Raw genomic sequence first — 85265 nt, forward strand, 5'->3', positions numbered from 1 at the left:
TTTTTTCCAAAACGATTGTTTCATGGCAGGGCCTCCAAGCGACGTTTTCAACGTCGTGCGGAAGAAAAATAGGTTCGCCAAACTAAGGGTGAAAAATGTCCATTTTATTGACAGAAGTTCAAAATTTGCTTCATTTAATTTTTTATTTGCTTATTTTAAAAATTTATTTGCTTATTTTTAAATTTTATTTGCCTTTTTCGGGAAAATATTTGCCTTTCTCTTTATTCAATAAAAAAAAGAGAGCCTTAAGCTCTCTTTACAACTTCGGTGCCACTCGCATCGACGACGCTTGCTCGTATGCATAAGCAATTTCAATTAAAGTCGGCTCTGAAAAAGCTGTTCCAGTAAATGTGATGCCCACTGGTTCACCTTTTTCAGTCAATCCGGCTGGAACTGTGATAGATGGGTAGCCTGCCTTAGCAGGGATCCCTGCACCAATATTATTTGGGAATACAATCGCATCAATGTTATGTTGATTCAATGTGTAATCTATACCCTCTTCTTTAGACAAGCGTTGATCGTCTAACAACTCTTTTAAATAGTCGTTGTCCGTTAATAAACCTGATGTCTTCTCAGCTTCTAAAAACCATTTCTGTCCGTATTTCAATGTGTCTTCTTCATGGTCATTATGAAAATTGATAACGTCTTTAATCGAACGCACAGGTACATCATTAGAAACTGTTTTCAAGTAAGCATTTAAGCTATTTTTGAATTCATGAATCATGACACCCAATCCCCATTCATGCTTAGTTGTAGGAATCGTCACATCCATGATTTCTGCACCTTGCGCTTCTAAAACCTTGATGGCCTCATTCAATAACTCACGTTTTTCTTCATCAACCGATTCAAAATAAGCTTCACGAGCAATACCGATGCGCTTACCTTTTAGCCCATCCTTAATCAAATGACGAGATAAATCTTGTCTAAAAAAATGTCGCGCTTTTCCAGTCGCAGCATCATCTTCATCTTTGCCGATAATGGCTTGGAAAACATGAACAGCATCCACTACTGTTTTAGCCAATGGCCCTGCCGTATCTTGAGTATGTGAAATCGGAATAATACCAGAGCGACTCACGGTTCCAACGGTTGGTTTAATTCCCACCAATGAATGTTGACTCGCAGGACTTAAAATCGACCCTGATGTTTCTGTTCCAATCGATACGCTAGCAAGATTAGCTGCAACAGCTGACCCAGGGCCAGAGCTTGATCCACCTGTATCTAATTTGCCAGGTCCATAAGGGTTTAGCACTTGTCCACCACGTGAACTATAGCCATTCGGCATGCCTTCAGTCATGAAGTTGGCCCACTCAGTCAGATTAGCTTTTCCTAGAATGACTGCACCCGCTTCACGTAATTGTTTAGCTACAAAAGAATCTTTATCCGCTACATGATCCCTTAAAGCTAATGAACCAGCAGTCGTATGCATTTTATCTCCAGTATCAATATTATCCTTAAGAACAATTGGAATCCCATGCAGTGGTCCTCGAGCACCTTTTTCCTTACGTTCTTGATCTAATGCTTCTGCGATGAACAATGCATCTGGATTAACCTCAGCAATCGAATTTAATAGAGGTCCATCATGATCCAATTGAGCAATTCTATCCAAATATGCTAAGACTAAATCGCGAGAGGTTAATTCCCCGCGAGCCATTTTTTCTTGTAATTGATCTATAGGCACTTCAATAAACAACTCTTGTTTAATCAATTTTCTTCCCCATTTCTTTCAAAAAATCTTGAATTTCTTGTTTACTTTTTAGCATAATAACTGTTTTATGAGGTCCAATTTGTTGAAAGTCACGTAACCTTTCAGCCATCTTTTTCTTTCGAGGGTGATAAGTTGTCCAAATAAACTTTAAAAACTCGTAATCAATTTTCTCTTTACACCCTTCGCCCATATCTGGACGAGACTTTCCAACATTCATAAAAAATCGTTTGAAAACCCGATATAAACAGATTCTTAAAGGAAGTTCGAGATAAATAATCGTGTCAGCCTTTTCAGCTCGAATGTCGTATGTGGGCGCATAGTTACCTTCAATAATCCACTGATCGTGAGCGACAATTTTTCGTTGGCTGTCAGAAAATTCTTCTATGGAAGCTTGGACCCAATTAGGCTTCCAAAAATAATAATCTAAATGGTACACGTCAATATTCAAAATCTTCCCTTGCTGCCTGGCAAAGGTTGATTTTCCTACACCTGCTGAGACGCCAAGAACCATAATTCGATTCATGAACTTTCACAATCCCTTCAATCTATATAAAATCCATACTTCCCCAGTTTTCATTATCTTCTATGATTGCTTTTAGAAGATCTAAACCTTTAACAAAATCATTCAAATCAGCCATTTCAACTGGTGAATGTGAATATCTCCGTGGGAAGGTTATAGCTCCAGCTAAAACCCCTTCACGCTCAAGATGAACGGCTGAAACGTCTGACGATGCGCCAGGTAAAACAGCTAGTTGGTAAGGTATGTTCGTTTGTTCTGCATAAGTTGTTATTAATTTTTTCATTTGTGGAGCCATAATATTACCGCGTATTGAACTACCAGCTAATGCTGGGATCACAGGTCCTTTTCCAATACCAACAGGCAGTGTTCCAAGACTGTCAGGTGTATCCGCACAAGGAATCGTATCAATCACAAACGCATAATCAGGATTGACTTTGTATGTAGCTACTTTGGCTCCGCGAAGTCCAACTTCTTCTTGTACGGTCACTACACCGACTAACGTACCGCTAAAATCACGATGTTCCAAAGCTTAAACAACTCAACTAAAAGTACACAGCAACTTCGGTTATCAATCGCCTTACCACAGATTAAATCTTCATTTGTAAATTGTTCAATTTCACTAATGTATGTAATTGAATCACCAATTTGAATGCCCATCTCTAACACTTCTTCATAGGACTTTGCACCAACATCTACATATAATTCACTTGTAGCAGGTTGACGTTTTCTTTCCTCAGGCGTTTGCAGATGACCAGCTTTTACACCTACGACACCAAAGTGTCCTTTCACATTAACTTTACGTCCAACTAATAGTGATTCAAGGACCCCACCCGTTTTTTCAATACGTATGAATCCATTATCATCAATTCTTTGAACGATACACCCGATTTCGTCCGAATGTGCAGAGACCATCATTTTAGGTCCAGGTTTATCGCCATCTAAATAAGCGTAAAGATTTCCCATTTGGTCTACTTCAACGCAGTCTGACACAGACTCAAAATTCATTACGAGTTCCTGAACAACTTTCATCTCCTGTCCAGGTGTTCCCGGGATATTTGCTAGCATTCTTAGTTGATCTAAAAATTCTTTTTTCTGCATAGGCTCCCCCTCCAAAATATTTTGAATATTGTTATTTATTTTGCCATAAGTTTCACAGCCCGACAATTGAAAGGTTTTCGTTGATTAATCGAGTAAAGAATATTATGCTGATAAAAATTACTCAATTGAGGGGGAGCAGCAATGATTCATAAACTAGACCTAAAGACAGAAAATCTTCATAGATCGTTTAGTAAAGACTATGAACCTATTTTAACAATACAATCAGGCGATACATTACAATTGACCACACCTGACATTAAATGGGGATATTCCAAATCTAAAGGCGAAGAGCGTGTCATGTTTGATTCAAGAGAAAATGAAGAAGTATTTGGGCATCCTATCATAGGTCCAATTAAAATTGAAGGGGCCAAAAAAGGGATGGTACTAGAAGTAAGAACCAATGACCTTGTGCCTGGATGGTATGGAAACAATTGGGCAGGAGGTTTTAATAGTTGGCAAAATGAAGCACTTGGACTGACAGATGAGGAAAATATTCAGCTCGATTGGGAACTTAATGCGAAGACCATGACAGGCACCACCCAAATTGGCGGTCGTGAGCTTCATGTTGGACTTCAACCTTTTATGGGATTAATGGGCGTTGCGCCTGAAGAACCTGGTGTACATATTACAGCTCCTCCCCGTTACTGCGGAGGCAATATTGATTGTAAAGAGTTAGTCAGAGGCAGTAGTCTGTATTTACCGATCGCTGTCGATGGAGCTTTATTTTCAATCGGTGACGGACATGCCGTACAAGGTGACGGTGAAGTGTCAGGTACCGCGATTGAAGCGCCAATGGATTTAGTCGATGTCACGTTAACAGTTCACGAAGATATGACACTAACGATGCCACACGCATGGACGCCTTCTGGATGGGTGACGTTTGGATTTCATGAGGATTTAAATCAAGCAACAGCTACCGCATTGGATGAAATGGTGCAACTGATTCAAAACCTATATGGTATAAAGAAAACTGAAGCGACAGCTCTAGCCAGCACGGTTGTCGACCTGCGTATTACCCAAGTTGTTAACGGCTCTAAAGGAGCTCATGCGATTTTACCTCATGGAGCGATCAGATAAATATAATATTTAACCTAAAAGGCTTAAGTCTTTTAGGTTTTTTATTGTACAATAGGTAATAATACATAATTTTTCCTACGCAATATAAAAATTAGACGGGGGTCTATAATGAATAAAAAGCATTGGACACTGGCTGCTTTAGTAATTGTCTGTTTATTACTAGTTATAACTTTCAGTACTAATTCAGAGGAAGAAGAATCATTTGAATATATTAAAGGCTTTAATGATACCTATGAAGAGACGAAACAAAAGATTGAAATAGAAAACGAGTCTTTAGACATGAGCTTAGATGAGAAAATTGGTCAATTAATTATGGGTGGTGTTTCAGGAACAACACTCAATGACAACGACCGGTCTCTAATTAAAGATTACCATCTTGGCGGGGTCATTTTTTTCTCAGATAATTTAAACAACCCTAGTCAAATCGCATCATTAGTGAATGACATTAAGAAGACCAATTCAGAAAACCCACTCCCCTTATTACTTGGCGTAGATCAAGAAGGAGGACGAGTTACCCGATTACCAGGGATCAAATCGTTGCCAACTAACGAAAAAATTGGAGAAGTTAATGATCTTGAATTTACTTTTGATTTTGGCGAGCTCTTAGGTAAACAGTTAAATGCATTTGGTTTCAATATCAATTTCGCACCTGTTTTAGATATTAACAGTAATCCAAATAACACAGTCATTGGTGATCGAGCGTTTGGCAATACAACCGAGAAGGTTTCGAACCATGGAATTCAATTAATGAAGGGCATCGAATCGCAACAAATTATTCCTGTCATAAAACACTTCCCAGGTCATGGAGACACCAAAGCTGATTCACATATTGAACTGCCCGTTAGCAGAAAAAGTATTGAACAATTAAAAGAACTTGAGCTTAAGCCATTTCAAAACGCCATTCGTGACGGAGCAGATGTGGTCATGATTGCACATATATTATATTCAAAAATCGATGACAGTCACCCTTCATCCTACTCAAAACCGATCATTACAGACTTATTGAGAGAGCAATTAAACTATGATGGGGTGGTTATCACCGATGACATGACGATGCAAGCGATCACTAAATACGTGGACATTGGCCAAGCTGCCGTAAAATCCATTCAAGCAGGTAGCGATATCATTATGGTCGCTCATGATTATAACGAAATAACCAATGCCTATAATTCAATTAAGAAAGCTGTTGAGAACGGAGAAATTACTGAAGAGCGAATTGACCAAAGCGTTAAGAGAATCATGCAATTAAAAGAAAAATATAAAGTCAGTCGCAAATCGGTAACTGAAGCTAATATCAACCAATTGAATGAGGATATTAATCAGTTATTAAATCAAGGTAACTAGAAAAAGCATTGAGCTGACTTACAGTTCAATGCTTTATTTATATTAATATTGATGACTTGTTTCTTCTTGTTCGGCTTCTTCTTTCACACGTTCCATGAATTCATCGACCACTTTTGTACTGGCTTTCTTTCCAGCTAACTTTAGCATGGCGCGGCCGACAAAATTAACTCCTTTATTTGATCCTTCATAAATGAATAATGTTTCACGTTCATCAATCTTTTTAAACGTATAAGCTGTTTCTATTTCAAAAGCTTTTCCTAATACAAACCCTACTTTTAAATACTTATATTCAGGTTCATTTGTATGACCTAAGGTTTCTACGATATAAGTTTCTACTCTTTTTCCTTCTTGATAAGATTGTTCATACTTCGTTCCCACTTCGCCTTCAACATGCTCAACTAATTCATGCTTGACCACCTTTGGCATGATTCGTTGCATCTGATCCGGTTGAAACAGACTCCATACTGTCTCAATGTTTGCATTAATGACTTGCTCTTCTTTCCATTCCATTAACCTTCATCCTTTCCATCTTTTAAAAATTCATCTAATTCATCACGCTTGTCAGTTAGCTGTTTGATCTCTTTATTAATCTCTTCTCTTTTTTCTAATAAAAGAGTTTCCAAATTCTCAAAAGACTGATCATCCATAATCTGTTTCATCTCTTGAATGGTACATCCAAACGTTCTTAACTTAACTAATAAAGTAGCTAAAAAATAAGAACCATCATCATAGAAACGATAATGACTATTTGGATCTACATAAGCCGGCTCTAGCAATCCAATGTCATCATAATATCTTAACGTTTCTTTACTTAAACCTGTAACCTCTGCGAATTCGCTAATTTTGTAATGCATTGCTATCTCCAATCTAATCATAAACCTTAGAGTGCACTATAGAGTCAATAGTTTCTTTAATAAAATTTCTTTATAAGTCCAAAAAATCCTTTTTTATAAAGGAATATAACAAAATTTGTCGAATTATATTAACTAGTTTCTCACATATTTTTAATGGTGAAAGACTTAGTATTTACAGAAAGAAGTGTTGGAAATGAATTTAACCTTACAAACTGAACGTTTGATCCTCAAACCTTTTACATTAAACGACGCACCACGAGTCGTTGAACTTGCGAACGACCCTGATTTAGCACGCACAACTTTAAATATCCCCTATCCATATACGATAGATTCTGCGAAAGATTGGATTTCTAAACACCCTTCACAAATTGAAGAAGAATCAGTTTACCCTTTTGCTATTTACAATCAACAAGATAATAGATTAATTGGGACCATGTCGATCAGACCAAACCATCGCCACAAAAGAGGAGAAATAGCTTATTGGATAGGAAAAGACTATTGGGGACAAGGCTTTGCAACAGAAGCAGCTAAAAGAGTAATTAAATTTGGATCAGATGAACTTCTATTAAATAAAATTTGGGCCATGTCTCTGACTGACAATCCAGGTTCCATTAAAGTTATGAGGAAAGTTGGAATGAAAAAGGAAGGCACATTAATTGAACATTTTTATAAAGATAGGAAATTTTTAGATGTAAATGTATATGGGATGTCATTAAGGTAGACTATTATGGAGCATGCCGGACTCGAACCGGCGACCTCTTCACTGCCAGTGAAGCATTCTCCCACTGAACTAATGCCCCATTGTTGTATACCACAATTATAACATGAATAAAACTACTAGTTTAATCTTCCACAAATCGAGCGACACCTTTATCGCAATTGATGCATTTACCTTTTAAAATGATACCCATGTTATCGTCCTTAATATTATAGTCGACTATGGTTGTGACTCCACCACATCTTCCACAAAAAACATTACTCGTAATGTTTTTCTGTATATCTTTGGGGACTTGAGACCATTTTTTCGCTGCATTAAAATCAGTTACTGACATGCATTCACCTCCGCATTTATATTAGCCTAACTTTAACATACCTAGTTGTAACTTTTTCAAACGATTGATAAAAACTACATTTTTAAAGATTTGTGTATGTTACGATTGGGTGAGCACCAAATATGCAACATTTAGGAGAATATTATTATGCACTTCTCTGCCAGAGAAATGAACCAAGAAAGAGCAAACGAAATAACCAGTTGGAAGTACGATGAGCCATATGATTTCTACAATATGAGTAAATCTAAAGAAACTATAAACGAGTTAATGAATGAAGCTTATACAGCTGTAATAAATGAAAAAGAAGAGTTAGTCGGTTTTTTCTGTACCGGCAAATCAGCTCAAGTACCGGTAGGGGCGTTGAATGGAGTGTATGAAGAAGAATTACTAGATGTTGGCTTAGGTTTAAAACCCGAACTTACTGGCCAAGGTCTAGGAAGAGATTTTATGGTATTTATTATTGATTATTTAGATCACCAACCGTTGAGACTTACAGTTGCGAATTTTAATCAACGGGCCATTCGTCTCTATGCTAAAGTAGGTTTTTCAAATGATAGGGAATTTTATAGAAGTTCGGTTAAATTTATTACCATGGTTAAACGTTAGTCAAACAAGCAATTATTTGTTTATAAGTAAATAACTTTATTAAGACTGAAGGATATATAATTCATGGTGTGATTATTTATCCTTTTTTTATATATCTAGTCCATAGTGAGAGGGAAAACAATGCCAATGATTAAATACGAGATTCTTGTCCAAGCTCCTATTGAACTGTGTTTTGATTTATCAAGAGATGTCGATATACATATGAAAACTACTTCCGATACACAAGAAGCTGCCATAGATGGTGTTACCCACGGATTAATGGATGAAGGTGATTGGGTGACATGGGAAGCAAAGCACTTAGGTGTTAGGCAGCGTTTGACTGCAAAAATCGTAGAGATGAACCGTCCATATTATTTTAAAGATATAATGGTTAAAGGTGCTTTTAAATCTTTTACCCATACACATGAATTTATAGAGGTCGAACAAGGAACGATTATACGAGATGTTTTTGACTATCAATCTCCTTTTGGCATTATCGGTAAAATAGCAGATAAACTTTTTCTAGAAAAATATATGCAAAGATTTATTGAGAGACGCACATTAGAAATTAAACATATTGCTGAGAATAAGGTGAACGAATCGTAATTTTTGGTCAAAAATTAAAAGATTTAAATTATGAACCTAAACCCCGTGCTTACGCAGTTATACTCAATCATTCAAAACAAAAAGTTTTAACCGTACAAACTTCAAGTGGGCATTACTTTTTACCAGGCGGAGGGATTGAAGATTGTGAATCAGTTCTAACTTGCCTGGAAAGAGAACTACTAGAAGAGATTGGTTTCGAGATTAAAGAGCAAAGGTTTATTGGAGAAGCTCACAGATATTTCATTACTAGAAATGGGAAGCCCATAATAAATGAGGGGCGTTTCTATTTAGTTAAATTAGGAAACAAACTCCAAGAACCAATTGAGATTGATCATTTTACAAAATGGATTGATGTGGGAATGGCGGAAGATTTATTAGTTCACGACCACCAGGCATGGGCCGTCCATCAATGTCTTTAGTGAGAGGTTGATAATTTATGCATCTACCTAACTTTAAACTTAATCCGTTAAAAGGTAGTTACTCTAGCAGGATGATTGACAAAGGTATATTGGATTTTCACCAGGCGGCTAGTTGGGTTAAGGAACTACCGTATGAACGAAATACTGATCGAGCAAATTTTTCTTTAGTAATTACTGAAGGAAAAGGCACATGCAGTACTAAACACGCTCTATTGCGTAAACTCTGTGTTGAGAACAATATGGAAGTCATCAAGTTATATACAGGTATTTTTAAAATGAATAACCAAAACACACCAGGTGTAGGTAAAGTTTTGCAAGAATATAATTTAGAGTACATCCCAGAGGCACACTGTTACCTCAAATATCAAGGGTATATTTATGATTACACTAGTTTAGAGACCAACAATCAGCTAGAATTTATTACTGAAAAACAAATTTCTTCAGATCAAATCGGTGATATAAAACTTAAATTCCACAAAGATTTTTTGAAACAATGGGTAAAAGACAATCAAATGAATATAAGTTTTTCTAAACTATGGGAGATTAGAGAAGAATGTATACAGCATCTATCTAACTCATAAGGGAGGAATATATATGAAGACAGTTAATAATTTCGGATTAGAGTTTTTAGATTTTATTGAATTGAGTGAGATAGAGTTGGATTCGTTCCAAGATTTAGCTGGCTCTTTTAATGTCATCAAATGTGATGGGAAGTACCTTTTGTGCTATAGCGTTTTTCGTCAACAATGGGAATTCCCTGCAGGCAAGCAGGAAAAAGGTGAAACTGCTAGAGACTGTGCTAAACGTGAACTCTATGAAGAGAGTGGCCAGATTGTTGATAACCTTGAGTTCAGAGGCGTTATGAAAGTATTTAGTCGCTCAAAAAACTCGATTAAATATAATCCAGTTTATTATGCTGAAATTAATCAGCTACAACCTTTTGTAGAGAACGATGAAACTTCAGAAATTATGTTGTGGGACCAAACTGAAAGACTAGAGTCGGTAGATGAAGTTGATATTAAATTGCTAGAATATATTTAATCGAAGCCTGTGAATATAGGCTCTTTTTTGTGAGCTCATTTATTCTCGCGAGCGATCATTTATTCTCGTGAGCGATCATTTATTCTTGCGAGTGCAACAATTTTTCTTGCGAATGCAACAATTATTCTTGCGTGTGCAACAATTAATCTTGTGAGTGCAACAATTAATCTTGCGTGTGCAACAATTATTCTTGTGAGTGCAACAATTACTCCAGCGGGCCGATCACCCCACTAATAAAAACACACAGCCTCATTCAACTGTGTGCTCTCATATTTTTATTTATCTTTTTCAAACAACACAATCATTCCTGGCAATAAGATGCCTCGAATGATAAATGTATCAATTAAAATACCGACTGCAACGATAAATCCGAATACGAACAGTAGTTGAATCGGTTGCGTCATGAGAACTGCGAATGTCGCTGCAAGGATTAAGCCTGCTGAGGAAATCACACCACCTGTATTGGCTACTGCGAGCTCCACGGCTTTCTTCACTGAATGTTTTTCGCGCTCTTCCTGGAACCTTGAGACTAGGATGATGTTATAGTCGATTCCTAATGCCACCAGGAATACAAAAGCGTACAATGGCACTCGGTTACTGATTGTTCCTATATCAAACAAGAGTTCTGTCAGGAACATCCCAGCTCCTAATGCCGCTAAGAATGAAACTAAAATCGTGCCCATCATATAGAGTGGCATTTTAAATGATCTTGTTAAGAATACGAGCATAACGAAAATTAGTATCGTTTCAAGCGTCACAATGACTAGGATATCTCGATTGTTCGTTTGTCGGTCGTCCACGATTCGAGCGGTTTCACCGGCAAAATACAATTCACCTTCTAACCCCGTGTTTGAAACTATTTCTTCAGAATGATCAATGGTTGTTTCTAATGCATCAATTGATGGTGTCTCATAAGGGTTTTTGGAATAAGTTAAGGTGTAACTCACTACCGCTCCATCTTTTGCAGTAGAATCCATTCGAACTTCATTAACGAGGGCCTCATTAGCTAATTCCTGCCTTAAACTATCAATTTGCTCCTCATCTAATGCTTTATTCCCTTCATACAATACCGTTGTAGGTGCTAGTTCACCTGCATCAAAGTTATTTTCTAATATCTCATATCCTTCTCTGGAAGGCATATCTTCTGGGAATGAATTTAAAGTATTAAATTCATATTCCAGATTGAACATATTCAGTGCTGAGATGATTAAAAACACTCCAACTAATACGACGGATACTATAGGTCGTTTGACGACTCCTCGACCGACCTTACTCCAGAATGAATTACTCTTAAGTTTTTCGTCTCCAGCCTTAGGAATTTTCGGCCAGAACGCTTTTCTACCAAATAAGGTGAATAGTGCTGGAACTAGAGTAATTGATGCTAGCATAATAACGGCTAGCGCTGTTGCAAATGTTGGTGCGAAGTTTTGATAATCGCCTGATTCAGCAAAAAACAAGACTAACATCGCAGCTAAAACTGTCCCACCCGAGAAGAAAACTGGCATTCCAGTCTGCCTCATGGCTAATTTCATTGATTCAAATTTATTTTCATGCTCCTTCAGCTCTTCTCGATACCTTGAGAACACGAATAATGAGTAGTCAATAACTGCAGCAAAGAGCAGTATCGACATAATCGATATCGTCTGTTGACTTAAATCCAGTCCACCTGCTCCTAATATCCCTAATGATTGATTAATCACTTGGTAAACAATTCCCGCAGCTAATAGTGGAATTAACGCCAACAATGGCGAACGATAAATGACCACTAATAATACAAGAATGATACCAATTGTAGAAAAGATTAAAACTAAATCTGCTTGAGCAAACAAATCCAACGAATCTACAGCAATCCCTGCTGGACCTGTGATATAAAGCTTAACGCCTTCATACCCTTCTAACAGGCTGTAAACTTGCTGATTTGCAGCTTTAATCTCATCAGTTTCCAAGTCTGATTCATATGTCATTGGTAGAAAGGCTGTTGTTTGATCTTCTGAGAAAAATTCCCCTGTAGCTTGTGGCGGCAGATTCCCAATTGGAACGATGCCCTTGAAACCTTCTATATCTTCGTTACGAATATCCTCTACAATTCCTGATAATTGGCTCTGGTCGATCTTCTCTTCAGATTCAAATACAAGTAAAGCTAATAAACCATCATCTTCCGAAAAATATTTATCGACTTTATTTTCAGCAATAACAGATTGTTTATCCTCTGGTAATGCAGCAATGCTCGGCACTTCATAGTTCTTTGGATTTGGTGCGAACATGGATAATAATACGGTTGCGACTAACCAAATCGCTAAGGTTATCCACATACCTTTTTTAGTTGCTACACGATCAGTTAAACTCTTTAATATATTTTTCATTTAACCTGCTCCCTCCCTCAAAATGACACACCCGTCACTTTACACAAAAATAAAATGACACCTTTGTCACTTTCATTATTCATGATTAATTTAAAGGTGTCAATTTATATCTTCAAACATTCCGTTCTTGATTATATCTTTGATTGACGCTACCCATTCTTCATGTGGTATCCCAAAGTGATTAGGGATAGCGATTGATTGAAAAATGTAACCAAGGACAAGTGAATCAGGAATATGTTGCCTAATCTTCTTTTTCCTTTTTCCTAGCTGAATAAACTCATCTAGCTCTCGATACATTTCAATATGCAACTGCTCTAATTTTTCATGATTCTTCTTGGCACGATCACTTTGATGTATAGGGATATGTTGCCCCATCTCAATTAGGTGTTGGATATCTGCGTTTTTAAAAATTAAATCCAGCAAATAATCTAATTGCTCACTAAACGTTTCGTAATTATGAATATGTTCTAAGTCCTTTAAAAACATATTCATTTCATACAACATATATTCCGTTGCCAGATCTTCTTTATTTTCAAAGTATTTATAAATTGTGCCTCGAGACACATTTAATTCCTCAGCTAGCTGACTGAACGTAAATGCTTCATAACCATGTTCTAAAAGAAGAGACTTTGTGGTCAGAAACAATTCATGTTCAGTGAATTTCCTTTGACGCGCCATATACTCACCTCTAAATTAGGGTTCTTCTAACAATTAGTTTATAACTAACATTAAAATTTCACAAATGAATACTGGTCGCTACCTATAACACGGCATCCGTTTGACTATTAAAAAGGAAGGGAAATGAACTTTAGAGGTGATCCTTATGTTACAGACTATTTCAATCATAGCCTTAATAATTGGTGTATTTAGCTCCATCATCATTGCAATCGATGTATACAGACACCCTCAACATATGAAAGTTATGAATTATGTTTGGCCGATTAACGGTTGGTTTATGGGGCCATTCGGAATTTGGGCATATTATAAATGGGGACGGTGAAAGGCAAAGAATATAGAGCGTGACGACAACCGACACGAAGCTTCTAAAGTTTTTGTATCAACTAGTCACTGCTCATCAGGTTGTACGCTAGGTGATGCTGTAGGGGTTCCGCTCGTGGCGTTAACCAGCTTGACCATCGCCGGTTCTACCTTATTCGCCCATTACTTAGTTGAATTCATTTTAGCTTATGTATTTGGTATCTTATTTCAGTTTGCAGCCATTTATCCTATGCAAAAAAAGAAAGGCGCAAAACGAAGCTTTTTCGATTCTATTAAAGCAGATACCATATCATTGATCGCTTTTGAAGTTGGAATGTTCGGTTGGATGGCAATCGTTCATTATTTCTTATTTGCAACACCACCCAAACCATCCACAGCCACTTACTGGTTTATGATGCAAATTGCAATGATTCTAGGTTTCCTAACGAGTTACCCAGCTAACTGGATTCTTGTTAAAAAGAAATTAAGGAAGCGATGTAAAATTGTACAATTACTAAATCTCTTGCACAAAAGTTGTGAGAGATTTTTTTATGAGCCTCAAACCTGACAAGTACTCAAGCTCATCATTCGAAATAAATAATAAAATGCAAGTTACTAACCTAATGCAGATATAGACTAGTATCATCCTTAAACCTTGCTCCTCTTTCAATATTATCTGCATCGACAACAACTTTTTGACAGCTTCACAAATGTATAGTAAATTATCAATGTACGAACAATTTCTATTAATAAACAAAAAATATTCGTATTTAAAGGGAGATAGTTATGGAAAACGTATTTGATTACGAAGATATTCAGTTAATTCCCGCAAAATGCATAGTAAATAGTCGTTCGGAATGTGACACAACAGTTGAGTTGGGAGGACACACATTTAAACTACCGGTTGTACCTGCCAACATGCAGACGATTATCGATGAAAAAATCGCAACTTACTTAGCCGAAAATGGTTACTTTTATATCATGCACCGCTTCGAACCTGAAACTCGAAAACAATTTATTAAAGATATGCAAGAACGTTTGCTCATTGCTTCAATTAGTGTTGGAGTCAAAGAAGAAGAATATGATTTTATAGATAATCTAGCTAAAGAAAACTTAATCCCTGAATTCATTACTATTGATATCGCACACGGACATTCGGATTCTGTCATTCAAATGATTAAACACATCAAAACACAATTACCTGGCAGCTTCATTATTGCAGGTAATGTGGGCACACCAGAAGCTGTGAGAGAATTAGAAAATGCCGGGGCTGATGCAACAAAAGTAGGAATTGGTCCAGGAAAAGTGTGTATTACAAAAATAAAAACTGGCTTCGGAACTGGCGGTTGGCAATTAGCTGCAATTCGCTTATGTGCCAAAGCAGCTTCGAAACCAATAATCGCTGATGGCGGAATCAGAACTCACGGGGATATCGCTAAATCCATTCGTTTTGGAGCGTCGATGGTTATGATCGGTTCTCTATTTGCAGGACATGAAGAATCACCAGGTGTCACAGTTGAAAAAGACGGTAAACTTTTCAAGGAATATTTCGGTTCAGCCTCCGAATTCCAAAAAGGTGAAAAGAAAAATGTTGAGGGTAAAAAAATGTGGGTGGAGCATAAGGGTCATTTACCAGATACATTAACCGAAATGGAGCAAGATTTACAATCAGCGATTTCATACGCTGGTGGAACACAATTAAATGCCATTCGTCATGTAGATTATGTAGTCGTAAAAAATTCTATTTTCAATGGTGATAAAGTATATTAGAAAACTAATGGAACCGGACTCCCGGTTCCATGTTTATTCTTCATCCTGATTTTCAATTTCATTTAATCCCAAGTTCTTTCCTTCTTGAAATATTCTCTTAATGAAGCTGATGGTCATGAGTAACATAATGACTGAGAATGGTAGTGCGGCTATAATCATCGTATTTTGTAGAGCTTGCAATCCACCTGTATAGAGTAAAGCCAGAGCAGTAGCTGACAAAAGCGCTCCCCAGGTTAATTTAATTTTCTGTCCAGGCTCGTGCGAACCACCTGTTGTCATCATCCCTAACACAAATGTGCCAGAATCGGCAGATGTGATAAAGAACGTCCCAATCAAAATCATCGCTACAATAGAAGCAACCATACCTAATGGAAAATTAGAAAACACCCCAAACAATGCTTCTTCAGTAGCTAATTCAGAAATAACATCCACTCCATGATGCTCTAATGAAATTGCTGTTCCACCAAATGTTGCAAACCACAAGAATCCGATGATTGACGGCAGAATTAATACCGTAAAAACAAATTCTCTAATACTTCTGCCTTTTGATACACGAGCAATAAAGATTCCAACAAAAGGTGACCAGGCAATCCACCATGCCCAATAGAATACAGTCCAAGAATTAATCCAATTTCTTGACTCTTGGTCTAAAGGAGCGATTCTAAAACTCATCTGCGGTAAGTGCTGTACATAACTTCCAAGTGAACTAGTAAACATATTTAAGATAAACAGAGTCGGACCAACTGAAAACATTAAAATAAACAGTAAGACCGTTAATACCATATTAGCATTACTAAGTATTTTGATCCCTTTTCCTAAACCTGTCCAAGCGGAAATCATAAAAAGTAAGGTCACAATTGCAATAATAATTAACTGCATATAAAAAGTATTCGGTAAATCGAATAAATAAGCTAAACCACCATTTATTTGAACAGCACCGAAACCTAGTGTGGTAGCAACACCTATTACAGTCGCAATAACTGCTAAAATATCAATCACCTTACCAAACATTCCATCCATACTTTTACCAAACACCGGATGTAATGTAGCACTGATTAACCCTTTTTTATCATGTCTAAAGTTAAAATAAGCTAGTACCAAAGCTACAATACCGTAAATCGCCCAGGCATGAATTCCCCAGTGGAAAAAAGTAAAGCGCATCGCATCTTTAATGGCTTGATCTGTTCCCGTTTCAAGGGTTGGTGAGCTAACAGCATAATGACTTATCGGTTCAGCTGCTCCCCAGAAAACCAACCCGATTCCCATACCTGCACTAAATAGCATTGCAATCCAGGTTGGCCTTGAGAACTCAGGCTTCTCACCTGGCTTCCCCAATCTGATTTTTCCTAAAGGTGTGATCAAAAAAACTAAACAGACTAACACAAAGAAAGTAACTACAATTAAATAATACCAACCAAATGCATTAGCTATAAATGCTTGGACATTAGTTGTCGTTTTTTCTAAGGCGTCTGGCCAGACAACACCAATAATTACTAGGATAAGCATAACCCCTGCGGATATTTTAAACACTGGCGTGAGTTTTTTCAGCATCTTGCAGAGCCCCTCTCATCTTCTTATAAAGTTCTATGTGATTATTATCTTTTAGATAGACCCTTTTATTCATTGACTAAAAAAGCAGAGATATGACATCTCTGCTTAGTCGATTATTTATCTTCTTGATCTGGAATTTTCCCTATACCCAGCTCTTTCCCTTCTTTAAATATGGCTTTTATAAAACTGATTGTCATCAGTAACATAATTATGGAGAAAGGCAGTGCGGCGATAATCATCGTGTTTTGTAGAGCTTGTAAACCACCTGTATACAGAAGAGCCAATGCTGTTGCAGATAATAATACACCCCACGTTAATTTTATCGCTTGACCCGGAGTGTGAGATCCTCCTGTCGTCATCATCCCCAATACGTAGGTCCCTGAATCTGCAGATGTAATAAAAAATGTACTAATTAAAGTAATTGCAGCAATCGAAGCGACCATCCCTAATGGATAATTCGAAAATACACCAAAAAGCATTTCTTCTGTTTTTAATGATGACAAATCGACACCATTATAAAACTCAAGTGAAATTGCCGTGCCACCAAACGTTGAAAACCATAGAAAACCTATTAATGATGGAATGATTAATACTGTAAAAACAAATTCCCTAATACTTCTGCCTTTTGAAACTCGTGCAATGAATATTCCAACGAATGGCGACCAGGCAATCCACCATGCCCAGTAGAATATCGTCCATGCATTAATCCATTCTCTTTCGGCTTGATCAAGAGGTGCGATACGAAAACTCATCGTAGGTAAGGTTTGGAAGTAAGAACCTAACGATTGGGTAAACATATTTAAAATAAACATCGTTGGACCAATGAAAAACATAATGATGAATAGTGCAATTGCCAAAACCATATTCACATTACTCAAAATCTTAATTCCCTTACCTAACCCGGTCCAGGCTGAAATCATGAACAATATGGTTACGACTGCGACAATAACGACTTGCACCCAAAAGCTGCTTGAAATATCAAAAAGGTATGTTAATCCGCCATTAATCTGTACCGCGCCAAAACCCAGTGTTGTTGCTACACCAATAACTGTAGCAAGCACAGCTAAAACATCAATCACGCTTCCCCATTTTCCATCCATACTTTTACCGAAAATCGGGTAGAGAGTTGCGCTGATTAACCCTGGTTTTTTATGCCTGAAATTAAAGTAGGCTAATACCAATGCCACTATTCCATATATAGCCCAAGCATGAAGTCCCCAGTGAAAATACGTAACATTCATCGCATCGCGTATAGCTTCTTTTGTACCTATTTCCTCTGCAAAAGGTGAGGTGATAGCAAAATGATTGATCGGTTCTGCCGCACCCCAGAACACTAGACCAATCCCCATCCCGGCACTAAATAACATGGCAATCCATGTCGGTCTTGAAAATTCAGGTTTTTCTCCCGGTGGACCCAATCGAATTTTTCCTAAAGGTGTAATTAAAAACACCAGACAAACCACAACGAATAAGGTAACAATAATTAAGTAATACCACCCAAATTTATTTGAAATAAACGTTTGAACATTTAGTGTGATTTCTTCTAGACCATCTGGCCAAACAATACCTATGAAAACTAAAACAAGCATTATTCCTGCAGATATACTAAAAGCTGGTTTAGCTTTTTTTAACATGACATAAGACTCCTTTATGATCGTGTGCTTTATGTCATTATTATCTATAGGAATAATGCTTTTATTCAGTGTTTATATTAAATTAATTTTTCTCAGTCCATGCACAATGCCATCAGCATCAACTGATTTTGTTTCATATTTTGCAGCTTTTTTTGCCAAGCTATGTCCATTCCCCATCGCAAAACTATGCTCTATCTGTTTTAACATTTCAATATCATTTAATCCATCCCCAAAAGCCACAAGGCGATCGTTAGAGATGTCAAGATGCTCAACAAGTTTCTGGATGCCCTTTGCTTTAGAGCCTCCAGCAGGGATGATATCGACTGAAAAAGGATGCCAGCGAATAAAATCAAATTGATTAAAGCTTTGTTCGTAGATTGTCTCTTCCCCCTTTTCACAAAATAAAAGCGATTGATATAGTTCACGTTTAATGTAATGTGGATCGTGCGTAGGAAATTGATCAATTTTCAATGTGGCAATGCTTTCATTAATATAATCATGCTCTGGTACGTTCGCTTTCATATCTTCATCATCCATATATACCACTGGATGATCATTTCGAACAGCCATTTCAGTTAAGTCTTCTAAAGCATCTTTGTTCAATGGATTTCGATAAATCACTTCACCGCTTAAAACCACAAACTGACCATTATAACTAACATATGTATCGATCCCGAGTTCTTCACGCAACTCAGCAAACATAAATGGTGCTCGGCCAGTTGCAATGGCAACCTCATGTCCATTTTCTTTTAATGTAAAAATCGCCTCTTTCGTAGATGCTGGCAATTGTTTGTCATGATCTAAAAGTGTCCCGTCAATATCAAAAAATACAATGTGTTTATTCATAAGTGTGCTCCTATTCTAAGTTAAAAGTTCGGACAATGATCTTGTGAAATGTTATGATGTAGAATAAGTATTTTTTAGGCAATAATAAGTTTTATTTAAAATTTCCGCAAATAATTCGGGCGATAAACCAAGTTTTTCTCAAAAGGAATGAGCGATATTGTTAAATCGACAGACCATCAAAAATCTGTTTTCTAATACAATTTACCAAAGAGGTCAACGTTATTACAACCAAGGGAAGGTGATCAACCTTTCGTATGAGGAAGAATTAGATCAATGGCACGCGAGCGTGTTAGGGACTAAAACTTATCGTGTGACCGTTGAACTAATCGGCGATAATATTCAATATTACTGCAATTGTCCTGCTCATGACCAGTACGGACAATGTAAGCATAGTGCCGCAGTATTGTTAGCCGTTTTAAATGAACGAAAAAAAACGAATATGTTTCAACCAGATCAAGATGATGAGTATTTGCGTTTCCGTGAAAAATTAAATCGTTACTTTAATCGAGAAAAAGATGAGCCAAAAGATTATTCAACTGAATTAATTGATTTATTTTCGGGTCAAACATCAGTTAACCCGAGCGAAGACCCATCCTGGGGAAAAGAGCAGCTTCAGGTGGAGTATACTCTTAAAACTGAGGATAAATTATTTTTCGGTAAGCTGTTTTCCATCGAAATGAAAGTTGGCGTTGAGCGTACATATGTCGTCAAAAGTATGAAGAAATTCTTAGAAAGTATTAGCGATAAGCGAGAGCATGTATTTACATCTAAGTTCTCATATCATCCGGATGATCACTACTTCGCTGAAGATGACCGGAAGATCGTTGATTACCTTATTCAAATCTACGAGAATGAAGATTTCTATGAAAGTCAGTGGCAAAAATCTGCAACGCAAAAAGGTATGATTATTCCACCTGCTTTTACAGATCAGCTTCTGCCCCTTTTAGCTGAACGAGGGGTTTCTTTTGAAAATGGGTCAAATCAATACAGTACGTTTAAATGGATTAATGAGGAATTGCCTTTCGATTTTTCATTAACGACATCTAAAAATGGGTACGCATTAGATACGGCCACGATTAATCAATATGAACATTTCAAAAACTATGGGATTGTTATTGATGAAAATAATTTATATAGATTGACCAAAGCTCAACAAGATATAGTCAAACAAGTTTTCAAATTATTAAATCAAGAATCAAACATTTCAATTAGTACACAGCAAATGGATGAATTCGTATCACAAGTTATTCCACACCTTAAAAAGATTGGTCGTGTCAAATCAACAAAGAAGGTTGCCGAATCCATTGTTAATCCTGAATTGAAGGCAACCCTGCACCTCGACCAGGTAGAACACCGTTTAACTGCTAAGCTAAGGTATTGGTATGATGATATCGAAATCGATCCAATGAAACCTAATGACATTCATAAACCTGACCCGAGCCAAATATTAATCAGAGATTCTGAAAAAGAAGCCAAAGTCATGAAAGTAATTGAGCATGCTGATTTTAAATTTAACGGGACTGAGCTTTACCTAGAATATGAGGACGAAATTTTTAACTTTTTATATGAACACTTACCTCAGCTTGATGACGTAGCTGAGATTTATCTAACGAACGCAGTTAAATCATGGTTAGTAGAGGCAGCTGAAGCTCCAAGTGTTCAAGTCGATTTTGATTCCGGCGAGAATTTTTTAGAAGTCAATTTTGAATTAGGCGATATTAATTATGATGAAATTACGCACATCATCAAATCAGTAGTTGAGAAAAAACGTTTTTACCGTTTACCAGATGGTTCGTTTCTTCCACTGGAAGATGAATCATTGACCCAAATGTCTCACTTACTTGATGAACTGAACATTAATGCTGAGGATATAAAAGATGGGTCGGTTCAACTACCGGCATATAGAGGGTTACAGTTAGAAGATGCTGTTACTACCGGATTAAAGAAAAAGTACAGTAAAGCTTTTCAACAACTCATCGATGATATTAAAGCACCAAGTCAGGCAGAAGTGCCTTTACCCCAGGCCTTAAGAGCTGATTTAAGAGAATACCAAAAGGTTGGTTTTCAGTGGTTAAAATCTCTCAGTCGATATCGTTTTGGTGGAATTTTAGCTGACGATATGGGGTTAGGAAAAACATTACAGAGTATTGCTTTTCTTTTATCGGAATTAGAAGAGAACAAAGCATCTTCTAAGCCAGCTTTAATTGTATCGCCCGCTTCACTCGTTTATAACTGGCAGGCCGAGTTTGAGAAGTTTGCACCTACCATGAATGTATTAGTAATGAGCGGAAGCATTTCCGAGCGTCAAAAACTCTTAGAAGATATAAATGAATTTGATGTCGTGATTACGTCTTATCCATTAGTACGACAAGATGTTGAAGACTATCGTCACCTGGAATTTTCAACATTAATCATGGATGAAGCACAAGCTATCAAGAATCACTTGACGAAGCAAGCTAAAGCGATTCGAGCAATTAAAGCTACCCAACGCTTTGCATTAAGTGGTACACCGATTGAAAATTCTTTAGATGAATTATGGTCGATTTTTGATGTGATATTACCTGGATTTTTCCCAAGCAAAAAAGAGTTCAGAAACATGGACCAACATCAAGTGTCTAAAATGAGTCGACCGTTTATTTTACGTAGGATTAAACAAGATGTTCTAACTGAACTGCCGGATAAAATCGAATCGGTACAACACTCCGAACTAACTATGGATCAGAAGCAATTGTACTTAGGTTATCTTGATAAAATCAAATCCGAAACAGCAAGCGCTATATCAAATGAAGGTTTTCAAAAAAATCGTATGAAGATCTTAGCCGGGCTAACTCGTTTACGCCAGCTTTGCTGTCACCCATCCTTATTTATTGAGGACTATGAAGGTGAGTCGGGTAAAATGAATCAGCTTTTAGATATGATTGATACAGCTCGTGAGAATGGGCATCGCATCCTTATTTTCTCCCAGTTTGCGAGTATGTTGAAAATCATTCGCGAAACACTGACTGATTTTGGACGTGAGGTGTTCTATCTAGATGGTCAGACACCATCTAAAAACCGTGTTGAGATGGTCAATCGATTCAACCAGGGTGAAAAAGAAATCTTCTTAATATCTTTAAAAGCCGGGGGAACTGGATTAAACCTTACCGGGGCAGATACCGTAATTTTATACGATCTATGGTGGAACCCGGCCGTTGAAGAGCAAGCAGCTGGACGTGCTCATCGAATAGGTCAAAAGAAAGTTGTTCAAGTTCATAGGCTGATTACTAAAGGAACAATCGAAGAAAAAATTTACGCCTTACAACAACGCAAACGTGAGTTGATTGAAAACGTCATTCAACCAGGAAAAACCATGTTCAGCAGCTTAAGTGAAGATGAAATAAGAGAATTATTAAATGTTTAAGTTTTGGTCTGCCTTTAAAGGTGGGCCATTTTTCTATATCAAAGAGTTCAATATTTTGGATAAATGTTGTATATTAGAATTTGTGAGTAAATCAACATTGGAGATGAATTATGTCAGACCAAACATCATTAACACCACTCAAAACCTTATTATTCGCGTTTCATGCAACAAATACAATCATTATTAGTTTCTTGCCCTTATATTTAAAGGAACAAGGATTAAGTGGATCAGAAATAGGTTGGGTCCTAGCAGTCGGACCTTTAGCAGCGATCATTTCACAACCCTTTTGGGGGTATATGAGTGATAAATATAAAACGATTAAAAAAATCCTTTTAATATGTATCTTTGGATTGATTCTATTCAGTTCCATTTTCTTAAACATGACGCTATTCGTACCATTATTGATTATCGGCTTTTTCTTCTACTTTTTTGCTACACCTATTGGTGGACTAGGCGATAGTTTAGCCCAAAGACGAGCAGATGATTTAGAGGTATCATTTGGAACGATTAGAACTTGGGGATCTATTGGATTTGCCACATCTTCACTTGTCATTGGACAAGTATTAGACATGTTTGGCGTTGAATATATGATTTGGCCTTATTTAGGATTTGCCTTAATAGCCTTAATCGTCACATTCAGATTGACAGATGTTGAGGCGACTAAAGATCCCGTTAAACTAAGTGATGTTAGAACACTTTTTCAGAATAAGCCGTTTATGCTTTTTCTATTTTTCATGATGTTTCTAACTATTGCGCATAGAGCCAATGATAGTTTTATTGGTCTATACATCGAACAATTGGGCGGTAGTGCAAGCTTAGTCGGAATTGCTTGGTTCATAGGTGTCATGAGTGAAGCTTTAGTTTTCGCATTGGCTGGACGCTGGTTTAGAAAGTACCACACAATCATCTTTATTATAATCTCTGGTATCCTATATAGCTTTAGATGGTTTTTATATGCTTATGTCGATGAATATTGGATCGTCATCGCGTTACAAGTATTACACGGTGTGACATTCGGAGTTCTATATTTAGCATCACTAGATTACGTAACCCGCTTAATTCCAAAGCTATTACAGTCTTCAGGTCACTTAATGTTTTACGCGACCTTCTTTGGAATCTCAGGCATTATCGGGTCCTTAATCGGTGGAGCACTAATCGATGTATACGGTGGAAGCACTCTATACTTTGTTATGGGGTGTATTGCAGTAACGGGTACCGTTCTCTTAACCATTTATCATATCTTGCCTTATGGGAAGAAAGCTTAGAGTAGATGATAGAAGAGGCAAATATTTTTTTGAAATAAGCAAATAAAATTTAAAAATGAGCAAATAAATTTCAAGAATAAGCAAATAAAATTTTAAGAAAAGCAAATAAGTGAAACGTAAAAAAGGAGAGCGAACCCCGCTCTCCTTTTTCTTTATGAACTTGATGAAGAAGCTGCTGCGGCTGCACCGACACTTGCGATAATAGCTGTATTCATCGCATCAATCGCTACAGAAACTGCCTTACCATGAGGATTATTCTTCATAATATGTTTAATCTTCTTTTTAACATCCTTATATTCTTCTTTTGTAAACAACGTTTTTGCGAGTTCACAGGCATGTAAAAGTCCGATTAATACTACCGTTCTTTCACCTTCAATTTTTTCATCAGACCGAATAGCCTCTTTAACTTTTGCTCGTATCGCATTTTCTTTACCTGTGTTTTCAGAAGGGTATACCTCTTTAGAGAAAACGAATAACACTTTTTGTTCCTCTTGTTTTAAGATTCCTCGTTCGATCAGGCGATCAATATACCCTTGATGTTTCTTTTTCCATTGAATATGGCCTCCAAGCTTGGTCACCCAATGTTTCATACTGCGTGGCTTACCTTTATCCTTCTCCTTCATATATTGTAGCGACTCATTTAATAATTCATCTCCAGAATCATCTTGATCTAAGAAAATCACTTTTTTATTTTTATAATCGATACAACCATTTAAAGCTAATTCCATTAAAATGGCACCAGCTAAACCAAAATGGATCGATGAAGAAGTGGACATGCTCATCTTCCCTGTTTCATCATCTAAAGCAATAAGTAAAAGTTCTTCGGTTAGAGTTAACATATAGGGCCTCCTTTACGTTATAAAAACGAATATGTTTCTTTAAATGTTATCCATTTCTAATCTGGTCTAGAACCTTTTGGTTTTCATGACCATCTAATCCAGTTGGTAGATCTTCATGAAGTTGATCATTTGCTATATATTCATAAATTTCTTTTAGGTAAGGATCAAAAGCAGCGAAATACCCTGAAGCGATTTTAGTTAGCTGTTCAGGTACTTCAACTTGTGTGAATTGGACTTCTTCAAGTTCTTCATTTGCAAGCCCTACTCTTAACCTTTTATCATCCTCTAAAACTATTGTCCCTTCAGTCCCGTAGACTTTTAAATTCGATCCTAAACTATGATTCACACCGGTAAGAACTTGAATTGAAAAGGTCGACCCATTTTCTAAAACACCTTGAAGTAAAAATCCGTCGTCTGCATCACGCTTTTCACCATCACCTTCGGGCACATGAGTGGCTAACAATCCATTCACTTGCTTCACTTCACTTCCGGTCAACCATCTCATGCAATCGATTAAATGAGAACCAATGGCACCAAGCATACCTCCAGACTGATCTTTTTTACCTAACCAGCCAGGCTTAGATGTTTTAAAACGCTGATATAAAGCCATCGACATATGATATTCAAAATGAAGGATGTCTCCTACTTTATTTTGGCTAAGCAATTCATTCACTTTCTGTCTGCCAGGTAAGAATCGCCATTCGAAATCTAATAATAGTTTTCGATCATTTTCTTCTGCAATACGAACAAGCTCTTGTGATTCTTCACTATTCACTGTAAAAGGTTTTTCACAAACTACATCAACGCCGTTCTCTAACGCAAACTTAGCCATCTCATGGTGAAGTGTTGGCATTGAACTGACGAATACAAGGTCCAACTCTTCATTAAGAATCATTTCTTTCCACTCTTTATAGTGATTAGGCATACTATTTTCATTATGTATGGTTTCAGGTAACTCATGACGTTTCATGGTAGCTACTGCAATCACTTCCATATTGGGCTGTAAATTTATTATAGGTAATTGAACTTTGAGGCCAAACCCTCCGCCAATCACGCCTACTTTTAATTGTTTCATAGATGTTCCTCCTTTAATTGTTTGAATTATCTATAAATCTATATTGACACAATCCTTATCATGGAGCAATTATGCAACATTAAAAAGCCCCCAACCATTGAGGGCCTTGACTAATAATCCACATAATAAACGCAGCACACTTTTTTGACTTTCTTTTTCTTAGGTTTCCAATCGTTACAACCACAATCACAGTCGTGGTGATGATAATCTTTTTTACACTTTCTCTTTGGCTTCCAATCATTGCAACCACAGTCACAATCATGAAAGCAATCCCACTCCCATTTTTTCTTATGTTCCCAATCTTTGTGGTGGATATCTTTCTTCTTATGACACGGATGATCATGATGGATGTCTTTTTCCTTACATTTTTTCCTACAATGACATTCGCCACAACAGCATTTGTGATAACCAAGAAGCTGATTTAAAAAATAATTATACTCTTCTCCCTTGCCACAAAAGCCACACATAAGGCATTTCCTTTCTTTAATAGATTATATAATCAATATATTAGAGTTAATAGTTTTGGACACGGCCATGTGGAAGAGAAATTTTCATTTATAAGCTTAATACGAACTTCTATTTAATACGAAGCTCCCTCTCATTTTTGTTACTATGATGCTCTTCTGCTGCCATTGCATCAGCTTTTGTTTGATGAACAGTTCCAAAAGGATGTTCAGGGGGACCATATATCGAGTAAAGTTTTAAAGGTTGATGTCCCGTATTAATCAAGTTATGCCACTTACCTGCAGGGATCATAATAGCATCATCATCAAATACAGGTTTACGGAAATCTAAATGATTTTCACTATCCCCCATCATCACAAGACCTTGACCTTCCTCGATTCTAATAAATTGGTCGGTATCTGGATGTTGTTCCAACCCAATATCTTCACCTACACCTATACTCATCAATGTAACTTGTAAGTAATCTCCAGTCCATATTGCTCTTCGAAATTCGTCATTTTGTACAGTTGCTTTATTAATATCAATGACAAATGGCTGCCCTCCAAAGTCCTGAATACCTTTTACGGCATTGGCATTATTGTTCGGCATATTCATATACGGCTGAACCCATTGATGATTGTTCCAGTTATTATAACCCCATTGCTGTTGCATTGGGCTTCCCCATTGGTTTTGACGCCAAGGATGATAATACATAAGATCTTCTCCCTTCATTTCCATTAATTCACTTTATCTTATGCATTGGCCTAACTATGTGTAAGTCGTAACAATAATATTGGGCGGAAAACTATAGATTCTTTTCTCATTAAACAAAAAAATAGTTCAACCGGAGGCAAAAGCTCTCCAATTGAACTATTTTATATTAATTATTAATTTGGACTATGAATTCGCAACCTCACGCGCTTTATCAAATTCTTCTTGAATTTCAGCTGAAGGCTCACGACCAAGTAAACTTACAATAATCGCTACGATCGCTGCTAAAGCAAAACCTGGAACGATTTCATATAAGTCACTAGGTACATACATATCCCAAATCACTACAGTAACTGCACCAGTGATAATACCAAATAGTGCTCCATTACGAGTTAAACGCTTCCAGAATAATGACAGGAGAATGATTGGACCGAATGATGCACCAAAACCTGCCCAAGCATAGGCTACTAACTCAAGTACTAAGCTCTCGTTTAATTTAGCTATTAATAAAGCTAATAGAGCAATCACGACTACTGAAATACGTGCTACCCATACCAATTCTTTATTTGAAGCACTCTTTCTAAAGAAACCTTTATAGAAGTCTTCTGCTACTGCTGAAGATGATACTAGTAACTGAGAGTCTATTGTACTCATAATCGCTGCTAGAATTGCTGCTAGTAAAATACCTGCAACAACAGGATGAGTTAATAACTGTGTTAATGCTAAGAATACTGTTTCTTGGTCAGCTAAAACTCCACCTGACATCTCAATTCCACGTTCAGCTAATTCAGCTGATACATCAGCAGTTGCAAGATAGGCATAACCTGCGATACCTACAAATACAGCACCAAATAATGATAGGACCATCCAAGTCATACCAATAAAACGAGCTTTTGGTACATCTTTAGGTGTACGTAAAGCCATAAATCTTACTAGTATATGTGGTTGACCAAAGTAACCTAAGCCCCATGCAAGTGATGAAATAATTCCAATTGTACTAACACCCTGGATCATTTCAAGGTTCTTTCCGTCTGTTAAATTACCAACGACATTTACCGCTTCACTCCAACCACCAGCATTTTGAACAGCGATGATCGGTAAAACAATAAGTGCTAAAAACATTAAAATACCTTGAATAAAATCAGTCCATGATACGGCGATAAAACCACCAAGGAATGTATAACCAATAATTACAATACTACCAATAATAAGTGCACTGTTTGGAGATAATCCGAAACTACTACTAAATAATTTCGCTCCACCTACAAGACCAGACGCAGTATAGAATGTAAAGAATAATAGAATAACAGCTGCAGACGCTACACGTAATGAACGTGAGTTGTCTCTAAAACGCTGCTCGAAAAAGTCTGGAATAGTAATCGCATTGTTTGAAACCTCTGTGTAAACACGTAAACGCTTAGCAACAAATTGCCAGTTTAAATAAGCACCAATTGTTAAACCTACGGCAATCCAAGCTTCAGCTAGACCTGAGATATAAATCGCACCTGGTAGTCCTAAAAGTAGCCAACTACTCATGTCAGACGCACCAGCACTTAATGCCGCTACACCAGGACCTAATTTTCGTCCGCCAAGAAAGTAATCTGATAGATTGGTAGTTAACTTATAACCTATAAGACCTAGGGCAATCATACCAACTATGTAAACTATAAACGTAACTAAAGTAGCTGTATCCATTACTTATCTCCACGCCCCTTCAACATTGAAATTAATGACAGAATAACTACTAATGACATTGGCACAAAAAGCCAAAACCATGTCCAAAAAGATAGACTGTACTCTTCCATTTCAATTCCTCCTTTTTTTTAAAAGCTATTTTCTTATTTTACACTAAAATTCCGACAATTCAAATTTTGCTTGTCTTGTAAAGAGTTTATTCGGTGAAAAAAGAATTATGATAATTGTCCTATTTTCGCTTTTAATCGTTAGGACGACATCGTTTTTTAAGCTTTTTCATAAAAATAAAAGACCCAGTTAATGAACTGAGTCTTTCCAAGAAAAAATGTGATCTATAATAGTTTCATGTTCCAGTTTCCATCTCGTCGGTCGTAATGGAATTCACTTAAATAATCTGACTCAAAAACCTTGAACATATGTTCAAAATCACTTGCTAATGAATAGTCTTTCAATTGCTCCTTATGAATCCAAAAGACATTACCCTCATCTGAAGACGTCAATTCACCTTCATATTGCTCCGATTTATAGAAAAAGACGATATATCGTTCATCATTTTTAGTCTGAAATTGTTTGACGCCGCAAAGTTGAGGCTGTTTTATTACTAAACCAGTCTCTTCATAAACCTCTCTAATCACTGATTCAGAGAATGATTCTTCTTTTTCAATATGCCCGCCAGGAAACGTAATCCCTGGCCAATTGGAACTCACTCGATCTTGAACTAAAATATGATCTCCATCATAAACCATGCACATATTCGTTAAAATAGCTTTCTCACTTTTCCCCATATAAAAATATCTCACTTTCTATTTATGTATTTATTCAAATTTTAACAAATAATTGGTAGGCATATCCAATCTATCTTTTAAGTTTTAATAATTCATAATGCATTTCAGCAAATTGCTTATAAAACGAAGATTTACTAATAACCTTTACGCATGGTAGCTATCCGACGAATTAACACCAAAACTCCGCCCAAAAATAATCCTAAAACTGCCATGACCAAAGTTGGTAAACTTTCGTTGATTATGTGATTTATTTTTTTACTAAAAGGTTCAGGAATATGTTCCTCCCTTGGTTCAACATACTTAAGGTGGTTAACTGAATCCCCCCAAACTGCAGATTTCCAGCCGTTTTCACGTTTTTCTAACCAAATTTCTATTCGATCTCCGACCATTATATCCATTCTTTTACCACCTTCCATTTGAACCCAGGATGGTATGTAAGAATATGTAATACTTATTGAATCACCTTTAGTCTTCTCAAAATGATTTGGTTTTTTAATAACTTGCTCGATTTCTAATTGCATTTTTCTTAATTGACTTGGATAACTCCTATCACGCTCTTGAACTAATACGTCAGTTTTAACATCACCTATGATTTGTAGAGGTGCTTCATTTTTCCTTTCCTCTATTTCTTTGGGATCCATTGCTGCATCTAAATGAACTTGCTCTGAAAACACAAATATGAAAGTTAACATGTAGACTAGAGTGAAAATTTTTTTCATGATTAACCAACCTAACTTTTATTTGCCTTAACTTATCAGACGATAGATTCTGCGAAAAGTTTCATGCCAAAGTTTTTGTTAAAAATTTTATTTTTGCAGAAGGATTTTCGCTAAAAGCGTCGAAATATTTTTCTTGAAATTTATTTAACAGGAGATGATGTTTATGAAACGGGAAAACATTTTAGAATTCACTCAACCCGGTGATAAATCGTTCAAATACCGGCACAATTATTCAATGTCGATGGAACTACGAGATGAATTATTGGCAAATGTTTATTTAAAGTTTGTGCATTTCGCCTTTGAACACCTTTATGATGAGTCAGCTATAGAAGCCTTTAACCAATTCATGCAAGAACATGACTTAACTAAGGAAAATGAAAGTCTCATACACCATATATTATTTTGGTGGCGCACCTTAAATTTAATGAAGATTGATCCAGACCTAAACATTATTCAAGATTTCATTAATCATCACAGAGATTATTTTGAAAAATGGCCCCTTCTTAAATCCTGGCTTTACGAATGGCATAACATAGTTCCAGGCTTTTATTTCAATGGATCACAGTTCGGTGCAAACGGTTATGTGATGATTGATACGAATACCCACCAGCCTCTAGATGTTTTCAACCCTTTACCAACCTTCGATACACCTCCGAATAAGACTATATCAGCTGGATTTCTACTTCCATTTTGTGATTCCCTATACTTCCCACTTTGTGAATTTTACACTTTTGAAGCCAGTACCAACCAGGAAGTTGCCGCACACATTACTCACTACTCAGACTTATATGAAGCTTCAACTGACAAGTTCGACTGGTTTATTAGAATGTTTTCGTTACTGCTTAGAGTAGAGAAAGTCACATTGAGTAATTTAAGGAACAATTAAATCTGTAAGTGTTTATTCTTGAGGTGTCTTTGATTATTTAAAAATCGCACTATTCTTGACTCATCATTAGCTTCAAGTAAATGAATACCCGTATCGCCAGTAGGAAATATAGTTTGATCATCATTAGGCTGTTTTATAAATGCCTTTATAAAGTTAGAGATTAGACCACCATGTGACACAACTGCAACACGCTCTAGATTTTTGTGATTAGTGATTATGTTATGAAAGACCCTTTCCGCTCTAAAACGTAAATATAATTCAGATTCACCTTTTTCAATGGGGACATGATATGGTCTTCCACCCTCTGGTAAAGGGTACTTTACTGCCGCTTCTCCTTTAGATATCCCTGCGAGAACGCCATTGTTCCACTCCATTAAGTCACTTTCTTCGATTAACTCACAACCTATTTGTTCTTGAAGTATTTCAGCAGTTTTTTTAGCTCTCTTTAATGGACTTGTTAAGATTAATTCTGGTGGAAGTTGTTCAGCGAGGTAATGGGCCATACTTCTTGCTTGCTCTGTCCCCAGTGAAGTTAACGGGAAGTCAGCCCTTCCTTCATGCACTCCTGTAATATCCGCTTCAGATTGACCATGTCTAATAACTATTATTTGCAATGTTTTCTCCCCCAAAAAAATTCACTTTTAGTATATTTTACCATATATTAATCCCAATATTTTCAACAAAATGAAAAAGCACTTTCAGTAATATTAGCTGAAAGTGCTTTTTAAACGTTTTATTGTTAAAAAGATTCAATTATCCCATTCATCTTTTAGAATGGCATAAATACAATCATCTTCCCAATAACCTTTTAGATTTATACTCTGAACAAAATGAGCTTCTTTTCTCATCCCTAACTTGTTCAGTAGCTTTATTGAATTAATATTATTAGGGTCAACCGATGCAGTAATGCGATGTTTTTTTAAATTCTTGAACAAATAAGAAATCATAGCTCGAAGCGATTCTGTAGCATAACCCTTTTGTTGTTCAGTTGGCGCAATTGTATAACCAATTTCAATTTGATCATCATCTACAAAGTGTATGCCAATATCCCCAATAAGAATACCACTATCTTTTAAACAAACAGCAACTTGATACCATGTATTAGTCCTATTAAATTCAACACAGTTACTCAAAATGAACTTCCTTACATCATTGATTGATGTTGGGTGAAAAGATTGAAATTGATAAATTTCTGGCTGTGAACGATATTGAAAATAATCTTCCGCATCTGAAGGAGAAAGTTTTCTTAATAACAACCTATCTGTAGATATTAATGTGTCAATTTTCATACCGTCCCCCCTTATCATTTAAGAAAAGTCATTTCAACACAAGCTTTGCGACGCTTTCCACGTGCACCGTTTGCGGAAACATATCCACTGGTTGAATCTCTTTAACCTTATATCCGTTCTTCACTAAATACTTCATATCACGCGCCTGTGTCTCTGGGTTACAGGACACATACACCACGCGTTTCGGCTTTAGTTTAACAATACTTGATAAAAAGGCTTCATCGCTACCGCTTCTGGGTGGATCCAAAATGACTACATCTGCTTTTTCACCTCGGGCAGCCATTTGTACCATGAACTCTCCGGCGTCACCTTGATAGAATCGTGCATTTTTCACGCCGTTTCGCTTAGAATTTCGAATGGCATCTCGAACTGCACCTTTATTAAGCTCCACGCCAATAACTTTTCCAGCTTTCTGGCTTGCAACTAAACCAATCGTACCAATCCCACAATATGCATCAATTACCGTTTCATTTCCAGTTAACTCTGCCATTTTAATTGCTTCTGAGTAAAGCTTCTCTGTCTGAACCGGATTGATCTGATAAAAGGATTTTGAGGAGATTTCGAACTCTAATCCACAGAGCGTGTCTGTGATCGTACCCTTGCCGAAGAGCACTTTCTCCTGGTCTCCAAGCACCATGCTGTCACTTCTATTATTGATGTTTAAAATTATCGTCGTAATTTCCGGATGTTCTTTTTTTAATGCTTTAATAAAATTATTCTTACCCTTGAACATAGGAGATGCCGCTACTAAGACCACCATAATCTCTCCACTGTTCTTGCCTACCCTTACTAGTACATGTCTTAAGAACCCTCGTTCTGTATCTTCATTGTATGGCTGCATTTTAAAGGACTTCATCATACCCTTTATAGTTTGTATAATTTCGTCCGCTTTAGGGTCGTGAATCATGGACCCATCCATTGGTATTATTCGATGCGTATTCGGGGCATATAGTCCGCTAATGATCTGCTTCTTTTTATTCATACCGAATGTCATCGTATTTTTATTCCGATAACCATAAGGGTGATCCATAGTTATGATGGAATCCGGTTTTCCAAATGGGTCCATTAATTGGTCAATGGTATGCTGCTTAAAACGTGTTTGCGCCTCATAACTCATGTGATGAATCTGACAACCGCCTCGTTCGTAATAATACTTGGATGGTGAAATAACACGGTCTTCTGAGGTTTTAATCACACGTTTCAACTCAGCGTTAGTAAAACGTCCTTTTTGAGAAATAATCACTTCAGCTGTTTCACCAGGCAACAAGTTCTCTACGGAAAGCTCTTTACCTTCCCACTGAAAAACACCTTTTCCCTCTTTCGTAAGGCCTGTGCAGGTTACTTCTGCAATTATACCTTTACGACCACGTGGAGGCTTATTTGTTGTTTTAGGGCTTCCTTTAGATTTCCCCTGTGGCGAGTGTTGTTTGTTATTCTGTTTTTCAGGATTATTTCGTTTATTTCCGGACTTTTTATATCCTTTATTCTTTCTTTTCGTCATAAGACACTACCTAACTTTTCTTATACTTTGACACTCCATTATAAACTACCCGGAGCTGGCAGTAAAATGTATTAATGTAACACTCACTTAAATAAATATAAGGGGTAGTGACAAGTAGAGAAAGGAATTTTCGAATCATAACGCGAAAACAATACGTATATGAAAGGAGAATTTGATGAAACCACCTATAGCAAAAAGAATCCCACATCCTCATAAATTACATGGCGATGTGCGCGAAGATGACTATTATTGGCTGAGGGATCGTTCCAATCCGGAAGTCATAAATTATCTAAAGGAAGAGAATCGCTATTATGAAGAAACCATGCATCCGTTAGAGGAACAAACTGAACAGATTTATGAAAGTATGGTCGACCGTGTTCCAGAATCAGAAGAGAATGTACCAGTTCAACATGGCCCATTCTTCTATTATTCACGTCTGGATAAAGACAAACAGTACCCAATATATGCACGTAAGCTTGCTAAAAGTCGCGAAGACTTATCAGAAGCAACAGAGGAAGTCGTGCTTGATTTAAATGATTTAGCCATAGATGAAGAGTATTTAAATGTGACGGTACAGAGAATAAGTAACGATCACAAACTTTTTGCTTATTTAGAGAATCGAGATGGTTCTGATCGATTTACCCTCTACATAAAAAATATGGAAACTGGTGAGCTTCTAGCAGATTGCATTCCGAATATCTATTTGTTTGGTAGTTTGGAATGGAGCAGCTGTGGTGAGTATATTTTTTATATCACGGTAGACGATCAACAACGCCCGTACCGATTATGGCGACACCGTTTAGGAAGTGATAAAAGTAGTGATGAACTCATCTATGAAGAAAAAGACACAACGTTTACCTTGTTCATGACTAAATCATTAAGCGGTAAATATATCATTGTCGATTCAAGATCGAAAACGACTAGCGAGATTCGTTTAATCCATGCTGATTCTCCGTTATCCTCTATAAAACTGGTAGATGAACGGCGAGATGGAATAGAATATGATGTTGAGCAATGGGGTGACGACCTACTCATACTGACCAATGAGGGAGCGATGAACTTTCAGTTACTTCGTTGTCCACTTGATGATCTTGATTCACGAGAGAAGATGATAGAGAATAACTCAGACCGTTATCTTCAAGCCATGTACCCTTTCCGAGATAAGTTACTTATTTTTGGCCGTGAAAACGGGATGACTCAAATTTGGGTTCTACGTGATGATGAATTAGAGAAAATTAAATGGGATGAACCTTTCTATACTGTTTCCATAGTATCTCATCAAAGTTATGAAACAAATGAAGTATTACTTGAATATGAGTCCCATATCACTCCAAAAACAACATACGGATTAAATTTGTTGACTGGTGAAAAGCGCTCGTTACAAGTTGCTCCTGTTAGTGGAGATTACGATTCAACGTGCTATCGACAAGAACAATTATGGGCTGAAGCCGAAGATGGAGTCAATGTTCCAATGACTGTTGTCTACCGTGAAGGAGCATTAAAATCTGGACCTGCTCCACTAATTCTTTATGGATATGGATCGTATGGGGCCAACAGTGACCCGCATTTTAACCCTTATCGCCTATCTCTTTTAGACCAAGGAATTGTGTTTGTCACAGCACAAGTACGAGGCGGCTCTGAAATGGGACGAAATTGGTATGAAGATGGAAAAATGCAGAATAAACGTAACACCTTCACTGATTTCATTGCTGCGGCTAAATATTTAATTGAGCATAACTACACGATGCCAAGCAAGATGGCAGCCCGTGGTGGTAGTGCAGGAGGATTGCTTGTAGGTGCAGTGGCTAATATGGCTGGAGAGCTATTTCAGGTTATTGTTCCCGAGGTACCTTTCGTCGATGTTGTTACGACCATGCTGGACGAATCGATTCCGCTGACCACCTTGGAATGGGATGAATGGGGTGACCCACGGAAGCAGGAAGACTATTTTTATATGAAGTCATATAGCCCTTACGATAATGTTGAAGAGAAAGAGTATCCACATCTATATATTACAACTGGTCTGAACGACCCTCGAGTAGCTTTTTGGGAACCTGCCAAGTGGGTTGCACGATTAAGATCCATGAAAACCGACCATAACATCCTCGTGCTTAAAACAAATATGGGTGCAGGACATTTCGGTGCCTCAGGCCGTTTCAACCACTTGAAAGAAGGCGCAGAATGTTATGCATTCATTCTTGATAAAATTGGTGTGGCTATAGAACAAAAATAATCTTAAAACAAATAATTTTAAAAAATCCGTACTATGATTCAACACTGATTATCATAGTACGGATTTAATTTTTCAATTATTTATTTTTTCAACACAAGCTCCGTCACGCTCTCAATATGGTTACTTTGCGGAAACATATCTACTGGCTGAATTTGTTTCGCTTCATAGCCACCACCCGCTAATATTTTGATGTCACGAGCTAGTGTGGATGGATTACAAGACACATATACAATCCGTTCAGGTTTCATATCAATCATCGCTTTTAATAATTCTTCATCGCACCCTTTTCGCGGTGGGTCGACTACGATAACATCAGGTCTTAAGCCTTGAGATTTCCACCAAGGCATAACTTTTTCTGCTTCACCAACAAAGAATTCAGCATTATCGATATGGTTACGTTTCGCATTGTCCTTCGCATCATCAACGGCTTGTGGTACAACTTCAACTCCATACACTTTTTTCGCATGTTGAGCAAGAAACAACGAGATGCTTCCAATCCCACAATAGGCATCGATCACCGTTTCATTCCCTGTTAGGTGGGCATATTTTAAAGCCTGCTCATACAATTTTTCCGTTTGCTCAGGGTTCACCTGATAAAACGAATGAGCAGATATCGCAAATTCTAACTCACCAATTTTATCAAAAATGACGTCTTTGCTCCATAACGTTTTTGAATCCCGTCCCATAATTACATTTGTCTGTTTAGGGTTCACATTATGGATGATTCCTTTAATGTTCGAATCAAGCTCTCGTATGCGTTCAACGAGCTTGTTTTTGTTAGGAATATCTTTAGTTCGTGTCACTAAAACCACCATAATTTCACCTGTGTGGTACCCTGTCCGGGAAACAATATGACGAATTACACCTCTATGTGATTGTTCATCATATGGTTCAATACCGAGGTCCTCAATAATCCCCCGCATTTCACGAACAATATGATCATTAGCTTCATTCTGTACCGGGCAAGTATCCATATCGATAATGTTATGGCTTTTCTTTTGATAAAAACCTGTTAAGATCTTCCCGTTACGTTCACCAACCGGAATTTGGACCTTATTTCGATAACTCCACGGTTCTTCCATCCCAATGGTTGGGCGAACAGGAACATCAGGCATGTGAGCGATTTTATGCATCACATCTTGCACCTGTTTTTGTTTCATTTTAAGCTGACGTTCATAGCTCATGTGCTGAATTTGACAGCCTCCACATTGATAAAACACTTCGCATGGTGGTTCCACACGATCTTCACTAGGTTCGATTAATTCGATTAATTTACCAAAGGCTATATTCTTTTTAACTTTTACGATTTTTACTTTTGCTTTTTCACCTGGTAAACCGTATGGAACAAATACTGGATAACCATCTATTTTCCCTACACCATTTCCTTCATGTGTGAGGTCGACAAACTCCAAATCTATGTATTCATTTTTCTTCACTGGTGCAGCGTTTTTTGACATACTAATCCGTCCTTCTTCTAAGTTCTTCTAACATTATAAGTGATTGTAAGGCATTAAATAAAGTGAGAAGTGCATTTATGGGGATTTTCGAGAATATATGGGGAATTTTTTTATTTTATGGGGAATTTAAAAAATATATGGGGAATTTCTGATTTTTATGGGGAAATAGAAAGAAGAGGCCTATTAAATAGACCCCTTCCCCTTCACTTCTTCTTTAGGTAAGAAAAATTCGATATGTTTATGCAAGACTTCAAATTTACCTGGCAATGTTCCCCCGTATTCACCATCTAAATTCAGTTGCATCGTCTCTTCTGGGATGACATTAATCTCATTAGCATGCGCATAAATGATATGATCATCTAAAATATGGTGGCCACGAACCGCTTTATTGGCTAATAACACGAATTCCGCCAAATTGATTTTTTTCAAAATCATTAAATCAAAATAACCATCATCCATCGTTGCATGTGGGGCTAGTTTTTCAAAACCACCTACTGAATTAGAGTTAGACACTAGAAATAGCATGATTTCTTCTTCGACCACTTGGTCATCGTACTCAATACGTACTTTTGTTGGTCGAAGGGAAGGAAGCATCTCGATCCCTTTTAAGTAATAAGCTAATTGTCCAAGCACAGTTTTTAACTTGCTTGGCACTTCATAAGTCAATTCGGTTAGCTTACCTCCACCTGCAATGTTCATAAAATGATGGTTATTCACTTTCCCGATATCCAGCTTTTTTGTATAACCTTCAAGAATGATATCCATCGCTTTTCGTGGGTCACGTGGTACACGAATCGCACGAGCAAAATCATTCGTCGTTCCCATTGGTAAAATACCAAGTTTCGGGCGATATTGCATACGAGCCATTCCATCTACGACTTCATTGACTGTACCATCCCCACCTGCTGCGATGATGATATCATGCTCTCTCTCACAAGCTAAAATGGCTGCATCCCTTGCGCAACCATCTCCAGTTGTGGCATGAGCAGACGCTTCAAAACCTGCTAATTCTAAGCTTTCTAAAACAGCCGGGAGAGCTTTTTTCATTGCCTCTCTTCCCGATGTTGGGTTATATATTAAACGAGCACGTTTCATTATGTTTCACCTTCAGTTCAATTTTGCCTATAGCTAATACAAGCATACTCCTCTTTGTGAATAAATGGAAGATGATTTTATACCCATTCCAAAATTTCAATTCGGTTTCCAAATGGATCATGAACATAGATGCGCTCAGCACCAGGTAGTTTATCGTCTTTCTTATACTCAATCTGCTGGTCATCAAGATGTTTCATCAACTCATTTAGTCCATTAATTTCTAAAGCGGGATGAGCTTTTCGAGCTGGTGTAAATGGGTCTTCGATGCCTACATGAACTTGGATGTCACCTATTTCGAACCACACACCACCATTTTTCTTTAATGCTTCAGGCTTCTCAGCTTCTGTAAAACCTAAACCGTTCATAAAGAAATTTCTAGCTTCATCTTCTGAACCTCGTGGTGCTGCTAATTGAACATGATCAATTTGTTTAAATGTAAATGCCATCCCCAGCATCTCCTCTCGATTAAAACTTATCTCTTATCCATTTCTTCGATTAAAATTTTGTTAACCATTGGTGGGTTAGCTTGCCCTTTTGTTTTTTTCATAACTTGACCAACTAAGAAACCGAGGGCACGGTCTTTACCGTTTTTATAGTCAACAATTGATTGCTCGTTTTCATTCAGCACTTCTGTGATAATTTCACGTAACTGGCTTTCATCTGAAATTTGAACAAGTCCTTTTTCTTTAACAATCTTTTCAGGATCTCCACCGTTTTTAAGAAGCTCTGTGATAACTTTCTTAGCTAGTTTAGAAGATAGCGTTCCTTCTTCGATTAATTTAATCATTTTAGCTATGCTTTCTGGTGTTAACGGCAAGTCATTTAACTCAACCTGTTGTTTATTCATATGACCTGAGATGTCACCCATTAGCCAGTTCGTTGCTAATTTCGGATCCGCACCCTGATCGATGGTCTCTTCGAAGAAATCAGACATTTCTTTTGAGTTAGTTAAAACCATTGCATCGTATTCATCTAAACCTAAATCTTCAATATAACGTTTACGACGCGCATCAGGTAATTCAGGAATGGACTGACGTACGCGTTCCTTCCAATCATCATCAATATAAAGCGGTACGAGATCTGGTTCTGGGAAGTAACGATAGTCATCAGAACCTTCCTTCACTCGCATTAAGATTGTTTCTTTAGTTTTTTCATCATAACGTCTTGTTTCTTGTAAAATTTCCCCGCCTTGACGAAGGACCTTTTCTTGACGTGTTTCTTCAAACTCAAGTCCTTGACGCACGAAGTTAAATGAGTTTAAGTTTTTCAGTTCTGTTTTAACACCAAATTCGTCCTGACCGATTGGACGTAACGAAATGTTGGCATCACAACGAAGTGAACCTTCCTGCATTTTTACATCCGATACACCTGTGAACTGAATAATATTACGCAGTTTTTCTAAGTAAGCATATGCTTCTTCAGGTGTACGCATGTCTGGCTCAGATACAATTTCAATTAATGGTGTGCCTTGACGGTTGTAGTCAACTAATGAATAACCATCGTCACCATGTGTTAATTTACCTGCATCTTCTTCTAAATGAAGACGAGTAATTCCGATTCGTTTCGTTTCACCATTGACTTCAATATCGATATATCCATTTTCTCCGATTGGCTTGTCAAATTGAGAAATCTGATAAGCTTTCGGGTTATCTGGATAGAAATAGTTTTTACGGTCAAACTTCGTATCTGTAGCAATCTCACAGTTTAATGCCATAGCTGCACGCATCGCGTAGTTAACCGCTTCTTCATTTAAAACCGGTAAAACACCTGGATATCCAAGGTCGATTGGGTTCACATTTGAGTTGGGCTCATCACCAAATGCGTTTGGACTTGGACTGAATATTTTAGATTTTGTTTTTAATTCGACGTGGACTTCTAATCCGATAATTGTTTCGAAATTCATTACTTGGCACCTCCAAGCTGTGGTTTTTCTTTATAGTAACCGGCTGCCTGTTCATAAGTATGTGCCACTCGATAAACTGTGCTTTCATCGAAGTGCTTACCGATGATTTGCAGACCAAATGGCATTTTATTCGATGGATGGAAACCGCATGGAACTGAAATGGCAGGTACACCCGCTAAGTTAACTGGAATCGTCATAAGGTCATTGGCATACATCGTTAATGGATCATCAATTTTTTCACCAATTTTAAACGCCGTCGTTGGTGCAGTTGGTCCGATAACAACATCATACTTTTCAAAAATTTTCTCAAAGTCCTGTTTAATTAATGTACGAACTTGTTGAGCTTTTTTATAATAAGCATCGTAGTAACCTGAGCTTAACGCGAATGTCCCTAACATAATACGACGTTTAACCTCATCACCAAATCCTTCACTACGCGACATTTTAAACATTTCCATCATGTCATTGGCGTTTTCAGAACGTTTTCCGTAACGAACACCATCAAAACGAGCTAGGTTGGCAGATGCCTCTGATGAAGCAATCATGTAATATGATGCAACTGCATAATTCGAATGAGGTAGTGACACTTCTTCCCACTCTGCACCTTGAGCTTCAAGTACTTTTAATGCTTCTCGGATGCTATCCTGTACCGCTTCGTCAACACCTTCAACGAAGTATTCTTTCGGTACTCCAATTTTCAACCCTTTAACATCATTCGTTAGAGCTTCTGTATATTTAGGCACATCTAAATTCGCACTAGTTGAATCCATCTTGTCTTGCCCAGCAATGACTTCCAGGATTCTTGCGTTATCTTCTACTGTTTTTGTAATTGGCCCTATTTGATCTAATGATGACGCGAATGCAACTAATCCAAAACGCGACACGCGTCCATATGTAGGTTTCATTCCAACTACACCGCAATAAGAAGCTGGCTGACGTACTGACCCACCTGTATCAGAGCCTAACGCAAAAGGAACTTGACCAGCAGCAACACTTGCAGCAGAACCACCACTTGAACCACCTGGAACATAATCAGTATTCCATGGGTTTCGTGTTTTTTGCATACTTGAGTTCTCATTTGAAGACCCCATCGCGAATTCATCCATGTTTAATTTACCTATGTTAATCGCTTTAGCATCTTTTAACTTTGTTACAACCGTTGCATCGTATAACGGGTCGTCTAGATTTGATAGGATTTGACTCGCGCAAGTCGTACGTAAACCTTTTGTAACGATATTATCTTTAATCCCAATCGGCATTCCGAACATCGGGAATTGATCTGCATCTATACCCTGTTCATCTAGAGCCTTAGCATTTGCTAATGCATCCTCTTCATTTAATGTTAAAAACGCTTGAACTTTATCATCTGTTTCACGTATTTGTTTATATGTTTCTTTAACTAAATCTGTAACTGTTATTTCTTTATTATTTAATTTGTCTTGTAACTCTTTAATTGTATGGTCAAATAACGACATCCTAATATACCCTCCTTAGTCTAAGATCGATGGCACTTTGAACTGACCGTTCTGCTTGTCCGGTGCATTTTTCAGTGCTTCTTCTTTTGAAATCCATTCTTTCGGCTCATCTTTTCTTAGTACATTTTTCATATCTAAAACATGAGTCGTTGGCTCAACACCTGAAGTGTCAAGCTCGTTTAATTGTTCACTGAAACCAATAATCGCACTTAACTGTTCACTGTATTTCTCAGCTTCTTCTTCAGTAATCGCTAGACGCGCCAAATTGGCTACGTGTTTTACTTGATCTTTAGAAATCTTTGACAATGTCCTGCACCTCCGTACAATTTAACTCACAATACTATAAATAATAGCAAATCTTAGCTTGCTGTGACAATATTTTCCCCATTAACATTCTAACACTAATCGACGGTTAAATAACATGATTTGCCCTGTTAAAACAAAAAATTACCTGACCGAATTCGATCAGGTAATTTTGAACTTTATTCTGATGTAATGGACAACTGATTTATTAACAAGGAAGGGGAGGCAGAACCAAACCTTTTAGCTAATTCTAAATCTGAACCAATTTGTTTAACATCGTTCAGTAAGTCGTAAAAATTCCCGGCAACGGTTAATTGGTTGGTTGCTCCTTCAACCTTTCCGTCTTTAACATAGTAGCCTTTAGCGGCGATTGAGAAATCACCTGAAATTTCATTGACTCCAGAGTGTAGTCCAGAAAGCTCAGTTATGATGACACCTTCATCTATACTTTTGATTAATTCATCATACGATTGGTCACCTGGTTTTAAATAAAAGTTAGAGGTCGCTACAGTTAACGCATCTTTATATGATTCTTTATAGGCGTGGCCAGTAGTCTCTACATCTTCTTTTTGAGCTGTTTTTTGATTGTGGAATAACGTATTTAATCTTCCTTTTTCGACAACAGTTACCGTTTTAGTAGCCACACCCTCTGCATCAAAATTACGACTCATATTACCGTCTGGATGCAGTGGGTCATCAATTAAAGTAATATTATCCCCAGCTATCATTTCACCCACTTTATCCTTTAATAGCGAACGTCCATTTTGAACATTTTCTGCTGAAAACACTGGTGAAAATGAACTCAAGATAGCTGTGGCCGCATCATTTCTTAGTAACACCTTATACTTTCTATTTTCAATACTTCTAGGATTCAGATAAGAAATAGCTTCATTCACACCTTTTTTAGCTATGTCTATTGCGGTAGTTTCAGATAAGTCATATAGTATTTTCTCGTACGCGCCTGATTTTGTTAGGTCGCCCTCCTTTACGATTAAACTGACACCTGTAGCTAATAAATTTCTTCGCTCCATTAGGGAGATACCTTTACTATTAAATAGAGCTTTCTCAATTTCGCTGGACTGTATTCCTAAAAATCCTGTCCCCACTACTCTAGTGTCCTCTTTATAAACAAAGCTCTCTACAATTTTCAAAAATTCCACTAATTCTTCATAGCTGAATTGATTCAATTCCTCTGTATAAAAATTAGCATCAGGATAATTACTGTTGCCTGCAAATATCTTTTCTTGATTTTCATTTTCAAGAATCAAAGCATTTTCCTTAGCATTATCCAGCAAAAAATCTATAGAAAAATCATCTAGCTTTTCACTATAGGCATAGCCCATTTTTCCATCATATAATCCTCTAAATGATAACCCCATAACTTCTGAAACTGAGAATTGATCTACCTCACCTTGATCTAATAAACTAGTAAATTGTTTCTTTTTTTCATAGTATAATTCAACATCTGTAAAGCCTTTAGTTTGTGCCTTTTCAAATAGGCGTACTTTAAAATCGGTTAAGTTCATACTAGGCATCCCCCTTTGTTCCACCGACTGTAAGCTCACTTACTCTTAATGTCGGTTGTCCTACGTTGACCGGAACCGCACCAGAAGATGCTCCACACATGCCAGCACCATGTCCGAGATTATTTCCAACCATATCAACTTTCTTAAGTGTTTCTGCACCATTTCCTATTAATGTGGCACCGCGCACTGGACGGTCAATTTTACCGTTTTTAATAATGTAGGCTTCTTCGGCCCCAAAGTTGTAATCACCAGTGGCTGGGTTTACTTGTCCTCCACCCATATACTTGGCAAAAATCCCATATTCCGTGTTCGAAATAATATCTTCACGAGTTGATTCACCTGGTGCAATAAATGTATTAGTCATTCTCGAAGTCGGGGCAAAACGATAGGACTCTCTGCGACTTGAACCAGTAATATCTGTGTTCATGATTCTAGCATTTAACTTATCTACTAAATAACCTTTCAAAATCCCATTTTCAATTAACACATTTCGCCTAGCAGCTTCACCTTCATCATCAATATTGATTGATCCCCACTCATTCTGAAGAGTACCATCATCGATGTAAGTAACTAAGTCAGAAGCTACTTTCTCACCTAGTTTATTAGAGAAAACGGATTTATTCTTGGCCACTGCAGAGGCTTCTAAGCTATGTCCACAAGCTTCATGGAAAATAACTCCCCCGAATTTATTATCGATTACAACTGGAAACGTTCCACTCGGGCATGGGTCAGCATCTAACATCGTTGCAGCTATACGTGACGCTTCACTTCCATAAAAATTAACATCAATACTTTCTAAATGTTCTAAACCTGCCAAAGCACCCGTATTAATATAACCAGATTCCATGCGGCTTTTCTCAGAAGCAATCGATTGCACGGTTAGAATATTCCTCACACGTTGATCTTCAATAAACGCCCCTTCAGAGTTTGCAATCAAGACGTTCTGCTCCTCATCCTTTAAACGAATACTTACTTGAGTAATTAAATCACTGTACTGACTGGCTGACTCATGTACTTTCTTCAGCACGTTTACTTTTCGCACTTTATCCACTGATTGTGGCATTTGTTGAATTGGATGAAGCACCTTTACTTGTTGCTGTCCAAAGTCTGTAATCTTTAGTAGTTGGTCTCCATGCACTGTTTGTGCTACTCGCTTTGCTGCCTTTAACATTCCTTCTTTCGTGAAATCCGTTGTGTATGTATAAGTACTCTGAAAACCTTTAAACAAACGAATCCCCACACCGAAATCTCGACCTGATAAACTGTTCTCTACTAATCCACCTTGTAACGACAAATTATTCGTTAATCGATCTTCAACAAATACTTCTGCAAAATCTCCACCCGTTGTTAAAGCTTCATTTAGAACATCTTGCACAAGAGATTGGCTTAACATTTGCTCTCCCCCTTTTTTCCTATTACCAACTATTGTAACTTATTTTTCCAAATATTCAGCCGTTTATAGAATGAAAAGTTGTAAGTCTAGAGTCTGAATTTTATAATATTTTATAAAAAATTCTGTATACTTTAACACAAGCAAGTCTTTTTCCTTTATAATATTTAGCAATACGAAATACTTTTTATATTTGGGGAGGAATTTATTATGGCAAAGGAAAGATTAAAACGTTCTGAAGTACCTGTAGAACAAACGTGGAGAGTAGAAGATTTATTTGAGACAACAGAAGACTGGGAACAAACTTTGAAAAATGTAGAAGAACAAGTCCCAAGTGTCACTCAATATAAAGGGAGATTACATGAAGGTCCTGATGTTCTTTTTAACTGTTTAGAAGCTTCATCAGCCCTTCAAGAAAAAATCATTCCTGTAGCTACATACGCTAACCTTCGTGCATCAGAGGATGGTACGAACCCAGATAATCAAGCGAATTCTGGCAAAATGGCTTCAGCACTAGCTAGAGTTGGAGCATCGTTATCTTTCATTGATTCTGAAATTCTAGCATTACCTGAAGGAACTCTAGAAAAGTACTTAGAGGAAAATGATGATTTAAAAATTTACGAGCAAGTACTTAATGACTTGCTGGAGCGAAAACCCTATACCCTTTCACCTGAAACAGAAGAGGTTTTAGCTTCTCTAAGTGAAGTTCACGGAGCACCGTATACAATCTATCAACGGAGCAAGTCATCAGATATGCAGTTCGACAATTTTGAAGCAAATGGTGAAGAGTATTCGAATTCGTTTGCGTTATTTGAAGATGAGTACGAATTATCATCTGATACAAACATTAGACGCAGTGCATACGAATCATTTGTTAATACATTAAAACAGTATCAAAACACGTATGCGGCAACCTATGCCACTGAGGTAAAGAAACAAGTACAAATGGCAAAGGTTCGTGGCTATGACAATGTCACACAAATGCTACTGCAACCTCAGAAAGTTACTGAAGAAATGTACCATAACCAGTTAGACGTGATTCAAAAAGAACTAGCACCACATATGCGTCGCTTTGCCAGAATGAAAAAAGAAGTACTAGGTTTGGATAAAATGACATTCGCAGACCTAAAAGCACCACTTGATCCAGAGTTCGATCCGAAATCGACTTATGAAGACGTGAGTGAAACCATTTTAGAAGCCCTATCGGTTATGGGTCCTGAATACACTGAGATTATGAAAAAAGGTCTTACTGAGCGTTGGGTTGACTATGCTGACAACGTGGGTAAATCGACAGGTGCTTTTTGTGCAAGCCCGTATGGACATCACCCATTCATTTTACTAACTTGGACAGGTGCGATGCGAGGTGGATTCATCCTGGCACACGAACTAGGTCACGCGGGTCACTTCTATCTGGCAAATAAAAACCAACGCGTGTTTAACACACGACCATCAACGTATTTCGTTGAAGCTCCTTCCACAATGAACGAAATGCTTTTAGCTGATCACTTGTTAGAAAACAATGATGATCCACGCATGCGCCGTTGGATTGTTTTACAACTCCTTGGCACGTACTATCATAACTTTGTAACTCACCTGCTTGAAGGCGAATTCCAGCGTCGCGTTTACGACTTAGCTGAACAAGGTGTACCATTAACAGCTAACGTACTTAAGGAACAAAAACGCGAAGCTTTAGCTAACTTCTGGGGTGACGAGGTGGAACTTGATGAAGGTGCGTCCTTAACTTGGATGCGTCAGCCTCACTACTACATGGGATTATATCCATACACGTATTCAGCTGGTTTAACAGCATCAACAGCGGTATCGCAGTTGATCAAGGAAGAAGGCCAACCGGCAATCGATCGTTGGTTAGAAGTGCTTAAAGCTGGTGGTACAAAGACACCACAAGAACTTATGAAATACGCTGGTGTCGACATGACAACTCCTGAACCGATTCAAAAGGCTGTTGGTTATGTTGGATCATTAGTTGATGAATTAGAAAAAAGTTATCAAGAATCCATGACTAAATAAGTTAATCCCCTGCCGAGGCAGGGGATTTCATTATCACTTAAAATAGGTATTGAACACTAATATGAAATATTGGTCACTAATTTTAAACTATTGGGCACTAAATTGAAGTATTGGACACTAATTTTTAAGTATTGGACACTAACCCAATTACAACCTCTTATCATCCCAAAAATTTACCGGAATATGCTCGTCTTCACTATAAGCTTCTAATTGGTAGCCTTTATTTTGCAAGTACTCGATAATATAAGGCAAAGCTTTTACGGTCTGACTGCGATCATGCAATAAAATAACGACATCTTCGCCCCGTCTCTCTACAGATATCAATCCCTTTTTGACATTATTAACAATGTGATAATACTCTGCATTCGAATATTTCCAATCTTGAGAGTCAATTGTCCAGTCCCACATTTTATAGTTATACTCCACGAGAGCATTTCTAAATGGTCGTGTCATAAATGGCGCACTACCATAAGGAACACGAACTAAATAATGATTTTCACCTGTAATGTTTTTCAACGTTTTCCGAGCCGCTTCCATCTCCCAAACAGGACTGTATGCACTTCCATGATAGAGTTTATATTGATTATGGGTTACACTGTGAAGTGCTGTGAAATGCCCTTCATTGACCATGCGTTTCACTAACTGTTTGTAACTCCTCATATTCGGTTCCAACATAAAAAATGTCGCCTTCGCTTGATACTTCTTTAAAATATTTAAGATTCTCTCAGTATATTGATTGGGGCCATCATCAATCGTTAAATAAGCTATCTTTCCTTTACTAGAATTCATTTGCTCATGTTTATAAATATATTTTTCACCCAACCATGTTTTGATTCTCAACCAATCATCCGTTTCATCGACTAACGTAACATATTGTGGCGCAACGCTATGTTGTGTTTTTGTATTAACGTCCTTCGCATTATAAAGATATTGTTTTTTATCAACATAATACTTAGTAACACCATGTTCATCTATGTACTTTTTAGGTTGAATCCAATAGTCTCCCAACCACGTATTAATTTTAAAATAACGTTTTGTTTTATTAAGGACTTGTACTTCTTGTGGAGATATTTCATTAACTTTAATAGATTGTTTATCAGCTTTCTCATAAAAACTAGTTCGTGTTAAGACTTGAATAGTATGATGTAATGCATCTTCATTCGTGTTAATATATTTTTCACCTAACCACGTTTTAATCTTAACCCAATCACCATCTTCATTAATAACTTGAACATATTGCGGTGATAGTTGTGAGGTCATTTTATATGAAGCCTTTGGACCGTGGTAGAGATAATAGTTTTCATGTAAATACATACGTTTAATCCCATGTTCATCTATCACTTTCTGAGGTCGAATCCAATAATCTCCCTCTGGTGTTTTAACTTGATAAAAATTATTTGTTCTACTTAAAACTTTTATCTTTTGCGGTTCTAATTTGCCTATGACAGTGGCCTCAAGACTACTTTCTTCATAAATTACAGTCTGAGTTAAAACTTCAATCTCACTTTCTTCATGAATCGAAGCAGGCTCTAGATAGACTAATAGATTTAACATAAATATTGTCGCTAATAGTTGATAGATATTTACTCCAAGCACCGAACATACCTCCTGAGTCTAAACTTCTACTAATGTATGTCCAGTTTTAGGAAATAAGCACTTTTAACAACAAAAAAAGCAAAGGGATTACCCTTTACTTTTTCCTCAATTTAATATGGTTTAAATAAAATTCTAGATACTTCTCTTCTTTATCTGCTAATTGATGAGATTCAAGCGTTCTATAAAACGAAATCACCGCTCGAATTATTTCTTCTCCTTTGCTTATGTTGCCTGTTTTTAACTCGTAATACCCTCTTACACTCTTTCGGGATAATTTTTCAGCAATATCCACATCATCTAAATTGATTTGTTCTAAGTAATTTAAAAATTCCTCTGCATAAGGGTGAACCGTTTGATTTGGAATACCAGTTAAAGTAACCATTGTATTTAATAACACTGTAGCAACCATTTGTTTTCCATTTTTCATTCCTTGATATCTCGCACTTTTCTTATATGCTGTTCTTGATAAAGTTATAACCATTTCTATTGGTAATAGATGCATCGTCAGATTGTACAAAAGAAGCTCATATTTTCCCCAAACCTCAACATTAAATAGAAAATCATATAAAAACTGAATATCCTCATCAGAACTTGATATGGTTTGCTTTTTAATAAGATCTATTAACCTTTCAATGGCAATCACGTTACATCTGGCGGTACGAGCCTTTGTGTTTTTCCAAATCGATAGTTGTTTATATTTCATTTGTTCGAGAAAAGACACATCTTCTTCTAAATAAGCTTCTTGTATTCGTTTGAAAAACTTTTCAAAATGATCGGCATTCTCATTATGTAAATAAAAGAATTCATCGAAGCTAACTGCTAAGCGACTTAATAACAGCTTGAATAAACTTAAAGAAATCTCAGATTGATCTCTCTCAAATTTTGATAGAAAGGAAACAGACACAATTCCTTCTGCTAACTCTTGTAAGGTAAAACCTTTCTGTTTACGAATCTCTCGAAATGTTGAACCGTAACTTTCTAGCATACAGCTTCAAACTCCTTAGCACATCAAATTTCCACTATATGAAAATTTTACAATTTATAAATGTATAACGTCTATACTTTAGTTACAATTTTCTAGAAAAGGAATGATTATATGAGTCTTCTACTAAAAAACGGAAATGTTATTGATGTGCATAGTGGTGAAGTGAGCAGAAATTCTATTTTAATTAAAAATGATCGAATACTTCAGATTGGTCAATTTCAAGATGATGCGGATGAAGTGATTAATTTAGAAGGTAAATACATCATCCCCGGCTTAATCGATATGCATTGCCACATCAAAGAAGGTTTTGCGCATCTATTTACTGCAGTTGGAGTGACTACAGTTAGAAACACAGCAGGAAATGTTATAGAATTACGAGACTTAATTCAGGCACCAAGTCATGCTCCTACACCCAGAGTTTATTCAGCAGACAGATTAATAGATGGCCCTCCAGGATTATGGGGACCAACAAGTCCATATAGCCTGAATGCAAGCGACCCTAATGAGGCAAAGTCTGAAGTTCGAAGACAAATACAAGAAGGTGCTCAGTTCATCAAAGTATATGGTTTGTTGAGTCCGGAAGTCATGGAAGCTGTTACGAGTGAAGCGCATCAACATGGTGTTGAAGTGAGCTGTGACTTGATTCATTCAACACAGGTGAATGCTTTGGAAGCAGCGAAAATGGGAGTAAAGTGGTTTGAGCACAATTCAGGCTTCATGCAAGCAATGTATCCTGAATGGTCTCCTTTATCTGGTGCCGAAGTTAGAGATCAAATAGATTTAGAACATCCAAACCTAGATAAAATTCAAGAAGTTTGTGAAGAAATGCTTAAATATGATGCGTTTCTTTGCCCTACTACAGTCGTTTATGATCAAGCGAACAGGTATCCTAAGTATTGGAGAAGTGATGAAAGGTTTATCAACGAAGCGCTGCTTAATCAATGGGAACAAATATCACAATATGCAGATGCTCTTAAACAACAAATAGGGTGTCAAACTGAATATATTAAAGCCATAACAAAAACTTATTACGACCTTGGAGGAACGGTTGTTGCAGGCACCGATACTCCGGCTGGTGTCTGGACTTATCCAGGTATGGCATTGCACCGTGAGCTCGAATTATTAGTAGAATCTGGATTATCTGAGCTTCAAGCATTACAATCTGCAACCATTACAGCCGCCCAATCAATAAACTATGATGACTTAGGTGTGATTGCACCCGGTAAAGTTGCTGACCTATTAGTATTAGATTCTCACCCTCTTTTAAATATCAAGCATGCAAGAGAGATAGACTCCATTATTAAAGGCGGTAAACTATATCAACAAGAAGAATTGTTAAATATGAATCCTGATGAACAATTAATCAAAAATAAACTAGATACTTTTATAAAAGATTTTGAAGAACAAATGAATTAATAAATTTTTGTTACACTAAACATAATAATTTACTTACTATGGGGGTATTAATGTGCGGAAACTTATCATCATAATTCTTGGCATTTTTCTTTTACTTGTTGGTTGCGTTGAAGAGGAACCACCTAAAAAACCTAGCATTATTGGTGTGAAAGATGGTGAGGTTTATAATAGCTCAGTGCAAATAGAGTTGGAAGAGGAAAAAGATGATGTTGAGTACAATGCAAAAATCGATGGGAAAACATATAATTTTGGAGATTCATATGACGTTGAAGGTAAGCACACGTTTGAAGTTATAGCATCTAAAGGCGAAGCCTCAACTACTACATCAATCTCTTTTGAAATTGATACAACACCTCCAGCCAATCCTGATATTACAGGAGTCAAAAATAATGAAGTATACATGAAACCTGTAAAAATTCATGTCGAAGAAAAACAAGGGATTTCCTATAACTATAAACTTAACGGCAACGATTATAACTTGGGTACTGAGATAAAAGAGGATGGAGAATATACATTTACAGTAATAGCAACCAAGAACAAAAATGAACTGTCCACAAAAAAGCAAATAAAATTCACGATCGACCAGACTACTTACTCACAAGAGGCATTCGAATATTTTAAGGAAATTGCTTTTGGAGCTGAATATGGTGGCTCACCATATATAACAAAATGGCTTGATGATATTAATATCGAAATCATTGGAAATCCCACACAGAAGGATATTGAAACCATACAAAAAGTAATCGATGAGCTAGAACAGCTAACCCCACTAACTATTAACATCGTAGAAAACAAAGCGAACATCAATATGTATTTCGTACCACAAGGTGATTTCAGAAAATATATTCCTGGGGCTGTTCTGGGGAACTGGGCTTACTTTAGATATTATAAAGGTGAACGTGGACAGATTAATCAGGCTAAAATCGCCATTGGCACATTTGGATCAGATCAAGAAAACCGAAATCACCATATTAGAGAGGAAATGACTCAAGTGTTAGGTTTAGGTAATGATTCTACAAAATATAAAAATAGCATCTTCTATGAAACTGAGGCTGAGGTAAATAATCAGGACTTCTCAAAATTAGATAAAAAAGTTATTGAAATTTTATATCGACCTGACGTAAAAGTAGGAATGACAGAAAAGGAAGTAACAGATCTATTTAAAGATCGAATCCGTGATAATTAAAATGAACTTGAGGTGTTTTGTATGAATAAAGTTATGGTCTCGTTTAGTAGTGGCAAGGATTCAATGCTTACACTTCATAGACTAATAAACAATCCAGATTACAGTGTTGAGTATCTTTTAATCACTTTAAGTGAAGAATTCAAACGAAGCAGCATTCATGGAATTCGAGAAGAATTAATAGATTTACAAGCCCAATCTCTTGGTTTTCCGATTAAAAAAGTTTATCTCCCTAAGAATTGCACAAATAACATTTATGAGGAAAAAATGGCTCAAGTCATGTCTGAAGCTGAAAATGCTGGAATGACACATGTGGCTTTCGGTGATATATTCCTTGAAGATATTCGGTCTTACAGAGAGGAAAAGTTAGCGAGTGGACATATTAAACCCATTTTCCCTCTTTGGGGAACCAACACCACTCGATTAATGGATGAATTTTTAGAATTAGGATACCAAACAATGATCACAACTATCGATCCCAATAAAGTCCCTCGAAAATTTTTAGGAAAAGTCATTGACCAAAAGCTACTAGATTCTTTTCCAAAGGAAGTTGATCCATGTGGTGAAAATGGTGAGTTTCATACTTTTGTAATTGATGGGCCATTGTTTAGTAAACCACTACCTGTTAAAACAACAAACAACCAAGTTGATGAAGAATTTTATACTTATCAGGACTTAATCATTCAAAAATCAAATTAATCTTAACTTTAAAATTTTACCTTATAAATACGCTTTAGCCAATAGCATTTTAGTCAAATAGGTCTTTTATTCCAATTATACAATTATCTACCTTTGACCTATTCAAACTAGTTAATTAAGACTACAATTCCTAAAATTTTATAATTCTTTTTTCAGGATTGTTGCTATGACACTATTTCTTAGTTCAAAAAATTATAACTACAGTTATAATTAACTAATGGTATTTTTATCCTATAGGTTTAAAATTTATATGTTAACCGTACTATAGCATCATGATTAAATAGTCAGAATATTGTTATAATTAAACCAAGCAGTTTATAAAGCAAGGCAGTGGATTGTTGCCCTGGTCCTGTCGTTTGGACAATAGCGATGAAAGGAGGGGTTCATCGTGAAGTATTACGAATACATGTTTGTAATACTGGCGGTAATGGGTGGTTTGACTACGATGTCAGATACGCCTGTAATCGTCTTGCCAATGGTCATGTTTATTGGCAAAAAAGAAGCTGCCTTGCTTTTAGCGGAAGCAAGACAGCGAGTTAGATTTGCATAACGTGTGTTTTCGTTAGCCACAGCCTTGTGGCGTAAACTGCACAAATGGGGGAAGGAATGCATTAGCATTTCCTTCCCTTAATCATTTTATACATCTCTATAATAATTATAACCTTTTTTTCAGGTTATGAACCATTTTTTAAAGCATTTCTGAGTAAGTTTTACCTTGCATGAAGTTGTAAAGGTAATCTGGTCCACCAGCTTTAGAGTCTGTACCTGACATGTTGAAACCACCGAACGGGTGATAACCAACGATAGCAGCAGTACAACCACGGTTGAAGTATAGGTTACCTACGTGGAAGTCCTCTTTAGCCATTTCGATGTGGTTACGGTTATTGGTAATAACTGCACCTGTTAGACCGTAGTCTGTGTTGTTTGCAATATCAAGCGCTTCGTTGAAGTCTTTCGCTTTAGTGAATGCAACAACTGGACCAAAGATTTCTTCTTGCATGATTGTTGCTTTTGGATCAACATCAGCAAAGATTGTAGGTTCAATGAAGTAACCTTTTGAGTCGTCACCTTTACCACCGTGAACTAGTCTACCTTCGTTCTTACCAGTGTCGATGTAACCCATAATTTTATCATAAGCACCTTTATCTACTACTGCACTCATAAAGTAGTTCTTTTCAGTTGTATTACCAAGATCAATTTCTTTTGTTAACTCAGTCACTCGCTCTAGTACTTCATCGTAAACATCTTCATGTACGACAGCACGAGAACATGCTGAACATTTTTGTCCTTGGAAACCGAATGCTGAGTTCATGATTGATTCTGCAGCTAATTCTAGGTCACTATCGCTATCAACGATCATAGTGTCTTTACCACCCATTTCAGCTACAACGCGTTTTAGCCACTTTTGACCAGGTTGAACTTTTGCTGCTTTTTCATAGATACTCGTACCAACATCACGAGAACCTGTGAAGCTAATGAAACGAGTTCTAGGGTGTTCTACTAAGTAGTCACCGATTTCACTACCGCTACCAGGGATGTAGTTAATAACGCCTGCTGGCATACCTGCTTCTTCAAGTACTTCCATTAATTTATAAGCAATTACTGGTGTTGCACTTGCTGGCTTTAATAGTACAGTGTTACCTGTCACCATTGGTGATACAGCTGTACCACACATAATTGCGAATAAGAAGTTCCAAGGTGAAACGACTAGGCCAACACCTAATGGAATATAACCAAAGCGGTTATTTTCAATAGGACGGCTCACAATTTCTTTACCTTTATCAATTTCTAGCATTTGACGACCATAGTATTCTAGGAAGTCAATACCTTCTGCGATATCAGCATCCGCTTCTTTCCATGGCTTACCACCTTCGTGAATAATCCAAGCACTGAATTCATGCTTACGACGACGAACAATCGCTGCCGCACGGAATAGGATATCTGCGCGCATTTGTGCAGTAGATTTTCTCCACCACTGGAAAGTTTCGTCTGCAACTTGCATAGCTTTTTCAGCTAATTCTTTATCAGCTTTTGATACATTACCAACAACTTCATCTTTCTTTGCTGGGTTAAATGAAACGATCTTGTTGTCTGTATAGATGCGTTCGCCACCAATAATTAATGGGTAATCTTGACCCAATTCTTTTTTAACTTGGCTTATAGCTTCTTCCATTGCTTTCGCGTTTTCTTTAACTGTGAAATCTGTAAATGGTTCATGACGATATGGTTGTACCATAATAAAGCCTCCTTAAATTCTTTTATCGCTATTGTAGCGCTTCCATTGTCTATTCTAAACGAAATCTTATAGTCAATCAAATCGAACAAACTAGATTATTGATAAATGTGAATCATTGGTTCATCTTCTCCAGCTTTGCGTACAAGAACGGCTTCCTGCCTTTTTTGTGATTCGACTGTTATTTCAAGGTCAAAATTGTTAGGGAAATGTTCAAGTATTAATCCGTAGACATGTTGAGAAAACCCAACGACTTCTTGTTTTCCATAAAATTCAATTGGTATGTTAATAGTTAATTCTTTTAACTTATCATCAACATAAAACCCCTTTCCGATTACACCAATATAATTCGGAAAGTAGTTTTGAACGGATTGCCTAAATTCCTTCATCATTTCAGAATGATCATAGAAGTCTGTTTCAGCCTCATTCGACGGGAATAACACATACTTCTCATCAATAGAGGTCCACTCATCAACGATCTGCGCTGATGGTTCAACCTCAGTTTTAGCAACAAAATTACCTGGGATGATGGCATTATTTGTATTTTGTCTATATAGAGCTACCATAACAGGTACATCTTGTAACTCTTTTATTTTTCTAATTCTAGTTAATAAACTTTCAGTGACTTCTTTACCTGTTTCAAGCATCTGTTCTTTACTAATGGATTGAATATAATCTCGGCCTTCTATATCAAATTGATATTCCGATTTAAGTGCCACACCTATAGCTATACCTGCTAGTTCAACACGATTCCCATCCCCGCGAACTAAATAGTTATGTTCTACAATATGAGAAAATACACGGGGATTATTTTCATGATATTCACGACTTTTACTATTTTTCTTTTCTGGATTAAGCTCATCAATCCATTTGTATATTAATTCAGATGTTAGATATTGTCCTTCTTGAAACAAATATTTTTCAGGGTCAAACGTCCCCTTCGCATGTCTGATTAAGCCTTGTTCTAACTCATCAATATCATAACGGTTCGCTACTTGCCTTGTTATAATCCCTCTGGCAGCGCTAGGTTTATAAGGTAAAATGGTTTGATATTGGCCTTTTGAGATTTGACTCGGCACAATTGAGCGCTGTTCTTCTTCTGGATTTTCTGTGTTGTCTTGCACCACTTCTTCATCTGACTCAAACTTTGGTGAACAACCAGAAATCATCAAGGTAATCGCAAGTAGTAATGCTACCTTCTTCATAAATTCCACCCCCTATGCATTAAATGCATCCATCAATTGTTGTTCATTCCATACTTCAACATCTAACTTTTTAGCCTTAGCTAATTTAGAGCCGGCATCTTCCCCTGCTACTAATATATCCGTCTTCTTAGACACACTACCCGTAACATTTCCTCCAAGCGCTTCAATTCGTTCTTTGGCTTCACCACGTGTTAATGTTTCTAATTTCCCTGTCAGAACTACGGTTTTATTATAAAAAATCGAATCTTCACTAGCTTCTGTTGTAGCTCCTAAGTATTCCATATTTAAACCTAATGATTTAAGGTCTTGAATTAAATCGTCTACTTGGGGCTTGCTGAAATATGCTGCGATCGATTCAGCCATTTTCGTACCAATCTCTGGCACTGCTTCTAAATCTTCTATGGTTGCTTCCATTAAACCATCTATTATTTTAAAGTAAGAGGCTAATGTATCGGCTGCTTTACTTCCAACATAACGAACACCTAATCCAAATAAGAGGCGTTCAAATGAATTGTCTTTAGAAGCTTCAATCGCACTTAATAAATTGCTGACAGATTTCTCACCCATTCGTTCAAGGTTAAGCAGATCATTGCGGTCTAGCTTGTACAAATCAGCTATCGTATGAATTAAATCATTGTCAAAAAGCTGTTCAATAACCTTCTCCCCTAAACCGTCGATATTCATAGCATTCCGCGAAACAAAATGAATCAAAGCCTCTTTTAATTGGGCTTCACAGTTCGGGTTCATACAACGCCACGCTACTTCGTCATCAATCTTTTCTAACTGACTACCGCAGACTGGACAGTTTTCTGGCATACGGAAAACTTTTTCATTCCCAGTACGTTCATCTTCAACAACACGTACGACTTCTGGAATGATATCTCCCGCTTTTTTAATGACAACTGTATCGCCGATGCGAATATCTTTTTCTATAATTAAATCTTCATTGTGTAATGACGCGCGTTGTACAGTTGTGCCAGCAACTTGTACTGGCTCCAAAATGGCTGTTGGGGTAATAGCTCCAGTTCGCCCTACACTCAATTCAATATCATGCAGTTTTGTAATCGCCTCTTCAGCCGGAAACTTAAAAGCAATTGCCCAACGCGGACTTTTAGCCGTAAAGCCTAGCTCTTCTTGTTGATCAATCGAATCGACTTTAATAACGATTCCGTCGATTTCATAGTCCAGTTCACTGCGTTTAACCGTCCACTCTTCTGTGTATTGAATAACTTCTTCAATGGAATCAAATGTCTTCGTTTCTGGATTCGTTTTAAACCCTAACTTCTTCAAGTATTCTAAACGTTCACTATGACTTCCAATAGACCCTGCTTCCCATTTTCCAACACTGTAAACGAATATATCTAAATTACGTTTAGCTGCAATTTTTGGATCTAATTGTCTTAAGGACCCAGCCGCAGCATTTCTTGGATTAGCAAAAACCTCATCGCCATTTTCTTCGCGAGCTTTATTCAATGCTAAGAAAGATTTCTGAGGCATAAACGCTTCTCCACGAACTTCTATCGTTTCTTCCTCATGAATTTTTAAAGGAATGCTTCGAATGGTTTTCAAGTTATTCGTGATATCTTCCCCTGTTTTACCGTCACCGCGCGTCGCACCTTGAACAAACTTGCCGTTCTCATATCGTAATGAAATCGCAAGTCCGTCAATCTTCAATTCACACACATAGCGATAATTATCCACACGTTCACGAATACGACGGTCAAAGTCACGTAAATCATCTTCACCAAAAGCATTTCCTAAACTGAGCATAGGAACTTCGTGATTGACTTTCTCAAACTTATCTAGAGGCTTTCCACCAACCCGTTGACTCGGTGAATCATCGGTTAACAGCTCTGGGAACTCCTCTTCGATTGTAATCAGTTCGTGCAGTTTTTGATCGTAGACATGGTCAGGCACAGAAGGCTGGTCTAACACATGGTATTCATAGTTATATTTGTGTAGTTCATCTCTTAATTCTTCTATTCTTTTTGTAGCTTCTTCACGATTCATGAAAGGCCACCTCTTTATTCGATTTTGTTAATGGGCGCAAAGTTGGCAAGTAAACGTTTTACACCTTGAGATGGGAATGCGATATCCAGTTCAGTATCTTCACCGCTTCCTTCAATTTTCACCACGGTTCCTTGGCCCCATTTTTTATGCTCTACTTTATCACCAGGTGCCCAGCTTTGTCGCTGTTTTGGACGCTCCATCTTTTTAGCTTTACGCTTTGGTTTTGGTGCTTCTTTTTGATCCGATAGATTATTAATTGCTTGTTCGAAGCTACCGCCAGTTTGGAAGGTCATTCCGCTCAACGTACCTTCTCGTTCGATCAATTCAACAGGAATTTCATCAATAAAACGACTTGGCTGATTGCTTTGAATACGACCAAAGAATCTGCGTGATGATGCATAAGTCATGTAAAGCAATTGTTCTGCACGAGTAATACCTACATAGGCTAATCGGCGTTCCTCTTCCATTTCCTCATCGTCAAATAATGAGCGACTGTGAGGGAAGATATTTTCTTCCAAACCAATTAAAAATACAATTGGAAACTCAAGTCCTTTTGCTGAGTGGAGAGTCATTAAGGTCACTTTATTATCTGTTTCATCATCTGTATTATCTAAGTCGGATACTAACGCTAAGTCAGTTAAAAATGCGATTAATGATTGATCCTCACTCGCTTCTTCAAACTGCTGCGTTACCGTTTTAAACTCATCTAGATTTTCTAGACGCCCTTGAGCTTCGATTGATTTATCTTTCTTCAATTCTTCTTCATAACCTGAACGCGTTAAGACTTCCTGCACCAATTCGGTGACACCGAGGAATTCCTGTTGCTTTTGCCATTGTTCGATTAACTCACGAAACGCATGCAGCTGATTAACAGCTTTTTTAGAGATTCCGGAGAAATCTGATTCAAGTACTGCATCAAATAATGACACATCACTCATCTCTGCATGCATTTGCAGTTTTTGTACCGAGGTCTTTCCAACCCCTCGCTTCGGTACATTAACGACACGCATGAAGCTGATGTCATCATGAGGGTTGGCAATTAGTCGTAAATAAGCAAGTAGATCTTTAATCTCTTTACGATCATAGAACTTAGTTCCGCCAATAATTTGATACGGGATGTTCGATTTCATCAATACATCCTCCATCGCACGCGACTGAGCGTTAGTGCGATATAAAACAGCGAAATCTTTGTAGTCTCTCTTTCCATCTTCAGTGATTTCTTGAATTTGATCGACAACATAACGTGCTTCTTGTCTTTCATCAAACGCTTCAAACATACGTATTTTAGTACCGTCCGGGTTATCCGTCCAAAGTTCTTTTGGTTTTCTAGAAGAGTTATTTTTAATGACGGTATTAGCGGCATCTAAGATTACTCTCGTTGATCTATAGTTCTGTTCAAGTAAAATCACTTTGGCATTAGGGTAGTCCTCTTCAAACGATAAAATATTATAAATATCAGCCCCACGCCACTTATAAATTGATTGGTCCGAATCTCCTACTACACATAAGTTTTTATAGCGAGAAGCTAACATTTTGACTAATTGATATTGAGCTTGGTTCGTATCTTGATACTCATCAACATGTATGTACTGAAAACGATTTTGATAAAAGGTTAGAACTTCTGGAACACGCTTGAACAAATTGAACGTTTCCATGATTAAACCATCGAAATCAATCGCTTGGTTTTTTCGTAAAATCGCTTCATATGTTTCATAAAGCTGTGCAATGACTTCCTCATAATAGTTGTTCGCTTCAGATTTTGCCTCTTTTGGGTCCTTCAATTGGTTTTTAAAACCGCTTATGGTGAAAAGAACGGTTTTTGGATCATATTGTTTTGAATCAACATTGTTCATACGTAGTGATTCTTTAACTACAGTCAGCTGGTCCGTCATATCATATATCGCGAAGTTGCGATCGAGTCCAATCCGATCACCATCACGACGTAAAATTCTCACGCATAATGAGTGGAATGTAGACATGATGATATTCTTAGCATCCGCTCCGACTAAGCGCTCGACACGATCTTTCATTTCGCGTGCTGCTTTATTTGTAAAGGTAATAGCTAACACATTGTATGGTGCAACATCTTTTTCAGCTAAAAGGTATGCAATTCGGTGTGTTAAAACACGTGTCTTACCACTTCCTGCACCGGCCATAATCAGTAATGGTCCTTCTGTATGTTGAACCGCCTCTTGTTGCGGTTGATTCATGCCACTTAAAATTTCATTTGCCGTTAAACTCAACGTAAATAACCACCTTTATTTCGAATTAACTTTTTTAACTGCATGCACTGTTCTCAGTGCTGCTTTAATATCGTCATAAATGACATTTCCCACAACAACAATATCAGCTCTTTTTGCCATTTCTGTCGCTTGTTGTTTCGTTTCGATGCCTCCACCATATATTAAAATGGCATCATCTAAAGCTTCGTGTACCTCTTGCACTAAGTCAGGGTCACCATATGTACCACTATACTCAAGATAGACAAATGGAAGGTTCATTAGTTTTTCTGCCGTTTGCGCATAAGCAACAACATCTTCCTCGTCCGTTTTTAATGCGTTCGTATATTGATAAGCTTTTGATTCAGGATTAAGCATGATATACCCTTCTGCTAAAAGCTCGTCCCATTCAATGAACTCACCATAAGCTTTCACCGCTTCCTGGTGTAAGCCAATAATCCATTTACGGTCTTCACTATTTAACACCATCGGGATGAAATAAAAATCAAATCCTGGGGTAACGGATTCCAGATTCGATACCTCTAGGGCGCACGGGACTGTGAAGCGTCGAACTCTAGCCAAGGTGTTTAACACATCATCTAAAGTCACATCATCTGTACCACCAACAATGATGGCATCCGTTCCTGATTCACAGATGGCTTCTAAATCTTCATCAGATATTTCTTTATTTGGATCCAGTTTAAACACATGTCTCCACCGTCTATAATCTTCAATCACATCATATTCCTCCAACTGATTCTTCGCTCTATCATTATATCAGAAATTAGGTTAATCTTTCATCGTTGATTCTCAGTATTAACATGTTAATTTTGTTACATTCACTCCTGAGAATATGCAGGTGCAATATTATTTTACTTGCGGTTTTCAATCTACATAAAACTTGAGAAGAGTGGTATAATATGCTAACATAAGAAAGCAAATTACATAAAACGTTGAAAGGTCAATAGTAGCTGGACTCCATACTTTAAAGCGATTCAGGGATGGTGTGAGCCTGAAAGTACAGTTTAGTGAAACGGCAACCTGGAGTTTTTCGTTCTGAAAGAGGACATGTAAGCGCATGTCAATCAGGGTGGAACCGCGGGAGATATACTCTCGTCCCTGGGCTATTAAAGGCCCAAGTGGACGGGAGTTTTTTGTTTTTATTCTTTAAGCTCTGTTAAAGTCCGTTGTTGATATTGTGATTCACTTTCGGTGGACGCTTTCCGTGGGCACGGCTTCAGCTAGACAACTTCTTGAGTTAGCTTCTGTGCAGTCTTGTACCGAGGAAGCTAACTTCGAAGCATAACTGGAAGACGCAGGTGCAAACTCAAAGTGGATCTTCCGCTCGTGCTGTTCCCACAGGAGTCGCCACCTTCGCTCATCACAATTCAACAACTCAATCAATCTCACTAAAATCAACATTGAACTTTAACATAGTTAATCTTTAATTACTATAAGGAGGCTAAACCTATGGCGAAAGATATGGAACAACTCGTTAATCACGCGAAACATCGCGGCTTTGTTTTTCAAGGATCTGAAATCTATGGCGGACTAGCAAACACTTGGGATTACGGCCCATTAGGTGTTGAATTAAAGAAAAACTTAAAAGATGCATGGTGGAAAAAATTCGTCCAACAATCACCGTACAACGTTGGATTAGATGCATCCATTTTAATGAACCCAAAAACTTGGGAAGCATCAGGTCACTTAGGTAACTTCAATGACCCAATGATTGACTGCAAAGATTGTAAGTCACGCCATCGCGCTGACCATTTAATTGAAAACTACTTCGAATCTAAAGGTGAGGAGCGTATTGTTGACGGCTTGCCTTTTGATGAATTAGAAAACATCATTAAAGAAGAAGGTATCACGTGCCCGACATGTGGTTCTGACAACTTCACTGAAATTCGTCAGTTTAACTTAATGTTCAAAACTTACCAAGGTGTAACGGAAGATTCTTCAGATGAAATCTATATGCGCCCTGAAACGGCACAAGGTATATTTGTAAACTTCAAAAATGTTCAGCGCTCTATGCGTAAGAAAGTACCTTTTGGTATTGCCCAAATCGGTAAGAGTTTCCGTAACGAAATTACACCAGGTAACTTCATTTTCCGTACACGTGAATTCGAACAAATGGAGATGGAGTTTTTCTGTAAGCCGGGCGAAGAAATGGAATGGTATAACTACTGGTTAGACTTCTGTCATAATTGGTTAACTAATTTAGGGCTGGACCAAGAAAAAGTTCGTCGCCGTGTGCATGATGATGATGAGCTTTCTCACTATAGTAACGCAACAACTGATCTTGAATATCAATTCCCATTTGGTTGGGGAGAATTATGGGGAATTGCATCACGTACAGATTACGACTTAAAGAAGCATGCTGAGCATTCAGGCGAAGACATGGAATATATTGATCAACAATCGAATGAGCGTTATGTTCCATATGTCATTGAGCCAGCATTAGGTGCCGACCGTTTAGCTTTAGCATTTTTAGCTGATGCTTATGAAGATGAAGAACTTGAAGATGGTACATCTCGTACCGTTATGAAGTTCCACCCGGCAATCGCACCATTTAAAGCAGCGGTTTTCCCATTATCTAAAAAGCTTTCAGAAGAAGCACAGGAAGTTTTCGCTGATTTATCTCAGGACTTCATGGTCGATTACGATGAGTCTGGTTCAATCGGTAAACGTTATCGTCGTCATGACGAAATTGGAACACCGTTCTGTATTACTTATGACTTTGATTCAAAAGAAGATGGTCAAGTAACGGTGCGTGACCGTGACACGATGGAACAAAACCGTATGCCAATTTCAGATCTTAAGTCATTTTTACAAGAAAAAGTTAATTATTAATTCAACAAAGCCTCTATCCACGGATAGGGGCTTTTATAAAATAGTGGTAAAATAGTGAAAAGCAAAAGGAGTTCTATCATGAAATATAAATTTAAAGAGTGGGCATATATCGGAACTGGTGGTGCACTAGGATCGCTGCTACGAGCTTCCATTACACAACTATTCACAACAACAACTTTTCCAATAGCGACATTGCTTGTAAACTTGCTGGGAAGTCTGTTGCTGGGCGGTATTACAGCATATCTATATGGTCGTTCTAATCAATCATTACATTTATTCTTCGGTATCGGCTTTTGTGGATCATTCACCACCATGTCTATGTTTGCAGCAGATGCCACTATTTTACTGGAACAAGGGCAAACGACTATGTTCTTATGGTATAACTTATTATCAGTAATTTGCGGTATCCTTCTTGCTATTCTTGGGTTTATATTAATTAAAAACATTCTAGAAAAGAGGGGAACTCAATGAACATTCTTCTTGTTGCACTAGGGGGCGCCATAGGGGCTGTTTCTCGTTATGAAGTAGTCAATCTATTTAATAAAAAGACCAGCTTTCCCTTATCAACGTTTACAGTTAATTTAATTGGCTCAGCTCTGTTAGGAATTTGCTTTGCTTATTTATTAAAAACGGATACATTATACATCTTTTTCGCGGTTGGATTTTTAGGAGCTTTTACGACATTCTCAACTTTTAGTGTTGAATCTATGAAGCTTATTCAAAAACAAAAGTGGGCAATCTTATTAACTTATCTTTTAACTACTCTAGCTGGTTCAATTCTTGCCTTTTCGGTGTTCTATTTTTTATTATAGCCATTTAAGTGAAATGTTTTTTCCTATAATGAATAAAAGTTGTATTTAGCCGTGCATAACTCCTGCATAGCCATTCAAAGAACTCTCCCTTATGACTGATAACATTGAGATAGCCAGTCCTATTGATACTGCTATTGTCGGGACTAATACTTTGGGAGGCTTCCACCAAACTTTTAATATTTAGTTACGTCCATTACAACAGGAACGGTAAAAACCCTCCTATACGTTTAATATGCACTGGGAATAAAAGAGGAATTCTATACTTTTTAACAGTAGAATTAATATAACCCCATAAAAAACACCCTAATTTTAAAAATTAGGGCGGTTCTACTCATTATTTTTCTTCTTCTTGATAAAGTCGATCTAAAACAAGTTCATAAGCATCATTTCCATAATTTAAACAACGTTTAACACGTGAAATAGTCGCTGTAGAAGCACTTGTTTCTTCTTCAATACGATGATACGTGTGACCTTGACGTAACATACGGGCTACGTCTAGTCTTTGTGCTAATGCTTGAATTTCATTAACTGTCGCGACATCGTCAAAAAATCGATAACATTCTTCGACATCTTTTAAAGTAAGAATCGCTTCAAAAAGCTGGTCCAATTCTCTTCCACGTAATTTATCAATTTGCATGATGTATGCCTCCTTTTATTCCTATGTACTCCGAATGGTACGTCTTTTTTCAGTGCCTTTTTCAGATATAGAGATCTATAACTATTTTAACGCATGATCGCTGGAAACAGTATGTCTTTTTTCAAGACATCTATTATACCAACAGGTGTGATTCGAATATAAGGTAAGTGCGTTGATGACAAGAAAAACAATGTGTAGACTGGATCACTATGCGCATAACCAAAAGATTGTAACAGCTTCTTCATCTTCTTTTCTTTCTCGATTAACTCTTCCATTGGGATGTCAGTCATAACACCTTTTATTCCAAGAGGTAATTCAAAAATGATTTCTCCACCGTGCGCTATAACGATTCCGCCTCCTAACTCTTGCATTCGATTGAATGCTAGAGTCATATCACTTTTGCTTTTACCTATTAGAATGATGTCACCTGTATTCGAATAAGAACTCACAATCCCACCGAGTCTATTCGTAAACCCTTTTAAGAAAGTAGAAACTCTCCACTCACCTTCCCGGTCAATTAACATGACATATGCTTCATCTTGAGAACGAGCCAGCATATTTTTATCAGCTTCTGACTTAATTGGGTATGGTTTCATAATAACATCATTCACCATTTCCATACCAATCGGCATAGAAAACCTTAATTCGTCAGGGTCTAATGTCCAATCTAACTTCATCTGGTCTAATCCAAACTTATCCCACTCAACATCGTCACACAAACCAACGTACTGACCATCTTTAACTGCCCATTCCCCTTTTGCTATTACTGAAACTGGTGTAGGGTCTTCTTTTGATTTCAAGAAGTTAATATGTGCTACACGACCAGGGGCAATACTGCCAAGACGGTTGTCTAGTGAAAAATATTTTGCAGGATTAATAGTAGCAATCGAGTAAGCTTCTTCTATTGGGACACCTTCATCAATCGCAATTTGAATACATGTATTAATAATACCATCTTCATAAAATGATGGAGTTGAGCCATCAGTTGTATATAGAACGTAGTCCCATACATTTAAATCATAATTTTTTAGCTCTTTAATGATTTTTCTTAGGTCCGGTCTAATAGAGCTGTTGCGGATCGCTGCATAATATCCCATTTCTAAACGACGGTATAATTCATCACCTGAAATAGATTCATGATCACCGTCTGCCCCAAGAAGTTTCATTTTTGTTAATGTCTTTTTTGAAGCACCTGGAAAGTGACCTTCTACAGGTTTTCGTAGTCGTTTGGTTTCTTGCATCCAATATAGACCGCGTTCATCTTCATGTAAAATATCTGGCCAATTGGTTAACTCGCCACCCTGTATAACAGCCTCGTGATTCAACCATCTTAGAACCTCCTCGTGCTCTAAGAAGTTTTCTTCTTCCCTTAGTTCAGATTGTGCGCTAAACCGTGACCACCAAAACATTGAGACGGGTAAATGCTGCATTTCATCTAATAAAGAAAACGCTTTCTTTTGATTTAATAATAAAAGCCACATTAGATTATCGTTGACTAACGTGGTTGTACCCGTTTTAAGTGCATATTCAGCTAAAGAATGGGGATTATATAACTGAAATGGATGGGCATGCGGTTCCACATATCCTGGCACAAGATACTGTCCCTGGCACTCAATAATCTCGGTTTTGTGTGATGTTTTTTCTGGTAAATCTTCACCAACATACACAATTCGATCTTCATAGATCCATATATTTGCTGTTTGCCATTTTTTAATAAAAACATTTAAAAATGTTGCTTGCTTCAAAACTTTTGTTGGTGCTAGCTGGCCATCGATGACTGCAACATGTTCTCGCAATTGTCGATTACGCCATCTGTAGAGATGCTCATTCATAGCAAACCCCCGTTTCTCATTATCTATGTTAATACAAATTTTAATACATTAAAACTGTGAAGGGAAGAGGTAACATGGGAAAACAAAACATTGGCACGATTAATGCCCTCACTCGGATTACTTTAGGCTTGTTTTTATTAGTTTTCGGTGCTGTTAAATTGGTCAAACGACCCTGGAATCAAAGCTACTGGATGATTGTCCTAATATCGGCAATGAAAATAGCCGAGGGTATCGTTAGGTATTGTCCTGTCACGGACGTTGTAAAACACCAATTACATGACGAATCAGACCAGAAAAAAGATTCACAAGCTATTAATCCGAGTTAAAAGAAAGCTGTCAGTGATATACTGACAGCTTTTATTCTACTTTCACGGCTTCAAAAATAATCTCTTGTCTAACCGGTTGTGGATCACCACTTTTTTGTTCTTGAAATACTGGTTTTTCAAAGCGTTTAACGGGCATATAGCCATCTTTTTTTATTTGATCCACACAGGCATTAATCGACTTAAAATCATTCACTCTGTATTTTTTCTTCTTCACGCTTTAATCGGCTCCCTCTTACTTTCTTCACCCAGAAACCTCCGAAAATTTGTCGAGGCTCATAAGCTATTATAAATGCTTTTGGATCGATCTCTTTAATCGTTTCATATAACATTAATTCATATTTTCTTGGCGTTAATACTTGCATAGCCAGGCGGTCGCCCTCCATACCATATGCATACCAACTCGTTACACCATAACCTTTTTCTCTTAAAGATTCAGTAAATGGAATATCAGGATTGGATGAAATTATATTGACTGTAATATAACCAATAGCCAGCTTTTCCTCAATTTTCATTCCACTAATAACCCCTAACCCAAAACCTAATGCATACGCAATTAAGTTTTGAATTTGATCAAGATTTTCAAGTACTAAACCTAGACCAAGCGTATAGACTGTAATCTCAAATACTCCAACAGTAGCGGCAATATATCTTTTTCCTTTTAACGTAAATATCATACGTACCGTTAATAAAGAAACGTACACGATATTCACACATAAAATGATGACTAACATAATGATGCCACTTTCAAGCATATTCGACATCCCCTTTTTCCAGATAAATGTAATTATATCAACATTTTACCCATTTGCATATGTTATTGAAGAAGTTAAAAACTAAAAGGTGATGACGGCTATGAATTCGTTTAAACATATGCATGATTGGCGAGAAAATATTGATCGTTTTTTTGGTGAATCATTTTGGGGTGAGTTCGACAGTATATTAAAACCGAACATACCACAAGTCAATATTTTTCGTAAAGATTATGAAATCTTATGTGTCATTAACATTCCCGGAATTCGTCAAATCAAACAAATTGACTGTTCAGTTGATGGTTATAACCTTCATATTAAAGGTGAGATTTACATCAAATCTTCTGGCTATGAACTAGTTCAAGAAGAAATAATACAAGGGAGCTTCAACCGAACGATTGAGCTCCCTTATAAATGTAGAGACGATAAAGTCAGTGCAAGATATGAACACGGACTCGTCTATATTCACTTGTATAAAAATGTTCATGAATCGAATAAATCAACATCTATTAAAATAAAAGAAGGAGAAAAATAATTACTCCGTTAAGAAGACAAAATATAGAATAAAAATAGCAAATAAGACATACATGATTGGATGTATTTCTCTCCATCTGCCTTTTACGATCATCGTAATCGGGTAGAAAATGAAACCAACAGCTATACCTGTTGCAATGCTATAAGTTAATGGCATCGCAATAACAGTTAAGAATGACGGAACTGCAATTTCTAATTGATCCCATTCAATATTTTTAAGGTTGGCAGCCATTAGAATACCAACAATGATTAGGGCAGGCGCTGTAACCTCTGCTGTAACAATACTTAATAGTGGTGAGAAGAATAAAGCTAACAAGAACAGCCCTGCTGTAATGATTGATGCAAAACCTGTACGACCACCAGCACTTACACCAGTGGTTGATTCGATATAAGACGTGGTTGTTGACGTACCTAACACTGAACCAGCAACGGTTGCAGCTGAGTCTGAGAATAAAGCGCGGTTCGCACGAGGCAGCTTACCTTCCTTCATTAGACCACCTTGTGTAGCTACAGCGACTAGAGTTCCTGCTGTATCAAAGAAGTCCACAAATAGGAATGTCATAATAACAACTAGCATATCAATCGTAAAAATGTCTCCAAAATGTGCTAGCGCTGCACCAAATGTTGGTTCTAAGCTCGGTACTGCTCCCACGACACCATTTACTCCAGATGGAGGATCAATTAGTCCAACCAGCATACCAGCAATTGCTGTTATGACCATGCCGTAGAACACGCCACCTTTAAACCCTTTTACTAATAAAATAATCGTGACTACCACACCAAAAATAGCTAATAATGTTTTTGAATTAGTTAAATTTCCTAAAGTCACATAAGTAGCTGGATCCGCTTCAATAATTCCTACGTTCGTAAAACCAATAAAAGCAATAAATAAACCAATACCGGCACCAACTGCTAGTTTTAAATTATTTGGAATGGCGTTAATGATTCGCTCTCGCACGCCTGTTACAGTTAAAACAATGAAAATCAATCCTGATGCTAACACACCTGCTAGAGCTGTCTCCCAAGGAATTCCACCACCTAATACAACGGTGTATGCAAAAAATGCGTTTAATCCCATACCAGGCGCTAATGCTATTGGATATCTAGCTAGTAGTCCCATAATAAGTGTACCAATTGCTGCAGCTAAAGCTGTCGCTGTAAAAATGGCACCAGGGTCCATACGTGTAACACCTTCAGGTAACTCTTCAATATCTGCTAGCGATAGAACATTTGGGTTTACAAATAAAATGTATGCCATCGCTAAGAAAGTAGTAATCCCCGCTACTGTTTCACGGCGATAATTCGTGCCATACTCATCAAACTTAAAATACTGTCTCATGTCTTTGTTTCCTCCCCTAGAAGAAACACCCTCGAAAAGCTAAAATATTTAATGAAAATTTTCATCCCCCAAATCATCATTAAACAGGTTCTATTAAAATAAAGTGTTGGTTTATTCAAGCTACAGGCGGACGCTTTCCGCGGGCACGGCCTCAACTTCCCAAAACTCACTGCCGTTCGTTTTGCGTGATTTTCGGCTCGCGCTGTTCCCGCAGGAGTCGCCGCCTTTCGCTTAATTTCACACTTATTTTTTGTTTAAAACAGAACCATAAAAAAACTCTTGGTATAAATACCAAGAGTTTTAACGAGGAAAATTGCAAAATAAGACGCAAAAGGAAATACTCCTATTTACGACAATCTTATATATATGCAATCCCCGTAGTCGAACCATTTACGGTGGCTCGGTAGAAACTCTTGGGCCGTATCCCCAATATTATACGAGGTGTTTCAATTTTTATTTTGTACATTTTATACTGTACACCCGTTTATGACGTACGTCAAGACAATAAATTATTTACCAGACGATTCCATAATCGATAGACTTCATGATGTTGATTTTCAATCGATTCGTCTCTGTAAATTGCTCTTTCATAGTAACTCGTCAATTCAGACATATCAGAGCCACCATACCAGCGATCGACATCAGAAGCATATTCTCTTAAAGTCTGCCCGCCTTTTAACTCTAAGCCGTTTTTGGCTAAAACTTTAAGGATAAATTGGTAACCATCCGTAAAGGTGTCTACGTCTTTGCGGCGTGCCATTCGCTGACGTTTCCAACGCCCCAATATGTTATAGCGATTCCTTGAAATAAGCCACACTATTAAACCAATGGCCAATACTCCTACACCAAGAATAGTATACTTCATAGGATTCGATAAAGAAAAAATGCCTCCAGTTGCTCCATTGTCATCTTCGTCTGCTTGTTCATCCTCAGGTAATTCTGGCTGTTGTGGTTCTGGCATCTCTAAATCCTGTTGTTCTTGCTCTAAGATATCATCTATTGATTCACCATATACAAAATTACTTGGATTACTAAATCCAACAGTCGGTTCAAAAGGAACCCACCCTACATTAGGGAAATAAACTTCAACCCACGAGTGTGCATTATTATTCGTTATTTCATATTCTGGTTGACTGCCTTGAAAGACATCTTGGTTGTATACTCTTTCTCCACCTGTAAAGCCTTTAGCCCATCTGGCAGGGATGTCAACTGCTCGAAGCATGACAACCATCGATGTTGAGAAGTTATCACAATACCCTTTTTGGGTCTCAAATAAAAACTGGTCGACATAATCTTCATCTTCACCTGGAACTGCTACATTTTGTGTATCATATATAAAGCCATTTTTACTGAAATAATTTTCAATCGCCTTTGCTTTATCATATCTGTTATCAGCCTCTGCAGTAATTTCCTCGGCTAACCTAATAACACGGTCTGGTAAAGATTCTGGTAATTGTAAATAGGCTTGATCCTCTTGAGTTAAAACATTCTCACCAATTTTTCTTAATTCATCAATTGGGAAAAATGGGCGATTAATATTTAACTGATATGCGTCTGGTAATTTCGCTTCGCTATCAACCCTCGGGATGACTTCTCCCGTTAGTGAATTAACCAAAAAGGTCATGTTACTAGCCTCAGGAATAACTTGATTAGAACCATAGGCATACGTTAACTTGTTTAGAACACCTGGATTATCAAACCGAATATTCGCTTCGTCTTCATTCGTTTCAACAAGTTCTGAATAACTTCCGACCGCACCAATCGAGCCCATTGACTCACTGAAGCTGCCCTCATCACTTCGTACCCAGCCTTTACCTGTATACGTATCCTTTGTTTCTACTTTCCAATACTGCGACTTTGGTGCTTGTACCCAAAAGACTCGTGTATCATCCTGGACAAACCCGCCACCTAAACGTTCGTCATTTTCACCATAACCAATTTTTTGAACTCTATTACCCGGTCCATCTCCAAACCCATTCTCTGCAGCACTTTGAATAAACGGGACAGGGTCAGGCCAAATCGGATCAAACTTAGGTGCGGCATAACCGATGACTGTACTAAACCCAATGACTAATACCAATGGGGCCACCCATTTTACTAGAGTTGTCATCACTGGTGTTCTCACATTTTCTTTTTCTAAAATGTGCTGAAGGTAGGATATACCTAAAATCGCAACCCCAATGATAAACGCACGGATAATAGCAGTTGATCCATCAAATACCGTGAATGTATCCAGTACAGTTAAGTAAATAAAAGTAAGTAAAACAAAAGAAAATGGTTTCTTCCGTACAGCAAACCAATAATAAAGCAAATAACTCATCATCCATAGCAATATTAAAAACAAGATTGTCCGAAAACTAGGCGTCAATTCTAACCAATTTTGCGAAATAACCATGGATATATTCATTTTTATGTCTGTAAACAATTGAACAAACCAATCTTTTGAAATAAAAGGTATTGCCATGTAAAATAATCGATCCATTACAAATAATAGACCCAAAAATTTAACTGGCGAAACGACCCAAACAGGCAAGTACGAGGCTGTTAAGATAAAACATAGTACAATATAAAGGAAAAACACAGACATATTTCCTGTGTCAGTTACTTCCCCTAATGGATAAATCCACTCTAACAGTAGGATCATGCTACCAAAATACAGAACTAACGAAATCATTTTGTTTTCTTGGCTTAAATCCTGCATTAGGCGTTCACCTCAATGAATTTTCTGGTTAGTTTATCTTCGTGTAACCATGTCACTATGACACCTTCTTGATCTAATTGATCAAGTATTTTCCGTTCACTATTTGAAATATCGTGCTTACTTCTTATATAAACTAAGCTGATCTTTGCCTCTTGTTGATTGATTTGTAGAAGTGTACGATGGAACCGTTGCTCTAAATAATGGGTAACCACGACTAGATTACGATCCTTTGAAATTAACATACCTTCTTTTAATAGTTTTGAAGAAAATGCTTTCTCTTCGTCAACAAGTTGAACTTCAGCCATAAATCGTGTTAATTGATCTAATTGTCTTTTACCCCGCTCTAACGAGATTTCATGACGCTGTTGACCAATGGCGACAAAAGATACCTTCCCATGGTCCTCCATCGACTCACGAACAATTGAATTGGCGATTTCAACACTTGCTTCAAACGCTAACCAATCATTCTTCTTGTGACGGATTCCGTCCAACACAACCGTTAAATCCTTATGCTTTTCTTGTTCAAATTCCTTTGTCACTAATTTTTGTTTTTTAGCCGTAGTCTTCCAATCTAACCATGACACCCGATCACCAGGTGCATAATCTCTAACACCTGATACTAGATTCGTATGGTTCGCTTTAATAGAATAAGCTGTGTGCTCACCCTCTTCAAAGTAAGCAATTTCACTGTCAATGCGTAAATCTACTTCTCTAGGTTCAACAAGCACATTTATCGGTAATTGATAAATCTTTTCTTTCTTGACTAGACCTAAGAAGTCTCCTGTCATGATTTTCACATCTTTTAATTGATGAAGCCCCCTTGGAATTGAAGGGATTTCATATGAATAAACAACTTTTCTTTTAAAGCGTGGGAAAATAATGGTCTTATTAATATCACGTTTAAGTAGAGAATCCGGTTTTCTCAAAAACTGATATTTAAAATGTCTCGTATCATTATAATTAATACTTCGAGGCAGACGATCTTCGATAATTAAAAATAATATTGGAAATGGAATCGGACTTTTAATCATTAAGTTAACCTGAACTTTTTGCCCTGCCTGAAGATATTTTTTAGACAGCTGTCGGTCGATTTTAATCAAAGATAACGGATAAAAAATCATAAAAAACGAATAGATTAAAATAGGTAAAAAACCAAAAAACAAAAACCAGCTTACAAATCCACCTTGGAACATTGCGTAAGAAAAAAGTGTAGTAAATAACAACAAAACAAGTATTAACCGAATGATAGTAGCTAATGGCTTTAACATTCTCTAACCTCGTTCAATAGGTACAATAGTTTTTCTAACAATGTCATCAAGTATAGAAGCAGCTGTTTTTCCTTCAAACTTCGCTTCTGAAGAAATGATGATTCGGTGACCTAATACATGTTTTGTTAAATACTTAACATCATCAGGCAATACATAATCTCGCTTATTGATATAAGCATATGCTTTTGCTGCTTTCATCATCGAAATAGAAGCACGTGGACTCGCACCTAATTCAAGTAAAGGATGTGTACGTGTTGCATTAAGGATGTACACTATATATTTCTTAATCGCATCACTCACATGGATTTGTTTAACTTCATCTTGCAGACTTAAAAGATCATCTTGGTGCATCACAGATCCCAAACGTTCAATTGGATGCTCTGAAGATGTACGGTCTAGCATTTGGATCTCTTCTTCTGGCGAAGGATAACCTAGATTAAGCTTTAATAAGAAACGGTCTAACTGCGCCTCCGGCAATGGATATGTACCTTCATATTCAATAGGGTTTTGAGTAGCCATGACAAAGAACGGACGCTTCAATTCCATAGTCGTCCCATCGACTGTTATATGGTTCTCTTCCATACTTTCAAGTAATGCGGATTGTGTTTTTGGAGAAGTACGGTTAATTTCATCAGCTAACACAATATTACCTAAGATAGGGCCTGGGCGAAATTCAAAGTTCATCTCTTTTTGATTATAAATAGAAACCCCTGTCACATCTGAAGGTAATAAATCAGGTGTGAACTGGATTCGTTTAAATTCCAAATCAAATGACTTTGCTAAAGCTCGAACAAGCATTGTTTTACCAACACCTGGGACGTCTTCAAGTAAAACATGACCTTCAGCAAGTAAAGCTAATAAACTTAGTTCAATCGCTTCACGCTTACCGATGATTACTTTTTCCATATTGTCTAAAATTAAATCAACTTTATTTTGTTGAGTCATCATTTGCTGTGTCATTCCTTTCTACCTCCCACACTTCATATAACTCTATCATACTATAAAAGTCATACTAATTGTCAGAAGAATTATACAATATTGACTAATCTTTTTTCTTTTGTTCTTGCAGTTTTTTCATATTTTCCCTGTAGTTCCGACATTTTTCTTTGAAACATGTAATTTCTACCCCTTCAGGTAGTTGATCTTTAAATTTTTCATAGCAGAAACATTTCTCCATGTTGAATCTCTCCCTGGAATTAAATTTACCAGAAATTATAAAAAAATTAAAACTGAGAACAATTTGCCCTCAGTTTTTTACACGATCTATATAATTTTATTTATGTTTATGCTTCTTTTTGACCAATTCAGGAGAAATTATATTGACTGCACTATAACAACTTAAATCAATGAATATACACTCACCGGTTCTGAACAAAATTTCAACCTCACAAATTTTATCAATTTCAACACAATCCGTCTCACAATCAATAATTGACTTATCTGGTTTCAACAGTTCCAGTAATGCACAATTTTTTTTGCAATCAACTTTCACCACTCTAAAAAATACGGTAACAAAGCACTTGTCAGTTCCGATTTTGCCAAAAGTGAAAAAAGGGTGGCCGTATGGAGTTTGCAACATAAAAGGAATGGTTTCATGATGATTTCTACTTGGTTTTAATGATTTGATTGAATCGCACAATTCTTCATTCTTTCTCTGTTGTTCTAATATATCTTCTAAGACTTCACAAACACACGTTGTGCAATTACATTTTATATCATGGTGTTTCTTATCTTTTTCGGAGTGTCCCTCCTTTTGATCGTCTTCATACAACATAGATTTCATTCCTCTCAAATTAACATCTCTTATTGATAGCATATTAATTTTGTCGGTTACTGTGTTGGGTTAATGCCTTGATTGTATAAATTAGGGCATATGCGGATTTTGAATAAAAGACTTACAGTGAGGGGGCAAAAATCATATGATATAAAAAACCATAAATGAGGTGAAGTAATGTGCCAGAAATGTGGTTGTAAACAATGCTGTTGTATTGGACCACCAGGTAAACGAGGTAAAAAAGGACGTAAAGGACCTCTGGGACCTGCTGGGCCACAAGGACCTCCTGGAAGAAAAGGTGATCAGGGACCGCCTGGGCCGCCTGGACCAAAGGGTGATCAAGGGCCACCGGGACCGCCTGGACCGCCGGGTAAAAAGGATTTGTGCTGTCGTTTTTTATTAGAACATTCAACCCAATTAATCCCGCCCGCTATTGCAGGAACTACAACAGTTGAAAAGAAGATTTCATCTAATATATCTAAGATCTGCGATGAAGTTATTGTTATTTGTGGGTTATTACACAAAAAAATTAAGTATCAAACTATAAATGATTACGGAAATATTGTGAATCATGAGTTAATAGATGAGATTCCTTTTACATGCATTATTGACAGGGAGGATATTAAATCTACTGATGAGTACAAGATTATCATTTCAAAAATCATTTGTGACGTAGAGAATTCTGAAGCAAATTTCGCTACTGATCAGAAGTCTGGTGAAAAAGTGGCATTTCGCTTTGTTGAAAAAGAAGTTATAAAAATTTGTGTAAAAAAAGTTCATCAATAATACCACACTTCCTTATTTATATATGCTTTACTTTTTAAACATAAATACCATGGTTTAAGGGGTGTGGTATTGTTATGATTTTTTATATATGAAAATATCTCCCGTATAGGGAGGTATTTTATATTTCACTCTTAAAAAAGCAATGGTTTTAATTGATTATGCCATACCCATTCAGGGCTATATCTTTGCCTTGCCATAGTCTTTGAGTGTATAACTGGATTATCCCGCATTAACTGAACAATATTTTCTGCATGTTCCTTTAAATAATCACTTTCTGAAGGCTGGTACTCTTCATAAGTATCGTAACCAAAATTCCTGGCATCCCATCTCATAAAATATGCATTTAATTTCTTTCCGACTTCCTCTAATGCAGGAACTCTTTCATTTAATACTAATAAGTTTCCTTTACTTGCAGCTTCTAAAACGGTTAATCCAAAAGACTCAGAGAACGATGGACAGATAAATAAGTTGGAAAGTGAAAATAATTCCAGGACAGCTCTTCTGGGAAAACCGTATTTAAAATCTTCAATATCAGACGTAAAGAAGATATCTTTTTCATCCAAACCAAATGAAAGTCCAACTGACCTAATAAATTTTTTATATCTTTCCGGGGGGATGTCTGCACTTGGAAAATCACAGAAAATAACCTTTACCCTTTTTTCAAGATTTTTCTTAATTGAACCGCATAATGCCGCTACTTTCTCAAATTTTTTACCAACCGTTAAACGACCAGGGTACACCACGAGAACATCAGCTGATAAGACTTCAGACTTATTGCAAAGTAAATTAACCTCTTCTCCTATATAACTCATTAAATCCAGCGTATTATTAACTGCGACACATTTACCTTCCGGGACATCATATTGTTTAGCAAGTGCAGGCAAACCAGATTGCGTCGGGTATGCATATACCGTGTTCGGCATTGGTGTATAACGTGCAGAGAAAGGCCACTCTGGATTTGAAGGGCGATTTACCGGGGCTGAATGAGTGAATGCTATAAATTTCAAATCTGGAAGTTTTTTTTGAGCTTTTCTAACAGCGACATTATGAACCAAATGCCATCCCTGATAATGAATATCATGCATAATACATGCATCCATATCCGATAATTTTTCTACCAAATCTTCAGCAATAAGATCTGCTTCTTTAAAAAATGTATCATGAACCTCACCTTTTGCCTGCGTGTAATCTCTCCAATGAATCTGTTCACCTTCTAAATGATTGACCACTTTTCTCCATTCGATTCGATCATCTTTAAAAACACCGTACCTTGTATCCACTGGACAATGCTCACTAACCAACATGACTGGCTTTACATCATCATTTAACATCATCCTGAGTTGTTCAGCTACAACATTCACTATCGAATACGTACTGTCTAAACCGTTAAACATAGTGAGAATAGCAACTTTCATTTTGTACCTCCTATCAAGTTTTAAATATTAGTCTATAAATGGTTGTAGTGCTTTAGAGAATTGCTTTGCAGAATCATACCTATTTTCTTCAGTCGGCTTTAACCCTTTCATTAATACGGACATTAACCCCTCGTTTTTTATTTCATTTCCAGTTAATCGATCTGGTAATACGCCATTTAAAAGAACCATTCCTACTTCTGCAACATTACGTAAATCCTTAAGGAACATATCGCTATTTTTCATTTCTTTCGCTAGATTGAGATCAAATAATTTCACAGTATCCGGAGACTTATCTTTAATCATTATATTTTTAGGCATGACATCATTATGAATAAATCCGGCACGATGATGTATATTTTCTAAAGCTTCTAAAATATTCATAAGAATCTTAATCCCTGTTTTCACATCCCAAGGTTCAATTCTTGCTTTGAAATTATCCCCAAGCTTCTCCCCTTCAATATATTCCATTACAATATATGAAAAGCCATCATTAATTAAGAATTCATATAAAGCAGGTAAAAACTTCGAATTATTAACTTTCTTTAGTATTTGTGCTTCCTTTTTTCCCATTTCAATTTTCGTTTTCTTAATTGCTAGCACTCTATCTTCAAGTGGATCGTAGGCACGATAAACAACTCCATAATACCCTATACCAATAGGTTTAGGTTCAACTTCATAATGTTTCAATTGCAATTCTATAACCCTCTCTTTTTAATCTCGTTAGTTATTGTCTATGGCTTTCCTTTTCTCGATTTCTTTAATGATAGAATCTTTACCTGCTCGATATGCTCTTAGCAGCTCAACATTTGCTTCATAATTTTCATTTGTTTTTCTTGAATGCCATAAATGATATATGGTACCATCCAATCTCTTAAATGGCCCACATAAGTGTTTCAGTGCAGATGCAAATGCATCATCTTCTCCACCCCATCCGACAAATCTTTCATCAAATCCATGCACCTTTTCGAAATGATTTCTAGGAATAATATTGACTCCGCCTTTTATACGTGCTCCATGTGTGCGTGGTCTCGTTTCTAAATCAATAGGAATAGGCCATTCTGGTTCTAATTTTAAAAGGTCTTCCGTACTCTTCTCCGAGATATTTAAAACTTCATTATAAGGTATCACCCACGAGTGACTTTCCAATTGTTCTATTGATTCCTCTAATAATGCTGGATCAAAAAAGACATCTGCATCATTAATGACTAAAATTTCTCCTGTAGATTTTTTCACGGCTTCATTAATAGCTTTACCCTTTGAAAAAGGCTTTTCATCTAAAGCTCCTATACATAACTCAACATGAGGGAACATAATTTCGTAATATTTTTTAACCCAATGAAATAGTTGCTCTCTAGGCTGGTCATTTAACCCAATTGGTATGATTACAGAAACTTTTTTTGACAAAGTTCTTAACCTTCTTTCTATTAATAAATTTTATGCTTTGATATCAAAATATTCTTTTGATTTTAATGCCATAGATAAACAGTAATTATTAATGATATCCACATCTAAATCTTTTGTATTTAAGTGATCATATTTACCAGCTGTGAAATGGAATTTAGAAAACATATTATCAGTATGCCAACAGTGTATATGGGGGTGATTTTGTATCGATTCTTCTGAAGCACTTCCGAAGTCAAGACGTTCTGGATCAATCGTTAGTTGTTCTACTAAATGGTTGGTAGCTATTTCACAAGCATACATAGATGTTACTCCTCGATACCAACCTGGCCACTTACCTTCTCCACTCTTAAATTCTTCTGTTAATATATAAGCTGTTAATTCAGTTGCCAACTTGCAAACTTCTCTTACTAAAGATGCGTTTCCATAATGAGTTGACCCCAAATTAAAAAGTCCTTGATGCCTTAAGTTAAAGTGAGAAGCAATACGTCTAATATTTGATCGAGTTTCTTTATCGTTAACGTATCCTCCTCTTCCTACTGTGTAAAAATCCGGGTAAAAAGCATTCCAGGCTGGGGTTAAAAAAGTATCAGCATCAGTTCGTAAAATATAATCGTATTTCACGAGAAAGTCTGCTTGTTTTTCTACCAGGCAGCTTATGGAATTAATGAATCGATAGTTTAAAAACTCTGGTGGATCACTAGCAATCTCACATTCTACCTTTATGCAATCATTGGGTACCTTTTTTAATGCTTCTTTAGTTCCAAATACAACCAAGTCAGTGTCACTAGCATTAATATGTTTTAAAGATGTATAAAGGCAACCTAATTGCATTAATAAATGATTATTATCTTCTACAAATACAACAACGGCTCTTCTCATATTCCTCCCCTTCTCTTAGAGATTAGCTACTAACTTCTAATTATAGTATGAAATTTTTCTCAAAAAGTTTGGTTAACCACCTTGTTTTTACACTTTTATAAATTAGGCATGTACTATATGTCACTAATCCAAGAATATCTACATTATTGAAATACAATATAATGATATATTTTAAAGGAGGTAATATATAAATGGCATGTCAAAGTAATACAACTACACTATTCTTCCCTTCTAACCAAACTAATAATGGATGGACCATAACATTTAATGAGGTGGATTCAGATGTAGATAATAACAGGTTCTGCTATGATGTCGATGTAGTAGGTAACCCTCAAGATTTGAGTCATTTTACAATCGGTATTGATGAAACACGTTGCCCTACTTTACTAGAAACACTTGAAGACGAAGACCTAATCTGCACTCGTTCAGATGGAGGTAATGTAGATTGTGAAGTAGTCCGTAATCCTGATACGAATGAAGTCAGGGGTTTTAAATTTGACAACATAAATTTTGATGAAATTAATAGAGAAACAGGCTTACCTATCACATTTTGTGTGACAATTAATACTGCTCAACATTTATTTTTGGGCTGTGTACTTGCAAGTGGTAAGGCAGGTCAAGAGTCAGATACTGGAAATAATACAATTCCAGGTCCATCATGTACACCACCTATGACAACAAGCACATCAACATCGACTAGTACTTCAACATCTACTTCTACGAGCACTTCAACTTCAACTAGTACTTCTACAAGTACTTCAACTTCAACTAGTACATCGACTTCTACAAGTACGTCGACAACAACTTCCTCAACTTCGACGTCGACTACGACAACAGTTTGCCCTATTCCAAATCCACAGACTTGTTGTCAAATCGTTGTTGAGTTCAAAACACAATTAGTACCACCTTTAGTAGCTTCTGAAGGTGTCTCAACAAGAGTGTTCTTCAACGAGCCACCTGTTATAGAAGATGTGTGTCCTGAGAAAGTTATTGTTTGTGGTAAATTGACAAAAGAGATTACCTATACAGCTTTGGATGATACTGGTAACACAGAATTAAAGACAATAACTGATGAAAGAGAATTCCAATGTTTTATCGATCGAGATGACGCAAATGAAGGAGACCCGTTTGAAGTAGTTGGTTACGCGGTATTATGTGAAGGCACACCAAGATTGCAAAATAGAGGCTTACGTCAGGCGAATTCAGGCCCTGCCGAAGAAGTGTTCTGGAAAGTATTTGAGAAAGATATTGTTAAAGTATGTATTAGAAAAATAGAGCTTGAATAATCTCTAGTTACTATAAACAACCCCGCACTTGTAAAAGTACGGGGTTGTTTCACTTACTGAATTTACTAAAAAATGTTAATGCATATAACGCCGAAAGACCAACTAAGATATAAACAATTCTTGATAATAGCGCATCTTGTCCACCAAATATTGAAGCAACTAAATCAAATTGGAGTAAACCAACTAAAAGCCAATTTAACCCACCTACAATAAGTAAAACGAGTGCTAAAGTATCTAAACCTCTCAAGATGTTCCACTCCTTTCAAATGTTATACATTTTGCTTATTGGTATTTTATGTGGACGACCCCAGCTTTATGCTAATAATTGATAAAATAATTAATTCTTTTATTAAATTAGTGTTTAATATTTGACTAATATTAAAATTGGGTTTATTAATAGTAGTGAGTCGCCTACATATCAAACGGACGAATAAAATTTGGATGTACTTATAAATAAAAGTACATAATGAATTTATTTTATAAAATAAAAAAATCTAAATAACCTTTTTTATAGAAAGGTATGAGGCGATTCTATATTAGATAAAAAGACTACCTCTTAAACGACAAGAAGTAGTCTTTTTATCAGTATTTGAGTCTACGAATAAACGAGATATTTCTGTTGGGTTAACTTTAGTGACGAGAGCTGTTTGCTAAAGGGTACGACCAAATCCAACCCTAAATACTCCGTCATTTGGAGAGCTAATACTTTATTACCCTCTCAATTCATAGGAGCTTTGATGTCTTTAAATTAACATAATAATTTCCTTATGAATTTTATTAGGTAAAAATCATTTTTCGGATTTAATCCTTTTATACAAATTTGCTAAACCTACTGCAAACTCTTCACGAGTTACAGTTTTGTGCAAACCAAATGTTCCATCTGGATAACCAACTAAAACGCCTTTTTCTTTCAGGAGTTTGATTTCCTCAATAGCCCAGTGATCATCAGGAACATCTTTAAAAATACTCCCTTCTTCAACACTCCATTTATTATAATAGGAGTCAACACTGTTTAGAAACTGGCTCCAAGTCACTCCATGAAGCTTTAGCCATGATTGTGGATCATTTCTTCTTTCTGGATCCAATAAACTATGAGCTACAATATGTTCTTTGGGGCTCAATTCAAACTCATGACAAAGATATGCAAAATACCAAACATAACGGTCATAAGCTTTACTAAAACGGCCTGGTCTACATAACTCAACTCCAATAGCTACATCATTGGCATCTGAGCCAAACATTTCATTATCTTTAGTTTTTTGATACTGAACATGCCATGCTTTTTCACTCAATGGAATGATTTCTAATATTTTATTTTCATCAATGAAAGTGTGTGCGGATGCTTCTGGCTGATGATTGTTAAAATAATTAAAGTGATCATCAGCACTAGCATTATTATTTGCTGTTTCGTGTGCAACTAAAAACTTGGGCTTTAAGCCTTCTAACCTTTGACCTGAGCGTGATTTACCTTTTTTTATATAACGTCTTTCTATCTTATATTTGTCTCTTATAGCCACCTTAAAGACCTCCTTTTTTTCATATAGACCATAGAATAATCTATTATAAATAGTGAGGTTTGTAAGTGTTAATAACTAATATTGGTAATAATTAGATTCTTTGACCTAGCGTTTAACTCTTAACCTTTTTCCTAGTTAGAAAAACTACGGTTGCGATAAGAATTTATTATTTCACAAAAAGTTTAGTTGTTTCTGACTTAATCACTAAGTACGATAGAATACCTTAATAAACTAAAAAAGACTACCTCCTTAAAATTTAGGAAGTAGTCTATACTTTAGAAAATAATTATATAAGTGTGACTGGTTCACAGAATGGATGAAAAATAGTAATAACTATATCTCAAGAAATAAGGTTAAAACCTTACATCATGCCCGGCATAAGTTCTATAGGTATAACATCTTTAACTTAATGTCCCCAAAGTGCATTAAATCAATGATTTAATAATTTATAACTGTAACATCTTTAATTATAATTAACTGTTTTTACATGACTGCGTTAGCAAAATGTTAGCACGAATTACTTTGTCAAAATCGCCCATTATTATTAAATAAATACGTATTTTTTTCACTTTTTGTGGTTACGATGGAACTATAAAAATCTAAGAATATTGGAGCTGAGAAAATTGAAATGTTCAATTAAAAAAGCAAATGGAATTTACACTGTTAAATTAGGTAGGATATATGTAAGAAAAACACATAGATTTAAGTCTAAAGAACAAATGCTTAATTTTCTAAGCAAGCAATTTGAAGAACCCATTAACTCTACAGAAAAAATTAACCCTCTATCTAATACATGGTCTAAAGAAGAAGCTGATAAATTTATGAATATTGCTAAAGCGAAAAAACAAGATTTAAAATATAATATTGCATTGGATACAGGTATGAGATTACTTGAGATTATTAACCTAAAATGGGAAGACATAAATTTCCACGACAATACTATTACTGTAACATATCGAAAAAATAACAAAGAAAGAGTTGTTGAAATTAGCCCTGAAATTGTAAATTCGTTAATCAATATTCAAACTAATAGAATTAATGACAATGATTATGTTTTTTCGACTGACGGTGAACTTCCAGATCCTAAAGTATGGAGTAATCAATTTGCTGCACTCACTAAGGAAGCTAGTGTAAAAAACATAACATTCCATGGGCTACGAACCACATATATAAAACAACAATTAGAACATCGTTTTCTAAATAACAAAAGTTTAGATATAAAAGGTATACCAAATTATTATAAGGATGCATTTCTATCTTTAAAAAATCAATAAAAATTATATCCCCTCTGATTATGTTGAATTATCTCAATGTTTTAGAGGAGTTAAATTATGACGACATTGAATTAGACTGTATTAATAATTGTATAGCGCAAAAATACAATTATTAATACAGTCTTTCAGAAATAATTACTATCATCTAATCAGTATTTCTTACGCTCTTTCATTAACCAAATTTCACTCGGTTTAATGCAGTTCAGAAAGCCTTAATATTATGGCCTTTATTAAATGTAAGATTCAATTCAATTTAATATAATTTAATTTATTGTGAGTCATTTGTGGGTCAAAAACTAAAAAACTGGCGGGCAATGTATGAGTTTAAACAGACAAATTATAAGATAAGTTAATAATATACTTTAGAGTTAATTAAAAGTCCATTCCATTCATTATATTTTAAAGTTAACAGTTATAAATAATAGTGTAACAAATAATAATTTGTAAATCATTTTAAAGCAGATTATGCACAAATTGAATTTTTTTGTTTTAGCCGATTGTTGAATGAACTCATCACGTTTTTTGTTCTTACTTATTCTTTTTAATGATCGGTAAAAATGATTCCATATTCATATTTAGATACAACCCAAAATTAAAACTAGTAGTTCGTAAAGATGTTATGCGCTCTCGGAGAGAATAATTATAATACAATAAACGTTGATATATCAGTATTTAAAAATTATCATGTGTTTAAATTGTGTAGGAAAGCTCTTATTTTTAAGAGGCCACTGAAAAAGTCCGATTTTAAATATCAGCCCATCTTTTTTCCAAGTTTGGAAGAAAGATGGGCTGATTTCTTTTATAATATAAGTAGTACATAAAAGTGAGGGATTGGATGATTGAACGTCAACTTTCGTTAGACATTAGTGAA

The 85265-nt window shown here is 36.7% G+C and carries 81 protein-coding genes, 1 tRNA gene and 1 riboswitch; of the genes, 28 read left to right on the top strand and 54 right to left on the bottom strand.

Going from position 1 to position 85265, the window contains the following annotated elements; translation table 11 throughout:
* Positions 1-256 precede the first annotated feature (256 nt).
* Genes E3U55_RS13600 through E3U55_RS17835 form a run of 4 tightly spaced genes read right to left on the bottom strand, consistent with a single transcriptional unit; the run spans position 257 to position 3323 of the window.
* Positions 257-1705, bottom strand: coding sequence for an amidase family protein (locus tag E3U55_RS13600; RefSeq protein ID WP_228547573.1), 1449 nt, complete (start codon positions 1703-1705; stop codon positions 257-259).
* Positions 1698-2228 carry a P-loop NTPase family protein gene (locus E3U55_RS13605; RefSeq protein ID WP_134341033.1) on the bottom strand — a complete coding sequence of 177 codons (531 nt, stop codon included), beginning with the start codon at positions 2226-2228 and terminating at the stop codon, positions 1698-1700. The genes E3U55_RS13600 and E3U55_RS13605 overlap by 8 nt, the downstream gene beginning before the upstream one ends.
* A 22-nt stretch (positions 2229-2250) precedes the next feature.
* On the bottom strand, positions 2251-2751 hold the full coding sequence (locus tag E3U55_RS17830; protein WP_134341034.1) for a zinc-binding metallopeptidase family protein: 501 nt from the start codon (positions 2749-2751) through the stop codon (positions 2251-2253).
* Positions 2721-3323: a zinc-binding metallopeptidase family protein gene (locus E3U55_RS17835; protein ID WP_134341035.1), complete on the bottom strand. Its 603-nt coding sequence runs from the start codon at positions 3321-3323 to the stop codon at positions 2721-2723. The genes E3U55_RS17830 and E3U55_RS17835 overlap by 31 nt, the downstream gene beginning before the upstream one ends.
* A 141-nt stretch (positions 3324-3464) precedes the next feature.
* Between E3U55_RS17835 and E3U55_RS13620 the strand changes: the two genes are divergently transcribed.
* Both E3U55_RS13620 and nagZ read left to right on the top strand, forming a co-directional pair.
* The gene (locus E3U55_RS13620) at positions 3465-4400 is read left to right on the top strand and encodes an acetamidase/formamidase family protein (RefSeq protein WP_134341036.1); all 936 of its coding nucleotides are present in this window, start codon (positions 3465-3467) and stop codon (positions 4398-4400) included.
* 108 nt (positions 4401-4508) lie between these two features.
* Complete coding sequence (gene nagZ, locus E3U55_RS13625) at positions 4509-5744, top strand: beta-N-acetylhexosaminidase (RefSeq protein WP_134341037.1); 1236 nt, start codon at positions 4509-4511, stop codon at positions 5742-5744.
* Positions 5745-5786: 42 nt separating this feature from the next.
* On the opposite strand, the gene E3U55_RS13630 is transcribed toward nagZ, so the two are convergent.
* Together E3U55_RS13630 and E3U55_RS13635 are read right to left on the bottom strand one after the other, a co-directional pair.
* Positions 5787-6254, bottom strand: coding sequence for an SRPBCC family protein (locus E3U55_RS13630; RefSeq protein WP_134341038.1), 468 nt, complete (start codon positions 6252-6254; stop codon positions 5787-5789).
* Positions 6254-6598, bottom strand: coding sequence for a MerR family transcriptional regulator (locus E3U55_RS13635; RefSeq protein WP_134341039.1), 345 nt, complete (start codon positions 6596-6598; stop codon positions 6254-6256). Before E3U55_RS13635 ends, E3U55_RS13630 begins: the two co-directional genes overlap by 1 nt.
* A gap of 193 nt (positions 6599-6791) precedes the next feature.
* Between E3U55_RS13635 and E3U55_RS13640 the strand changes: the two genes are divergently transcribed.
* Complete coding sequence (locus E3U55_RS13640; RefSeq protein WP_134341040.1) at positions 6792-7319, top strand: GNAT family N-acetyltransferase; 528 nt, start codon at positions 6792-6794, stop codon at positions 7317-7319.
* Positions 7320-7326: 7 nt separating this feature from the next.
* Here E3U55_RS13640 and E3U55_RS13645 read toward each other — a convergent pair.
* Positions 7327-7398: transfer RNA gene (locus E3U55_RS13645), tRNA-Ala, on the bottom strand.
* 42 nt (positions 7399-7440) lie between these two features.
* Positions 7441-7650, bottom strand: coding sequence for a hypothetical protein (locus E3U55_RS13650; protein ID WP_134341041.1), 210 nt, complete (start codon positions 7648-7650; stop codon positions 7441-7443).
* 147 nt (positions 7651-7797) lie between these two features.
* On the opposite strand from E3U55_RS13650, the gene E3U55_RS13655 reads away from it, so the two are divergent.
* The 5 genes from E3U55_RS13655 (at position 7798) to E3U55_RS13675 (ending at position 10301) form a co-directional block, all read left to right on the top strand.
* Positions 7798-8256, top strand: a complete 459-nt coding sequence (locus tag E3U55_RS13655) for a GNAT family N-acetyltransferase (protein ID WP_134341042.1) — start codon at positions 7798-7800, stop codon at positions 8254-8256.
* Between the two features lie 120 nt (positions 8257-8376).
* Entirely contained in the window at positions 8377-8841 is a 465-nt protein-coding gene (locus E3U55_RS13660; protein ID WP_134341043.1) for an SRPBCC family protein, read from the top strand.
* Complete coding sequence (locus tag E3U55_RS13665; protein ID WP_228547576.1) at positions 8841-9260, top strand: NUDIX domain-containing protein; 420 nt, start codon at positions 8841-8843, stop codon at positions 9258-9260. Before E3U55_RS13660 ends, E3U55_RS13665 begins: the two co-directional genes overlap by 1 nt.
* Positions 9261-9277: 17 nt before the next feature.
* Positions 9278-9841 (top strand): hypothetical protein, encoded by a 564-nt coding sequence (locus E3U55_RS13670; protein WP_134341044.1) that lies wholly within the window; start codon positions 9278-9280, stop codon positions 9839-9841.
* A 13-nt stretch (positions 9842-9854) separates the two neighbouring features.
* Complete coding sequence (locus tag E3U55_RS13675; RefSeq protein ID WP_134341045.1) at positions 9855-10301, top strand: NUDIX domain-containing protein; 447 nt, start codon at positions 9855-9857, stop codon at positions 10299-10301.
* Positions 10302-10576: 275 nt separating this feature from the next.
* Here E3U55_RS13675 and E3U55_RS13680 read toward each other — a convergent pair whose 3' ends face one another.
* The gene (locus E3U55_RS13680) at positions 10577-12664 is read right to left on the bottom strand and encodes an MMPL family transporter (protein WP_134341046.1); all 2088 of its coding nucleotides are present in this window, start codon (positions 12662-12664) and stop codon (positions 10577-10579) included.
* 99 nt (positions 12665-12763) lie between these two features.
* On the bottom strand, positions 12764-13342 hold the full coding sequence (locus E3U55_RS13685) for a TetR/AcrR family transcriptional regulator (RefSeq protein ID WP_134341047.1): 579 nt from the start codon (positions 13340-13342) through the stop codon (positions 12764-12766).
* A gap of 145 nt (positions 13343-13487) precedes the next feature.
* Here E3U55_RS13685 and E3U55_RS17745 point away from each other — a divergent pair, with 145 nt between their 5' ends.
* The 3 genes from E3U55_RS17745 to guaC all read left to right on the top strand — a co-directional run bounded on the left by E3U55_RS17745 (position 13488) and on the right by guaC (position 15412).
* Positions 13488-13664, top strand: coding sequence for a hypothetical protein (locus E3U55_RS17745; protein WP_228547574.1), 177 nt, complete (start codon positions 13488-13490; stop codon positions 13662-13664).
* A gap of 12 nt (positions 13665-13676) precedes the next feature.
* Positions 13677-14210 (top strand): DUF4396 domain-containing protein, encoded by a 534-nt coding sequence (locus E3U55_RS13690; RefSeq protein ID WP_228547577.1) that lies wholly within the window; start codon positions 13677-13679, stop codon positions 14208-14210.
* Between the two features lie 218 nt (positions 14211-14428).
* Positions 14429-15412: a GMP reductase gene (gene guaC, locus E3U55_RS13695; protein ID WP_134341048.1), complete on the top strand. Its 984-nt coding sequence runs from the start codon at positions 14429-14431 to the stop codon at positions 15410-15412.
* 33 nt (positions 15413-15445) lie between these two features.
* Here the strand turns inward: guaC and E3U55_RS13700 are convergent, their stop codons facing one another.
* The 3 genes from E3U55_RS13700 to E3U55_RS13710 form a co-directional block, all read right to left on the bottom strand.
* Positions 15446-16960 (bottom strand): glycine betaine uptake BCCT transporter, encoded by a 1515-nt coding sequence (locus E3U55_RS13700; protein WP_134341107.1) that lies wholly within the window; start codon positions 16958-16960, stop codon positions 15446-15448.
* Positions 16961-17076: 116 nt separating this feature from the next.
* A complete protein-coding gene (locus E3U55_RS13705; protein WP_134341049.1) occupies positions 17077-18597 on the bottom strand; it encodes a BCCT family transporter in 1521 nt (506 codons plus the stop codon).
* Between the two features lie 72 nt (positions 18598-18669).
* Positions 18670-19443: a Cof-type HAD-IIB family hydrolase gene (locus E3U55_RS13710; RefSeq protein ID WP_134341050.1), complete on the bottom strand. Its 774-nt coding sequence runs from the start codon at positions 19441-19443 to the stop codon at positions 18670-18672.
* Positions 19444-19600: 157 nt separating this feature from the next.
* On the opposite strand from E3U55_RS13710, the gene E3U55_RS13715 reads away from it, so the two are divergent.
* Both E3U55_RS13715 and E3U55_RS13720 read left to right on the top strand, forming a co-directional pair.
* Positions 19601-22843 (top strand): DEAD/DEAH box helicase, encoded by a 3243-nt coding sequence (locus E3U55_RS13715; RefSeq protein WP_134341051.1) that lies wholly within the window; start codon positions 19601-19603, stop codon positions 22841-22843.
* A gap of 110 nt (positions 22844-22953) precedes the next feature.
* Positions 22954-24108 (top strand): MFS transporter, encoded by a 1155-nt coding sequence (locus E3U55_RS13720; RefSeq protein WP_134341052.1) that lies wholly within the window; start codon positions 22954-22956, stop codon positions 24106-24108.
* Between the two features lie 152 nt (positions 24109-24260).
* Here the strand turns inward: E3U55_RS13720 and E3U55_RS13725 are convergent, their stop codons facing one another.
* From E3U55_RS13725 to E3U55_RS13755, 7 genes are all read right to left on the bottom strand, one after another.
* Positions 24261-24947 (bottom strand): GOLPH3/VPS74 family protein, encoded by a 687-nt coding sequence (locus E3U55_RS13725; RefSeq protein ID WP_134341053.1) that lies wholly within the window; start codon positions 24945-24947, stop codon positions 24261-24263.
* A gap of 46 nt (positions 24948-24993) precedes the next feature.
* A complete protein-coding gene (locus E3U55_RS13730; protein ID WP_134341054.1) occupies positions 24994-26022 on the bottom strand; it encodes a Gfo/Idh/MocA family protein in 1029 nt (342 codons plus the stop codon).
* 79 nt (positions 26023-26101) lie between these two features.
* Positions 26102-26284: a hypothetical protein gene (locus E3U55_RS17575; RefSeq protein WP_134341055.1), complete on the bottom strand. Its 183-nt coding sequence runs from the start codon at positions 26282-26284 to the stop codon at positions 26102-26104.
* Positions 26285-26598: 314 nt separating this feature from the next.
* Positions 26599-27180 (bottom strand): cupin domain-containing protein, encoded by a 582-nt coding sequence (locus tag E3U55_RS13740; RefSeq protein WP_134341056.1) that lies wholly within the window; start codon positions 27178-27180, stop codon positions 26599-26601.
* Between the two features lie 183 nt (positions 27181-27363).
* Positions 27364-28872, bottom strand: coding sequence for a sodium/proline symporter PutP (gene putP, locus E3U55_RS13745; protein ID WP_134341057.1), 1509 nt, complete (start codon positions 28870-28872; stop codon positions 27364-27366).
* 332 nt (positions 28873-29204) lie between these two features.
* Positions 29205-29657 carry an 8-oxo-dGTP diphosphatase gene (locus tag E3U55_RS13750; RefSeq protein WP_134341058.1) on the bottom strand — a complete coding sequence of 151 codons (453 nt, stop codon included), beginning with the start codon at positions 29655-29657 and terminating at the stop codon, positions 29205-29207.
* A 134-nt stretch (positions 29658-29791) separates the two neighbouring features.
* Complete coding sequence (locus tag E3U55_RS13755; protein WP_134341059.1) at positions 29792-30376, bottom strand: hypothetical protein; 585 nt, start codon at positions 30374-30376, stop codon at positions 29792-29794.
* 163 nt (positions 30377-30539) lie between these two features.
* Between E3U55_RS13755 and E3U55_RS13760 the strand changes: the two genes are divergently transcribed.
* Positions 30540-31262: a hypothetical protein gene (locus E3U55_RS13760; protein WP_134341060.1), complete on the top strand. Its 723-nt coding sequence runs from the start codon at positions 30540-30542 to the stop codon at positions 31260-31262.
* Here the strand turns inward: E3U55_RS13760 and E3U55_RS13765 are convergent.
* The 3 genes from E3U55_RS13765 to rlmD (E3U55_RS13775) form a co-directional block, all read right to left on the bottom strand.
* Positions 31259-31876 carry a histidine phosphatase family protein gene (locus tag E3U55_RS13765; protein WP_134341061.1) on the bottom strand — a complete coding sequence of 206 codons (618 nt, stop codon included), beginning with the start codon at positions 31874-31876 and terminating at the stop codon, positions 31259-31261. The two genes, E3U55_RS13760 and E3U55_RS13765, sit on opposite strands and share 4 nt — an antisense overlap.
* A gap of 135 nt (positions 31877-32011) precedes the next feature.
* Positions 32012-32551, bottom strand: coding sequence for a GNAT family N-acetyltransferase (locus tag E3U55_RS13770; protein ID WP_134341062.1), 540 nt, complete (start codon positions 32549-32551; stop codon positions 32012-32014).
* A 28-nt stretch (positions 32552-32579) separates the two neighbouring features.
* Positions 32580-34052, bottom strand: coding sequence for a 23S rRNA (uracil(1939)-C(5))-methyltransferase RlmD (rlmD, locus tag E3U55_RS13775; protein WP_134341063.1), 1473 nt, complete (start codon positions 34050-34052; stop codon positions 32580-32582).
* Positions 34053-34227: 175 nt separating this feature from the next.
* On the opposite strand from rlmD (E3U55_RS13775), the gene E3U55_RS13780 reads away from it, so the two are divergent.
* The gene (locus E3U55_RS13780) at positions 34228-36285 is read left to right on the top strand and encodes a S9 family peptidase (RefSeq protein ID WP_134341064.1); all 2058 of its coding nucleotides are present in this window, start codon (positions 34228-34230) and stop codon (positions 36283-36285) included.
* Between the two features lie 80 nt (positions 36286-36365).
* Here the strand turns inward: E3U55_RS13780 and rlmD (E3U55_RS13785) are convergent, their stop codons facing one another.
* From rlmD (E3U55_RS13785) to E3U55_RS13820, 8 genes are all read right to left on the bottom strand, one after another.
* On the bottom strand, positions 36366-37742 hold the full coding sequence (gene rlmD / locus E3U55_RS13785; RefSeq protein WP_134341065.1) for a 23S rRNA (uracil(1939)-C(5))-methyltransferase RlmD: 1377 nt from the start codon (positions 37740-37742) through the stop codon (positions 36366-36368).
* Positions 37743-37925: 183 nt separating this feature from the next.
* Positions 37926-38837, bottom strand: coding sequence for a diacylglycerol kinase (locus E3U55_RS13790; protein WP_134341066.1), 912 nt, complete (start codon positions 38835-38837; stop codon positions 37926-37928).
* A gap of 77 nt (positions 38838-38914) precedes the next feature.
* A complete protein-coding gene (locus E3U55_RS13795) occupies positions 38915-39283 on the bottom strand; it encodes a VOC family protein (protein WP_134341067.1) in 369 nt (122 codons plus the stop codon).
* Between the two features lie 26 nt (positions 39284-39309).
* Positions 39310-40740: an Asp-tRNA(Asn)/Glu-tRNA(Gln) amidotransferase subunit GatB gene (gene gatB / locus E3U55_RS13800; protein WP_134341068.1), complete on the bottom strand. Its 1431-nt coding sequence runs from the start codon at positions 40738-40740 to the stop codon at positions 39310-39312.
* Positions 40740-42215 (bottom strand): Asp-tRNA(Asn)/Glu-tRNA(Gln) amidotransferase subunit GatA, encoded by a 1476-nt coding sequence (gene gatA / locus E3U55_RS13805; protein ID WP_134341069.1) that lies wholly within the window; start codon positions 42213-42215, stop codon positions 40740-40742. The genes gatB and gatA overlap by 1 nt, the downstream gene beginning before the upstream one ends.
* A gap of 15 nt (positions 42216-42230) precedes the next feature.
* A complete protein-coding gene (gatC, locus tag E3U55_RS13810) occupies positions 42231-42521 on the bottom strand; it encodes an Asp-tRNA(Asn)/Glu-tRNA(Gln) amidotransferase subunit GatC (RefSeq protein WP_134341070.1) in 291 nt (96 codons plus the stop codon).
* A 176-nt stretch (positions 42522-42697) separates the two neighbouring features.
* The gene (locus E3U55_RS13815; RefSeq protein WP_134341071.1) at positions 42698-44044 is read right to left on the bottom strand and encodes a TldD/PmbA family protein; all 1347 of its coding nucleotides are present in this window, start codon (positions 44042-44044) and stop codon (positions 42698-42700) included.
* Between the two features lies 1 nt (position 44045).
* Entirely contained in the window at positions 44046-45437 is a 1392-nt protein-coding gene (locus E3U55_RS13820; RefSeq protein ID WP_134341072.1) for a TldD/PmbA family protein, read from the bottom strand.
* 207 nt (positions 45438-45644) lie between these two features.
* Here E3U55_RS13820 and pepF point away from each other — a divergent pair, with 207 nt between their 5' ends.
* A complete protein-coding gene (gene pepF / locus E3U55_RS13825) occupies positions 45645-47462 on the top strand; it encodes an oligoendopeptidase F (protein ID WP_134341073.1) in 1818 nt (605 codons plus the stop codon).
* A gap of 147 nt (positions 47463-47609) precedes the next feature.
* Here the strand turns inward: pepF and E3U55_RS13830 are convergent, their stop codons facing one another.
* Together E3U55_RS13830 and E3U55_RS13835 are read right to left on the bottom strand one after the other, a co-directional pair.
* A complete protein-coding gene (locus tag E3U55_RS13830) occupies positions 47610-49058 on the bottom strand; it encodes a polysaccharide deacetylase family protein (RefSeq protein WP_134341074.1) in 1449 nt (482 codons plus the stop codon).
* Between the two features lie 94 nt (positions 49059-49152).
* Positions 49153-50043, bottom strand: a complete 891-nt coding sequence (locus E3U55_RS13835; protein ID WP_134341075.1) for a helix-turn-helix domain-containing protein — start codon at positions 50041-50043, stop codon at positions 49153-49155.
* A 111-nt stretch (positions 50044-50154) separates the two neighbouring features.
* Between E3U55_RS13835 and E3U55_RS13840 the strand changes: the two genes are divergently transcribed.
* From E3U55_RS13840 to E3U55_RS17580, 4 genes are all read left to right on the top strand, one after another.
* Positions 50155-51459: an amidohydrolase family protein gene (locus tag E3U55_RS13840; protein ID WP_134341076.1), complete on the top strand. Its 1305-nt coding sequence runs from the start codon at positions 50155-50157 to the stop codon at positions 51457-51459.
* Between the two features lie 52 nt (positions 51460-51511).
* Positions 51512-52645, top strand: coding sequence for a DUF2927 domain-containing protein (locus E3U55_RS13845; RefSeq protein WP_134341077.1), 1134 nt, complete (start codon positions 51512-51514; stop codon positions 52643-52645).
* A gap of 21 nt (positions 52646-52666) precedes the next feature.
* A complete protein-coding gene (locus E3U55_RS13850) occupies positions 52667-53341 on the top strand; it encodes a Dph6-related ATP pyrophosphatase (RefSeq protein WP_134341078.1) in 675 nt (224 codons plus the stop codon).
* Positions 53342-53729: 388 nt separating this feature from the next.
* Positions 53730-53891, top strand: a complete 162-nt coding sequence (locus E3U55_RS17580; protein ID WP_194840926.1) for a hypothetical protein — start codon at positions 53730-53732, stop codon at positions 53889-53891.
* Between the two features lie 138 nt (positions 53892-54029).
* Here E3U55_RS17580 and pruA read toward each other — a convergent pair whose 3' ends face one another.
* From pruA to pcrB, 5 genes are all read right to left on the bottom strand, one after another.
* Positions 54030-55577 carry an L-glutamate gamma-semialdehyde dehydrogenase gene (pruA, locus tag E3U55_RS13855; protein WP_134341079.1) on the bottom strand — a complete coding sequence of 516 codons (1548 nt, stop codon included), beginning with the start codon at positions 55575-55577 and terminating at the stop codon, positions 54030-54032.
* 95 nt (positions 55578-55672) lie between these two features.
* Entirely contained in the window at positions 55673-56779 is a 1107-nt protein-coding gene (locus E3U55_RS13860) for a CamS family sex pheromone protein (RefSeq protein ID WP_134341080.1), read from the bottom strand.
* A 12-nt stretch (positions 56780-56791) separates the two neighbouring features.
* Positions 56792-58789, bottom strand: coding sequence for an NAD-dependent DNA ligase LigA (ligA, locus tag E3U55_RS13865; RefSeq protein WP_134341081.1), 1998 nt, complete (start codon positions 58787-58789; stop codon positions 56792-56794).
* A gap of 14 nt (positions 58790-58803) precedes the next feature.
* Complete coding sequence (pcrA, locus tag E3U55_RS13870; protein WP_134341082.1) at positions 58804-61032, bottom strand: DNA helicase PcrA; 2229 nt, start codon at positions 61030-61032, stop codon at positions 58804-58806.
* A gap of 15 nt (positions 61033-61047) precedes the next feature.
* Positions 61048-61743 (bottom strand): heptaprenylglyceryl phosphate synthase, encoded by a 696-nt coding sequence (gene pcrB / locus E3U55_RS13875; RefSeq protein WP_134341108.1) that lies wholly within the window; start codon positions 61741-61743, stop codon positions 61048-61050.
* Positions 61744-62478: 735 nt separating this feature from the next.
* Here pcrB and E3U55_RS13880 point away from each other — a divergent pair.
* The 3 genes from E3U55_RS13880 to crcB all read left to right on the top strand — a co-directional run bounded on the left by E3U55_RS13880 (position 62479) and on the right by crcB (position 64673).
* The gene (locus E3U55_RS13880) at positions 62479-63861 is read left to right on the top strand and encodes a glycine--tRNA ligase (RefSeq protein WP_134341083.1); all 1383 of its coding nucleotides are present in this window, start codon (positions 62479-62481) and stop codon (positions 63859-63861) included.
* Between the two features lie 78 nt (positions 63862-63939).
* A complete protein-coding gene (locus E3U55_RS13885; protein WP_134341084.1) occupies positions 63940-64332 on the top strand; it encodes a fluoride efflux transporter FluC in 393 nt (130 codons plus the stop codon).
* The gene (crcB, locus tag E3U55_RS13890) at positions 64329-64673 is read left to right on the top strand and encodes a fluoride efflux transporter CrcB (RefSeq protein ID WP_134341085.1); all 345 of its coding nucleotides are present in this window, start codon (positions 64329-64331) and stop codon (positions 64671-64673) included. The genes E3U55_RS13885 and crcB overlap by 4 nt, the downstream gene beginning before the upstream one ends.
* Positions 64674-65007: 334 nt before the next feature.
* Here the strand turns inward: crcB and E3U55_RS13895 are convergent, their stop codons facing one another.
* Together E3U55_RS13895 and E3U55_RS13900 are read right to left on the bottom strand one after the other, a co-directional pair.
* Positions 65008-65310, bottom strand: a complete 303-nt coding sequence (locus E3U55_RS13895; protein ID WP_134341086.1) for a YerC/YecD family TrpR-related protein — start codon at positions 65308-65310, stop codon at positions 65008-65010.
* 86 nt (positions 65311-65396) lie between these two features.
* On the bottom strand, positions 65397-67142 hold the full coding sequence (locus tag E3U55_RS13900; protein WP_134341087.1) for an adenine deaminase C-terminal domain-containing protein: 1746 nt from the start codon (positions 67140-67142) through the stop codon (positions 65397-65399).
* Between the two features lie 74 nt (positions 67143-67216).
* Here E3U55_RS13900 and E3U55_RS13905 point away from each other — a divergent pair, with 74 nt between their 5' ends.
* Positions 67217-67468 (top strand): YgaP family membrane protein, encoded by a 252-nt coding sequence (locus tag E3U55_RS13905; RefSeq protein WP_134341088.1) that lies wholly within the window; start codon positions 67217-67219, stop codon positions 67466-67468.
* Between the two features lie 31 nt (positions 67469-67499).
* On the opposite strand, the gene E3U55_RS13910 is transcribed toward E3U55_RS13905, so the two are convergent.
* On the bottom strand, positions 67500-67682 hold the full coding sequence (locus E3U55_RS13910; protein WP_228547575.1) for an NETI motif-containing protein: 183 nt from the start codon (positions 67680-67682) through the stop codon (positions 67500-67502).
* A complete protein-coding gene (locus E3U55_RS13915; protein WP_134341089.1) occupies positions 67654-68220 on the bottom strand; it encodes a DUF2179 domain-containing protein in 567 nt (188 codons plus the stop codon). The genes E3U55_RS13910 and E3U55_RS13915 overlap by 29 nt, the downstream gene beginning before the upstream one ends.
* Before the next feature lie 100 nt (positions 68221-68320).
* Between E3U55_RS13915 and E3U55_RS13920 the strand changes: the two genes are divergently transcribed.
* Positions 68321-68752 carry an Hsp20/alpha crystallin family protein gene (locus E3U55_RS13920; RefSeq protein ID WP_194840927.1) on the top strand — a complete coding sequence of 144 codons (432 nt, stop codon included), beginning with the start codon at positions 68321-68323 and terminating at the stop codon, positions 68750-68752.
* Here E3U55_RS13920 and E3U55_RS13925 read toward each other — a convergent pair whose 3' ends face one another.
* The 6 genes from E3U55_RS13925 to E3U55_RS13945 all read right to left on the bottom strand — a co-directional run bounded on the left by E3U55_RS13925 (position 68753) and on the right by E3U55_RS13945 (position 75833).
* Positions 68753-70090 (bottom strand): NCS2 family permease, encoded by a 1338-nt coding sequence (locus E3U55_RS13925; protein WP_134341091.1) that lies wholly within the window; start codon positions 70088-70090, stop codon positions 68753-68755.
* A 358-nt stretch (positions 70091-70448) separates the two neighbouring features.
* Positions 70449-70550, bottom strand: a riboswitch (purine riboswitch).
* 36 nt (positions 70551-70586) lie between these two features.
* Positions 70587-72791: a transglutaminase TgpA family protein gene (locus E3U55_RS13930; RefSeq protein ID WP_134341092.1), complete on the bottom strand. Its 2205-nt coding sequence runs from the start codon at positions 72789-72791 to the stop codon at positions 70587-70589.
* Complete coding sequence (locus E3U55_RS13935) at positions 72791-74059, bottom strand: DUF58 domain-containing protein (RefSeq protein WP_134341093.1); 1269 nt, start codon at positions 74057-74059, stop codon at positions 72791-72793. The genes E3U55_RS13930 and E3U55_RS13935 overlap by 1 nt, the downstream gene beginning before the upstream one ends.
* 3 nt (positions 74060-74062) lie before the next feature.
* Positions 74063-75019 (bottom strand): AAA family ATPase, encoded by a 957-nt coding sequence (locus E3U55_RS13940; RefSeq protein WP_134341094.1) that lies wholly within the window; start codon positions 75017-75019, stop codon positions 74063-74065.
* An 82-nt stretch (positions 75020-75101) separates the two neighbouring features.
* The gene (locus E3U55_RS17840; protein ID WP_267195390.1) at positions 75102-75236 is read right to left on the bottom strand and encodes a hypothetical protein; all 135 of its coding nucleotides are present in this window, start codon (positions 75234-75236) and stop codon (positions 75102-75104) included.
* A gap of 96 nt (positions 75237-75332) precedes the next feature.
* Positions 75333-75833: a CotY/CotZ family spore coat protein gene (locus E3U55_RS13945; protein WP_194840928.1), complete on the bottom strand. Its 501-nt coding sequence runs from the start codon at positions 75831-75833 to the stop codon at positions 75333-75335.
* 177 nt (positions 75834-76010) lie between these two features.
* Here E3U55_RS13945 and E3U55_RS13950 point away from each other — a divergent pair, with 177 nt between their 5' ends.
* Positions 76011-76619, top strand: coding sequence for a hypothetical protein (locus tag E3U55_RS13950; protein ID WP_134341096.1), 609 nt, complete (start codon positions 76011-76013; stop codon positions 76617-76619).
* A gap of 131 nt (positions 76620-76750) precedes the next feature.
* On the opposite strand, the gene E3U55_RS13955 is transcribed toward E3U55_RS13950, so the two are convergent.
* The 4 genes from E3U55_RS13955 to E3U55_RS13970 are packed head-to-tail and all read right to left on the bottom strand — an operon-like array spanning position 76751 to position 80317.
* Entirely contained in the window at positions 76751-78034 is a 1284-nt protein-coding gene (locus E3U55_RS13955; protein WP_134341097.1) for a glycosyltransferase, read from the bottom strand.
* Positions 78035-78061: 27 nt separating this feature from the next.
* On the bottom strand, positions 78062-78727 hold the full coding sequence (locus E3U55_RS13960; protein ID WP_194840929.1) for a protein kinase domain-containing protein: 666 nt from the start codon (positions 78725-78727) through the stop codon (positions 78062-78064).
* Between the two features lie 27 nt (positions 78728-78754).
* Positions 78755-79438 carry a galactosyltransferase-related protein gene (locus E3U55_RS13965; RefSeq protein WP_134341099.1) on the bottom strand — a complete coding sequence of 228 codons (684 nt, stop codon included), beginning with the start codon at positions 79436-79438 and terminating at the stop codon, positions 78755-78757.
* Positions 79439-79468: 30 nt separating this feature from the next.
* Positions 79469-80317: a DUF7164 domain-containing protein gene (locus E3U55_RS13970; protein WP_134341100.1), complete on the bottom strand. Its 849-nt coding sequence runs from the start codon at positions 80315-80317 to the stop codon at positions 79469-79471.
* Positions 80318-80508: 191 nt separating this feature from the next.
* Between E3U55_RS13970 and E3U55_RS13975 the strand changes: the two genes are divergently transcribed.
* The gene (locus E3U55_RS13975) at positions 80509-81603 is read left to right on the top strand and encodes a hypothetical protein (protein ID WP_134341101.1); all 1095 of its coding nucleotides are present in this window, start codon (positions 80509-80511) and stop codon (positions 81601-81603) included.
* A gap of 49 nt (positions 81604-81652) precedes the next feature.
* On the opposite strand, the gene E3U55_RS13980 is transcribed toward E3U55_RS13975, so the two are convergent.
* Positions 81653-81850 (bottom strand): DUF378 domain-containing protein, encoded by a 198-nt coding sequence (locus E3U55_RS13980; RefSeq protein ID WP_134341102.1) that lies wholly within the window; start codon positions 81848-81850, stop codon positions 81653-81655.
* Between the two features lie 541 nt (positions 81851-82391).
* Positions 82392-83120: an N-acetylmuramoyl-L-alanine amidase gene (locus tag E3U55_RS13985; RefSeq protein ID WP_134341103.1), complete on the bottom strand. Its 729-nt coding sequence runs from the start codon at positions 83118-83120 to the stop codon at positions 82392-82394.
* A 623-nt stretch (positions 83121-83743) separates the two neighbouring features.
* Between E3U55_RS13985 and E3U55_RS13990 the strand changes: the two genes are divergently transcribed.
* Positions 83744-84394 (top strand): tyrosine-type recombinase/integrase, encoded by a 651-nt coding sequence (locus E3U55_RS13990; RefSeq protein WP_134341104.1) that lies wholly within the window; start codon positions 83744-83746, stop codon positions 84392-84394.
* Positions 84395-85265 lie beyond the last annotated feature (871 nt).

The sequence above is a fragment of the Filobacillus milosensis genome, from assembly GCF_004402015.1.
Lineage (GTDB): Bacteria > Bacillota > Bacilli > Bacillales > Alkalibacillaceae > Filobacillus > Filobacillus milosensis.

Excerpts from the sequence above, each read along its gene's own strand:
- E3U55_RS13605 (WP_134341033.1), bottom strand. The coding sequence starts at position 2,228 with ATGAATCGAATTATGGTTCTTGGCGTCTCAGCAGGTGTAGGAAAATCA.
- E3U55_RS17835 (WP_134341035.1), bottom strand. The coding sequence starts at position 3,323 with ATGCAGAAAAAAGAATTTTTAGATCAACTAAGAATGCTAGCAAATATC.
- E3U55_RS13620 (WP_134341036.1), top strand. The coding sequence starts at position 3,465 with ATGATTCATAAACTAGACCTAAAGACAGAAAATCTTCATAGATCGTTT.
- nagZ (WP_134341037.1), top strand. The coding sequence starts at position 4,509 with ATGAATAAAAAGCATTGGACACTGGCTGCTTTAGTAATTGTCTGTTTA.
- E3U55_RS13630 (WP_134341038.1), bottom strand. The coding sequence starts at position 6,254 with ATGGAATGGAAAGAAGAGCAAGTCATTAATGCAAACATTGAGACAGTA.
- E3U55_RS13635 (WP_134341039.1), bottom strand. The coding sequence starts at position 6,598 with ATGCATTACAAAATTAGCGAATTCGCAGAGGTTACAGGTTTAAGTAAA.
- E3U55_RS13640 (WP_134341040.1), top strand. The coding sequence starts at position 6,792 with ATGAATTTAACCTTACAAACTGAACGTTTGATCCTCAAACCTTTTACA.
- E3U55_RS13650 (WP_134341041.1), bottom strand. The coding sequence starts at position 7,650 with ATGTCAGTAACTGATTTTAATGCAGCGAAAAAATGGTCTCAAGTCCCC.
- E3U55_RS13655 (WP_134341042.1), top strand. The coding sequence starts at position 7,798 with ATGCACTTCTCTGCCAGAGAAATGAACCAAGAAAGAGCAAACGAAATA.
- E3U55_RS13660 (WP_134341043.1), top strand. The coding sequence starts at position 8,377 with ATGCCAATGATTAAATACGAGATTCTTGTCCAAGCTCCTATTGAACTG.
- E3U55_RS13670 (WP_134341044.1), top strand. The coding sequence starts at position 9,278 with ATGCATCTACCTAACTTTAAACTTAATCCGTTAAAAGGTAGTTACTCT.
- E3U55_RS13675 (WP_134341045.1), top strand. The coding sequence starts at position 9,855 with ATGAAGACAGTTAATAATTTCGGATTAGAGTTTTTAGATTTTATTGAA.
- E3U55_RS13680 (WP_134341046.1), bottom strand. The coding sequence starts at position 12,664 with ATGAAAAATATATTAAAGAGTTTAACTGATCGTGTAGCAACTAAAAAA.
- E3U55_RS13685 (WP_134341047.1), bottom strand. The coding sequence starts at position 13,342 with ATGGCGCGTCAAAGGAAATTCACTGAACATGAATTGTTTCTGACCACA.
- E3U55_RS17745 (WP_228547574.1), top strand. The coding sequence starts at position 13,488 with ATGTTACAGACTATTTCAATCATAGCCTTAATAATTGGTGTATTTAGC.
- guaC (WP_134341048.1), top strand. The coding sequence starts at position 14,429 with ATGGAAAACGTATTTGATTACGAAGATATTCAGTTAATTCCCGCAAAA.
- E3U55_RS13705 (WP_134341049.1), bottom strand. The coding sequence starts at position 18,597 with ATGTTAAAAAAAGCTAAACCAGCTTTTAGTATATCTGCAGGAATAATG.
- E3U55_RS13710 (WP_134341050.1), bottom strand. The coding sequence starts at position 19,443 with ATGAATAAACACATTGTATTTTTTGATATTGACGGGACACTTTTAGAT.
- E3U55_RS13720 (WP_134341052.1), top strand. The coding sequence starts at position 22,954 with ATGTCAGACCAAACATCATTAACACCACTCAAAACCTTATTATTCGCG.
- E3U55_RS13725 (WP_134341053.1), bottom strand. The coding sequence starts at position 24,947 with ATGTTAACTCTAACCGAAGAACTTTTACTTATTGCTTTAGATGATGAA.
- E3U55_RS13730 (WP_134341054.1), bottom strand. The coding sequence starts at position 26,022 with ATGAAACAATTAAAAGTAGGCGTGATTGGCGGAGGGTTTGGCCTCAAA.
- E3U55_RS17575 (WP_134341055.1), bottom strand. The coding sequence starts at position 26,284 with ATGATTGTGACTGTGGTTGCAATGATTGGAAGCCAAAGAGAAAGTGTA.
- E3U55_RS13740 (WP_134341056.1), bottom strand. The coding sequence starts at position 27,180 with ATGTATTATCATCCTTGGCGTCAAAACCAATGGGGAAGCCCAATGCAA.
- putP (WP_134341057.1), bottom strand. The coding sequence starts at position 28,872 with ATGGATACAGCTACTTTAGTTACGTTTATAGTTTACATAGTTGGTATG.
- E3U55_RS13750 (WP_134341058.1), bottom strand. The coding sequence starts at position 29,657 with ATGGGGAAAAGTGAGAAAGCTATTTTAACGAATATGTGCATGGTTTAT.
- E3U55_RS13755 (WP_134341059.1), bottom strand. The coding sequence starts at position 30,376 with ATGAAAAAAATTTTCACTCTAGTCTACATGTTAACTTTCATATTTGTG.
- E3U55_RS13760 (WP_134341060.1), top strand. The coding sequence starts at position 30,540 with ATGAAACGGGAAAACATTTTAGAATTCACTCAACCCGGTGATAAATCG.
- E3U55_RS13770 (WP_134341062.1), bottom strand. The coding sequence starts at position 32,551 with ATGAAAATTGACACATTAATATCTACAGATAGGTTGTTATTAAGAAAA.
- rlmD (WP_134341063.1), bottom strand. The coding sequence starts at position 34,052 with ATGACGAAAAGAAAGAATAAAGGATATAAAAAGTCCGGAAATAAACGA.
- E3U55_RS13780 (WP_134341064.1), top strand. The coding sequence starts at position 34,228 with ATGAAACCACCTATAGCAAAAAGAATCCCACATCCTCATAAATTACAT.
- rlmD (WP_134341065.1), bottom strand. The coding sequence starts at position 37,742 with ATGTCAAAAAACGCTGCACCAGTGAAGAAAAATGAATACATAGATTTG.
- E3U55_RS13790 (WP_134341066.1), bottom strand. The coding sequence starts at position 38,837 with ATGAAACGTGCTCGTTTAATATATAACCCAACATCGGGAAGAGAGGCA.
- E3U55_RS13795 (WP_134341067.1), bottom strand. The coding sequence starts at position 39,283 with ATGGCATTTACATTTAAACAAATTGATCATGTTCAATTAGCAGCACCA.
- gatB (WP_134341068.1), bottom strand. The coding sequence starts at position 40,740 with ATGAATTTCGAAACAATTATCGGATTAGAAGTCCACGTCGAATTAAAA.
- gatA (WP_134341069.1), bottom strand. The coding sequence starts at position 42,215 with ATGTCGTTATTTGACCATACAATTAAAGAGTTACAAGACAAATTAAAT.
- E3U55_RS13815 (WP_134341071.1), bottom strand. The coding sequence starts at position 44,044 with ATGAACTTAACCGATTTTAAAGTACGCCTATTTGAAAAGGCACAAACT.
- E3U55_RS13820 (WP_134341072.1), bottom strand. The coding sequence starts at position 45,437 with ATGTTAAGCCAATCTCTTGTGCAAGATGTTCTAAATGAAGCTTTAACA.
- pepF (WP_134341073.1), top strand. The coding sequence starts at position 45,645 with ATGGCAAAGGAAAGATTAAAACGTTCTGAAGTACCTGTAGAACAAACG.
- E3U55_RS13835 (WP_134341075.1), bottom strand. The coding sequence starts at position 50,043 with ATGCTAGAAAGTTACGGTTCAACATTTCGAGAGATTCGTAAACAGAAA.
- E3U55_RS13840 (WP_134341076.1), top strand. The coding sequence starts at position 50,155 with ATGAGTCTTCTACTAAAAAACGGAAATGTTATTGATGTGCATAGTGGT.
- E3U55_RS13850 (WP_134341078.1), top strand. The coding sequence starts at position 52,667 with ATGAATAAAGTTATGGTCTCGTTTAGTAGTGGCAAGGATTCAATGCTT.
- pruA (WP_134341079.1), bottom strand. The coding sequence starts at position 55,577 with ATGGTACAACCATATCGTCATGAACCATTTACAGATTTCACAGTTAAA.
- E3U55_RS13860 (WP_134341080.1), bottom strand. The coding sequence starts at position 56,779 with ATGAAGAAGGTAGCATTACTACTTGCGATTACCTTGATGATTTCTGGT.
- ligA (WP_134341081.1), bottom strand. The coding sequence starts at position 58,789 with ATGAATCGTGAAGAAGCTACAAAAAGAATAGAAGAATTAAGAGATGAA.
- E3U55_RS13880 (WP_134341083.1), top strand. The coding sequence starts at position 62,479 with ATGGCGAAAGATATGGAACAACTCGTTAATCACGCGAAACATCGCGGC.
- E3U55_RS13885 (WP_134341084.1), top strand. The coding sequence starts at position 63,940 with ATGAAATATAAATTTAAAGAGTGGGCATATATCGGAACTGGTGGTGCA.
- crcB (WP_134341085.1), top strand. The coding sequence starts at position 64,329 with ATGAACATTCTTCTTGTTGCACTAGGGGGCGCCATAGGGGCTGTTTCT.
- E3U55_RS13895 (WP_134341086.1), bottom strand. The coding sequence starts at position 65,310 with ATGCAAATTGATAAATTACGTGGAAGAGAATTGGACCAGCTTTTTGAA.
- E3U55_RS13900 (WP_134341087.1), bottom strand. The coding sequence starts at position 67,142 with ATGAATGAGCATCTCTACAGATGGCGTAATCGACAATTGCGAGAACAT.
- E3U55_RS13905 (WP_134341088.1), top strand. The coding sequence starts at position 67,217 with ATGGGAAAACAAAACATTGGCACGATTAATGCCCTCACTCGGATTACT.
- E3U55_RS13915 (WP_134341089.1), bottom strand. The coding sequence starts at position 68,220 with ATGCTTGAAAGTGGCATCATTATGTTAGTCATCATTTTATGTGTGAAT.
- E3U55_RS13920 (WP_194840927.1), top strand. The coding sequence starts at position 68,321 with ATGAATTCGTTTAAACATATGCATGATTGGCGAGAAAATATTGATCGT.
- E3U55_RS13925 (WP_134341091.1), bottom strand. The coding sequence starts at position 70,090 with ATGAGACAGTATTTTAAGTTTGATGAGTATGGCACGAATTATCGCCGT.
- E3U55_RS13930 (WP_134341092.1), bottom strand. The coding sequence starts at position 72,791 with ATGCAGGATTTAAGCCAAGAAAACAAAATGATTTCGTTAGTTCTGTAT.
- E3U55_RS13935 (WP_134341093.1), bottom strand. The coding sequence starts at position 74,059 with ATGTTAAAGCCATTAGCTACTATCATTCGGTTAATACTTGTTTTGTTG.
- E3U55_RS13940 (WP_134341094.1), bottom strand. The coding sequence starts at position 75,019 with ATGACACAGCAAATGATGACTCAACAAAATAAAGTTGATTTAATTTTA.
- E3U55_RS17840 (WP_267195390.1), bottom strand. The coding sequence starts at position 75,236 with ATGGAGAAATGTTTCTGCTATGAAAAATTTAAAGATCAACTACCTGAA.
- E3U55_RS13945 (WP_194840928.1), bottom strand. The coding sequence starts at position 75,833 with ATGTTGTATGAAGACGATCAAAAGGAGGGACACTCCGAAAAAGATAAG.
- E3U55_RS13950 (WP_134341096.1), top strand. The coding sequence starts at position 76,011 with ATGTGCCAGAAATGTGGTTGTAAACAATGCTGTTGTATTGGACCACCA.
- E3U55_RS13955 (WP_134341097.1), bottom strand. The coding sequence starts at position 78,034 with ATGAAAGTTGCTATTCTCACTATGTTTAACGGTTTAGACAGTACGTAT.
- E3U55_RS13970 (WP_134341100.1), bottom strand. The coding sequence starts at position 80,317 with ATGAGAAGAGCCGTTGTTGTATTTGTAGAAGATAATAATCATTTATTA.
- E3U55_RS13975 (WP_134341101.1), top strand. The coding sequence starts at position 80,509 with ATGGCATGTCAAAGTAATACAACTACACTATTCTTCCCTTCTAACCAA.